Origin of the sequence: Rhizobium sp. NPDC090279, assembly GCF_044769665.1 — a bacterium.
Classification (GTDB): Bacteria; Pseudomonadota; Alphaproteobacteria; order Rhizobiales; family Rhizobiaceae; genus Rhizobium.
Genome location: NZ_JBIVYI010000001.1, coordinates 1 through 113,425, shown reverse-complemented (window position 1 = coordinate 113,425; position 113,425 = coordinate 1). Strand labels below are relative to the sequence as shown.

Here is a 113,425-nt window from a genome sequence, read left to right as displayed (position 1 = left end):
CAATCTGCGTGTAATGTAGCCGCAATCTTTGGCTGTCAGTGGGGGCACGGGATGGCAATGGTCGTCCTTTGGGGAAAAGTCATTGCGAATTCTGCTTCTCGAGGATGAGCCCGAAATGGCTCGCGCGCTGCTTGAAGCGCTGCGGCGGCGCGACGTGCTCGCCGACCACGTCCGCACGATAGCGGATGCCGATGCCATGGCCCGCGTCGGCACCTATGACGTCCTCGTGCTGGATCGTCGCCTGCCTGATGGCGAAGGGCTGGATCTTGTCGCGGCACTGCGCCAGCGCAAGCATCCCGTACCGATCCTCGTGCTGACCGCGCTCGGCAGCGTCGACCACCGCGTCGACGGGCTCGATAGCGGCGCCGACGATTATCTTGCCAAGCCTTTTGCGATCGAGGAGTTGCTCGCCCGGTTGAGAGCGCTGCAGAGACGGGGACCGACAGTTTCCGACCGGTATCTGAACTTCGGCAATCTGAGCGTCGATCCAAGAACGAACGAGATCTTCGTCAGCGGCTCGCTCGTCGAATTCCCACGCCGTGAATATCTGGTGCTGGAGACGCTGATGCGCCGTCCGAACCGCATCGTGACGCGGCCGAGCCTGATCGAGGCCGTTTATGCACTCGAGGACGAGATCGGATCGAACGCCCTCGATGCGCACATCTCGCGCATTCGAAAGAAACTGCTTCTGGCCGAGGCCACGGTCGAGATAAGGGCTGTGCGAAACATCGGCTATCTGATCCGGGCGAAGGCATGAACCCGGAGCGCAGCCGATCGCTACGCTGGGGGCTGATAAAACGCCTGATCGCCCTGCAGGCGTTCCTGCTCGTTCTCTTCTTCGTCCTGCTCGTTGGTTGGATCTGGATTATCAATCCGGAGCTGGAAGATGCCAATGAAGAGGCCGTTCGCGTCGTCGCCCAGCAGATAACAAGGGATGATGACGGGCAATTGCAGGTGGCGGAGACGCAGGAGGTCGTGGAGCTGAAGCAGCGTTATCCCGAACTCTGGTTCATGATCCGGGATCACAAGGGGATACTCCTGCAATACGGAGAGATACCGACGGCCGCTCTTGGCGAGAGCTTTCCGTGGACGATCGATCGGGCAAGAGTGGAGGCCGGCAATGGGGCGCATGCCACGATCGAGAACCGGGAGACGTCCATCGGCAAACTGCAGATCATGGCGGCCACCGAACGCGGCTTTGACAATGACGGCCTGAATGTGTGGATCAATATGCGCGTCGAGGTTCCCAAAGGCCCGCATGGAGAGATCCATTGGCTCAACGTATTGCCGGCCTTGGCATTCGTCATCTTCATCGGCGTCGCCCCGATACTGGCGCTGACCGGTGTGGCGACGCTGCTCGTCACGCCGCGCGCCGTCGGCCGGTCGCTGAGCGGGCTTGTGGAAACGGCAACGCAGGCGCAGGCGATCGACTTCGACACCCGCTCGGCGCGTCTCGAGCGCTCGAAGGTGCCGACGGAGATCATCCCGCTGGTGGACGCGTTCAATCACGCCCTCTCGAAGCTGGATGAAGGATATAACAGGCACAACCGCTTCCTTGCCGATGCCGCGCATGAGCTGCGGACGCCGATTGCAATCGCACGGACGCGGGCGGATCTCCTGCCCGAAGCCGAGGTCAGTCACCAGCTGCGTGATGATATCGACCGCTTGTCTCGCGTCGCCCATCAACTCCTGGAGATGCAGGCCATCGGCGTAGTCGAATTGCGCGCGGAGAAGAAGGACCTGAACGTGCTGGTCGAAACCATCGCCGCCGATCTCGCGCCGATCGCCATGGACGCCGGCTACGACTTCGATTTCGAGCCGAGCCCCGAGGAAGCAGTCTTCGTGATCCAGACCTCGACGATCGAAATGGCGGTCGTCAACCTGATCCGAAATGCGATCGATCACGCCGGAGGAAAAGGCTCGATCATCGTGCGCGTCGGCGCTGCCGGTACGATCGATGTGTACGACGAAGGACCAGGCATACCGCCGGCGGAACGCGATCGCGTCTTCGAGCCGTTTCGCCGCATCAATGCCAGTTCGTCGGGTGCAGGCCTGGGGTTGAATCTGGTCAAGAAGGCGGCCGAGCTGCACGGCGGACGCGTTTCATTCCCGGACACCAGCCACGGCTTTTGCGTAAGGCTGCAGATCGGGTCCATACCGCCCTCGGTCGTGGTCGCGGACATGGGCTGGCGGCGGAAGCCTCAGGCGCCGGGCTGAAATCATGCGTGCCGGCTATTGCAACGCAAAATCCTGAAAGTGTTTTCATTTTCTCAGCGGTCAGGGCTCGGATATTTGATTTTCTGAAGCCGGGTTCCCTGCTAGGTTCCGGTGAGACACACCAACGGGATAAGGCATGTTGAAACTTCTGCTGTCGGCCTGGCTCTTCCTGGCGGCTGTCTGCACCCCTTTTCTTGCCTTCGGCGATACAATGGATCTTCGACTACACAAGGCTGCCGCTGCGGGCGACGTTGCAGCCATCCGCGCGCTGCTCGGCAACGGTGCAGCCATCGAGGCGCGGGACGCAAGCGGTGCGACGCCGTTGCTTGTCGCGACGCACGGCAACAAGGTGGAGGCTGCACGGGTGCTGATGGAGGCGGGCGCCGACGTCAACGCCAAGGACGATATTCAAGACAGCCCCTATCTCTATGCCGGCGCTCGCGGTCATCTGGATATTCTCACACTGACGCTCGCTCACGGGGCGGATCTCAAAAGCATCAACCGTTATGGCGGCACGGCGCTCATTCCCGCGTCCGAGCGCGGTCATGTCGAAACGGTCGACGCCTTGATCAAGGCGGGTGTCGATGTCGATCACGTCAATCACCTTGGATGGACGGCCCTGATCGAGGCCGTCATTCTCAGCGATGGCGGCCTGCGCCATGTTCGGATCGTCAGGCTATTGATAGATGCCGGCGCAAACGTCAATCTGGCAGACAATGACGGCGTGACGCCGCTGCGACATGCCCGCAGCCGTGGTTATGCTGAAATCGTGAGATTACTGGAGGAAGCAGGGGCGGCGTAACGTAACATCCCGACTTCCGACGCTATGCAATACGACTGGGAGGCAGATGCCTTAGCCTCCCGAAACGATGAGAATGAAGGGCTTACACAATGCAAAGAAACTATTATTCCTCCCTGGGCGGTCATCCGCCGCAAAGCGATCTGTTGACGGGCCGTGCCGTGTTTACGGAGGCCTATGCCGTCATCCCGAAGGGAGTGATGCAGGACATCGTCACCAGCTATCTGCCCTTCTGGAACGATACGCGCTGCTGGGTGATCGCCCGGCCGCTTTCGGGTTTCGCCGAAACCTTTTCGCAATATGTCATGGAAGTGGCACCGGGCGGCGGCAGCGACAGGCCGGAGCAGGATGCAGAAGCCGAAGGCGTATTATTCGTCGTCGACGGCGAGATCGAACTCACCTTGCCCTCCGGCAAGCATGTTCTCCAGCCGGGCGGCTATGCCTTTCTGCCGCCGGGCCTAAAATGGTCGCTGCACAACCGATCCGTCGCCCATGCCCGCTTCCACTGGATTCGCAAGGCTTATGAGGCTGTCGAGGGGCTGGCTCATCCGGAGCCGCTTATCCTCAATGAGAAGGATATCGCCCCGTCCGCCATGGCGGGCACGGAGGGACGCTGGGCAACGACCCGCTTCGTCGATCCGTCCGACTTGCGGCACGACATGCATGTGACGATCGTCACCCTGCAGCCCGGTGCAGTCATCCCCTTTGCGGAAACCCATGTCATGGAACACGGCCTCTATGTGCTGGAAGGCAAGGCCGTCTATCGGCTGAACCAGGATTGGGTCGAAGTGGAGGCCGGCGATTTCATGTGGCTGCGCGCCTTCTGCCCGCAGGCTTGCTATGCCGGAGGCCCTGGCCCGTTCCGCTACCTGCTCTACAAGGACGTCAACCGCCATATGGCGCTTCGTCCCTTCGGTTCGCGCCGTTAGGCCAAGTCGCCCTGCAAAGAACCCGGCGTCACGTATGGCGCCGGGTGACTTTGTTCATTCAGTCGGCCGCGTGACTACGGCCGCATCAGTTGGTTAGGCGCACGGCATCGCCGTCGGCCGACGAGCATTGCGACGAGATCGTATAGAAGAAGTCCTGTCGATCCCAGCCGCCCCCATCTTCCCAGGCGTGCTTTTGCGCCGCCTGGCAGCCGAAATAATTCTCGATCGGCAGGGTGACGCCCTTCGGAAGCTCGCTGCCATCGACGAAGAGATAGTTCGACGTGCTCGGATCATCCGTCCGCAGCGTCAGGTCGTATTTGGTGCTGGCCGAGTTCTTGCTGCTGCAGCTCACGGCGTTGCTGTTTGATATGGATGCCGCTTTGCCGATCGGGCAGCCGTCGTTCTTGACGTCCATCTGCAGCACCAGCTTGGTGTATTGACCCAGCGTAATTGGGCCGGACGGAACGGCCGTCATGGTGCCCTGGCCGTCGTTGTTGTGGGTCGTCGGCTGATAGGTCACGGTGCCGACAACCGTTTCGGCGGTCGAATTGGGCCTGACGACACGGATGGTGATGATTTTATAGTACCATCCCTGCGCCTGTGTCGGCGTGAGCGTCACGATATCGGGCTTTGCAGGGGCCGTGGCCTGTGAGTTCACGCCGATGTTGACGGTGTTGATATTCACCACGCGCATCAGGTTCGTCGGCACGGCTCCGGTCAAGTTGACCGAAAGAATGCGTCCGTTTGCTGTGATGGTGTAACTGAGGTTGGCGGGTGTCGTGTCTGCGTAGGCGGTGATGAAGCGCGTTGCCTCCGCCTGTGCGGCAGCCAAATTGGTGCCATCGAAAATCTTGCCGCCGGCCAGTGCGGCACCATCGGCGATTTCCTGCAAATTCGTCCGCTGATGCACCGCCGACGCATAATCGACGGCCATGCCGCCAGCTGCGGCCAGAGGGACGGCGATCAGGGCCGTCAGTATCGCAAAATTGCCGGCGCGATCTTTTGCTAGGCGGCTTATATGCCGCGAAAAGTGAATGCCCATTATTCCTACCAGAAAAAGACTTAAACTTTGGCCGGAGAATGCGCAAAAGATATAAAGACGTGGTTTAGAAGGTGGCTCAAGTTCTAGTGATGGAGCACATTTTTTATGCTGCTGCTCACGTGGCGGCGAAATGCGGATGCTTTGGTAATACTTTATATCCAGGAGAATTTATCAGCGGTGGATGCGGAAAGACCCTGCAATCTGAGATGAGTGTTGCGCAGCGCATCTTCATCAATTCCGATCGTCCGACTTTTGCGCTTCGTCGCCGGCCGGTAGCCCCATCGCAATCAGCGTTCGGGTAATTTCCCGGACGGCTTCGAGGTAGACCGGGCTGGTGTTGCGAGCGGGCAGGGAAATATTGACGGCTGTCGAGCCCGGTCTTAGTTCAAGCCCCTTCGCCAGAGCCTGTTTTGCCTCGTCGGATCGGCCCAATCGCTGATAGGCGGTCGCCAAAAGCATATGCGCCCGTCCCGTCCCGGGCGTGATTGCGATAGAGCGTTGCAGCCATGTAGCGGCATCTTCATTGCGATTTAAAAGTATATCCGCGAATCCAGCGCCAAGCAGCCACGTCCAACGCGAAACTGCCGGCGTATCGAAGCGGTCGGCCAGCGCGAATGTTGCAAGCGCATCCTCGAAACGGCCGAGTTGAACCTGCGTCAGACCGAGATGGAACAACGCCGTGCCGTCCCACGGATTGAGGCTCAGCACTCTTGCGCAAGCGACAAGACTTTCTGAGAACTGATTGGTCACGGTCAGGAAACGACAATAGATGCCGAGCACCTGGACAGAGTTTGGCTTGCTTCGCAGCGCGTGCTCGAGCAGGGCTCGCGCCTCGTTTTCGGCTGCCTTGCCCTCTGCTGCATCATACCAGGCGAGCTGAATTCCGCGCAGATGCAGCGCCGCAAGCGCGATCTGCAGATCGGTATTGTTCGGCTGATCGTTCAAATATTTTTCAAGGATCGATCGTGCCGTCGCGAAGCGTTCCTTCGTCGTCTGGTTGATCGACGCGGTCGCCTGCTGGATCGCGACGCCGGCGGCGCCGGCCCCGGGGGCCGGGCTGTCGTTCTCTTCGAATTTGTTGAGGCGGTTGGCAAGTTCGTAGCCCGCCCCCGCCGCGAGCCGCGACGCAAGGCGCTGCTTGTCAGGCTCGTTGGCATCCAGCGTAACCTCGGCGACCGATTCGATCTCGCGGCTGCCGGCCTTGATGAGCCGTGTTTGAAAGATCCAAGATTGCGGACTTCTCTGCAGTTCACCTTGCAGAAGGAAATCGGCTTTGCCGCCGAGCCCGGACGGAGGTTTGGCCGCCGCTGGACCTTGTTCCTTGGGAGCTATCAGGCGAATATTGTCGATCTTGGCCAGGCCGTTCACCATCTCTGCGGCGACGCCCTGCGCCAAGGCGGCGCTTTGGGGATCGCCGACGGCATCGACAACAGGCAGCACTTCGATGACCGGCTCACTGGCGCCCAGAACGTTGACGGATCGGGAAGAAGAGACGGCGAAATAGATGATGGCGATTGCGCCAAGAATGGCCAATGTGCCGAGAGCGAGAACCCTGCGGGAGCCGAGCCGGCGTCGTATCTCAACGTCACCCGCGACCTGCCTTGGATCGGAAATCTGCATATCGCGCGCGGCAGACGGAAGATCCTGGCCCGCCTGCCTTGAGGACACCTCGGCGGTAAACAGATAGCCGCGACCAGACACGAGCTTGATCATGTGCCGCTCTGTGTCCCCCAGCGCAGCGCGGATTTCGCGAATACATTGAAACAGGCTGTCTTCCCCGACGTGAATCCCGGGCCAGACCGCTTCCATCAGTTCCTGCTTGCCGACGACGCGCCTGTTGTGGGCGACGAGGAAGTTCAACAATTCAAAAGCTTTTGGGCGCAGCCGGATCGCGGAACCATCGGGTCCGTGAAGCTCGGCACGATCCGGATCAAGAACGAACCCAGCAAAACAAAACACCTGATCCCAACGATCCCCAACTGTACCATTTAAAATATGGCACAATATAAGGAGAGCTTAGCTCGGCAGTCAACGTGCCGATGCGGCCATCACCAAAACATGTCGTTACCCGCATGGGCAGAATGACAACCCACCGGCAAAATTGGCCGAGCCCCGATTTTCTCCGCAAAATCACAGATTTCAGAAAAATATCAGAAAATATCAGAACCTTGCCATGGCCTTATCAGGACGCCGTTGCGCTCGTCCGACTATTGTTTGGACAGATAAAGAGAAACTACGGCAGTTGTTCGTGAGCTGAGGGGAAATGCTCAATATCGTCAGGAATGGATGGGGATATTCTTTATCGCCGCCCGTACTTCTTCGAATTGTGCATTCCTTGCACCCATGATTGTCCCGGAACGGCATAATGATGTTCTGGACGCAGCCAGCCGACAATCTTGAGAGAGCTTTCCATGGGAAAGGTACTTGATTTTCAGGTGCATCGATCGGCGGATGCCATGCGCGCGCGCAAGGCATTGCCGCCGAGCAAGGTAGACGGCCTGTTCGAGCCGGTGGAATTTTTCCGGGCGCTCTCGCTGTTGGCACGAAGCTTTATCGCGGTTCACGAGGCTTCGCCGCGAACCGCGGCGCTTTTTGCGACCCAGCAGCGCTGGCTCTTGTGTCACGCGGCGCTCGGCGACTATTTTCGAGTATTTAGCAAATCCGGAGCGGGGCTAACCCGACGAGGTCTCGGAAATCTCGCCCTGCAATATGCTATTGCCAGCCGCAACACGGCATATGCCTTTTTCGACGAAGCCCTGCAATATGATATCATTCGCCCGATTGCCGCGGCCAATGGCCTTCCATCGGAGCAGGTCGCACCGGCGCCGTTTACGCTGGAGATGCTCATCCATTGGTATAGCGTGCATTTTCAGGCCCTCGATCTCATCGATGGCGGGAACAGGACGGCGAGATTCCACACCGAGCCGGAAAATCTGCTGGTATCCATGCAGCCGATTGCCGCGCACGCACTTTTGACGAGTCCCGCGATCCGTAGCCCCGGTCCGCTCTACACGATCTTCACCTGGGCCGATGCCGGCGGGCTGCTGATGGATAGGCTGATTGCCGGAATAGAGCCGGACGTGCTGGCGGGAGACGGCAAGCTTCTGACGGATGTGAATTCGATTTCCTATCTGGCGCAATCATTCGGCTTGTCGCGAGCCCATACCAGCCGCAAGCTTGCGGCTGCGGAATCGATCGGAGGTATTGGCTGGAGCGGACGGCGAGGCCGGTCGCAACTCTGGGTCTCACGCGGCTTTTATGAGGAATATGCACACGCGCATGCCCGCAAGCTGCTCATCCTCGATGAGGCCTTTGCCGAGGCATCGTCGGCGCTGGAGCCGCTGTCCGAAAAGTCGGTCGCGACCGCCGATAGGGGACCGGCGCAAGAGTTAGCCTGAGAAGGGCTCCTCGCGCCAGGCAAAGGCGGCAGCCACGCTGCTGAAATTCCGGCTCAAACCGTCGTCGTCAAAGTCCCCAGATCACCGACTCCTCATGGCGTTTGATCAGATGCCGAAGATCCTGGAAGCCTGCGCGGACGAAGTCGGCAAACTGGTCGACGGCGGGCGCACGTGGGGCATCGATGCGCTTGAGGATAGCAAGCGCGCGCTCTGGATGCGGAATGGTGATCGGCAGTGCGGTGATCGTCTTTTCCTTGCGTTGGGCAAAGACGACGCTATGCGGCATGACGGTCAGCGCGTCGGCCGATTTCAGGTAGTTGATCACACTCATCAGCGAGCCGCCCGTGTAGCGGATCTTGATCTCGGTTGCGCCGAAGGAGAGCAGCAGGGCGCGCAGGTCGGCCAGCAGCGGGCTTCCTGGCGGTGGCGCAATCCAGGGGTAATCGAGAAGATGGCTCGGTTGCGGCCGGCGTTTCAGAAGCAGAGGGTGCGTCACCCGGCAGGCGACGACGTTACGCCCCGGAAGAATCTGCTGGAACTCTAGCCCCGACCCCTCGTCGAGTATGTCGATGGGGCATATGGCAAGATCGATCTGGTCGGCCTTGAGGGCGGCGCGCAAGTCGGGAAAGTAGCCGTAACTCTGGTCGATGCGCACGTCCGGATGGCTTGCCTGAAACTCTGCGCACAGGCGGGCAATCAACGCGTCCATAAAGAAGGGCGTGCCGCCGATCCGCACGACGCCGCTCTTGCCGACGCGGAAGCTCTCCACGAAATCCGACGCCTTGCGCGAGGCCGCCAGCATGACAAGGCCATGTTCGGCGAGCGACAACCCAAGCGGCGTCGGCTGCAGCGGCCGGCGACCCCGAATGAATAGCGGCTCGCCGACACGCTTCTCCAGCATGGACAATGTGCGCGAAACCGCCGGTTGCGCCAGGCCCAGTAGGGCTGCGCCTTCCGTAACGCCGCCCGTCTTCACGACGGCGGCGAGCTGAATGAGGTGGCGTTCATCGAATTTCATAACGATCTGTTATACTGATGCGCAACAAAATCATCAATCCATGGTGTTTCCGCTGTTAATGTACTTTCCAACCTGCACAGCAGATTTTGGAGGATGAGCATGGCGGGGCATGCCAAGGCGCTCACATTCAGCGAAGCGACGTCATCGGAGGCCTTCTCCGAGCGCTTCGCCGCAAATGGCGATGGCAATCTGCCGCGACTGATCGCCGCCGCAGTGACCCATGTGCATGATCTCATCAAGCAGTTTCGGCCGACGCAGGACGAGTGGCGCCAGCTCATCGCGTTTCTGACGGAGGTGGGCCACGCTTCGGATGAAAGGCGCCAGGAATGGGTGCTCTTGTCGGATCTCGTCGGCGCCTCGGCGCTCGTCGAGGAGATCAATTGCAGACGTCCGAAGACGGCAACGCCCAATACCATCCGCGGGCCATTCTTCCGCAGCGATGCGCCGGAGCGTGTCTCCGGGTCCTCAATCTCGCTCGATGGCGTCGGCGAGCCGTTGATGGTTTCCGCGCGGGTGCAGGATCTGGACGGTCTGCCGATCGCCGGTGCCGAGATCATCACCTGGCAGGCCAACGGCGAAGGCTTCTATGAAAACCAGCAGCCCGATCTCCAGCCGGAACATAATCTTCGCGGTCTCTTCCGCACGGATGCGGATGGATGCTTCCATTATCGCTCGGTGATGCCGGCGGGTTATGGCGTGCCGAATGACGGGCCGGTTGGGCGATTGCTTGCAGATGCAGGCTATCCGCTGCATCGCCCGGCTCATCTGCATTTCGTCGTTCGCGCCAAGGGTTTCGAAACAATCACGACTCATATCTACGATGCGAACGACCCGAATCTTGCCGAGGATGCACTCTTCGGTGTGCGGCCGGAACTCGTCACCAGTTTTGAAGCCACCGACGTCGGCGGAAGGCGAGGCAAGGCAGCGAGCCTCACCTTCGTCATGGTCAGAGCAAAGCCGGGGAGGGCAGGATGAGCCAAGTTTTTTCCTATGCGGGCAGCCCGGCCCAGATCGTCTTTGGCGCCGGTAGCAGAAGCGCGGTGGCTGAATGGATCGCAAAAGCTGGCTGCAAGCGAGCCTTGGTCCTGTCGACGCCGCACCAGAAAGCTGATGCGGAGGCACTGGCCCAAGAGATCGGCCCGCTCGCCTGCGGCGTCTTCACGGGCGCCGCCATGCACACGCCGGTCGATGTGACCGAGGCGGCGATGAAAGTGGTGGCGGAAACCGGAGCGGACTGTGTCGTTTCTCTCGGTGGTGGCTCGACGACCGGGCTCGGCAAGGCGATCGCCTATCGCACCGATCTCATTCAGATCGTCATTCCGACAACCTATGCCGGCTCGGAAGTGACGCCGATCCTCGGCCAGACCGAAGGCGGACGCAAGACGACGGTTCGTGACGCCAGGATACTGCCGGAAATCGTCATTTACGATCCTTCGCTGACACTCGGGCTGCCAGTCGCCATGAGCGTGACGAGTGGCCTCAACGCCATGGCGCATGCCGTCGAGGCGCTTTATGCGCGGGACCGCAATCCGATTTCGAGCTTGATGGCACTGGAAGGCCTGCGCGCCTTTGTGCGAAGCCTGCCCGTCATCGTGAAGGAGCCGAAAAACGCCGAGGCCCGCAGCGATGCGCTTTATGGCGCCTGGCTCTGTGGTTCGGTGCTCGGCACCGTCGGAATGGCGTTGCATCACAAGATCTGCCACACGCTGGGCGGCTCGTTCGATACGCCGCACGCGGAAACCCACGCGGTGATGCTGCCGCATACGGCCGCCTTCAACGCGGCTGCGGCAGCGTCAGAATTGGCGGAAGCAGCCGGCATTTTCGACGGTTCAATTGGCGGCGGCCTCTGGGATTTCGCCAAGGCGGTCGGAGCGCCGCTGTCGCTTCATGAATTCGGGCTGACGGAGGCTGATCTCGATCGCGCCGCGTCGATCGCTGTCGAGAACCCATACTGGAATCCGCGGCCGATCGACCGGGACTCGATCAGAACTCTCTTGCAGGATGCATGGGAGGGCCGGCGACCGGCCGACTAGGACTTGGCGCCTGCTGGCGCGCTCTTTGGGAGGAGAGACAATGAGGGGAGGAAACATGTTCACGAGACGCGAATTTCTGAAGACGACGGCTGCCGGCGGTGCCGCGTTAGCAGCTTCGGGCCCGGCCATGCCGGCCATTGCCAAGGATGCGACGATCAAGCTCGGCTATGTCAGTCCGCAGACAGGGCCGCTCGCCGCCTTCGGCGAAGCGGACAAGTTCGTCATCGATGCCTTTCTGGCAACGACCAAGGCAAAGGGCCTCAACTATGAGGTCGTGGTCAAGGATAGCCAGTCCAACCCCAACCGTGCGGCAGAAGTCGCGAAGGAGCTGATCGTCGACGACCAGATCAATCTGATGCTGGTCTCCTCGACGCCGGAAACCACCAATCCGGTCTCCACCACCTGCGAGGCGGAAGAGATGCCCTGCATTTCGACTGTGGCGCCCTGGCAGCCCTGGTTCATCGGTCAGCAAGGCAATCCCGGCGACCCGGCTTCGTGGAAGCCCTTCAACTATGCCTATCACTTCTTCTGGGGGCTGGAGGACATCATCGCCGTCTTTACCGGCATGTGGGGCCAGATCGACACGAACAAGAAGGTGGGTGGCCTGTTCCCGAACGACGGCGACGGCAATGCCTGGGGCGACAAGGTCGTCGGCTTCCCGCCTGTTCTGGAAAAGCTCGGCTACGGGCTCACGGATACCGGCCGCTACCAGAACCTGACGGATGATTTCTCGGCACAGATCAACGCCTTCAAGCAGGCCGGCACGGATATCCTGACCGGCGTCATGATCCCGCCCGACCTCACGACATTCTGGAACCAGGCCAAGCAGCAGGGCCTCAAGCCGAAGGTCGCCTCGATCGGCAAGGCGCTTCTTTTTCCGCAGACCGTCGAGGCGCTGGGGAATGCCGGGCACAATCTGTCGACGGAAGTCTGGTGGACACCAACGCATCCGTTCAAGTCATCCCTGACCGGGGAGAGCGCTGCCGCCGTCGCCGATGCCTTCACCAAGGCGACCGGCCGACCGTGGACGCAGCCGATCGGCTTTGCCCACGCGCTGTTCGAGCTGGCCGTCGACGTGATGAAGCGCGCCGGGGATGCCGGCGATGCCGAAACGGTCGCCAAGGCGATCGGCGAAACGAAGCTCGATACGCTCGTCGGGCCGATTGCCTGGGGCAACGAGAAGCTTCCGCCATTCGCCCAGAAGAATGTCGCCAAGACGCCGCTGGTCGGCGGCCAATGGCGGCTGAAGTCGGGCGGGGGTTACGACCTCGTCGTTGTCGAAAATGGGTTGGCGCCGAATGTGCCGCTCGGCGGCAAGCTCGAAGCGCTCACGTGAGAGGACGGCTGCCCGGCTTTCCCGTCGGGCGGCCTCCAATGGAGAACGACAATGCCCATACTGGAATTAAACGGAGTCTCGAAATCCTTCGGTGCGCTCGTCGTGGCCGAGGATATCGGCTTCTCCGTCGAGCCCGGGGAAGCACTCGGGATCATCGGGCCGAACGGCGCCGGCAAGTCGACGCTGTTCAACCTGATCAACGGTAATCTCTCGGTGGCGCGCGGATCGATCCGCTTCGATGGTCGAGATGTCACCCACACGCCGCCGATGCAGCGCTGCTTTGCCGGCATGGGCCGCACCTTTCAGATTCCGCAGCCTTTCGAGCGGCTGACGGTATATGAAAACTTGCTCGTCGCAGGTGCTTTTGGCGCGCAGGCGACGGAGAGAAACGTCTCCGATCTTTGCGCGGATATCCTCATCGAGACCGGCTTGATCGCCAAGGCAAACATGCCGGCGGGATCGCTGACCCTCCTGGAGCGCAAGCGCCTGGAGCTGGCCCGCGCTTTGGCGACCCAGCCGAAGCTGTTGCTTCTCGATGAGATTGCCGGCGGGCTGACGGAAGGCGAGTGCCGCCAGCTCGTCGCGACGATCAAACGGGTCCATCAGCGCGGCGTTGCGCTCATCTGGATCGAGCATGTGCTGCACGCTTTGACGGCAGTGGTTGAGCGCATTCTTGTGCTCAATTTCGGACGGGTGATCGGCATCGGCGAGCCGGAAGCAATCATGGCTTCGAACGAGGTGCGCGAAATCTATCTGGGGATGGAAGTCTGATGGCAAGTCTCCTCGAAATCCGCGGCCTCACGGCCTCCTATGGCGATTTCCAGGCGGTGCTTGGTGTCGATCTGCATCTGGAGGCTGGCGAGACCATCGCCGTCATCGGCGCAAACGGTGCCGGAAAATCGACGCTGATGCGCTCGATTGCCGGCGTCATAACCAACAAGCCCGATATGGTTCTGCATCACGGCGAGCCGATCGGAGCCATAGCGGCATCCGATGTGGTGCGACGCGGTATTGCGCTTGTGCCCGAAGGGCGAAAACTGTTTCCGTCGCTGACGGTCGAGGAAAATCTGCGGATCGGTCGTTATGGCCGCCGTGTCGCCGGGCCATGGACGCTCGACAGCATCTATTCGCTATTTCCAGTTCTGAGGGAAAGGCGCCGCAATCCGGCAACGGCGCTTTCGGGCGGGCAGCAGCAGATGGTCGCGATCGGAAGGGCGCTGATGTCCAATCCGGAAGTCGTGCTCTGCGACGAGCTGAGCCTTGGTCTTGCTCCCGTGGTCATCAAGGACATTTATGCCGCTTTTTCGCGGATCCGTGCTGCTGGGGCGGCCATCGTCATCGTCGAGCAGGATATCGCGCAGGCGCTGAAGGTCGCAGACCGCGTCTATTGCATGATGGAGGGCCGCATCACCCTGACAGGTCGTCCGGTGGAGCTCGATCGCGCCGATATCCATGCAGCCTATTTTGGAGCGGATACCCATGAACTGGCTTGATACGCTTCTTCAAGGTGTGCTGCTGGGCGGCCTTTATGCGCTGTTTGCGGCGGGGCTGAGCCTCGTCTTCGGCATCATGCGGCTCGTCAATCTCGCCCACGGCGATTTGATCGTGCTGGCGGCTTTCCTGATCCTGACACTCGTTTCGTTGCTCGGCCTCAATCCCTTTCTGGCGGCGCTGATCGCCGCGCCTCTGATGTTCGCCGTCGGCTGGGTGCTGCAATATCATTTGCTGAACCGCACGCTCGGCAAGGACATTCTGCCGCCTTTGCTCGTTACCTTCGGCCTGTCGATCGTCATCCAGAACGGCCTTCTCGAAGGCTTCACGGCCGACAGCAGGCGAATCTCGGCCGGCGCTATGGAAACCGCCTCGCTGCAGTTCGGCGGCATCAATGCCGGCGTGATGCCGCTCATCACCTTTGCCTCGGCCGCCCTTGTCATCGTCGCACTTAACCAGCTGATCTATCGCACGGAGCTCGGCCGGGCCTTCCGCGCCACCTCGGACGATGTGGTCACAGCAAGCCTGATGGGCATCCGACCGAACTCGATCTTCGCCATCGCCACAGGCCTTGCGATGATAATTGTGACAGTAGCGGCGCTCTATCTCGGGATGCGGGCAAATTTCGATCCGACGGCAGGGCCGGCGCGGCTCATCTACGCTTTCGAGGCCGTTATCATCGGTGGCCTCGGCTCACTCTGGGGCACGCTTGCCGGCGGTATCATTCTGGGGGTCGCGCAGACCATGGGAGCGGCGATCAATCCCGAATGGCAGATCCTTGCTGGGCACATCGCCTTCCTATGCGTGCTTCTCTTCCGGCCGCGCGGCCTTTTCCCCCGAGCAGTGGATTGAGGCGGCCATGACCACAGGTTTCGAAACCATGTCGACCGAGATTGCAACGCCGCCAGGTTGGCGGGTCGAGACGCGGACAAGACTTTCCGGCATCTTTACCGTCCTTGCCATTGCCGCAGTCGTGGTTCTGGCAGCTGCTCCTTTTGTCGTTTCGCGCGGCGTCGTGCAGGATCTGTTTTTCATTCTCACCATGCTGGCGCTGGCGCAGAGCTGGAACCTGCTCGCCGGCTATGCCGGCCTGATCTCGGTCGGGCAACAATTGTTCGTCGGCTGCGGCGCCTATGCCTTGTTCGGATTTGTCATTCTCGCCGGCGTCGATCCGATCCTCGCCATTCCGCTTGCTGGCCTCTTCGCTGCGCTTATCGCCGTGCCTGCCGCCTTCTTCTCTTTCCGCCTTTATGGTCCCTATTTCGCGATCGGCACCTGGGTCATTGCCGAAGTCGGGCGCCTGCTGTTTGCCCAGTGGAAGATGCTTGGCGGCGGGACGGGCACCTCGCTGCCGCGCGAAGCCACGAAGGATATGCTCGGCGTCTCGCTGCTGCAGGACTGGTTCGGCATGCGCTCGGCAGCCGCGGCGGATGCACTCGCTTACTGGCTAGCGCTGGCGCTTGCGGCGCTGACAATAGCGTTCATCTATCGGCTGCTGCGCAGCAAGCAGGGCCTCGGCCTCGCCGCCGTCCGCGACAGCGAGACTGCGGCCCGCGCGCTTGGCGTCGATGCGCTGCGCCTGAAGATCGTCGTCTATCTGGCGACAGCCTTTGTGACGGGCATGATCGGTGCCCTCATCTATCTGCAGAAGGCGCGGATATCGCCCGACGCTGCCTTCTCGCTCACCGACTGGACCGCCTATGTCGTCTTTATCGTGGTGATCGGCGGCATCGGCACCATCGAAGGGCCGCTGGTCGGCGTGCTCGTCTTCTTCCTGCTGCAAAATGCCTTTTCGAGCTATGGCTCCTGGTATCTGCTGGCCCTTGGCGCGCTCGCCATCGTCACGATGCTGTTTGCGCCGCGAGGGCTCTGGGGGCTCATCTCCAGCCGCACCGGTTGGGAACTTTTTCCGGTCCGCCGCCTGTTGAAGGGCGGACCTGTGCTGCATGATGAAAAGGGAGGGCCAAATGGCTGACATTACCACCGACGTTCTGATCATTGGCACGGGGCCTGCGGGCTCGGCGACAGCTGCGTTGCTTGCGACCTACGGTCTCGAGCCGATGGTGATCAACCGCTACCGCTGGCTGGCGATCACGCCGCGCGCGCACATCACCAACCAGCGCACGATGGAGGTCCTGCGCGATCTTGGCCGCGACGTCGAGGAGGAGGCCTATCTCTTCGCTGTGGAGCAGGATCTGATGGGACAGAACGTCTTCTGCACGGCGGTTGCCGGCGAGGAGATCGGCCGCATGCAGAGCTGGGGCAACCATCCGCTGTCGCGCGCCGAACATCTGCTTTCGTCGCCGGCTCACATGAACGACCTGCCGCAGACCTACATGGAGCCGCTGTTGTTCAAGACGGCGTGCTCGCGCGGCGCGCAGGCACGCATGTCGATGGAGTATCTGAGCCACGTGCAGGATGCCGAGGGGGTCACGACGACCTGTCTTGACCGTCTGACCGGCAAGGAACTGACCATTCGCTCGAAGTTCCTGATCGGCGCGGATGGCGGCAATTCCAAGGTCGCTGAACATGCCGGTTTGACGTTCGAAGGCAAGATGGGTGTCGCTGGCTCAATGAACATCCTGTTCGAGGCGGATCTGTCTCGTTACGTCGCTCATCGGCCGTCGGTGCTCTATTGGGTGCTGCAGCCGGGCGCCGATGTCGGCGGCATCGGCATGGGTCTCGTGCGCATGGTGCGGCCGTGGAACGAATGGCTGATTGTCTGGGGCTACGACATCAACCAACCGCCGCCTGAGGTGGATGATGCCTTCGCCACCAAGGTTGTGCGCGAACTGGTGGGCGTTGCCGATCTCAAGCCGAAGATCAAATCCGTCTCGACCTGGACCGTCAACAACATGTACGCGACCACCATGTCGAACGGCCGGGTTTTCTGCATGGGCGATGCCGTCCACCGCCATCCGCCTTCGAACGGTCTCGGCTCCAATACCTCGATCCAGGATGGCTTCAACCTCGCCTGGAAGCTTGCCATGGTCCTGAAAGGCCAAGCCGGCAGGGGCCTGCTCGACAGCTATCAGGCGGAACGTGCGCCTGTCGCCAAGCAGATCGTCACCCGCGCCAACAAATCGATCGAGGAGTTCGGCCCGATCTTCAAGGCGCTCGGTCTGCTCGATTCCGTCGATCCGGTGAAGATGCAGCAGAATATGGATGCGCGCTGCAACGACACTGGCGATGCCGAACGCCAACGCACGGCGATCCGCGAGGCGATCGCCCACAAGGTCTACGAATTCGATGCCCATGGCGTGGAGATGAACCATCGCTATGCCTCGAATGCCGTGGTCAAGGACGGCCAGCCGGAACCGGCGTTTGAGAAAGACCCGGAACTGCATTTTCAGCCGACGACCTGGCCGGGGGCGCGGCTGCCACATGCCTGGCTGTTCAACGACAGCGGCGCGAAGGTATCCAGCCTCGATCTTACCGGTCACGGCGTCTTCACGGTGCTGACCGGCATCGGCGGCGACGGCTGGATCGCGGCGGCGAAGGCTCTGTCGAAGGAGCTGAAGCTGCCGATCGCCGCTCACAGGATCGGCCCTCGGCAGGAATGGCAGGACCTGACCGGAGATTGGGCACGCGCTCGGGACATCAGTGATTCCGGCGTGCTGCTCGTGCGTCCTGACCACCATGTCGCCTGGCGCTCCGAAGCGGCGGTTGACGACCCGGAACGCGAGCTGCGTCGCGTGCTGACGGCAATTCTGGATCTGTGAGGCGACCATGAGAGCGCATGAAAAAGGCTATTTCACCGAGGAAAATTCCGTCGAGGTGGTCACTGGCCGCAACGCGAACGCCAGGGATGCGCGGCTGAAGCAGGTGATGGAAGTCGTTACCCGCAAGCTGCATGAGGCGGTGAAGGAGCTGGAGCCGACCCAGGACGAGTGGATGGAGGCAATCTTCTTCCTCACCCAGACCGGCCACACCTGCACCGACTGGCGGCAGGAATTCATCCTGCTGTCGGATGTGCTCGGCGTGTCGATGCTGGTCGACGCGGTCAACAACCGCAAGCCGTCAGGCGCATCGGAGAGCACCGTCCTTGGGCCCTTCCATGTCGCGGATGCGCCCGAACTACCCATGGGCGCCAATATCTGCCTCGATCAGAAAGGCGAGGATATGGTGATCAGCGGCCGCATCCTCGACACGGAGGGCAGGCCGATCGAGAACGCGGTGCTCGACGTCTGGCAGGCGAATGACGAGGGGTTCTACGATGTCCAGCAACAGGGCATCCAGCCCGATTTCAACCTGCGCGGCGTCTTCCGCACCGGTAAGGATGGGCGCTACTGGTTCCGGGCGGTGAAGCCGAAATACTATCCCATCCCGGATGATGGTCCTGTGGGGAAGTTGCTCGATGCGCTCGGCCGCCATCCCTACCGACCGGCCCACCTGCACTACATCATCAAGGCTGACGGTTTCGAGACGCTGACGACCCATATCTTCGATCCTGATGACCCCTACATCCATTCCGATGCGGTGTTCGGCGTCAAGGAGAGCCTGCTCGCCGAATTCAGGCTGACCGACGATCCGGCACGGGCGAAGGAGCTCGAATTCCCGGGAACGTTCTGGCAGATCGAGCATGATTTCGTGCTGGCGCCTGAGCGAAAATGAAACCACGGGCTTGAGCTACTGCGGCGTTCCGTCGTGAATGCCGCGGTGGCGCAAAGGAGACTTCAGCAGGTGGAGCCCCAGTGAACGAAATATTCGTGCGTCACGGAGGCCGTTCCTTCCTTATCCTCGGCCTGATCCTCGATGAAGCCGATGATCGTGTCCATGTAGGCCGTGAAATCCAGCGCAAGCGTGGTCAGATCGTTGCATTCCCACATCGCGAGATTGACGCCGTCCTGGCCGATGATGGCGAGATCTTCCGGCACTTTTCTTCCGAGCACCCGTGTCGCCGCGTCGCGAACGCCGATCGCCATCACGTCGTTGCCGCAGACCACTGCGTCCACAGGCGATCGGCGAAGAAGCACAACGGCTTCCTTGAAACCGGAATCGTAGGAATAGTCGCCGTGGCTTTCCGCCACGAAGCTGAGACCATGCTTGGCGAGCGCATCGGCGAACCAGCGCTTGCGCTGCTTGTCGATCCAGCTGGAGTTGCGGCCGGTCAGATAGGCAAAGCGGCTGCGTCCCGAAGAGACAGCCTTTGCGACCACTTCCTCGGCGGCCTTCGATCCGTCGAGGATGAGCTGCGCTATATTCGGGTCGGAAATCGGCTCGAAGGAGACCATGATCGGGCGTGCCGTTCGGAAGATCTGAGTGGCGTCGGCCATGGAGACCATGTCGGAGAAGATCACCGCGTGATCGACCTGATAGGCTGACGCCATGCGCATCAGATGCGCGCGATCGTCGTAGCCGGCGCAGCAGAGCAGGATCGGCAGCAGCTCGCGCTCCTGCAATCGCTGCACCAGATATTGCAGCTGTTGTCCCTCGCAGGGGTTCTCTATCGAGTTCACCACGAGCGCGACGAGGCGCGACCTTTGACTATTCAGCGAGCGGGCGATCGCATTCGGGCGGTAATCATGCTCGTCGGCGAGGGACATGATCCGTTTTCGCGTACGCTCGCTGATGCGAGTATCGCCCGAGAAGGCCCTGGAGATCGTCGACGAGGAGACGCCGGCGAGCTTTGCGATTTCCTTCGAGGTGATGCGCTTGTTCATTGCTGCTTCCTACTAGAGCATTTCCGTTTTAAACGGAGTCACGGAAATGCTCTATCTCTTTGTTTTCGCGCAATTCCGGACGCAAAACCGCTTCACACTTTTGCTGGAATCGCTCCAATTAACCGATGTCGGAAATCCTAACCGATTCTCCGTCTCGTGCCGCAGATGCCTTGATAGCATCCCAGAGGCGGGCAAAGCGAAGTCCATTCTCGACGGTGGACGGATTTTCCTCTTCGCCGCGACGCACGCTGAGGAAGGATTTCAGCGGATTTTCCTGGTGGGCGGCTCCAGCGACCTCACGGATACCCGGTTTTCCGTCTATCTCGATCTCGCGCCACGCGCCCCAGGCGTCAATTCTGACGATCGCCTTCGTATAGAAGAGGGTCATGTGCGAGGCGCAGCCCGGAGGGCCTTCGCCGGCGGCATTGAAGGTGACGAGCGCGCCGTTCTGGAGGCGGGCCGCCACGGCGCAGGTAATATCGATGGGCTTGCCGTGATTGTTCATATAGGCGGAGACGCGGTCGAATTCCGAGCGAACGAGAAGGCAGGCCGTGTTCATCATGTGCGCGCCGGTATCGAACATGAAGCCGCCGCCCGACAATTCCGGTTTCTGCTTCCACTGGCCATCATATTTTGAGGACCAGCCCTCCCATATAGTCGCCGAAACGCTGACTAGCTCGCCGAATTCGCCCGCCACCGCGCGCTTGTGGGTGTCGCGCACCAGCGGCGACAGCGCGCCGTTGAACGCAATGACGACCGTATTGTTGGTTTTCGAACGGGCTTCGATGAGCGCCTTCGCCTCGGCCACGGTGGTGACCATCGGCTTCTCCAGGAACAGGTCGAGACCGGCCTCGATCACCGCCAGCGCCTGCTCTGCGTGGAAGGCGTGTGGCGTCGATACGTAAACCGCATCGAGACCGTCCTTGCATTGCGCAAGCATGGTCGGGAAATCATCGAATTCGAGAGGAGCTGCCCGCCCGGCCGCCGTGCAGATGTCGCTCAGCCGCTTGCGCGAGCCAACGCTCACGTCAGCCGCGGCCACGAAATCGACCTCCGGCATATGGACCCAGCTTCGGGCGTATTCAGCGGCTTTCAGCCCGGCGCCGATCACCGCCAGTCGAACGGGTTCTGACATGATTTCCTCCATTTGCGCATACGTGTGCGCAAAACGGTCTACTGGAATGTTGGGAAATTTTCAATATAAATCAGCTTGATAATTGGAAATTCGGTAGCCAGGCGATCACGCTATTGAAATTTAATGCCATACGTGTGTACATTTCAGTCGCGATGGAGGATCGCAACGAAAGCCCAGGGAGGGGTAGATGTTGAAGAGCTTTCTCATGGCCGGCATATGTGCCGTCGGTCTGTCAGTTTTCACGAGTGCTGCCAGCGGGGAGACCATCCGGATTGCCGAACATCGCCAGGCGCGCATCGATGCGCTGAAGGTCGTCGTTCCCGATATCGAGAAGAAGTACGGCGTCACGATCGAAATCGTGGAATATCCCGCGCCGGAGAAGGATTATCTTTCAAAGCTGCTGACGGAGTTGCGTGCGGGCAATGCGCCCGATCTCTTCACCGCACCGGCGGGACAGGATGTTGCCGACATGGTTGCGGCCGGCTATCTCGCACCTATTACCGAGGGGTTCAAGGCCTGGGACGGCTATGGCCAACTGTTCGATGTCTCCAAGAAGCTCGTCACTCAGTCCGACGGCGGCGTCTATGTCCTTCCCGCCATGCTGAGCGTGCAGCAGCTCTATTATCGCCGTGATATTCTCGAAAAGGCCGGCATCTCGACGGAGCAACCCAAGACCTGGAAGGAGCTTCTCGACCGCGCCAAGGAGATCAAGGCGAAGACCGGGGCCTATGGTCTTCTGTTCCCGGCCGGCGTTACCTGGGGCGGCGGTGCTTTCGGCGAAGGGTTTCAATATCTCGTGGTCGGAACCTCCACGCCGCAGATTGCGAATGAAGACGGCACGCTGAATTTGAAGAGCGAAGGCATCAAGGATGCTCTCGGCTTCTACAAGGATCTCATCGACAATGATCTGATGCCCGTCCAGCCTCTGCTCGGGCCTGAGCCGTGGGTCACCCCGAAATATCAGATGTTTCCCGAGGGCAAGCTGGTGGCGACGACCTGCGGTTCCTGGTGCTACATCTATGACTGGGGTCCGGAGAGCAAGAACCCGATTCCTGATGTCACTAAGGCTGTCGGGACCTGGACCATGCCCGGCAAGGATGGCGGCGAGCATGTCATCGTCGGCATTGAAAGCGCGTGGGGAGTGAATGCTCAGGGTACGGACCCCGAGCTTGCCAAGAAGATCATCCTTGATCTCGGCTCGGTCAAGGCCGATGTCGCCTATGCCGAGCGCCTCGGCAATATTCCCGGCCGCAAGGATGCGACTGATGATCCGGACTTCCAGAAGCTCACCGCACTGGTCCCGGTTCTCACCGCTGTCGAAAAGGGCGCCTTCCTGACCTCCGCTCCGGGCTTCTCGGCTGTCTCCGAAGGTGTTGCAAGAGCAACCGAAGCTTTGCTCCGCAAGGAAACGGATGCTGCCGGGGCGCAGAAGATCCTCGTCGACTATGTCAGCGAGACGCTCGGCGAAGACATGGTGAAATGATCCAATCGTTCAATCGAGGAAACGTACCGGGACGGGCGACAGCGCTCGCCCTTTCCGGCGAATAGGGACGGTTGCGCCATGCCTGCAAAGAATATGCACGAAGCGCGAATAAAGCGGCAGTTGCTGCTGATCCTGCTGCCGTCCATCGTGCTGCTAGTCGCCTTCGTGATCTATCCGGCAATCTATTCGATCTATCTGAGCTTCACGAACGAGGCGCTGACCGGTGCCGGCGCGTTACGGCCGCGTCTTGTCGGGTTTCGCAACTACACCCGCCTCATCAATGACACCAAGTTCTGGAATTCACTGCTCGTCACGTTCCTGTTCGTGCTTGGCTCCGCCATCATCGGGCAATTCATCCTCGGGCTGATCTCGGCCATGGCGCTCGGCCGCTCCATCCGGTTTCGCAAGATCTTTGCCTCGATCATCCTGCTGCCGAACGCGGCGCCGGAAGTGGTTGCCGGCTTCATGTGGATCTCGATGCTGGCGGGCGGCGATCAGGCAACGCTCAGCCGCATCGTCGCATTCTTTGGCATCGAACCATCCGACTGGCTCAACACCTTTCCGCTTGCGATGATCATCGTGGTCAACACCTGGCGGGGTATCGCGACAGCGATGATCCTTCTGACGGCCGGCCTCAGTACCATTCCGGGCGAAATCTACGAAGCGGCGCGCATGGATGGCGCGACGCCATTGCAGATGTTCCGGCGCATCACTCTGCCGCTCATGATGCCGACCATCCTGCTCTACATGCTGATATCGGCTGTTTCGACGATCGCCGTCTTCGGGCTTGTCTATGCGCTGACGCGCGGCGGGCCTGGAGGCGCAACCGAACTCGTCAGCATCTACATCTACAATCAGTCCTTTACGGCATATCAGCTCGGCTACGGCGCGGCCGTTGCCGTGGTGGTTCTGCTGATCTCCGTCGCGATCGGCGTCGGCTATGTCAAGGCAATGAGGGTGGAGGTCTGAGATGGTTGCGATTTCTCCAGCCGAAGGTGCCAACAAGGCGAAGGGTGATCTTCTTGCCTATGCAACGCTTTCAATTATCTCGATCTTCTGTGCCATCCCATTCTTCTGGGTATTCCTGGCATCCTTCGATGGCAATGCACAGCTTTTCCTGCGCTGGCCGGAGCAATGGACCTTCGACAACTACGTCAAGATCTTCGTCCAGGAGGATGGCGGCAAGTGGCTCTTCAACTCGCTGCTGATCGTCGGCAGCTCGACAGCCCTCGTCATCGTTCTGGCCGGGCTTGGCGGATATGCCTTGTCGCGGACCACGGCCTGGTGGAAGCTGCCGTTTCTCTATGGAATTCTGTTGATCAGGGTGTTGCCGCCGACTGCGCTCGTGGTGCCGCTCTACAAGATTTTGCTGACGCTCAACATTGCCGAAGCCGCGATCCTGCGGCCGCTCTTCGGCAGCTCGACCCGGGCCATCATGCGCTGGACCGGTTTCATCGACGGCTATCTCGGGATCGTCCTCGTTCTGGCGACGATGCAGCTGCCGCTGGCGCTGTGGATCATGAAGACCTTCTTCGACGGCCTTCCGCGGGACTATGAGGAGGCGGCGCTGATGGATGGGGCCACCTTGCTGCAGCGCATTCGCCGCGTGCTCATTCCGCTGGCGCTGCCGGGCCTTGCTGCTGCGGGATTGTTCTCCTTCATTTCCGCCTGGGGCGATTTCCTCATGCCTTTGACCTTCCTGTCGTCGCCCGAGCTGCAGCCGCTGCCGCTCGGTCTCTTCCGGGCCTATCTGCGGGTGAACACCGTCGACTACGGTTTCCTCGCCGCACTGGCCTTCATTTACCTGCTTCCCGCTGTCATCGCCTTCGGTTTTGCCCGCCGCTTCCTCGTGCAGACCTTTGCCGGCGGTGTGAAGGGCTAGCCATTCGCGCCATGAAGAAAGAGCCATGACCATGATTACGCTCAACAATGTCCGCAAATTCTATGGTGTGCTCGAAGTCATCAAGGGCGTCGATATCATGGTGGAGGATGGCGAATTTGCCGTCTTTGTCGGCCCATCCGGCTGCGGGAAGTCGACGCTGCTGCGCATGATTGCCGGTCTCGAGGGGATCGACGAGGGCGATCTCATCCTGAACGGCCAGCGGATCAACGACGTGCCCCCCGACAAGCGGGGCATCGCCATGGTCTTCCAGTCCTACGCCCTCTACCCGCATATGACGGTCGCTGAAAACATCGGCTTCTCGCTGAGCCTGAAGAGGGTGCCCGAGGCTGAGATCCGCCGGCAGGTGGACGATGTCGCGGAGATGCTGCAACTGACGGATTATCTCAACCGTCGCCCGGCAGCTCTTTCCGGCGGCCAACGGCAGCGCGTGGCGATCGGCCGGGCCATCATCAAGAAACCGTCGCTCATCCTCTTCGACGAGCCGCTTTCGAACCTCGATTCCGCATTGCGCGTGCAGATGCGCGCCGAGCTGCAACGTCTCCATCGCGAGCTGAAGGCGACGGTCGTCTATGTCACCCACGATCAGGTCGAGGCGATGACGATGGCCGACCGGATCGTCGTGCTGAACAAGGGCACGGTCGCACAGCAGGGCGCGCCCATGGACCTCTATCATCAGCCCGAAAACGAGTTTGTCGCCACCTTCATCGGCTCTCCGAAGATGAACGTCATTCCAATGACGGCGATGCGGGATGGTGCCGGCGCCTCGCTCACCAGCAGCATTGGCCTTCAGCTCGGGCTTGCCGATCCTGGTGGAAGAATACCCCAAGGCGATGTGCGCCTTGGCATTCGCCCGGAGCATCTGAAGCTCGCGGCGAAAGGCGAGGGAAGCTTCGAAGCCGATGTCTCGATCGTCGAACGGCTGGGTGTGGAAACCTATCTCACCGTCGGAAGCAACAGCGCGCCGCTGATCGTGCGCGCCGAGGGCGATATGAGGCTACGTCCCGGCGATCGCGTCTCCCTGCGCGTAGACCCCACCGCGTGCCACGTCTTCGATACGACGGGCAAGCTCGTTCACCACGCATAATCTCCCAAAACCACCTGAGGAATAGCGAAATGACAATCAAAGTGACCATCTGGAACGAAGGCCGGCACGAAAGGACCGACGAGATCGTGCAGAAGCTCTATCCGAACAGGATGGACGGCGCGATCGCCAGCGGCATCGAAAGCCCGGACTTCGAGATCCGGCGGGTGACCATGGATGATCCCGAAGAGGGCCTGCCGGACTCGCTGCTTGACGATACCGACGTGCTGCTCTGGTGGGGGCATGTGGCGCATGAGGAAGTGAGCGATGCCCTGATCGATCGCGTCCAGCAGCGGGTGCTTAAGGGCATGGGCCTCCTGATCCTTCATTCCGGCCATCATTCGAAGCTCTTCCGCCGGCTGATGGGCACCAACGCCAATCTTTCCTGGCGCGAGCTTCCGGAAGGCGATCTCGAGCGCGTCTGGGTCATCAACCCCTCCCATCCAATCGCCGAGGGGCTGCCGCCCTATTTCGAAGTGGAGGCCTCGGAAATGTATGGCGAGCCCTTCGACATCCCGCAGCCGGACGAGCTGGTCTTCATTTCCTGGTATTCCGGCGGCGAAGTGTTCCGCAGCGGCTGCACCTTCCAGCGCGGCCGCGGCCGGATTTTCTTCTTCAGTCCCGGCCACGAGAGCTATCCCGTCTACCACAATAAATATGTTTTGAAGGTCATCTCCAACGGCATCCAATGGGCTCAGCAAAAACATAGGGATGGCAGGACTCTCGAGAATTGGCACCGCAAGGAGCCGCTGCACGAGAAGACGACGCCCAGATCCTAGTCCGGACACCGCGACTGTTGGCGTACGCCGTCAGGCGGATGCCCGAATGACTTTGTCGAAATACTGGATGACGTACGGGGTGACGTTGTCCGGCCAAAGCGGCAGGCCCGGCCCTACGGGCCTGCCGCTTCTGGCGAAGGCGGCAAGTGCGCCCTGGAACATCTGGAATCTAGCGCGCCTCGCTTTTGTGGCGCTCGCGTCAGCAACGAAAATTGACACTGACAATACAACTCAAGGATAACGCGAAAGTAAGCTTTCTCGAATAAGCATAACGTTTCTGATTTCGGAAGGCTGGCATGATGCCGCTGCAGATGGGAAGCGCCATGCCATCGATCGACATTGTCGTCCCAAAATCGGCTCCTCGTCGTTGGCAGGAGATCGTGATCAGGCGCCTGCAAATGGACGGACACGATATCGCCGTCCAGCATGAACCCGAGATCGCCACATGGCCGGGAGCAATCAACGCGGTTTTGGCTTTCGAGCGAAAGATTTTTCGTCGGCACGATCCCGCGCTCGCAGCTCCTTTGCCGGGAATCCCCGCAGGCTTCCGCAACAGGTCTGCGGTGCTTCGTCTGGATCTCACAGGATACGCCGCATCAGCGTCTGTTCCGACCATTGCCCTTCGCTTCGATGGATTTCGCTCGGATCTAGCGGTCCCAACCTCGGTCGCCGCCGGCAACCTGCCGGTCGTCGAAGTCGTTCTGGACGGCAACACGGTCATAGATCGCGCTTGGCCGATGATCGATCGGCGGGAGGCTGCAGCGCTCGGCGTCGAGGATGTGTTTGCGCGCACGATCACGCTCGTCATTTCCGCGGTTCGCGCATTTGCCGAAAATCGGCTCCCTATGAACGAACAGGTGCTGACGGCACCCGAGAGTTCAATCGGTGGAACGGTGAAGTTCGCATCCTCTTATCTGACCAGCGCGTTGCCGCGCCTGGGCCGAGAGGCGATGCGGCGCGCGCGCTTTCGCCATGCGCATTGGCGCGTCGGCTATCGCTTCACGGATGGGTCGGGCGTGGCGAACACCTGCGAACTTGGCGACGGCTGGTCAGTCCTGCCGGACCTCGGAGATCGCTTCTATGCCGATCCCTTTCCATTTCATTGGCAGGATCGCTCCTTCCTGTTCGTGGAAGACTATCGGCATGCGACAGGCAAGGCGGTCATCTCCGTCGTGCCGTTCGATGCCGCCGGGATGCCTCAAGAGCCGCGATGTGTGCTGGAGGAGCCTTATCATCTCTCCTATCCGCAGGTTTTCGAGCGCGATGGTGCGATCTGGATGCTCCCCGAAGCCAGCTCGGGCGGAAAGCTCGTCCTCTATCGCTGCGCGGCGTTTCCGGATCGCTGGGTTCCGGAAGCCGTACTCATCGAGAGCGAGATTTCCGACGCCACCCTGCTCGATCACGGCGGACAGCTGTGGCTGTTTGCTACCAATCGTGATGGCTATGGCAGCACATCCGATATGCTCGTGGTCTTCCACGCACCTCGTCTAACCGGCCCCTGGAAACCGCATATACTGAACCCCGTCCTCATCGATCGGCGCATGGCGCGCCCCGGCGGTGCTTTCACCCGCGATGCGGACGGTCGCATCCTTCTGCCGGTTCAGGACGGAACGCTTGGCTATGGCGGCGGGCTCGGCATCTTGCAATTGCTGGAGCTGGATGAAAACACGGTTCGGCTATCGGCGCCCCGACCGATCTCGGCCCATGGCGATTGGCCCTATCCGAAAATCCATACGCTCAATCGTTCAGGCCGACTGGAGGTTATCGACGGGATTGCAGCCGTTCGGAAGTGAGCGCGACAGAAGCAACGCTTCGTAACCGGCACACATGCGCGCCGGTGAATATTGTTCCTTCAGCTGTCGCCCGGCTGCGGCAAGCCGGGCTGCAAGCTCCGGCCGGGCAATGAGTTCGGCAAGGCCCTCCGCCATACCCTTCGCATCGGCGTCGACGAAGAGCGCGGCTGCCTCGCCATCATCCGTCGTCAACACTTCCCGTAGGACATCCAGCTTGCTCGTGACCACCGGCAGGCCGGAAATAGCCGCTTCGACTGCGGCAAGGCCGAAAGTTTCCGTCAGTGAGGCAAAGGCATAGGCATCTCCCGCCGCGAGGAACTCGAAGATGCGCGAAGGGGGGACTTCGCCGACGAGATGCAGCCTCTCCGTGACGCCATTGGCCTCAGCGAATGCGGCGATCGCATCCCGTTCAGGCCCGGTGCCGGCGATGGCGATATGAATGTCGGGCCGATGGACGAGGGCGCCGACGAGTGCGATCTGGTTTTTGGAAGGAGCCATGCGGCCGGAGGAAACGGCAATCCACGCCTGCTGCGGAAGGCCGAAGGCAGCGCGCGCAGCTGCCTTGTCGAAAGCGATTGCCGGTGCTGGGACGCCATGGTCGATGCGCGAGGTCCGGCGGCGATAGGCTCTCGGAAAAGTGTCGAACTGCGCTTCCGTCCAGCTCGAATTGACGACATTGACATGATAGGCGCCAAAGGTGCCCATCAGCTTGTCGATCTGGCTGAGAACTCCCCTGACGCCTTTGGTCTGCGGCGCACCGCTCTGGTTTGCGATGATGAGGTTCGCGCCAGCGAGCCGCGCGCCGATGGTACCGAAAATATTGCCGTAGTGCTGGAAGGTGATGACCGCATCCGGCCGAGCATTGCGCAGGTAACCGGCAAGCCGGGCGGCGGCCCGCATCTGGCCGAGCAAGCTGCGCGGCGGCTCGGCAAGGATGAAGTCCGCATGGGGATCGCAGTCGTAGACATCGGTCTTCCTGTACATGAAGACGGTGCGCACCTCATGGCCGCGGGCGCGCAGGCCCTCGCCGATCATATCCGAAATCCGCTGTGCTCCGGCTGCTTCCGCCTGGGTCTGTACCTGGACGATTTTCATGAGCGGCCTTTCAGGAAGGAGCGGGCGGCAAGGGCATCTTCGCCGGAAAGAAAGCCGAGGATCGATGGGTTGATGCCGATGGTGCGGCGCGCGATGAACACGGCGGTGACGCACCATACGATGATCGTGCCGGCAATGGCGAGCGCCGCGCCGATCGGCCCGAGCCAAAAGGTGAGCACAGCCGTCGCACAGAGCCCGAACGTGTTGACGATAACAAGCAGCTTGAAAAGTGCGTGCTGGAGGCCTGTCAGCTGCATGAGGATTTCAGTCGGCCCGCAGGCGGTGCCCACGGTCGCGCCGATGCCGAAGATGATCAGCGTCACCTGCATCGTCGGCGTCGCATAGGCATGATTGAAGATCGACAGGATCAGGTCGCCGAAGATCAGGAACGATACCAGCACGCACAAGGCGATGATGAAGCCACCCAGGGCTGCCAGACTGGTGATACGCTGCACATGCGCCTTGTCTCCGGTGTAGAAGGCGGCGGAGATCTGCGGTGCGAGCGCCTGATTGATGCCGTTGAGAGCCAGGACGACCAGCCGCATCGTTCGATCCGCCACGAAGATCGCACCCGCTGCCTCCGGGCCGAGAATGGCCGCGACAAGCAAGGTGCTCGCCTGACTGAGCGCCGGCGGTAGCGCCGTGACGCCCCAGAGCCCGAACGTCACGCTCTTGAATTCATCCTTCTGTTCCTTCGTAAGCGGGCCGCGCCGGGCGCGGATCGTGTCGCGAAAAAGCACGATCGTTTGCGGCGCGATCATCAGAAGCAGCAATCCGGCCGTCAGATAGGTTGCGGCAACCGCGCTCATCTTCATCTGCATGAAATGGGCAAGGATGAAGACCGGGATTGCCACTGCCCGCCATAGGACATCGCGCGGCAGCAGCGCGAATATCAGCGCATTCTTGGCGCGAAGGGCGCAAGCGACGAATTCCGACCAGCCGAGCGCGAAAGCCAATACCATGGTCGCCACGCAGATCGAGAGCCATTCTGGCGTGCGGGTTCCCGCGAATGGCAAGAAGCCGATGATGAGAATGAGCAGGCTGAAGCTCGCAAGCCCGGCGAGTGCAACAAGAATGGAGCGGGCCATCATGCCGTTTGCCGAATTCAGATCGTCGTTGCCGGCATATTGGGGCCAGAACCTGAGCACCGCGCTCTGTTGGCCGACGATGGCGAAGAAGGAGACCAGGCTCGCTCCGGCATAGGCGGCGCTGTAAAGACCGAACTGCCGCTCATCGGTCGTCATGGCGACAGCGACGAACATCAGGAATGACAGGCCGGCACTGGCAAGCTTGATGGCGCCCGCAACAGCACCGCTTTTCGCAAGCGCGCCGATCGACAAGCGCAGGTTGCTCGCAGGAGAGGGCGCTTCGGCCGATATAGTGTCGCAGCTGCCAGCTTTCTCACTCAACGCCCTGATCCTGTGTTGGTTGCAGTCGGCCGAATGGCCGGTAATAGCTGAAATAGAATGTATATCTAATATCGTAAATACTGATGATCGCGCCAGAACGAAGTCGCAACATGGTTACTTGCGGTGTCTCAAGTCGATCACACGCTCCGGTGTAAATTCAACGGATGATTAACGTTATTCACTAATACTGAATTTAGTGATGTGCGATGAGCCGGAGACCCGCGGTCGCGGAGAGGAACTGGATGAAGCCGTTTAACATTGACGAGCGCTCGCTTCCGCCGCTGTTCGATGTCAGTGCCGTGTGGACGATCCTGTGGCAACGTTGGCTGACGGTGCTGGCGAGCACCTGCGTCGTGCTTCTATTGACGCTCGCTTACCTTGCCGTGGCAAAGCCGAGCTATACCGCGACTGCTTCGATCATGATCGATCCGCGCGATCCGCGCGCGACGAATCTCAACAATGTTCTGCCCGGTATCGGCAGCGACAGCGCCGCCATCGCCAGCCAGGTCTTCGTCATCGAATCGCGTGACCTGCTGATGAAGGTCTTTGAGAGCGAGAACATCGAGAGCGATTCCGAATTTTCGAACGGCGGCCTCCTGTCGCGTGTCGGCCTGGCCGCTCATCCCACGAAGGATTCGACCTTCAAGAATTTTCAGCGCGCCGTCACCGTGGAGCGCGCCGGGCTTACCTACGTCATCGACGTCAGTTTCCTGTCCCGGTATTCCGACAAGGCCGCGCGGATCGCCAATGCCATCGTCGACCGGTACAAGGCCGGTCTTTCAGGCGAGCGGGAGACTGCAAACAGCGACGTCAACTCTCTGCTTGCCAGCAGGATCGGCAATCTTCAGAAGAACGTCAGCGACGCTGAACAGGAAGTTGGGGATTTCAAGGTCTCGCATCAGATCCTGGATGCCTCCGCCGGCGGCACGCTGCAGTCCCAAATCGACAAACTTACGGATCAGTTGATCGGCGCGCGAAGCGATGCCGATCAGGCCAAGGATAAATATGCCCAGGCGGTCGCCGCAGGCACCTCGCCGGCCGGACTTGCCAAGCTCTCGGAAATCCTCTCCTCCGAAGCCACGGTAAAACTCCGCGAGAACTACAATCAGCGGGCTGCGGATCTTGCCAACTACGAAGCCATGTACCAGCCGCGCCATCCGATCATCAAAAGGCTGCGCTCCGAGCTGGACGGCATGCAGGGCCTCATGGCCGTCGAGGCACAGCGGATCACGCGGGAGTTGAAGGCAAAGTCCGATCTCGCCGCGCAGAATGTCGCGGCGCTGCAGACAAAGCTCGACGATCTCCGTCAAAGGCTTGAAAGCTCGGATGCCGCACAGGTGCAATTGCGGCAGCTCGAGGCCAAGACGAAGGCAGCGCGTGCCGTGCTCGACGACTTCCTGAAGCGCGCCGAGGAGACATCGCAGATGCAGGGTCTGCAGCTGCAGGAGGCGCGGGTAATCAGCGCCGCAGCCCCACCCGTGCAGCCGACCTGGCCGAAGCCGCTGCTGCTGTTGCCTGTCAGCGCGGCGCTGGGTCTTATCATCGGCTGCGGCCTTGCCTTGGTGCGTGGGCCTAAAGATCGACCGGAAACGGACCCGAAGACCCCGCTACGGAGCAGTCTCCTCGACGTCGAGCTTCATAAGGGCGCCTTGAGGGAGATTGCAAAATCAGAGCCAGCGCCAGTCAATCTCGGAGAGTACCGGTTGCCGGGCGTATCGGGCGCAGGTGCCTATCTAAGCATCCGCGCGATGCGGCGACGCTTTTTCCAGGCCGGAAACGAAGCCTTTTCGCGGGATGTGCTGCAACTCATGCGGCGCATCATTCTGCATCTGACCGAGCATCCGAAGCCTTATGTGCTGCTGATCTCCTCGCTTCATACGCCGCTTGCGGCGAGACTTGCGGGGGCGATGGTCGGCATAGGCCTTCAGCAGGCCGAACAGAATGTGCTCGTGGTCGAGTTCGGCGAGCAGTCAGGCCCGGGAGCATCGGCGCACAGCGGCAACGGTGTCTTCGTCAGCGGTGCGAGTGGTTTGAAGACCGTCGTCTACGACAAGCCTGCGGTGCAGGACACGGAGCCGCCGGTACGCCTCAACCTCGACGATATATTGGCCAGTGCCGGCGCCTTCGATTTCGTCCTTCTGATGGGACCTTCCATCGTCGACGGCAGCTGGGACCCGGTGCTTTTTGCCGAAGCGGACCTCATGCTCTTTGCACTCAGCCCTGCGGAGGAGACGGCGGAGGTCGCCAATATGCTTCGCCAGCGCCTCGATGCCGACCAGATCGGGCGCAGCGCCACGCTCGTAATTGCGCCGGAGCATATGGAGACACGCCGAAGCCAGCTGCTACGGCCGATCCGATCGGCTGGCGAGGGAGAGCAGGGCGGCCGAATCTCTGCGAGGGGATGATCGTGGGACGCGGCTTGCGATCGACGATGATATCACGCCGAAGCGCTCTCAAGCTGGCAGGCGGCTCCATTCTGGCGGCTCTTCCTGATGCCGGCGCGGCGCGTGCGGCGGTCAAGCGCGCCGTGCCCTCCCGCGGCATCAACCTGCCGGGATGGTTCGATCGAAGCGATGGAGTGGCACCAAGCGAGCCGGTGCTCGAAAAGCTTCGCCAATCGGGTTTCGAGACGATCCGGCTGCCGATCAATGGCGACCTCCTATCGGCGGGCAGTGCGGCCGAGCTCCGTCGCATCGAGGCTGGCGTGACCGACCTCAACCGGCTGGGTTTTTCGGTGCTGGCGGATATGCATCCCTCGGAGAGTCTTCACGCAGCTCTCCGTCAGGATTTCGCGGCCGGTTCTCAAAGGGCGGCCGAAGCCTGGACGGCGTTGAGCAGCGTTGTCGCGAATCTGCCGAATGAATCCGTCTATCCCGAGCTCTTGAATGAACCGCCCATGCGAAGCGATGCGTGGCTTCAGCTGCGGGATCGGCTTGCCGAGGTCGTGCGGTCCAAATGCCCGAGCCACACGCTGGTCTGGGGGCCGTCACCCTCTCAGGGCATATGGGAAATAGGCGAGACGCCGCCTCTTGCCGACGACAATCAGATCGCGGCCATCCACTTCTACGCGCCGACGGCTTTTACCCATCAATGCGAGACCTGGGATGCGTCCCCGCTTGCGCGGATTTCGAATTTGCCCTTTCCGGCCACCATCGAAACGCCTCGCGTGCAGGAAAGCATCGAGAAGCTGCGCGCCGGCGGCGACGAACAGGCGGCAAGCCTTATCGAGGAACAATTGACGACGCCCTGGACCGAAGCCGCGATCGCGTCAGAATTCGTGCGGCTCAGGCGCTGGTCCGAGACACATGACTGCCCGGTGATGATGAATGAGTTCGGCGTGCTCAACTTCTGTGTCGATGCCGAAAGCCGCAGGTTCTGGGTGCGGGCGGTGCGGCAAGCGGCAGAAGCCAACCAGGTCGGCTGGGCCTATTGGGAACTCGATCAGGGCTTCGGCATCATCGAGACCAGACGCAGCACCGAGGGTTTCGACAGTGCCATGATCGCCGCGCTTCTGGACGGACATGGTGGAGGCTGACATGCGCGGGAGCACGGCGTTGCGGAACGACAACTGATGCGGACGGATGGAGATTGGCGATGAGCGTCACGGGCAATCGCGCCGGCTTCGGGGCGGAAGGTCTGAGCGGGCTGCGCTCGGATGCGATGTTCCATCTTTGCATCGCCATTCTCGCGGTCATCGCTTCCGTCTCGGCATTCGCCGTCTGGACGCCTTTCGGGGTTGCCGCAACATTCGCCTTGACGCTCGTCCTGTCGATCGCTCAGCCCGGCTGCATCCCGATCGTCATCGCCTGTTCCTTTCTCTATCAGAACCTCGTGGTTGCCTGGTTCACCCCTTTCGTGCCCGACCACAACACGTTCGACGCGCTGCGCGGCGCCAACTTCGTCATCCTGATGACTGCCTTCGTCGCCTTCGTCATGGCCTCTTTTCAATATCGTGTTCGGGCTTTGAGCGAATTACGACCCTGGTTGATCTTTAGCTTCGTGATCTGCGGCATAGTGAGCTTTTACCTTGCACTCGGTGCCGTCCACGGCGGACCGAAGGATGCCGTCATCTATTTCCGCAACACGATCACGCCGCTTGCCTGTTTCCACATCGCGATCCTTGCAGCCAGTCTCTACCCCATCGATCTGCGCAAGGGCATCCTTTGGCTCTGCGCGGTTGCCATCCTCTACGGTTATCTGGAGCAGATCTTCCGGATGGATTTCCTCAGCCTGTTTCACGGCGATCTCTATATCCATCGTGGCCTGAAAGCGCAGATCGAGGCGGGCGTATGGGAAAAGAAGCTGAGGGAAACCGGCTTCGTGCTCCGCGGCATCGAAGACACGATGATGACGACATTCTTCAACACTAAGCTGCTCAGTGACCTGTTTCCCCCGATCTTCCGCAATGGCGGTCCGAACTTCCACCCCATCAGCTATGCTTATGGGCTCAGCATCATGTCGGCCTGGCTTCTGTTCAGGGGGCGCTGGCTGCTGCCCATCGCCGCGTTGCCGCTGCTGCTCGTCATCGGCTCCAAGGGCGCGACGTTCATGCTGCTGGTGGCACTCGGCGCGCGGCTGATCTATCGGCCCTCGCGCGCGGAGCTGACGCTGCTGGCCGTGGTCGCGCTGGCCGTCGTCTGGACGGTCGCGGCGATCCTCTTCGGAGTGACGCATGGCGACTATCATGTTCTCGGCCTGATCGCAGGCGTTCGCGAGTTCATGCACAATCCGCTCGGGCAGGGCTTGGGGATTGGTGGCAATCTTTCGAGCACAAGTCTCAATCTGGATTGGGACCGGGCGCAAGACGAAGGCGTCGCCTCCGTTCCCGTCGAAAGCGCGGTCGGCGTCATGCTTTATCAGATGGGCGTGGGCAGCTTCGTCTTCTTCGGCTTTCTGGTGGCCCTTGTCCTATCGGCTCGCAAGCAGCTGATCGCCACGGGCGATCCGGATTTCCTCTTCGCTTTCGTCGCGGTCGTCACGATCACGTCCAACGCGGTATTGCAGGAGGAAGCGTTCTTTTCGCCTCTCGCCCTCGGCTTTTGCCTTCTGCTTGTCGGTGTTTCCTTTGGAACGCGATGGCGTTCGCTTGGTATTTCGAGGGGTGTGCTCAGTCAGGCGGGTCAACACACGCCGCCGCGGCCACCATTACGCGATTAATCTTCCGTTCAGTAGAATGGACACTGACTATCGGAAAGTGCCTGCGAATGCTGCCTCGGAAAATATTCATTAATAGAAATATAGTATGTTTCTAAAATGTGAAGCATGCATTGCTATCTCGGTAATATTGCGGAGTTGATCATGGCAGTTTTAGGCGCATTTCCTCCTGGACTTACTTGCCGATCGATCGAGGAGAGCGATTGGAACGGCATCATCGATTGCCTCCGCAGAAATTTTCCGACGCGCGATCGGGGCTATTGGGAGCGCGCCGTCACGCGCATGGAGAAGCGGCCTTTCGTGCCCGATTTGCCGAAATACGGCTTCGTCCTGGATATGTCCGGACACATTGTCGGCGTCCTGCTGGCGCTTTACTTTCGGCATGACGGACTGGAAGGCGAAGAACTGCGCTGCAATCTGTCGAGCTGGTCTGTCGATCCGGAATACCGCGCCTTTGCCGGCAAGATGGTGATTGCGGCGCTGAGACGAAAGAACGTAACCTATATCAACGTCTCGCCGGCGCCGGGAACCATCAAGGTCAACGAAGCGCTCGGCTTCCGCCGCTATGCCGACGGGCAGCTCGCCTTCCTGCCGGTGCTGAGTGCGGCGAGACAGACTTGCCGCGTGCTCGAGGCCCGTCCCGATCTTCCCGAAATGTCACTGCTTTCCGAGGGCGACAGAGAGATCCTTCTCAAGCATGCGGCGCTCGAATGCCTGTCGTTGATTTGTGTCGACGGCGACAAAGCATTTCCCTTCGTGTTCAAGACACGCCGCATCTTCCATGGCCTCGTTCCGAGTTGTCAGGTGATCTATTGCCGCACGCCTGCGGAGCTCAGCCAGTGCGCCGGGGCGCTTGGCCGCCACCTCCTGCGTAAAGGCATAGTCCTTTGCGTCGTCGATGCGAATGGGCTCGTGCCCGGTCTTGTCGGTCGTTACTTTGCCGGGAGCGGGACGAAATATTTCAAAGGCCCGAAGCCGCCCTCGCTCGGAGACCTGACATTCACCGAGCTGGTTATCTTCGGCTTCTGACCGCAGGATCAAACTGCTATCGGAGTTCTGCCGGCGCGAGATCGCGGCACGTTTCACGCCTGCGGCGTCGACTTCAGGTTCAGCGCCGGTGATTGGATGGCGGATCTGGCGCGTATCGTCTTGAGGGGGGCGAGTTTCGTTGCGACAGCAGGGCTCAGGCTTTCGATGCCTGACAGTATGCGGCGGCGCATGAAATGGAACTGGCGGCGCAGACGCCAGCCTAAATCGTTCCTGGCTCTCAGATTGAAATTATGATCGGCCGTCCGCAGCACGTTGGCGTCCATCTCGAGCTTTTCCGGATCGGCATAATAGGCAGCGATCCTGGCGCCGTCGATCGAGGCCTCCGCCATCCATTGCGGAATGTGAACGGCGCACAAACGCTCGACTTCGGTCAGAAGCCGGCTGACGCCGAGTCCGGTTGCCGGACACGAGGTCAGATAGGCGTCCCCGATCAGCACGACGCCAGCCTGCCGGCAATTGTCGGCGAGAGTAATGTCGGTGAGCCAGCTGTCGATGCGGCTGGCGATTTCGAAGTCGCCAAAGTTATCGACAAGGGACGGGAAGGCGGCGATGAGCGCTTGCTTCGGATCGTCATGCAGCGATTTGACCCAGGGATCTCGCGGATCTCGGAACAGGAAAAGGTTGGCGCGCGTCGCGCCGGGGACCGGAAACAGATTGAGATGGTCGATGCCATCGCCGTCACCATGATAGGTCAGCGCCGCAAGCCGAAATCTGTTCGACCGCAGGGGACGGAGATTGAAGCCGAATGCGAGCGGGCGCCTTTTGCTGATCGATCGCTGCGAAATTTCGAGATCTCGGCGCAATATATCGCCCATCCCGGCTGCAAGCACCAGCAGTCGCGCAGTCACCTCGTTCTGGCCGAGGATTGAAATCCGCTGTTGCGTCGCGCTCGTTCGCAAACCGCTGACCTGTCCGACGATGAAGTTTACCGTTTCCGGCAATGCCGCACGCATTGCGGCGATGAGCCTATTGTAGAAGAATCCATAGTGGCGGCCATATGTCCGGTCCAATACGCGTCCCTTATGCATGTTGACGATTTCGTCGAAGGGTATGGCGGCGCTGGACAAAGGCGCGAGCAATTGCAGCCTCTGCAGCTTTTCGATCTCTTCGCTGCCGATCGTCTCGACGCGGAATTCCTGCGGAAAGACGCGATGGCGATCGATAAGCTTCACCCGGTAGCCTGCCCGACCGAGCATGCAGGCGGTCAGAGTGCCGGAAAGCCCACCGCCGACGATGGCTATATCGGTGTCCGTCTCTCCGGTCGGCTGCTCGAGATATCGCCTGTTCATCATTTCGAATACCTCAGGATCGCGTAGATGGCGTAGGGATTGGTCGTGAGATAGCGCCAGAACAGACGGCGTGGCTCCATCAGCATCCGCCAGAACCATTCGAAGCCTGCTCTCTGGACCCAGATGGGGGCTCTCTTCGTCCTCTCGGCCAGATGGTCGAAGAGCCCGCCCGATGTCTTGATGATGCCGACATTGGCAAGTCTTGCGGCAAAATCGTGCACGAAGATCTGCTCGTGGGGAACGCCGAGACCGATCCACAATATGTCGGGCGCAAGCGCGTTGATCTCGTCAAGCTTCTGTTCCAGGGCTTCCCCGGCAAGATAGCCGTGGCAATGCCCGGCGATGCGCAAGCCGGGATAACGTGCCTGCACGGCGGCGACGGCTTCGTGGTTTGCCGCCTCGGTCGCGCCCAGGAGGTAGAAGCTTATGCCCTCCCTTTCGGCAAGTTCCGCCACATCGTGGAAGAGGTCCGTCGTTGCCACGCGTTCGGGGAGTTGCACCCTGCAAAGCAAGCGCGAGGCCATGACGAGCGGCTGGCCGTCGGCCAGGATCTGATCGGCTTCCCGGAAGAGTTTGGCGATATTGGCGTCGGCATGAACGCGTGCGACGACCTCGCCATTGGCCGATGTAAAATAGTATGGCCGGCTGTCGCGGCGGCGTCTTCGCGCCACTTGGATCATGAAGGAGGCGGCATTTCGCCGGTTGACGACAGTGATGGGCAAGCCGCCGATCAATATGCTTGGAAGCGTAAGGGGATAGTCTTGAGTCGGAATGGCGGCTCGGTGTTCGGGCGCGTCTGCCGGCTGCATTTGGCTCTCCTGGTTTGAGACCTGTTCTTCGGAAACAAGATGTGCGCCGGTAGCATCCAGGCCGTTGGGAGCCGGCATTTGGACGCCATCCTCGATTGAGTAAGCTCTTTCTGAATATCTTTGAGAGTCTGTACCAATTTCATGCACAACCATTACCTCCGCTTGCGTAATGGTTAGCTAATATTAATTGGAAAGTTAAGGCATTTATTAGTATTCAGTTAATATGTAAAATTCTAAAGAAATAATATACGCATGCACTGAACTTCAAGTGATGTCGGGCAGTTTCATAGCTCTTCGATATTATGAAACTATTTCAGTAGCTTGATTAAAGTTCAGCTTGATCTGTTCGTCCCGGAAGTCGACACCGCCGCCGCGACTATCTTGCGTGCGGGGGCGTGTGTCCGCGACACCTCTCTTGAAAGCCGTCCTGCTGCTGCGTACCGGATTCGAACAGAATACGACCCTAACGTTAGTGCGGTTTTGGATGGCAGCGGGACGCATGGGCGGGAAGGGAGGCGCTGGCTGCAATCAATGGATTTATATCCCAAAGTTCGCCCGGCGGAGAGTAGCCGTTGACAAAATTACATAAGCTTTTATATAACTAGTTATGCAAATTTAACGCACGGAGTGCGACTTGGTTGACGATATTGTGAGGTCCTTGGGTTTCCTCTGCCTCGGCAGCCGATTCCGCCGTATCGGCGAACGCCTGCAGGCGGATACGCAGCAGATCATGGAAGAGCTGGGCGTCTCGCTGCAATCAGCCCAGTATCCGTTTCTGGCGGCCATCGACTGCGCCGGCCCGCTGACGATCGGCGAACTTGCTCAGGCTGTCGGCATCACACAGCCAGGTGCGACGCGCACCATCTCGCAGCTTCTGGAATTGGGATATGTCGACATGCGGGCTTCGGCCGAAGACCAGCGCCGCCGCCTGATTTCACTGACGTCAAAGGGGCAGGAGCTCGTCGACTATTCGAAAAGAGCCGTCTGGCCGCGCATAGAACAGGCGGTCCGCGAACTTTGTGGCGATCTTTCAGCGCCGATATTGCAACAACTGGCCGCCATCGAAGACGGGCTTGCCGAAGCTCCTCTCAAGCGGCGCGGCGATCTTGCCAGGGAACAACAATGATGAGCCATATTCTCGACCGCCCGATCTGGAGCGCGCTTGAAACCGCCCATGCTTCTCTGGCGGAGGGCAACGCGCATGCCCGGCGTTATCCGCCCTCGATCGTGCCTTTCGCCGCGCCCGCCGACAATTCCGGCGAAAGCCTCGATGCTCTGGCAGAGCTGCCGGTGGGTGACGAGGTCATGGCGCTGGTCGAAGCCGAACCGATCATCGTCCCTCAGGGATTGACGACCCTTTCCAATGCCAGGCTTGTGCAGATGATGGCGGAGCGACCGTCCGGGCGGATCTCAGACAGCCGGATCGAGCCGCTGACGGAGGCAGATGCGGCGGATATGCTCGCCCTTGCCACACTTACGAAACCCGGTCCCTTCACGCTGCGCGCCCAGAGCCTCGGCTCCTTTTGGGGTGTAAAGATCGACGGGCGTCTTGTTGCCATGGCTGGACAGCGGATGCGCCAGACGGGATTTGCCGAGCTCAGCGGTCTCTGCACCCATCCCGATTTTCAGGGGCGCGGCCTCGGCACCCTGCTCTTCCGTTTCGTGGCCGGTGAGATCGCGGCGCGGGGCGAAGCCGCCTATCTGCACGCCTATACCACGAACGCGCCGGCCATTGCGCTTTATGAAGCAATGGGCTTTCGCATTCGCTCGCAGATGAACTTCTCAGTCGTCAAACGGCAGTCAGCCTGATGATCTCCGGCCTGTCGCCGTAAAGCAAGATCACTGCTGCTGCAGCGCAAGCCTCAATCCCAACAGCATGTAGATCGAGCCGATGACCTTTCCCTGCCATCGGCCGATGGTGCGGTTGCGGCGCAGCCAGCCACCGATCGATCCGGCGCCGATTGCCAGAAGCGAGGTCACGCCGATGCTGAGGGTCACGAAAATGGCTCCAAGCAGCGCGAATTGCGCGATGACGGACCCGCTTTCGGGATGGATGAATTGCGGCAGGAAGGCCAGGAAGAACAGCGCGGTCTTTGGGTTGAGTATCTCGGTGAAGAACCCCTGTCGGAACGCGCGCACGGGGGTAATGGCCTGCGCGGTCGGTAGATCGATGTTGCCGCTTTTCTCGACGAAAGCCTTGAAGCCCAGATAGATTAGATAGATGACACCGGCATATTTGACGATCTCGAAGGCCAGCGCGGATGTGGCGAGCAACGCCGACAATCCGAAGGTCGCCATCATCGTATGGAAAAGATCGCCGGCGGCGATCCCGGCGCCGGTTGCCAAGCCCGCGCGCTTGCCGCCGCTGACGGCTCTGGCCAGAGTGAGCAGCGTGGCGGGTCCGGGAATGACCATGAGGCCAAGCACCACCAATATATAAGTCGTCAAAACACCGAGGCTGACCATCGATCTCTCTGAAGTTGGGCGCTGCGACAAAGTCTCCGCAGCATGGAAAATCTGCATCCGCCATTTATAGCTGGCTTGCAGACTAATCGATTTGCGGAGCGTTGCAACAATTGCGTTGGATTGCGGCACGCAACTCGTCAGCGTGGAAGGGCCGGCAACCAGAAATCAATAGTCCACGATCCGATCATCCGTCGGATCTGCCCAGCGCGCATTCGGCACGGTGGAGAACCAGCCGGGACGCGCGGGGTCGCGATCGTAGAGATAACCGCCCAGCGATTTGTAGAGATCCGAATACCTTCCCAGTTTTTCGCGGTCTATCTCCACGCCGAGGCCGGGACCTGTGGGCACCTTGATCGCGCCGTCGGCATATTTCATCGGCCCGCCGACGATGATGTCGTCGGTCAGCTGGTGATAATGTGCGTCTGCGGTATAGACGAGGTTCGGCAGGGCCGCGCCGAGATGCAGCATGGTGGCGAGCTGAATGCCGAGTTCTCCCGAGGAGTGGACCGCGACCCCCAGCTGGAACGTCTCGCATACGCCCGCCGCCTTGATGCAAGGCCGGATGCCGCCCCAGAAGGTGGTATCGAGCAGGATCACGTCGACGGCCGGGTTCAGCACATTTGTGGCGAGTTGCTCGAAATTGATGACGATCGTGTTGGTGGCGAGCGGCATGTGCGTATTTTCCCGCACGCGCCGCATGCCGTTGAGGCCCCAGGTCGGGTCTTCGTAGTAGTCGTTGTTAAGGTCTTCGATTCCCCTAGCAAAGCGGATCGCCTCTTCGACGCTGAAGGCCGCGTTCGGATCGTAGCGAACGGAATCGGTGCCAACAGCCTTTGCGAGCGTGCGAAAGACTTCGAGTTCATAATCCGGCGGGAAGACGCCGCCCTTCAGTTTATGCGCCTTGAAGCCGTGACTGCGCTTCAGCTCCAGTGCCTGTTCAATCAGCTGGTCGGCGGTGCGGATCTCGCCCTTGCCGGTGTCCTTGTTGGGTAAACGGAAGAAGAGATAGCTCGCAAAGCCGACCTCGTCGCGCATCTTGCCGCCAAGCACATCATAGGCGGGCACACCCAGAAACTTGCCGATGATATCGATGCAGGCGAATTCGATCGCCGCATGCATCTGCGTGCGATTGTTGTAGAGGCTAGCTGTCGGATTGCAGATCTTGAAGCGCAGCTGTTCGAGCTCGAAAGGATCATGCCCGACGAGGTAGGTTTTCAACGCACGAAACGCTGCTTCCGCACTCTCGCCGCCTCCACCCATCTCGCCGAGACCGACAATGCCGACATCCGTTTCGACCTCGATGATCGTGCGCACGAAGCGGCCCCAATGCGCGCCGTTGGAATGGCGCAACGGTGCGTCGAGCGGCACGGTCACGGTTGTCGCGCGGATGTCGGTGATTTTGGGCCGCTTCATGCAGATCTCCGTGGGAATGAAAGCAATCGATCAATCGGGTAGCACAATGCCGAGCTTGGCCATGGTGCCGCCATCGATCTTCATGTCGGCGCCGGTGATGAAACGGGCCTTGTCGCTGGCCAGGAAGGCGACCAGATCCGCCACCTCTTCCTGCCGGCCGACGCGACCGATGGGATGCCCCTTGCCCCACTGGGCGATCATCTCGTCCTGGGTCAGGTCACCCTTGAAGCGGTCTGCCGCCCAGCGCAGCATCGGCGTATCGATCGAAGCGGGGCAGACGGCATTGACGGTGATGTTGTCGGCGGCGTGGTCGAGCGCCATGGCCCTCACGAGTGCGTTGATGCCGCCCTTGCTGGCGGTATAGGCCGCGACATTCGTCTGTGACGCATAGGACTGTATCGACGAAATGGCGATGATCGCGCCGCCGCCACGCTTCTTCATTTCGGGGATAGCAAATTTCGAGGCGAGATAGACGCCCTTCAGATTGATGTCGAGCACATCATCCCAGGTGTCCTCCGGCGTGTCGACCACCGTGCCATAGCGCTGAATGCCGGCGCTGCAGACGAGGATATCGACGCCCCCATGTCTCGCTACAGCCTGCTCGACGGCATCTCGCATGTCGGGCACACTGCGGACGTCGCCGGCGCAGCCACTCGTCTTGCCGCCGATCTCCTTCACGGCCTTGTCGAGTGAATTCCGGTCGTTGGAAACGATAAGGACCTGTGCGCCGGCATTTGCAAACCGCTCCGCGCAGGCGCGCCCCATCCCCAGGCTACCGCCGGTGACAATGATGCTCTTGCCGTCGAATTCCATTTACGAAGCTCCTCCAACGCAATACTATCCATTAACATTCTACCATACCAGTATGTCAACAGCCGAATTTGGGCTCTTTGATGCCGCGAAAGCCGGTGCTGATCGCCAGCAGGCTGCCCTCTAACGGATGGGCCGACAGATGCTCGGGCGTCATGGTGAAGCGGGCCGAGGTCACGTAGAGCGTCGAAAGGTCGTCGCCGCCAAAGGTGCAGCTTGTCGGCCAGGAAACCGGTAATTCGACGAGATCGGTGAGTTCACCTTCCGCGCTGAACCGTGCGACGGCTGCGCCTCCGACGACGCGGCAGTTCCACAAATGATCGTTCGCATCGATGCAGGAGCCGTCGGGCAGACCGCGTTCGAAGCTGCTGACGATGGTACGGCGATCGGAGATGGTCTTTGCCTGCGGATCGTAGGCGAATGAGTAGATTTCATTGGCGAGCGTGTCGGCGAAAAGAAAGCGATTGTCGCGGGTCCAGGCCATAGTGTTGGTGATGCCGTATGCGTTTGCAGTAAGTCTTGTGATCGTGCCCGATGGATCGATGCGATAGACGGCACCAGTATTGGTGTCCATCTGCTTGGGCGTCCCATCCGCATTGAGATTGTTCTGCATCGTCGAAACCCAGAATGAGCCGTCCGGCGCGACGCGACCCTCATTCAGCCGGTTGGCCGGCATGTCCGGTTCCGGTATGGCGAAGACTCCGAATTTCCCATCTGGTTGCCAGAGGCAGACTTCGCGCGTCAGGCCGACGATGAAGCCGCCACTCCTGCGCATGCCGATCGATGTCGGAAAATCCGGCGTCGGCCATGTGTCGTGCCGCGCTGTCTTCACCTCCAGGCGATGAATGCGCTTGCCGCCGATATCGACCCAATAGAGCGCGTGTTCGTCACCCGACCAGATGATGCTTTCGCCGACGATATCTAGCGCTTCGAAGAAAACACTGGCCTGCATGCGTCCTCCCAATTCCTCTCGAAACTTTGGATTGACAATAGGCAAGGCGCAATCTAAATCAAGCTCAACTTAAACCTATATGATAGGTTGGAGAGAAGCTTGATAGAGACGTTGTCAGACGTAAAGGAAGCCGGGGATCGGCAGGGTATGGCGGAAGGGCTGCTCGGTGGCGTGATGGAGGCCGTGAAGGCCCTTATCCGCGACAGCGGGCTCCAGGTTGGCGATGAACTGCCGAGCGAGGGCGCTTTTGCCGAGCTGACCGGCGCTTCGCGAACGATCGTTCGCGAAGCCTATCGCTCACTGGCAGCCCTGACGCTGATCGATATCGGCAATGGGCGGCGGGCGCGGGTGGCCGCTCCGAAAGCCGACGTTCTGGCAATGATTACCGATCATGCGGTTCACACGAACCAGGCGACCATCCAGCAAATCTTCGACGTCAGGCGGACCATTGAGCGCCGCACGGTGGCGCTGGCCGCATTGCGCCGGACGGATCGGGAAGCTGCAGAAATCTATGCGCTCGCGGAAGCGATGCAGCGCGATTTCAACGAGCCGCAGAAAGTCATGGAGCATGACATCGCCTTTCACGAGGCGATCGGTGTTGCTTCGAAAAACCCGATGTTTTCGCTGATCGTCGGCTCCTTTCATGTCGTCACGCGCCATACCTGGCCGATCGGCTGGGCAAGTCGAGCCAGCAACGAAACGCGGCAGGAAAGCATCGATGGCCACTTCGTCATCGCCCAAGCGATCGCCAATGGCGACCCGGCCAGAGGCGAGGCGGCGATGGTCGAGCACTTCGATCTCACGGTGAAGGCGCTACTGGCGGCGGGAGTCTACTGATGAAAATCACTGCATTCGAAACCATCCGCGTCAAGGAGTTCCCAAATATCCTCTGGGTGCAGATCCACACGGATGAGGGGCTCGTCGGGCTCGGCGAAACCTTCTTCATGGCCGAAACGGTGGAGGCCTATATCCATGAGGTCGTGGCGCCGAAACTGCTCGGTCGCGATCCACTGGAGATCGACAAGATTTCCAAGGATCTGACCGGCTACCTCGGTTTCCGCTCCACAGGTGTCGAAATGCGTGGCAACTCGGCCATCGATATCGGCCTTTGGGACCTGTTCGGAAAGGCGACGAAGCTGCCGATTGCGCAATTGCTGGGTGGCTTTTCGCGCCGGGAAATCCGCACCTACAATACCTGCGCGGGCAATACCTATATGCGCGACGCGAGCGGCCAGCAGACGGGCAATTACGGGATCGGCGGTCCGCGTCGAGACTATGATGACCTGAACGGTTTCCTTGAGCGTGCCGACGAACTGGCCGAAGACCTGCTCTCCGAAGGCATTACGGCCATGAAGATCTGGCCTTTCGATATCGCCGCGGAGGCGAGCGCCGGTCAGTATATTTCCGGGCCTGCTCTGCGCAAGGCGCTCGAGCCTTTCGAGAAGATCCGCAAGCGGGTTGGCGACAAGATCGACATCATGGTCGAGTTTCACTCCATGTGGCAATTGACGCCGGCGATCCAGATTGCCCGGGCGCTCGAACCCTATGCCACGTTCTGGCACGAAGATCCGATCAAGATGGATTCGCTCTCCAGTCTGAAGCGTTATGCGGCCGCGAGCTCAGCACCTCTATGTGCCTCCGAGACGCTGGCCACCCGTTGGGCCTTTCGTGATCTATTGGAGACCGACAGCGCCGGCGTCGTCATGCTCGACCTCTCCTGGTGCGGCGGGATTTCCGAGGCAAAGAAGATCGCCACCATGGCCGAAGCCTGGCATCTGCCGGTGGCGCCGCATGACTGCACAGGGCCGGTGGTGCTTTCGGCGTCGACGCATCTGTCGCTCAATGCGCCGAATGCGCTGGTGCAGGAGAGCGTGCGCGCCTATTACCGCACCTGGTATGCCGATCTCACGACGCAACTGCCGACGGTTACCAATGGCATGATTACCATCCCTCCGGGACCGGGTCATGGGGTCGAACTGGCCGAGGATCTCGATAAAAAGTTCAGTGTTTCCCGCCGCATGGCAAAGGCCGAGGCATAAGCTCAGCAAAAATACTTGACTTGTATGGTAGTAGGTTAGTACATAATTCGCATTGGGCCGGCATTGGGAGGAAGGTCGCCGCATGCAGAACGCCAAATCCCCGAAGGTGGTCGCGATAAGCGAATCCGTTGGCCCGCAGGTCTATCGAATCCTGCGTGAACGGATCATCCAGGCCGAGCTTCTGCCGGGGGAGCGGCTGTCGGAATCCGATGCCGCCAAGTCCCTATCCGTCAGCCGGCAGCCGGTGCGCGAAGCTTTCATCAAGCTCTCGGAGGAGGGGCTGGTGCAGGTGTTGCCGCAGCGCGGTACCTTCGTCACCAAGATTTCCGTGGCTTCGGTCATGGATGTGCGTTTCGTGCGTGAGGCGATCGAGGCCGATATCGTCCGGCTGGTGGCCGAAGGTCATGCGCCGGAAACCATAGCGGAACTGCGTCGGCAGCTCGCCGAGCAGAGGAAGGTCCCGCATGACGATCGCGCCGCATTCCTGAGGCTCGACGAGCTCTTCCATCACACGCTCGCTGCGGCGGCCGGCAAGGCCTATGCCTGGAGCGTGATAGAAAGCGTCAAGGCGCAGATGGACCGCGTGCGCTTTCTCTCCGTCGATGACATGCATGTCGGGCGGTTGATCGAGCAGCATGAAAAAATAGTCGACGGGATTGCCGCGGGCGACAAAGTCGCCGCGGAGGAGGCGATCCGGCTGCATCTGCGCGAGATCCTGACATCGTTGCCTGAAATCGCCCGCTCGCGCGCGGAGCTGTTCGACGACACGGAGTGATCGCAGCGTAAATCAATATAAAACCAGGGAGGAACACATGTTTAAGAAATTGATCGCCGGCACGGCGCTGGGCCTGTCGTTAATGGTATCCAGCGCCTCTGCCGCGGGACTGAATATCACGTTCATCAGCCATTCCTCGGCGTCCAACACATTCTGGCAGTCGGTGAAGAAGGGCTTCGACGATGCCTGCACCCGCGTCGAGGCCAATTGCCAGCTCGTCCTGACGCAGACCGAAGGCTCCGTCGAACAGGCGGTCGCCAACCTACAGGCCGCAATCGCCACCAAGCCCGATGCGATCTTCGTCGCTATCGTCGATGACAAGGCCTATGACGCCGCGATCAAGGAAGCGACCGACGCCGGCATTCTCGTGCTTGCCGTCAATGTCGATGACAGCCAGGGCGCCAAGGGCAATGCCCGCAAGGCCTTCATCGGCCAGGGCTTCGTCGCGGCCGGCTATTCGCTCGCCAAGGCGCAGTCCCTGAACTTCCCGAAGGACGGACCGCTCAACCTGTTGGTCGGCGTCAACGCTCCCGGCCAGACATGGTCCGAACAGCGCGCCGCCGGTGTCACCAAATTCCTTGAGGAATACAAGGCCGAGCACAAGGACCGCGAGGTCAATATCGCGCGGATCGACTCGGCGACCGACCTCGCAGTTGCCGCCGACCGTATCGGCGCCTACCTCAATGCCAACCCCAACACGACGGCCTATTTCGACACCGGTTATTGGGATGCGGGCGTTGCGAAGGTGCTGAAAGACCGGGGTATTGCGCCCGGCAAGGTGTTGCTTGGCGGTTTCGATCTCGTGCCGGAAGTGCTGCAGCAGATGACCGCCGGTTACGTGCAGGTGCAGGTTGACCAGCAGCCCTATATGCAGGGCTTCATGCCGGTCATGCAGGCCTATCTCTGGAAGACGGCCGGTCTGACGCCCTCGGATATCGATACCGGACAGGGGATCGTCACCCCCAAGGATGTGCCCGTCATCATGGAAATGTCGAAGCGCGGCTTGCGTTAACAGAACCATCCAACGACCCACCGGCGTCTTGCTCTGCGGAATAGGACGCCGAACCATGAGTGTGTGACGCCTATGAAGCGGTTTCTGAAAGTCTATCTCGACAAGCCGGAGCTGGCGGGGCTTGCTCTGCTGATTATCCTGATCGTCCTGTTCCAGATCAAGTCGAACGGCGTATTCCTGTCGTTCGAAAATATCCGTGGCATACTGGGGTTGCTTCCGGAAATGGCGCTGGTTGCCATCGGCGTCACCATATTGATGATCTGCGGCGAATTCGACCTTTCCGTGGGGTCGGTCTTTGCTTTGATGCCGATGTCGATGGCCGTCATGCTGAATGATGGCATTCCGTTCAGCCTGGCACTGTTGCTTGGACTGGTGCTCTGCGCATTCATCGGCCTTATCAACGGCTATATCACGTTGCAGTTCTCCATCCCGAGCTTCATTACGACGCTCGGGATGCTGTTCATCGCTCGCTCTCTCACCATCGTTGTCTCGGGCGGCTTCCCTCCGCTTCTGCCTGACGATCTGCCGACCTGGCTGTTCACAGACTATATATGGCAGGGGGCGATCCTGCGCATGTCCTTCCTGTGGTTCGTGCTGATCGCAGTTCTTGCCTCAGCCTTCCTGTCCCTCACCAATTTCGGCAACTGGATACGGGCAGTCGGCGGCTTCAACGAGGCGGCGGCATCGATGGGCATTCCCGTTCGGCGCGTGAAGATCGTCTGCTTCATGCTCTGCTCGATGCTGGCGGGCTTTGCCGGCCTCCTGCAGGTGCTGCGCCTTGGCTCGCCGCTGCCGTCGATCGGTGAAGGATTGGAGTTGCAGGCGGTCGCCGCTGCCGTCATCGGCGGCACGGCGCTGGCTGGCGGTATCGGCACGGTGTTCGGCGCAATCATCGGTACGCTGCTGATCCGCACGATCGACAACGGCCTCGTGCTCTCGCGTGTCGATGCCAACTGGTTCAAGTTCGCGATCGGCATGCTCACCATGTTTGCCGTCATCGCCAATGCCTGGATGGGCAAGATGTCCCGCAAGATCAAGGTGGAGGCGCACAAATGACCCAGCCGATCATCGAGTGCCGCAATCTGCAGAAGTGGTATAGCGGCGTCCATGCGCTGAAGAACGTGTCGCTGACCATCAATCCCGGCGAGTCCGTCGGTCTGGTCGGCGATAACGGCGCCGGCAAGTCGACACTGATCAAGATCCTCTCCGGCGTTCACCACCAGGATGACGGCCAGATCCTGATTGAGGGACGGGAGGTCAATTTCCGCTCGCCGAAGGATGCGATGCATCACGGGCTGGAGACGATCTATCAGTACAATTCCATGGTTCCCACCATGTCGATCGCCCGCAACCTGTTTATTGGCCGCGAGCCGATGAAATGGCGGATCGGCAATTTCGGCATCATGGACCAGAAGCGCATGCGCGACGATAGCGTCAAGGCAATCGCCGACGTCGATCTTCACCTGCGCTCGCCGGATGCGCTGGTGGGCGAGCTTTCGGGTGGTCAGCGGCAGGGCGTGGCGATTGCCCGCGCAATGCACTTCAAATCGAAGGTGCTGATCCTCGACGAACCGACCAACCACCTCTCGGTGAAGGAGACGAACAAGGTCATCGGCTTTGTGCGCGGCCTGAAGGCGCAGGGCCTGACCGGCATCTTCATCTCGCACAATATGCAGCACGTCTTCCAGTCGTGCGACCGGATCGTGGCGATGGCGCGCGGCGAGATCGTTTTCGACCGGCCGACTACGGAAACCTCGATCGACGAAGTTCACGAACTGTTGTGAGGCTCAAATGGCGACACTATCGGGAAAGACGGTTCTGCTGACCGGTGCGCTCGGGACGTTGGGACGCGCTCAAGCGAGCCGGTTGGCGCGTGCCGGCGCCAAGGTACTCATGCTGGACCGGGCCGAACCCGATGCCGGCGAGGCTGTGGCTTCGAAGATCGCCGCTGACGGCCACGGCGAGGTTTTCTACATCAAGCAGGATCTCAACGATCTCCAGTCAAGCGAGATGAGGGTGGCGGAGCTTTCAGAGGCCCATGGGGGTATCGACATCCTCATCAACAATGCGGCGCTCATCATCAACAAGCCCTTCGAGGAATTTTCGCTCGAAGAGTACGAGGATCAGCTGCGGGTCAATTCCTCCGCGGCCTTCGCACTCACGCGCGCCGTCGCGCCGAGGATGAAGGAAAAGCGCTACGGCAAGATCGTCAACTTTTGTTCGCTGACGCTCAATGGCCGCTGGGATGGCTATGTGCCCTATGTGGCATCGAAGGGAGCGATATATGGCCTGACGAAATCGCTCGCGCGCGAGCTGGGGCCGTACGGCGTGCGCGTCAATTGCGTCTCGCCGGGCGCCGTGGTGTCGGAAGCCGAGGAGCGGGTCTTCGGCGACCGGCTGCAGCAGTACAATGACTGGATTATCGAAAACCAGTCGATCAAGGCGCGCATCCAGCCCGCCGATATCGCCGAACTGGTGCTGTTTCTCGTGGCACCCATGTCCGATATGGTTTCCGGTCAGAACATCGGGATCGACGGTGGCTGGTGATGCCGGGCGTGGCCAGCCGCGAAGCAGCCGTTGATGCGCCGATGCAGTTTAAGCAAGGACATCCCAACGCATTCAGGCAATGCAGCGGCTATCCTCATCGAAGAGATGTAGCTGTTCCAGATCGAGTGCGAGGCTGACCGGTTGGCCGACGCGGAGGTGGACATTGCCGGGCAGGCGGACTGTCGTCAGCTCGCCGCCGTCATGTGCGACATAGGCATAGGTGTCCGAGCCGAGCCGCTCGACGACGTCGATCCTGCCATCGATATGGCCGCTTCCGGGCTCCTGAACAGCAATATGCTCGGGGCGAGCGCCGAGTTTTGCTACGCCCGCAGGTACCGGGGATAGTGTCACCAGACCGCCGAAGGCGATTTTCAACCCTTCAACGACCGGCTTCACATCATAGACATTCATCTTCGGCGAGCCAAGAAACTGCGCGACGAAGAGATTGGCGGGTTTCTCATAGAGCTCGATCGGCGAGCCGATCTGCTGGATCTCGCCATCCTTGAGCACGACGATCTTGTCGGCAAGCGTCATCGCCTCGACCTGGTCGTGGGTGACATAAATCATCGTCGCGCCGAGGCGCTGGTGCAGCCTGGCGATCTCGATGCGCATTTCCGCGCGCAGGGCGGCATCAAGGTTGGACAGTGGTTCGTCGAAGAGAAACGCCACCGGATCGCGGACGATGGCGCGGCCGATTGCAACGCGCTGGCGTTGGCCGCCCGACAGCTCCTTCGGCTTGCGGTCGAGATAGTTCTCCAGCCGCAGTGATGCGGCTGCGGCTTGAACGCGCTGGTCGATCTCGGCTCGCGGCGTGCGGGCGACTTCGAGGCCGAACGCCATGTTGGCCCGCACGGTCTTGTGCGGATAAAGCGCATAGGACTGGAACACCATGGACAATGCCCGATCCGCCGGCCCGAGATCGGTGACATCCTCGCCGCCGATCAGGATTTGGCCGGAGGTGACCTCCTCCAGACCGGCGACGAGGCGCAGCAGGGTTGATTTACCGCTGCCGGAGGGGCCGACGAAGACGACGAATTCGCCATCTTCAATCCGTAGGTCGAGCCCGCGGATGATGTCCAATGCACCAAAGGATTTTCTTACATTTTTCAGTTCGATAACGGCCATGTCGGTCTCTCCGTAGCCTCACGCCTTGACGCCGCCGGCACCGAGGCCGCCTTGCCAGAAACGCTGCATGACGATGAAAGCTATGATGACGGGAACGATGCTGATCAGCGCGCCGGCCAGCACAAGGGTAAAGAGTGCGGCGCCGCCGCCGGAGCCGACCGTTGCCGTCGCGTACCATTGCGCAAGGCCGACGGTGACAGGAAAGTATTCGGGCGAGCTCAAGACGACGAGGGGCAGGAAGTAGTTGTTCCAGGTCGCGACGAAGGACAGGATAAGCACGGTGGCAAAGCCCGGCATCAGCAGGCGCAGAGCCAGTGAGAAGAAGATATGGAGTTCACCGGCGCCGTCGACGCGGCCGGCATCGATCAACTCGTTCGGTATGGCATCGTCGGCATAGACGCGCATCAGGAAGACGCCCGGCGGATAGACGAGGGACGGCAGGATGACCGCCCACGGCGTATTGACGATGCCGACCTTCGACATCAGCAGGAACAGCGGCACCACGAGCGCCGTTTGCGGGATCATGACAGCGCCGAGGATGATCGCGAAGATCAGCCGCTTGCCGAAGAACTGGTACTTGGCAAGCGCATATCCGGCCATGGTGGAAAAAAGGGCGGCGCCGATGCCGGCGGTCGTCGCATAGATGATGGTGTTGAACATCCAGCGGGCGAAAATGCCGCCCTGGAAACTGAAGACCTGGCCTATGTTCTCGACAAGCCTGAAGTCGCTTGCAAACCAGAGGCCAAACGTCGTGAACAGATCGTTGTTCGATTTCGATGCCGATACGAGGACATAGAAGAGCGGCAATGCGGTATAAAGCCAGATGACGAACAGGATTGCTGACAACATCCAGCGGTTGCGGCGGAATGACGGGGAACGCTTCGACTTGCCGACGATGGTCATGCGCCGCCCCTGCGGTTGACGATCAGCATGAAGGCATAGGAGATCACGGCCGTCACGGCGCCAAGGAGGAAGGACATGGCAGCTGAATAATTATATTGCTGGTTGGCGAAGGCGAGCGTGTAGGCATAGTAGTTTGGCGTATAGGAATTGGTGATGCTGAGCGGCGCGAGATTGCGTAGCAGATAGGGCTCGGAGAAGAGCTGCAGGGAGCCGATGATCGAGAAGATGATCGTGACGACGATCATCGGTGCAATCAGCGGAAGCTTGACGCGCACGGCATAGATGAGGCTGCTGGCCCCATCCATCGATGCCGCTTCCTCCAGATCCGTGGGGATCGCCTGCAGCGCGGCGTAATAGATGATCATCTGATAGCCGGTATATTCCCAGTTGGCGATATTGGCGATTGACGGAAGTATCGTGTTCGCGCCGAGAAAATTCGGCGCAGGAAGACCGAGCGCATTGGCGAGCTGCGTAAAAGGACCAAAGGCCGGGCCATAGAGATAGCCCCAGATCAGGGTAGCGATGACAGCAGGGACGGCATAGGGCAGAAACAGGCTGACCCGGAAGAAGCTCTTGGCATAGACGGTGCCGCTGTCGAGGATCAGCGCGATGAGCAATGCGATGGCGACCATGCCGGGGATCTGGATCACCGCGAATTTCAAAAGCACCACGACGCCCTGCCAGAATTTCGGATCGCCGAGCGCACGCACGAAATTATCCGCGCCGACGAATTTGGTGCCGGCCACCACCGTCGTCTTGTAGACCGCGAGGTTGAGCGCATAGAGCATGGGGGCGATCAGGAAGGCGATGAACAGCAGCGCGAAAGGGGCGAGGAAGAGAAGGGGCGCCAGTCTCTTGCCCACGCGGCGACGACGTTTGCGCTGATTTGGACCGGCCATTTACATGATCTCCGCCTGCGAAATGTGCCCGCGCCGAGGCGCGGGACACACGAAAGGACATGCGGGGGCCTGCAACCCGCATGCCGATGATCAACCGTTGGAAACGGTATAGCCCTGATCGGAGCAATAGGCGCTGACGCCTTCCTGCAGGCGATCGAAGGCATCGCTGAGCGATCCCTTGCCGCCGATTGAGGCGGAAAGCTCCTGCTGCACCTGGCCGGCGAGGTAATCCTGGAACGGTGCATACTGGAACGAGGAGTCGACGTGCTTGGCGGCTTCAACAAACACCGCGTTGACTGCCTGGCCGCCATAGAGATCGTACTTGTGATTGATTAGCTCGGGGTCGGCGACGAGTTCCTTCAGCACGGGGAAGAGGAACTGCTTGGTGTTCCAGAGACGTGCGGCTTGAGGATCGGCGCCCAGGAAAATCGCAAGCTGGGTTGCCTCCTTCGGATGCTTCGTGGTCTTGAAGGTCGCGAAGGTGGAGCCGCCGAGATTGGCGGAGACGTATTTTCCGTCTTCCCATTGCGGCAGGGGCGCCGCCCGCCAGTGGCCGTTGCTCTTCTTGGCGAATTGCGGAATGAACACCGCACCCCAGGCGCCGGTCATCCACGAGGCGTAAGTGCCTTCGTCGAGGCCGGTGAACCAATCGGTGGTCCAGACGGGCGTCTTGACGCCGACGGCCTTGGCATCGATCAGGTCCTGCCAAAAGGCGGCCCATTTCTTCGCGATGGCGTCATTCAGGTTGAGCTTGAGATCGGTGCCCTTCAGCTCGAACGGCATCCATCCAGCCTGCGCCAGGAGCGCGATGACCCAGCCGCCATCGGCCGTGCCGCCGAAATTGGTGAGGAAAGTATCCGGCGATGCCTTGCTCAGCGCCTTCGAGCTTTCGGCAAAGGCCGCCCATGTCTTCGGCACTTCGATCTTATGCGCATCCAGCACGTCGGCGCGGTAGAGAATACCCATCGGACCGGAATCCCACGGGATACCGTAAACGGCGTTGCCGTCGGACGCGGATGCCCAGGTCCAGTCGATGAACTTGTCCTTGACGTCGTTGGCACCGTACTGGCCCATGTCGAGCAGTGCCTGCAGCTGGCGGAAGCCCGGAATATTGGTGAACTCGACCTGGCCGACATCGGGAAGGCCCGTGCCTGCCTGAATGGCATTGCGCAGCTTGACATACTCGGCAGGTCCCTGACCGGCATTTTCGAGCTTGACGCTGATATGCGGGAAAGCCTTGGTGAACAGATCGATCTGGGACTGCGTGTCCGGCGTCCAGGCCCACATCGTCAGCTCGACTTTTTCCTGTGCGACGGCTGGCGCACCCATGCCCGAAAATGCGGCGGCCGCGGCACCTGCACCGGCGGCCTGCAGCAATTGGCGTCGGTTCAATGCGATCTGGCCGAGGTCTCTTCTTATGTCGTTGGTCATTGCATGTCCTCCCACATCCGGCGAAAGCGCTCTCTCGAAGATCGATCCTTTCGCGATGACGGGCAATTCATCACGCGCAATTTGCGTTGTCAATTGCGCAATTTGCGAGATTATGCAAAATATATCGCAATTTTCGTGTACTTGACCATGACTGAGACGTTGATATCGGCGCGCGGGGATGGATTTCCTGCGGGAATCCCATGATCATCGGGAAAATCTGAAGGGTAAAGAATTTGACTCGTTCACCGAAATCCAACGCAAATCAGCTCGAAATTGCCAAGGCGGCCGGCGTTTCGGTCAGTACGGTCTCTCGCGCGCTGTCCGATGCCCGCGGCATCAGCGACGAGCGCCGCATGCAAATTCGCAAGATTGCCGAGGATGCCGGCTATCTCGGGCGCGCCCGGAGTGCTGCCGAGCCGACCAGGCATTTGCGGGCTTACGTGACGGGTAGTCTTGCCACAGGCGGCCTGGCCCCGTTCTACGAAGCGGTGATCGGGGGCTTGCGCGATAATGCGCGTGATAGCGGCTTCAGCCTGTCGATCCGTATGGTGGATGAGACGTCGCTGGGTCCGGAGCGCATGGCGCGCGACCAGGAGAAGGAGGAAGCGAATGCGACGATCTTCGTCGGCATCGATCTGACCGATGATCTGGCCCGCTACTTCCTGACCGGCAGTCACCGCGCGATACTCGTCAATGGCTACGATCCGGACATGCGCTTCGACTGCGTGGCGCCGAACAATTTCTATGGCGCGCGCATGGCCGGACGGGCCTTGCTTCGGGCTGGTCATAGGAAACTGCTTTATATTCATGATCATACGCGATGGACGACCACGCAGCGCCGCCGTGGATTCTATGCTGCTCTGGAAGACTATCCCGACGCGTCGGCGACCGCGATCGGCGTTGCCAATGGCGTCGATACGGCCTTGCTTGCGGAGGTGGAGCGCCGTGTGAAGGGCGAGGCGGATTGGACCAGCGTGTTCTGTGCCAATGACATGGCTGCGTTCCGGTTGATGAATGCGCTGGAAGCCGTGGGGCTCGGCGTACCCGGCGAAATTTCGGTGATCGGCTTCGACGATCTGCCTTATGCCGCGATGATGCATCCGCGATTGACGACGATGCGGGTCAACTGTTTCGAGATGGCCCGTCAGGCTATTCTGCTTGCGCAACGTCGCATTTCCGAACCCGACGCCATGCCCGTCCAGCTCGAATGTGCGGTCACGTTGCAGGCTGGAGCGACAATTACGCAAATTGCGTAAATTTTTGAAATGTGCGTAAATCTATTGCGTGATTTGCGTTTCTATGCGATCCCTCGCGCTCATGGCGTGATTGCCATTCAGCGTCTGCGGACAGAGCGCCGCCAGGAGTTCGTTGTTGTCGTCGCCACCAGTCATCAGTGCCCCGAGACTTAGCTTCGCTTTTGGCCCGCTCGGCATAGACAAGCTATTTTCCGCATCGGACCAGGCACGGCTCGAGAAGCATTGCAGCATCGTTTCCCGGGAGCCGCTGCAGGAATTTGAAAGCGATGCTGCACGCTACCGACTTGCGGATACGGATATACTGGTCACGGGGTGGGGCTGTGCTGCCATCGACGCTTCCGTATTGCAGGCGGCACCGTCTCTGACGCTCATCGCGCATGCGGCAGGATCGGTAAAGCATCTCATCGGGCCGGCGGTCTTCGAGCGGCAGATCGCGGTGACGAACGCGGCGGCGGCCAATGCCATTCCAGTGGCCGAATTTTCGCTGGCCGCCATCCTGTTCGCCAACAAGGACGTCCTGCGCTTCCGGCAAGTCTACGCGCAGCAACGGCGTTCCCTGGAGATGCATCAATCCTTCGATGGCGACAGCGGCAGCTGGCACAAGAAGGTCGGCATCGTCGGCGCTTCGCGCATCGGCCGTCGCGTCCTCGATCTTCTGCGTCCGCATGATATGGACATCCTGCTTTTTGATCCAATGATGGGTGCAGCAGAGGCCAAGCAGCTGGGCGCGGAACTGGTTTCGCTGCCGGAATTGATGAGCGAGTGCCAGACGGTATCCTTGCATGCGCCGCTGCTGCCGACGACGTGGCACATGATCGATGCCGACATGCTTGCGCGCATGCGCGATGGCGCAACGCTGATCAATACCGCCCGAGGCGGTTTGGTAGACCAGACTGCTTTGGAGGCGGAGCTGATAAGCGGCAGGCTCTTCGCCTTTCTCGATGTCACCGAGCCGGAGGCTTTGCCGGAAAATTCGCAGCTCTACGATCTGCCGAACGTCGTTCTGACGCCGCATGTCGCCGGCGCGATCGGCAATGAGCGCCAACGTCTCGGCCGGCTCATTGTCGACGAGATCGAACGGTTTGTCGCCGGCAAGCCGCTGCAACATAGCCTGACCCTGGAAAGTCTGCACCATCAGGCCTGAGCTGCCGGATCGTGATTGAGACTCTGGAATTTTAAGAGTGAGGACAGCCAAATGACCGCATTTCCCTTCATCGCACCTCGTCTGGACAATCCGCGACTTCTGCAGCAGCGTCGTTACGGCATGGTCATCGCCGGCAAATCGGTTCAGGCTCTTTCGGGAGAAACGATCGCGCGTGAAAGCCCGGCACATCCAGGCCACGTCGTCAGCATCATTCCGAAAGGAAGTCGCGCGGATGCCGAGGCGGCAATTGCCGCTGCGCGCCGAGCCTTCGACAATGGTCCCTGGCCGAAAATGACCGGTGGCGAGCGTGCCCGTATCATGAACCGCGTTGCGGACCTGATCGAGGCGAATATCGAGGAATTGGCGACAATCGAGGCGCTCGAGGTCGGCAAGGCCATCAACCAGGCGCGCGGGGAAACGGGCTTTTCCGTGAGCCTCTGGCGCTATGCGGCGGGGCATGCCGAGGGACTGGAAGGCGAGGCGCACAGCGACCTCGGCCCGAATACGCTCGGGTTTATCCTGCGTGAGCCCGTCGGCGTCGTCGGCCTGATTACGCCATGGAACTTCCCGCTTTTGATCGGCTCGGAGCGCATTCCCTGGGCGATCGGCGCCGGCTGCACCGTCGTCATCAAGCCGAGCGAATTCACGTCGGGATCGACGATCCGCATGGCCGAGCTTGCGCTCGAAGCCGGCCTGCCCGAGGGTGTGCTGAACGTCGTGACCGGATACGGCGCCGACGTCGGGCAGATCCTGGCGGAACATCCTGACGTCGACGTCATCAATTTCACCGGGTCGCAGCGCGTCGGACGGGTGATCGGCGCGCTTGCCGGCCAGAATATCAAGAGGGTCGGGCTGGAGCTTGGAGGCAAGGGGCCGCAGGTGGTTTTCGCCGATGCCGATCTCGATGCCGCCGCGGCAAAGATATCGGGCGGGGTCTTCCACTGCTCAGGCCAGGTCTGCATTTCCGGCAGCCGGCTGATCGTGCATGAAAGCATCGCAGACACGCTCCTGGAAAAGGTTCGGGCGGTGGCAGCGAAGATCGTCACCGGCGATCCGCTGGACGATCGGGTTGATGTCGGCGCCCTGATCCATCAGCCGCATCTCGACAAGGTTGCCGGCTATGTGGCGCAGGGGAGGGCTGACGGGGCGAAGCTATTGATGGGCGGCGACAGACTGGGTGAGGCCGGCGCTTTCTACGCGCCGACGATCTTTACTGATGTCAGCCGGAACATGACGATCGCACAGGACGAGATTTTCGGTCCGGTCTTGACGACCTTCCGTTTCAAGACGGCGGAAGAGGCGATCCGCATGGCGAACGATACGCCCTATGGGCTGTCGGCCTGCGTCTGGTCGACGAACCTTTCGACAGCCTTCCAGGCCATTCGACGCATCAAGGCAGGCCGTACCTGGATCAACGGCATGGGCGATGGTGCGCCGCAGCTGGCGATCGGCGGCTACAAGCAGAGTGGCGTGGGTCGCGAACTCGGCCGGCACGGCTTCGACGAATATTCGGAGCTGAAAAGCGTCCATGTCACGCTTGCGGATTTTTCCGGCCTGGCGTGATCGTCGCCATTGCGGGTGTCCGTTTGTTCAGGCTCTAGTTCGCCATCCCGAAGCGGGCGGCAAAGAGCGACTTCAGGCGTGTCAGATCCTCCGGGGAGATTTGCGCATCGGTCAGCGATACCCAGCAATCGATATAGTGCTGCGGGGCATAGATGTGCCCGTAGCCGATCGGAGATGTCGTCGCGATCATCATGTCGAAGAGCAGCTGGAGCATGGTGACGACTGGTATCCAGGTGAGTTCCGGCGAGACATCAGGCCCGCGCGGCGCCTTCATCCACTCCGGCTCGCGAAAAGCGGAGGCAGCATCGAAGAACACCACCGGATCGCTTGCATATTGCAGATAGACGACCCGCAGCGGCCCCCAGGGAGCGGCGAACTGGTCCGGCGCGTGCTCCTGGTTGGCGAAGCGGATCACGGAACCGTCGCGAAATTTTGGCAGCCATTCCGGCGTGCCGGGGCTTCGCGCTGATGTCGCTGCCTTCCATCTGGCGCTGCGGAAGGGAGGGCCGCTCCAGAGGGCGCCGTTCACGGGGTCGCCGATGACATTGTAGATATCGAGCGATAGCTGCGAGTTCATCGCGCCGAGGCTCAGGCCGTGCAGATAGAGCTTGGGTCGCTTGTCTCGCGGCAGTTTCGACCAATAGCCGTAGACGGTGTCGAACAGGTCCGTTGCCGTTTCCTCGCCTTGTTGCGGCTCGAACAGCAGCGACATCCAGCTGGTCAGATAGGAATATTGCACGGCGACGCTCGCGACATCGCCATGCTGCAGATATTCGAGCGTGTCCATGGCGGCGGGGTCTATCCATCCCGTTCCGGTTGGCACGATCACAACCAGCATGGAGCGATCGAAGGCGCCCTGTCGTATCATCTCCTTTAAGGCGAGCGTCGCGCGCTCCTTGCTGGTTTCGGCATTGTTCAAGCCGACATAGATGCGAAGCGGCTGCTTTGCCGGCGTGTTCCAGAAGCTCGAGATATTGCCGGCGCCAGGGCCGGATGTCACGAAATACCGGCCCTGGCGTCCCAGTCCTTGCCAGGCAACCAGCGAGGCGGAGCTGCCGGTCTTCATGTCGCCCTTCGGCATGGCCTGGTCGTCTTCGATCAGAGCGTCCGCCTGCTTGAATGATGCGTCGGCAGCGTCGAGCGCGAGCCGGAGCAAGATACCCTGGCCGATCGACCAGAACAATGCAACGGCAAGCAGGGCGCCGATCACCTTTGAAAGCCGGCTCGGCACCACGCGCGCGAGCCATTGCGAAAACAGCAGGCAGGCGACACGGAACAGACGGCCGACGACGAGCGTGACGAGAAAAGTCAATGCCGCCACGGCCGCAAGCCAATAGGGGTCGGCGCTGGCGATCGGCGGCATCTTCCACAAAATACGGATCGAGTTCTGCCAGAAGGTCGCGTGCCAAAGTGCCGCCAGGCAGAGTAGCAGGCACGCAATGCCGATCGACCAGCGAGCCGGTCTCAGCGATCGCTTGGGAATAGGCAGCTGCAAATAGATCCAGAGCCAGGTCAGCGCCGTGCCTATCATATAGCCGGCGCCGGCACTGATGCCGGAGAGCATGCCTTGCACGAGATAGGAACGAGGCATCAGGCTCGGCGTCAGCGAAGCCGCAAAGAAAATGAGGCCCAGAACCATGCCGAGGAGAGAGAGGGAGCGGAACAACTCCTTATCTAGGCGCATGGCGATCCTTCATTGTGGCTTTGGCACGGGTCGATATTGCCCGTAGGACGTGTTGCGGTTTGGCGCGATGCTACGCAATGGCATGCCGAATGCCAAGAAATCTCCGTGAACATATTCATCACGTCGCGGCGATCGGCCATTGTATTTCACCCGGTTTGACATCTGGTCTATAGTGTAGGGCTAATTTGCCGGTAGGAATGGAGTTTGAAATTGAGCACCGCGTTCATGAAGGAAGAGAGTGCCGAGACGGCCGCGGAAACCGTGCTGCCCGAGCGGACTGTTTCCCTGCATCCGAACCTTGTGACGGATGCAGGCTTGAAGGCTCTCGAACTGCAGCTTCAGGACGCGCGCAAAGCCTATGAAACGGCGAGCATCATCGAGGATATCAACGAGCGTCGGCGGCAGACTGCCATCCCGTTGCGCGATGCGCGCTATTTCGCGGAAAGGGTTCGCACTGCCGAAATCGTGCCGGCACCTGGCTCGTGCGACATTGTCGCCTTTGGAAGCACGGTGACCTATAGCCGTGAGGATGGCCGTGTGCAGAAATATCGCATCGTCGGAGAGGATGAGGCAGATCCCAAGTCGGGGTCGATTTCCTATGTCGCCCCTGTGGCGAGGCTTCTTATGGGCAAGGCGGTCGGCGATGTCCTGACCCTCGGCAAGGAAGAACTGGAAATCACTGCTATCGAATAGGAGCCGGCTTCTCGCGCGATCCGGCGGCGCTGTGGATCGCGTCACGCAACCAGATATGCGCCGGCTGGGAATCCAGTCGCCGGTGCCATCGCATGCAGGTCGTTATTCGTGGTGAAGCAAAGGGAAGCTCGCTGATCGCCAGGCCGGAGCCGTGGCAAACCGCTTCGGCGATGGGTCGTCTCATGGGTATGTACATATCCTGCTCATGCAGGACGGCGGTGCATCCAAGCAAGGGCACGGAATGCTTCACTTCGCGACGAACCTGCCGCTCTGCAAGCCAGCGATCGAGAAAGCCGATGTCGTCTCCTGCGGATGACAGGTTCAGATGCGGCCTGCCGATCAGCTCTTCCAGGGTCATCGGATCTTTCGTCGCACGAATTTGCGCCCGATGGACGACGACGAAATCATCGCTGCTCAGCTCTTGTGAGGCGAAGCGTTCGCGGTCCTCGCCGGGACGGCCGATGAACAGGTCGAGCTCGGACGCGTCGAGCATCGGGTCTATATCGATCGTGCCGCTTGGCCGCAGATTCAGTGAGATCCCCGGTGCGGCGGCACCCACCACGGCCACGATTTTCGATGTCAGCGCGATTGCGGAGCTATTGTCGAGCGCAAGCTTGAACTGCTGGCGCGAGGCCACCGGTTCGAACGGTCCCGATTGCAAACCGAGTTCGAAATAACTCAGGGCCTGCCGGATGGGCTCGGCAAGCTGTTCGGCGCGGGATGTCGGCAGCATGCCCTGGGCCGAGCGCACGAAAAGATCGTCGCCAAGCGCGTGGCGCAGGCGCGCCAAGGCATGGCTGGCGGCAGGCTGGCTCATTCCAAGGCGTTGCGCGGCGCGCAGGATATTGCGCTCCCGAAAGACGGCATCGAACACGCGCAGGAGATTGAGATCGATACTGTTCATGTTGGGGGACTGCATGCTGGTCGACCGTTCTTATGTGCTTCGCTTCCGCAACATGCACATTTGCAGAGAAAAGTGGAGGGCAAAATTCATATTATGCATGTCGATATGACGAGGTTTCAGTTCCCCGCCTGCGAGGATTGATGCAAGAGACGCGCGATCTGGCAAGTCGCGGCTTGGTGTGTTTCACGCCGCTCCCGGCCGCCGACCGATCCGCACGGCCACTTTGATCTTTTGAAATATTCACCAAGGAGTTCTTGATGACGATTGCCGACTCGCTGCTCAGGGCGCTGCGTATTGTTGCTCTCATGTCGATCAGTCTGGTTCTGCCTGCAATCGCGCATGCGGCTGAGGTGACCGATGTGCTTGGCCGTAAGGTCAATGTCCCTGACCATGTCTCGCGCATCGTGCTCGGCGAGAGCCGGCTGAGCTACGCTTTGGCCTTGCTTGACCGCGATAATCCGTTTCAGCGGATCGTCGGGTGGCAGAATGATCTGCGCAAGCTCGATCCGCATACGTTCGAGACCTACAAGAAGGCGTTTCCAGCCGTTGCCGATATCGCCGTCATCGGCGAGACCTCCGAAGTGAGCGTCAGCGTCGAGACCATTCTGGCGCTGAAGCCCGATCTGGTGATTTTCAGCGTCGCCGGCGAAGGACCGAAGGCCCACAGCCCGATTGCGGAGACGCTGGCGCAGGCCGGTATCGCCGTACTCTATGTCGATTTTCGCGTTTCCCCCATCGAGAACACGCCGAAGAGCATCACCGCCATCGGCGCGGCGATCGGCCGTCAGGCGGAGGCAAAGGAATTTACCGATTTCTATGCCCGGCATCTCGGCTTGATTACCTCGCGCGTTGCCGCCCTGAAGGATGAGCAGAAGCCGAGCGTTTTCGTCGAGCTTCTGGCGGGCGTTTGGCAGGCGCCGGGTCACACGACAGGCAATGGCGGGCTCGGGCAATTCGTCTCGGCGGCCGGCGGACGCAACATTGCAGCCGGCGTTGTGCCGGGGGCGATCGGCGATGTCGCGGTCGAATATGTTCTCCATGCCGATCCCGACGTCTATATCGCCACCGGCAACCGCGCTCCCGGTCTGCTGTTGGGCGCGGGCGTGGACAAGGAAATGGCGCAAAAGAGCCTCGACGCCGTTCTTTCGCGCCCTGAATTCAAGGAGCTCCGCGCGATCCGCGATCACAGGGCTTATGGTCTTTGGCACGACTTCTACAATTCGCCTTACAACATCCTGGCCATAGAGGCTCTGGCGAAGTGGATTCATCCGGAGCTGTTCAAGGATATCGATCCGGCCCGCACACAGCAGGAGATGGCGAAATCGCTGCTCGCCATCGACAATGCCGGCACCTATTGGGTTGAGCTCGGCGCCACGAACTGACGGGATATCGACGGATGGATGCTCCTGTAGCTTCCCGGAACAAGCACGAAGCCGAAGAGACCTCCGGCTTCGTCGGCACGCAGCTCGCCTATCGCAGCCTGGTGGTCCGGCGCATTGTCATCATGGTCCTGCTGTTGGCACTTCTGCTGGTGTCGTTCGGCTATGATGTCGTGACGGGCTCGTCCGGCATGAGCGCGACCGATCTCCTTCACGGGATTTTCCATTCGGGAGATCTATCGCCCACCGACCGCGTCATCATCTGGAATGTTCGCTTGCCCTTTGCGCTCATGGCCGTGCTCGTGGGTGCTTCGCTGTCGCTGGCCGGAGCGGAAATGCAGGTCATCCTCAACAATCCGCTCGCCAGCCCCTTCACGCTCGGCGTTGCTTCGGCAGCGGCTTTGGGGGCATCGACAGTCATCGTCTTTCATCTCGCGCTTTCCTGGCTGCCTTATAACTGGCTGGTCTCGCTTGCCGCTTTCATCTTCGCCTTCGGTTCAGTGCTCCTGCTCGATGCTCTCTCGCGGTTGCGGGCCGGCAGTATGGAGACTATGGTGCTGCTGGGGATCGCCTTGGTCTTCAGCTGCAACGCCGTGATCCTGCTGTTTCAGCTTATCGCGACGGAGGATGTGCTGCAGCAGCTCGTCTTCTGGTCGGTCGGCAGTCTTGCGCGGGCTAACTGGGACAAGGTTGCCGTTCTCGCGGTTACCCTTGCGGTGGTCATGCCCTTGTCCTTCGGCTCTGCCGGACAGATGACGGCATTGCGTATGGGGGAAGAGCGCGCGATCAGCTTCGGCATCGACGTCGTGCGGCTGCGCTATCTCTCACTGCTGCGGGTGAGCCTGCTGTCGGCCATCGCCGTCGCCTTCGTCGGGACGATCGGCTTCATCGGCCTTGTCGGGCCGCATATCGCCCGGCTTCTGGTGGGTGAGGACCAGCGTTTTACGCTTCCTGCCAGCGCACTGATCGGCGCTCTCCTGCTATCGCTTGCATCGATTGCGAGCAAGACCATCCTGCCAGGGGTTGTCGTCCCCGTCGGCATCGTCACGGCGCTTGTCGGGGTGCCCCTATTCGTTGTCCTGATCTTCAACGGGAAGCCGGGCCGATGACGGATGACAAGGTCGGTCTCGTCATTCGCGATCTCACCGTCGCCTACGGACGAAAGAGGGTGGTACACTCTTTCTCGCTCGGGCCTCTTCGGCGCGGCGAGGTTCTGGCGCTTCTCGGGCCGAATGCGGCCGGTAAGTCCACCTTGCTGCGTGGTATCGCCGGCCTCGGTTCGGCTTCCGGGCAGGTTCGTCTCGACGGTATCGATCTCGCCCGTCTCTCGAGGGTCGAGCGGGCCAAGAGGATCGCCTACATGCCGCAATCGCAGCCGCCGGGCATTGGGCTACCTGTCATCGAAGCTGTAGTGAGCGCCTGCAGCGGCATGTTGGGCCGCCAGGCTGCCATGCGGGAAGCCTACGACGCTCTCGAGCGGCTCGGGGCTGACGAGCTTGCCATGCTGTCGCTTTCGGAGCTTTCCGGAGGCCAAAGACAGATGGTTGCGCTTGCTCAGGCGATCGTTCGTCGTCCCGAAGTGCTGCTGCTCGACGAGCCGACCAGCGCGCTCGATCTCAAGCACCAGATTTACGTCATGGAATGTGCGGCGGCGCTTGCGCGCGAACGGGGAACGATCGTGCTCGCCGTGCTTCACGATGTCCCGCTGGCGCTTCGATATGCGGATTCCGTGGCGATGTTGAAGGACGGTTGCCTGAAGGTTCATGGCCCAGCCGAGGAGATCGTCACGCCAGAGCTTCTTGCCGACGTCTATGGGATCGAAGCTCGGGTCGAGCGCTGCAGCCTTGGGCGCATTCAGATCATGGTCGACGGGACGCTGGCGCGGTAATCCTGCGGCCGCCCTTTCGAGATGCGTTTGAGACTGCCAATCACCGCGCCGCCTCGAACGGGGTTGCGATCGCGACACGCGACGGCGCCACCTGGAAGTCGGCCGGCAACATCCGGTGATAGGCGAGCATGAGCTGGCAGGCGCTGCGGGCGTCGTGGCGCAGATCGTGGTGTATGACGAAGGTAATTTCGCCGGCGGCCAGCAGCCTGATATTGTCCTGATCGAGATCGTGGGCGGCAAAGACCGTGCACTCTCGCCGCGCATCGGCAAAGGCCTTCAATATGGCTCGGTTGCCACCGCCCGCCGAATAGACAGCGCGGATTTCCGGCTCGCGTTCCAGCGCATCGCGGACAAGAAGTTCCGTCGCGCGGTCGACACCGAATCCTTCAGAAATTCGCACGACCGAAAGATGCGGGAAGTGTTCCGCCAGCACATCGCGAAATCCGCGTTCACGCTCGTCCTCACCGGCAAAGAGGCTGCTCGACAGTGTTACTAGCACCTTGCCCGTCCGCTCTCCCGCCATGCGGCCAAGCAGATAGGCCGATGTCGCACCCGCCACGCGGTTATCCATGCCGACATAGCCGATGCGGGAATTTTCCGGCAGATCGGTCACCAGCGTGACCACTGGGATTTTCGCCGTCATGAGCTGGGCGGCAAATTCGGCAATCGCGGGCGTCGAGGCGGCTTTGAGAACAACACCATGGCTGCCGCGGCGGCGGATGGTGCGCAGGATCGACAGAAGCTCCTGCTCGCTCATCGTCTCGGCCACATGAAATCGCGCGGAAAATGACGCGGGGCGCATGCCGGGCAATTCGGCCTCGAAAGCGTTTCTGACCGCCGTGGAAAAGCGCTGCGGCGTATCCATGACGACATCGATGACGAGGCGCCGTCCGGCGAGGCCCGATTGCACATATTGCCGCTCCAGCTCGGCAATCGCTGCTGCGACCCGTGCGCGGGTAACAGTGCGAACGCCTTCGCGTTCATGCATCACCCGGTCGACCGTCGCGAGGCTGAGACCAGCCTGTAGCGCGATGTCTTTCAATGGAAAACGCGATTTCAAGGCGGCTCTTTCTGAGGTGTTTTTGAGGTGTTTTGTACCTTTCTCATAGGCCAGGCCGAGACTACGATCAACGCATATGTCCAACGTCACTTTGGGAGGAGAAAACCATGGACGCTCAGACGCTTGCCAGCCGGCGCAGCCAAAAGGTTTGGTTGTCGGCCGATTGCGGCAATTTCGATGTCTTCAGGTCATTGGTCGAAAAGACCGCCAATCAGGCGGACTGGCCGCTGGCGGCAGGCATCGAGAAAAACATCCTCATCTACGACGGCGACAAGGTTCGCGGCGCCGCCGGAAATGAAGACGACCGCCGCGCCCTGATGGCCGAGTGGGTCGAGGCCTTCACCTCGGGCCCCGGCATCGTCGTCATCAAGAACGCCATGCCGGATACGGCCGTCGTCGATCGCGCGACGACCGTGTTCGAAGCCATCGTCCGCGAGGAGAAAGAGAAGGGCAAGGGCGCCGGCGATCACTTTGCCAAACCCGGCGCCAATGACCGTATCTGGAATGCGCTCGAGAAGCATTGCCTGGCGGACCCGGAGAATTTTGCCCGCTATTACGCGTCGACCGCAGTCGCCCTGGTGTCGGAGGCTTGGCTTGGCGTCGGCTATCAGATGACCGCGCAGATGAACCGCGTCAATCCGGGCGGTACCGCTCAGAAGCCGCATCGCGACTATCACCTCGGCTTCATGTCGCCGCAGCAGATGCAGGCCTATCCCGGCCATATTCATGCGGTCTCACCGCTGTTGACGCTGCAGGGCGCCGTCGCGCATTGCGATATGCCCCTTGAAAGCGGCCCGACGCTGTTCCTGCCCTATTCGCAGACCTTCTTCGAAGGCTACATCGCCTTTGGCCGACCGGAGTTCCAGACCTTTTTTGCCGAACATCACGTGCAACTGCCGCTTGAGAAGGGCGATGCCGTCTTCTTCAATCCGGCCGTCATGCACGGCGCCGGCAACAATGTCTCGAAGGACATTTACCGCATGGCAAACCTCCTGCAGGTGTCGTCGGCTTTCGGGCGGGCGATGGAGAGCGTCAACCGCAGCCGCATGTCGGTGACAGTCTATCCCGCACTTCTCGCAGCCCTCGGCGCCGGCACGCTGAGCCGCGCAGAGGTTACCAATGTGATCGCATCGACGGCCGAGGGCTATGCCTTCCCGACCAATCTCGATAGCGATCCGCCGGTTGGCGGCTTGGCGCCGAAAACGCAGGCTAAGATCATGGCTGAGGCGATCGATGCCCGAATGGATGCCGGGTCGTTTGCCGAGCTGATCGCCGCCCACGCCGCACGCAGGGAGGCTTGAGATCCGATGAGCCGACTGGATGGAAAATTTGCCGTCGTCACCGGCGGCACGCAAGGGTTGGGCGCGGAAGTTGCCCGTCTCTTTGCTGAACGCGGCGCCGCCGGCCTGACGATCTGCGGCCGCAGCAGCGCCAAGGGCGAAGCCAAGGCGCGGGAGATTAGCGACCGCTATAGGATACCGGTTGCCTTCGTCACGGCCGATCTCGGTGAGGTTGAGGATTGCCGCAAGGTCATCGCCACGGCAGTCGAAAAGTTCGGCCGCATCGACGCCTTGGTGAATGTCGCCGCCATTACTGACCGCGGCACCATTCTCGATACCGAACCGGATCTGTTCGACCGGATGTTCGCCGTTAATGTGCGCGCGCCGTTCTTCCTGATGCAGGATGCGATCAAAAACATGATCGCCAATGGTATCGAAGGCACGATCGTCAACATCTCCTCGATGTCGGCTATGGCCGGTCAGCCCTTCATCAGCGCCTATTGCTCGTCGAAGGGTGCGCTCGATACGCTGACCCGGAATACCGCCTTTGCGCTGCTTAGAAACCGCATCAGGGTCAACGCGCTGAATATCGGCTGGATGTCGAGCGACGGCGAAGATCGCATTCAACGCGAATATCATGGCGCTGACGAAGATTGGCTGGCAAAGGCTGCTGCCGAGCAGCCCTTCGGTCGGCTGGTCGACCCGGCGGAGGTGGCGCGCGCCGTCGCCTTCCTGTCGTCTGAAGAATCCGGCCTGATGACCGGCGCCACCATCAATTTCGATCAGTCGATCTGGGGCGCTTACGAGGGGTCGCCGCATCCGCAGAAGGCGATGTAAGTCATGCAAATTGGCGGGAGGGAAACACCCTCCCGCTAACAGCCGGCGTCGCTCGCCGACGCGCAACGTGAGCCGGCTCTGTCTTGCGGCTTAGAAGCCCTTGATGGAGCCGTCGGACCAAACCATCTTGCCGCCGCGGATCGTACTGCGCAGGCGTGGCACGCGGCCACGTTCGGCAATGACGAGATCGGCGCGCAGCCCCTCGGCGATGCGGCCGCGGTCGGTAAGGCCGAGTGCCTTCGCCGGATTGGCGCTTGCCAATGCGACCGAAGCGGGAAGGCCGCCCTTGCCGATTTCCGCAAGCGCGATCACAGCCGGCAGAATGGCCGACGGATGATAGTCGCTGGCAAGAATATCGAGCACGCCGGCTTCATATGCTTCCCGCGCGGAAAGATTGCCGGAATAGGATAGGCCTCGCAGCGCATTCGGCGCACCCATGGCCGTCGCCAATCCCAGCCGCCTTGCTTCGGTCGCCGTCGCGATATTGATCGGAAACTCGCTGATTGCGGCGCCGAGGCTGTGCAGCAGCGCTGCTTTCTCGACCGTGTCATCATCATGGGACGCCAGCACGACGCCGTGCTCGCGCGCCAATTCCGCCAAGTCGTTGATGATATCCATGCTGTCGCCGTGTTCGCTGCGGGCGGCCATGCGTTGTTTCACAAGTTCTGCCGCCTGGGCTTCGCTGATCTTCTTGACCTTCGCCGTGTTGGCGATGTGCAGCTCGATATCGCGATACTGTCCCTGGCCTGGCGTGTGATCCATGAGCGAAATCAAGTGGAGCGCGCCGGCATCGATCAAAGTCTTCGCTTCTTTCAGGGCAGGCAGGAAGGTCACTTCGAAGCGGCCGTGGACGCGGTGGTCGATCAGCAGTTCCTCTCGCATCGATGCGAGCGTTTCGACCATTGCGCGGGTATTTTCCGGCGAGCGGACGTGGCCATAGGTGGCAGGCGTAAACGCAACCGCCGCATAGGCTGTTGTCACGCCATTGGCTGCGAGCATCTTGTCGAGGTCGTAGACGCCGAGTTCGAGCGGCATACGGACATTGACCCGCGGCTCCACGCATTTTTCGATCATGTCGCCATGCATGTCGACAAAGCCGGGCAGGAGAAACCGGCCACGGCCATCCACCTCCGCCTCTTCGACGGGCCGCTCGCTGATATCGGCGATCAGCCCATCCTCGATCCTAACGGCGCCACGCTCGATCACGCGGTCCTGCAATACAATTTCAAAATTACTCAGCCACATCGTCTTGCTCGTCCTCGATCTTGATGGCTTCCAGATGAAGTTCCCGGTCGATCAATGCCTTTACATCGTCCGGATGATGAAAGACACCGATCATCGCAACGCCGGACGCCTTGAGTTGAGCCAATCTTTCGACCAACGCTCGGCGAGCGGCTTGATCCAGCGACGCGGTCGGCTCGTCGAGCAGAAGCAGGCGTTGCGGCAGGATGAGCGCGCGAGCAAGATTGACCTTCTGCTGTTCGCCGCCCGAGAAGGTCGAGGGGTAGGCCGACCAGAGCTGCTTCTTGACGCCGAAAGCATCGAGCCAGCGCCGTGCCTCCGCCAAAGCTTCGGAATGCGAAGTGCCCGCGAGCCTCAGCGGCTCGGCAACGATCTCTTCGGCGGCAACGCGCGGGCGCGCGTTGAGGAATTGCGTGACGAAACCGATTTCCCGGCGGCGCAGTACGGCGATGTCGACATCTGCCGCCGTTGCGAGATCGATGATCCCCTCACGTGTGTGATAATAGACGTGGCCGGCGCGCGGCAGGTAGGAGCGATAGAGTGTGCGCAGCAGCGTCGATTTGCCCGCTCCGTTCTCGCCCTTCAGCAGAATGAATTCGCCTGCATTCAAGTCGAACTCTATGTTCTCGAAGGCAAACAGCGTGCGCTTCAGGTGATGCATTTCGAATTGCTTCGAGAGGCCATGCACGCGCAAGACCGGAGCCGCATCCAGCCGGGCGGAAACCTGAATATTCATCTCTAGTGTTTCCTTCAAAGCTTGGCGTGAACGAGCTGTTGCGTGTAGGCGTGCTGCGGGTCCTGGAAGATCTGGTCGGCAAGTCCCTGTTCCACGACCATGCCGCGCCGCATGACAATAACCCTGTCTGCCATCGTGCGGATGACGCCAAGATCATGCGATACCAGCACCATGGTGATGGCACGGTCACGCTGCAGCCGCTTTAGCGTATCGAGCACCAGCGCCTGAACGCTGACGTCGAGACCCGTGGTTGGCTCGTCGAGCAGCAGCACGGCCGGCTCAAGCGCGATCGCCTTGGCGAGTTGCACGCGCTGCTGCATGCCGCCCGAAAGCTCGTTCGGCCTGGCATCCATGCGCTCGATCGGAAATTCCGAGGCGTCGAGCGACTGGCGTGCCCGCTCGCGCAGTTCTGCGAAATTGCGATTGCCGGCAATCAGCAGGCGTTCGGCGACATTGCCGCTGCTGGTATGGTCCATCAGCAGGCCGAGATGCGGGTTCTGGTAGACGATGCCGATATGATGCGCCCTCAGCATCCGCCGCTCGAAGCGGTCGAGCGTGAAGAGGTTGCGGCCCTCATGGCCGAGAAGGGCGAGGTTATAGGTGCCGGTGTCGGGCGTATCCTCGAGGTTCATCATCCTCAGCAGCGTCGACTTGCCGGAGCCGGATTCGCCGACGATGCCAAGCACTTCTCCGGGATAGACGGTGACATCGACGCCGGCGAGTGCGGTGACGTCGCCATAGTTGCGCGCAATGCCGCGCATCGTCAGGATGGGTTCGGCGAGCATCAGCCGCGGCGGCTGGCGGGTCAGCGCTGCCGATTGAGTGGGATCGGGTGCGGCCATCAGTCCATCCTTCCGTTCTTGTACCAGGTATCGCCGATCTCGACGGCTTCCGCTTCCAACTTGCGAATGTGCTTCACGCCGAAATGGCTGTCGGACAGTTCGTATTGCGAGGAACCGTCCTCCTGCGGCAGCTCGTTCATGAAGAAACCGGTAACATTGCTGCGGTAGCAGGTCTTGTCCTGATGATCCTCGACGCGGTAGGGCACATCGTCGAAGACAAGCGGCTCGACGCGCGTATAGGGCGGCACTGCGAAAATGCGCTTCTCGCGTCCCGCCGAAAGGATCGTCAAGTGGTCGGCCTGATTGAGCTTGGGCACATCCCAGCGTGGAATGGGCGACGGCGTCATCACATGGCGGCCATTGACCATGCTCGGATAGCTCGACCCCTGCATGATGCGACCGGATTTGACGAGCTGTTCATAGAGGATGAGCCAAAGCTGTCCGTAATCGGCATCGCCGTGCATCTCGCGCGCCACCGACATGTCAGGCTGGACCGGCCGCAACGGCTCGGGATTCGGAACCTGCAGGACGAGGATCTGATCCTCATGCAGCTTTTCCTCCGGAATTCGGTGACGCGACTGGATGATGGTCGCGGCCATCGTATCTTCGGTCTCGACCGCGCCGCCGACTCGCGCCACGAATTTGCGGATGCTGCTGGCATTGACGGAGTCGTCAGATCCCTGGTCGATGACCTTCACGACCGATGTCGGCTTCAGCAGCGTCAGTGTCACCTGCAGGCCACCCGTTCCCCAGCCGCGGGCAATCGGCACTTCGCGGCTGGCATAGGGCACCTGGTAGCCGGGAACGGCGATCGCCTTCAGAATGCGGCGGCGCATTTCGCGCTTGGCGGATTCATCGAGAAAGCCGTAGTTGAAGGCCATCCAGGGCTTGGTCAATTCCTGCAGTTTCATAGCACGACCTCTTCCTGTTGTTCGGCAAGCTTCTCCGCATCGGCAGGTTTTGCAGCGGCCTCGCTCTTGTCCGCCTTGACGCGACGTAGCGCATCCAGGCTGGACTGGAACGTGACGTAGTGCGGAAGCTTGAAGTGGATGCAGAAGCCGGAGCTTTCGACCGGTTCGGTATGATAGAGAACGAACTCCTCATTGGCGGCCGGATGCGGATTGGGCTGGCTGGAAGCGAGATCGAGCGTCGCCGCGGCAATGACCTTCACCTCGTTCCAACCAAAGGTTGCTGAAAAGCCCAATTGCAATTCCTTGGCTTTTGAGATGACCTCGGTCTGGCTGACGCGGACACGGCCGGCACTGAAGATCGTGCCGGAGGGATGACGCAGGCGGACAGGAGCGTAGGCCAGGCGCAGCTCATTGACCGTGGGATGCACGGCGCTATAGCCGCGCATCGTCGCGTATCCGAGCGCTAGCGTGCCGCCGGTGTCGGCACGCGCCAGGCTCTGGAGCCTGTGCGCCCGGGCCGCCGGAAAGAGCAGCGGCTCGCGCGTCAGGTCCGGGATATCATCCGGCGCGACGGCTTCGACCGGATGATCCGGAACAAGACCTTGCGCCTTCTGCCAGCTGGTCAGCGATGGTTGGGCCGCCGGCGCCGGTTTGGCGGCCGGGATCACTGGCTCGGGCACATAGTCCGCGCCCTGTAGCACCTCGACCTGGAGCAGGCGATGGGAGTAATCCAGCGTCGGCCCGAGGATCTGGCCGCCCGGAATATCCTTGAAAGCCGCCGAGATGCGACGAACCGTAAAAAGATCCGGCTGTTTCAACGGTTCGGCGACGGCAATGCGGGGCTGCGTCGTGCGGTAGGCGCGCAGCAGCAGGATCGCCTCGTAGAGATCGCCGCCCGCTTGGGCGAGCGCCAGGGCGGCGAGATCGGGCTCATAGAGCGATGCTTCACCCATGACCCGGTCAATGAGATAGGGAAGGCCGGTCTTGACCGCCTCGACGCGCTCGCGGGTGATCGCACCGAGATCGCCACGAAAAAGCCGTTCCGCCTGTTCGATGGCGTATTCGCCGCCACGAGTTGCCACATAGGCCATCAGAGCACCTCTATTGTCGTGGAGCGGGGGATGCCGAGCAGGCGCTTGCCGTCGACGAGATAGAGATCCCAGCCGAGCGGATAGCGGATCGTCTTTCGGCGCATCTGCCAGAAGGCGGGATCGATCCCATCGACCTCGATCGTAACGCTGTCCTTGATACCCGGGCCGGTGAGACGCAGTCGTTGCCCCGAGCCGAGGCGCGCGGGAGCAAAGAGCGTGGCCGCGTCATCCGGATAGAGGAGGCTGCCGATGCGCAATGTCGACAAGGCTTCGACGCTTGCCGCAGAATCTATGGCGGCAAAGACGTAGTCCGCATTGGCAAGCGGCATCCGCCTTGCCCCGGTTGCGGCCATTTTCAAATCCAGGGACGGATCGTCCGCGACATGGAAGCTGCATTCGCGATCAAGCAGGCTTTCTGCAAGCGGCCAGAAGCCTTCGACGGCCAGCTCGCGCGGCTGGCCGGGGCGGCTCAGCGCCCACATGAGTTCCTCGAATGTGGCGTTGGTGCGGGTGTCGTCCATGGTCGGCAGGAGATTGTTGGCCATGGTCAGAATGTCTCCATCTGCACGCGGGTCGCTTCGACTTTTTTCAGCAACTGCTGGTCTTCTTCTTGCTGATGGCGCCGTTCGGCATCCAGGAGTTCGAGGATGAGATCGGCCCGGTGGCCAGCGGCAATCGCCGCATCGATGATCGCCATTGCCATGGCGTGTTCGAGATCCCGGCCGACCACCGCGCCGTAGCCCTCCACGGTGCGATCCGGCACGCGGATATGCGCTTCGGATACCAGGACCTCGCCGAGATGAAATGCGGTGCCGCGAACCGTATCGATGAGCGGCAGCATCGCAAGGCCGGTTCGGTTCACGACAACATCGACCTCGCCGAGCGTGTCGAGCACCTTTTCAGCTGCCGCCTTAATGGTTGCTGGCCGGGCTGCGGCGAGAATTTCCAGCGCCTGCGCGTGGGTATAGGATGCGCTGACCGGATTGCCAGTCTTCTCCTCAGTCATCATCTTTTCCTTAGACATTGGGTTCGTCAGGCAATGGCGAAGGCTCGCCACAAATATTCGAATGATTACTATAGTCATTCGAATGAATTGTCTACGAGGTTTTGATCTGCAAGATGCGATTTCTGAGGCAGCGCGAGCCCTTTAGTCGCCGCGCCGGCGCAGCCATTCCGCTGTTGTCCGGCTCGCGTCTCGCGCGGCTGCAGCCGGTGGCTTTCCTTCCAGCAGCGAAAACAGGAAGGAGCCTGCAAAGCGATCGCCGGCACCGATCGTGTTTGTCGTGTCGACACGGTCCGCCGGTGCTACCTCAACGGTCTGCGAGCCATCAAACAGCGTGATCGGGCGCGTGCCGTCGGTAAGCACGAGCATCTTCAGGCGTGAACCCGCGATCTGGCCGGCGCGCTGCCAGGCAAGCGTCAGGTCATCCGGAACGTCATCGCGGGAGGAGATCACGTAATCGGCCGGGCGCGGTGTCGCGGGCCGAAGGGGAAATTGCGAGACAACGAGGGGCTGCGCATCGATCTGCGCGACAAGGCTCTCATCGAGAGCAAGCGCGTTAATGTAGACGCCCGCGCCCGAAAGATTTCCAGAGGCGGTATGGGGTTGGGATCGTCCGGCTGGCGCGATGATCGTCCGCTCTCCGCTTGGCTCGAGGAGAATTTCCAGCGGTGCGGTTTCGCCCGCCGCCATCGTTATATGTTCGATATTGAAGCCGGCTGAGACAAGCGATTTCAGCGCCGCTTGTCCTTGCTCATCCGGCATCAGCCTCGTAACGATGGCGACATCGGCTCCCAGCTCCAGGAGCTGCCGGCCCGTATAGAAGGCGCCACCGCCGAGCTGGGTCGTGCGGGACGAAAATTGTATCCGCCCGCCCGGCACCAGCGGCGCGTCCAGTTGCCAGATGCGATCGTGATTTACCGATCCGATTACAATTACACGGGGCATGGTCTGCCTATCTGTCGTCGATGCCGGGTGCCAGCGCGTCGACGATGAAACGCTGTGCCAACAGGAATATCAGAAGAACGGGGACGATCGACAGCAAACTCGTGGCCATCAGCGGCCCCCATGCCCGATCGGCTCCTTCAAGATCGGCAAAGGACGCGATGCCGGTCGTCAGCGTCTTCTTGAAAGCGTCGTCCAGCACCAGCTGGCCCCAAAGATAGATGTTCCAGGCACCCATAAAGGAGATGACCGAAAGCGCCGCGATCGCCGGAATGACGTTCGGCAGGCCGATCTCGATGAATTGCCGCCACAAGCCGCTGCCATCCATCCGCGCCGCCTCGAACATCGAGCCAGGCAGCGAGCGGAACGCCTGTCGCATGTAGAAGACGTAGAAGCCGATATAGGGAATCGACGGAATGATCATCGCGCCATAGGTGTTGAACGCCTGCAGCTTCACGACTGCGATATAGGTCGGGATGATCGCCAGCACGCTCGGAAAGGACATGGTGGCGATGACGAACCAGAAGAGCGCCTGCCGCCCGGCAAATTCCAGCCGCCCGAAGGCGAAACCCGCGGGGACGGCAAGAACAAGCTTTCCGATGGTGATGAGCGTTGCCGTCAGCAGTGAATTCCACAGCCACATCCAGATGGGATGGCGGCTTGCGGCAATGGTGAAATTCGACAGCGTTGGATCTTCCGGCCACAGCCGCACCGACTTTGCCATGATGATGTCGTTCGGCGTGAAGGCGGCGGACACCATCCAGACCAGTGGAAATACGGTGATGATGCAGATTGCCAGCAATATGATGTGAAGCAGCAGCCGGTGCAGTTTATGGCCGAGATCGCTCATTTGTAATGCACCCGCTTTTCACCGACGCGGAATTCCAGCCATGTAACGGCGAGGACGATTACGATGATGATGACGGCGACGGCGCTTGCCGGTCCGAACTGGAAGAACAAGAGGCCCTGCTGCCACAGGAAATAGAGGAGGCTCGAACTTCTGCCCGCCGGTCCGCCATGGGTCAGGACGTCGATGACCCCAACAATATCGTCGAGGACATGGAAGAAGGTCGTGACGCTGATGAAGAAGGCGGTCGGCGTCATCAGCGGCAGGCTGATGTCGAAGAAATGCCGCGTCGAACCTGCGCCATCGAGCTCTGATGCCTCGCGCAGCTGGTGCGGCAGGTTTGCGAGCGCCGCCAGCCACAAAAGCATGTTGAGGCCGAAAGTCTTCCAGAACGTCACGAGGCTCACGCAAAGCAGCGCAAGGTTCGGGTCCGTATGCCAGCGCGACGGCGGAAGGCCGAAATAGCCCAGCACCTCGTTGAACAGGCCGTTGACCGGATTGAACAACCACGACCAGGCGACGCCCGCGACGGAATAGGCAACGATCGTTGGCAGAAACAGGCTGCCGCGATAAAGCCCCTGCAGCGGATTCTTGCGCACCGAATGCAGCATGACTGCGAAGATCAGCGGGATGACGATCTCGGCCGGGATGAGGACGATGCAGTAAAGCAGCGTGTTCCAGGCGGCCATGCGGAAGTCGGGATTGTCGAAAATGGATGCATAGTTGTCGACGCCGACAAAGCGAATGTCTGCCGACAGCAGGTTCCAGTCGACCACCGACAGCAGCATCGAGGCAATCAGTGGGCCGTAAAGGAATATCGCAACGGAAAGAACGGCTGGCCCCACGAACAGATAGGGGGCCAGCGATCGAAAACGAAATGGCATGATGCTGCGCCTATGCCGAGATCAGGCCTGCCAGCTCGTCATGAGCACCCTTGACGCCGTCGGCGACCGTCGTCTCCTTGAGCAACATTCGCGAGACCCACTTGCGCCATACGGCCTGGCCTTCGAGGCCGCGCTTGCCCGGCCAGATGGTCTCCGCGGTCAAACCATCGCCCAGCTGTGCTGCCGCTGGCTTCATGAACTCGTTGATCAGCGGAATGTCATGCGTCGAGGTGTTGAGGTAGCCGGTCTCAGACCAGAGCGTCTGGCCCTCTTTCGAGGCGCAGAATTCGAGGAAGGCAAGAGAAGCTTCCGCCTGTTCCTTGTTGCGGGTGTAGACAGCGAGGAAGTTACCGCCGCTGTTCATCTTGCGCGCGTGGCCGGGAATGCTCGGGAACTTGGTCGTGACGGCCTTCGCGGCGCCGAACGGGAAAGTGACTGCCGAGGTTGAGCTCGTCGTGCAGATTGCAAGGGCGCCGGATTGGAACGCGGCCGTCTGTTCCTTGTCGCTGACGGGAAGCCAAAGGCCCTCGTGCGCCGGGGCGCAATATTCGCTCATGCCGGCAATCGCTTCCGGGCTGTTCAGCGCCAGCTTGCCATCCGGGTCGATAATGAAGCCGCCGGCATTCTGGATGAAGGACTGGCTCGTCCATTCGTTGTTGGAGAGCGAGATCGGCGAACGATAGGTCGGATGCTTGCCCTTGAGGGCCGCATCGAGCTTGCGAGCACTGTCGTAAAGCCACTTCGTATCCGGCGTTTCCGGCAGGTTGGGATCGAGGCCGGCAGCCTTCCACATCTCGCTGTTGATGTAGGTGATCGGCGTCGACATCGCCCAGGGCAGACCGATGACCGCACCGTCGATGGTGACGAGCGGCAGAACCGACGAACGGAAGTTGGCGAGGATTGCCTCGGCCTTTGCAGCGTTGATCTCGCGCAGGTCGCGGGCGCCGAGCGTGCGCTTGGCGAAATAGCCGAATTTCCAGCCGGTGACCATCATCGCCGGCGGACGACCGGCGGCGATGCCGGCAACGGCCTTGGCGGTCACGGCCTCGTAGTCGCCGTCAAAACGGTTGCTGACCGTCACGCCGAGCTGCTTGGCGTTGAAGGCATCGACCACCTTCTGGAAGGGCTTGTCGGGTCCCCAGGTGCTCGAAATCTCGATAGCCGCGTCGGCAGACCGGGCCTTGCCGGTCATTGCGATCGATGTTCCGATGACTGCGGTCGTACCCGCGATGAATTGCCGACGATTAAGCCCCACCATCTTATCCTCAATATCCGAATGACTAATTAAACATTCGAATATTTATTTAACGGTGGCCGGTGACACCCATATGAAGAGAGAAGCGGCTAAACGTTAAAACATAATCAGTGAATCGGCTTCAGGATTTATCCGCAGGGTTGCGATGATCGAACAGAGATTGAAAAGTGACGCTGCGGCCGATATATGACATTCGAATGACATGGTTGGATTCGGAAGGGCAGGCATGGAGAAAAAGTTGCTGCACGGGCAATGGCAACAGGTCGAAAGCGATATCGCCGAGGATATTCTGACCGGCCGCCTGTCGCCCAAGGCGCAGCTTCCGACCGAGACCGACCTGATGGAGCGGTTCGGCGTCGGGCGGCACACCATACGGCGAGCCATTTCCCGCCTCGAAAGTCGCGGTCTTGTGCTGGTCGAGCAGGGGCGTGGAACCTTTGTCAGGGATAGCCGCCTCGACTACCGCCTGTCCGAACGCACGCGCTTTTCCCAAAACCTGCTCGATCAGGGCAGGGAACCGCTTGGACAGGCCATTCACGAAGAGGTGGTGCCCGCTTCCGAGATGATCGCCGAAGCGCTGCGGCTCCCGCATGGCGAGCCGGTCTACCATATCGTCCGACGCGGCTTCGCCGACGAGGAGCCGATCAATTACTCGCACGCTTATTACCCGGTGCGTCGCTTTCCGGGTTTCGACGAGGCACGGCGCAGCGGGCGAAGCGTGACCGTCATTTTGGCCGAATACGGCATTCCCGACTATATCCGCCTGCGCACCGACATCATCGTCCGCCTGCCGACGAGCGAGGAGGCAAAGCAGCTCTGCCAGTCCATGTCCCAGCCGGTCGTCGCGCTGAGGAAGGTGGATGTCGATCTCAAGGGCACGCCGATCTCCTATTCGGAATCGGTCTGGCCGGGCGAGCGCGTGCAGTTCTCGATCGATAACACCAGCCAGCTTCTGGACGTGCTTGCACGCGGCGAAGCGGGCTGAGGCTGGGGCCTTCCAGCGCATGGCACCATGACGTCCAGGCGGATCATCCGCCCGGCGTTTGGTGGCGATTAACTGAAGAATAACTATAATTTAAAGCAGGATCGCCGATTTATGCGCGCGGCGACGAGTTGTTATATCGTCCAAGATACCAAATAGAGATCCAAGGCAAAGTTTACCGAGATTTCTGGTGAGGTTTCATAGCGAAATACTTGAGGGGCGGGATGCGGGCAACGATGCCGGCAAACCATCTCACCTGCTCTTGAACCTTCAAGTGCTGCGCGGGCTCGCAGCCTTGTCCGTGGTGGTCGCCCATGCCTTGCACGAAACGCAGATGCTGGCGGGAGCGACAGGACGGGCGGCGGTCGACGGCTCCGCCTGGAATCTGGGCTTCGGCGTCGACATATTCTTCGTCCTCTCCGGTTTCATTATGACGCACACAGCCGCTTCCGAATTCGGCAAGAGCGGTGCGCCGCTACGTTTCTTTTTGCGGCGCTGCGCGCGCGTGATCCCGCTTTACTGGCTGTTGACCAGCATCCTGCTGCTCGGCGCGCTCGCGGCGCCCTCGCTGCTTGCCGTTCCCATCGGTTCCGTGTCCCATGTCCTGGCATCCTATTTCTTCATCCCCTCCGGGCGCGGCGTCGATGAGATCAGGCCGGTGCTCGCGCTTGGCTGGACTCTGAACTATGAGATGCTGTTCTATGTGTTCTTCGCCTTGGCGCTTCTTTTGCCGATAAGGCTGGGGATCGTCTGGCTTTCGGTGCTCATGATCGGGATGGCGCTTGTCGGAAGTCTCGTCGATCCGAACCATGTCCAGATAGCCTTCTGGACGAGCCCGATCATTCTGGAGTTCCTGTTTGGCGTCTATGTTGCCCTGATCTTTCGCAGCGGCGTGAAGATCGGCAAGGGAATAGCGTTCGGGCTCGTGGTCATTGGCCTCCTTGGTTTCGTGCATATCTCCGCGCCCTGGAACGATACGGCTTTGCCGCAATTCCTGCGGAGCGGCCTGCCCGCGGCCCTGTTCGTTCTGGCGGCGGCCATTGGCCCGGTTCTGCCGCGGAAGAGGATCGTCCTTTGGGGTGTTGCGCTCGGAGACGCCTCCTACAGCCTATACCTTGCTCACCCTTTTATATTGCGGCCGATGCGTGCCATCTGGACGAAGGCGATCGGCGGGGCTCTTCCTCTCGGCCTGTTCGTTGTCTTCGCGACGCTCGTCGCCGTCATGTTTGCCGTGGCGCTCTTCAGAGCGGTCGAGAAGCCGCTGACGCGCCGCGTCCAGAGCATCGTGCTCGGTTCGGCACGGCGGAAGCGGCTAGCAACCGGCACGCTTCCGGCTGCGGATACGGAAAGCGCCTGACGCGCTCAGGCGGTTGGCTTCCCACTCAGATAGCCGGCGTGGTTCGACGCAGCCGAGGCTATGGCATCAAGCTGCACCGCAGCGCGGATCAGCGTATGGCGAGCCGGGGCGTCGGGCTCGTTGATCCGGTGGGAAAGATGGTTGACGGCGCGGCAGGAGACCTTGGCGAGACGTGTGGGATCGCCCCGACCGAGCTGGCGTAGAACAACGCTTACCGATTTGGAAAGACGAGGGTGTTCCCTTGCCAGTTCGGATAGCGTAATCGCCGCTTCGCCGATCGTCAGCGCAGCAAGCATTCCTCTGAGGTCGTCCTCGGCTTGTTTCTCCGAGACCCCGGCGTTCGTGGCCACCTGTCCGCTCAGGCGGTCGACCGTCCTGCTCAGCCAATGCTCTCTCGTCCAGCTGTCAGGCGCCTGACCGATAACAGCCAGATCACGCCGTGTGGCACGCTGCAGGCGCTGTCTCTTTGCCTTGGGGTTGGAGGGAAACAATAGAGTGAAGACGAGAACGCCTGCACCGACGCCCAGCAGCAGTGCCAGTGCGCCGTTCAGAAAGGATGCCGCATCGACGCGGCTGGTATTATCCGGGCTGATGAGATCAAAAAACAGGAAGGCGAAGCTCGTCGCTAACGCCGCCGTGCGGGCATTGCGCATGGCAAGGCCTGTCGCAAACATGACGATGCCGATGACGGCGGCCAATTCAGTAAAGTCCGACAGCATCGGCAGGATGGCGAAGTTGCAGATCGCTGCCGCGAGCACCGCGGCTAGTCCACCTTTGAGGAAGCCCATGCCACCGACCACCGGATTGGGTCGGGTGGCAAACAGGGCGCAGATGACACCCAGGATGACGATGAAGCTCGGGCCGGATGGCCAGGCGGTTGCGATCCAGAACCACGATCCGATGACGATGGCGACAAAGGTACGGATGCCGTTGTGAAGCGCGACAACATGATCGACGTGGAAGGACAGCTTGAGCCGTGAAGACGGCGCCTTCTCGTCCGAGAACAGAGCCTGGCGCGTGAGTGCGCCCTGGGCAGCTTCGAGCAGCCTGTCAAGATGATCCAGGATCGCGAGCCGGGGTGAGATCGCATGGCCGGAATTGGCGTTCGTCTCGCAGAGTGCCGTCCGGACATCTCCCCGCAATGCGGCAAGGACATTCGCATCAACCTGTCGCGCGGAGTTGATGTCGTCGAGCAGCATCGCTGTTTTCTCGACAAGGGGGTCATCGAGATCCGGTCGGGCCGCAAGATGTTCGCGCAGAGACTGCGCAATCGCCATCTGGGTGAGCATTGCGACCGCAGCACCGCGCAGATGGCCAAAACGGCTACGCACGGAGCTGGAGCTTGCCGCCGCATATTCAGCGACGACGTCGAGTTCGAGTGCTCCCGTCAAGAGCCGCTGGAAGCCTGCGGTGTTGGCCTGGCCGCGCAATGCGCGCGCGCAGAGATCGGCGACCTCGTGGAGATAGGCCGACAGGCGATCCCGGATTTCCTGCAGCGGCGCGCCCGGCGCGAAGACGGTGGTGAATACGGCTTCGGTCACGATGCCGAGGCCGATGTAGATCACCCGTGCAACCGCGATGTCGAAGACCTGCAGCGGCGAGCTGACGGAATCAAATGCGATGATTGCCGCTGTGTATCCGGCAAGCACGGCGCCGTAGGAGCGAAAATTGCGCAAGCCTGTGGCAAGCGCCGTACAGAACCCGAGCCATAGGGCGAGGGACAGGATGAACAGCTCAGGCGCTTGGGCGAACAGCGCAACCATTGTGACCGCCGCAACGGCCCCGATGATCGTGCCCATTATTCTGTACTGGCCTTTCGAAAGACTCATGCCGCGGCTTGATTGGGCGACGATCCAGACCGTCATCGGCGCCCATTTCGGATCGTCGAGATTGAGCAGGAAGGCGATGTAGAGCGCCACCAGGGACGCTGCCGTCGTTCGCAGCGCGAAGCCTACTGCCGGCCACGTCAGCCACGGCGGGCGCGCAAGTCCGCGCCGGACCGAACCGAATAGCTTTGTTGAGTTGAAAAATGCGGCCGCCATGGGGCTATGGATAACGGTATGGGCGATTAAAAATAATATGATAGATTCGAGACATATTATTGCTGAAAACGGTATAATGTGACGAAGGTATCGCTGGGAGCAGCGGTGTAAGAGCGGCCGGCGTGATCCTACTGAAACGGGAGTCCATGATCGCGGACCTTGAGAGCATCCGGATTTTTCTGCGGGTCGTGGAGCGCGGTAGTTTCACGGCCGCCGCGATGCAGTTGCGGCTGCCTTTGACCAGCGTCAGTCGGCGCGTGAAGCAGCTCGAGGATGATCTCGGCGTTCAATTGCTCTACCGCACGACCCGGCGCGTTTGGGTGACTGATGCGGGCCGCGACTATTACGAGCGCTGCATCAGGGCCGAAGAGATACTGGAGGAGGCGGACCAGGGGGCCCGCGCGGTGCGCATCGAGCCGCAGGGAATGCTGCGCGTCCTCATGCCCTACACGCTCGGCCTGAGCGTCGTCGAACCCAGGCTTAGCGAATTCCGCCAGGCCTACCAAAAGGTGCAGCTGGCTCTCACCTACGACAACTATCCGCTCGATCTGATCGAGCATGGCTTCGATATCGCGCTCAGGACCGGCCCGCTTTCCGATTCCGGCTATTCCCTGCGCATGCTCGGACGGTCTCGCGCCCATCTTGCCGCAAGCCCCGCCTATCTCGACCGGTTCGGCCGGCCTGAACGCCCGCAGGATCTAAGAGAGCATGCCATCATGCTTATGGGCGCGGGCACGCCCTTGGCGACGGTGCGTTTGCTTGATGATGCTAGCAATGTAATCGAGGTCGTCGTCAAGCCGATCCTGATGTCCAACGAGGCGACGACCATCATCCGCCAAGCCGTCGCGGGCGCAGGCATAGCGCTGATATCGCCTCAGCTTGCCCAGCATCACTTTGCGCGCGGCGAGCTCGAAGCCGTTCTTCCGCGATGGCAGCGTGCCGATGATATCGAGCTCAACGCGCTCTTTCCAAGACGAGCCACTTCCGATCGCAAGGTGCGCAGCTTCGTCGATTTCCTCGCCGAGGTGTTCAAGGATTGGCGGGGATAAGTCTTGCCTCTACAATCGCTCAATCGGCCCATTCCGGATCGGTCGTGAAGGCGATCGTCAGCCAACGATCCGGACCTTCGTCGCCGATCGCCTCGCCAATCTCGTCGCGAATATGGTCCCATTCTTCCAGCTTCTTCGCAGGTCCGTCCGGCGGGACGATGAAGTAAAGCTCGATCTGCTTGCCGCGGCCGACGCGGGCGACATAGGAGCGATAGGATTGAAAATTGTAGCGTCGAACGATGTCGGCAGCCACCCGGTCGACATGGTCTCTGAGATCCGCAGGCGTGACGAGCAGGATATCTGCGAACGCCTGCTTGATCGTCCCGATCGGCATGGGAATGACGATGAGGCATACGAGCGCCAGAGCGACCGGATCGACATAGGGTGACATCCATTGGAGGCTCGTTCCCTGAATGAAAAAGCCGAAGATGAAGGCGAGGAGCAATGCGCCGCTCAAGCAGCCCGTCATCACCCAGGCCTTGGCGTCCAGGGCGATGAAACTGGATCTGAGGGTCCTGTTCGCCCGTGTGGCATAGGTGGCCATCAGAAAGGCGATAATCATGGTCAGCACCGCATAGATGATGGCCTGATCGAAAGAAAGATGTCGGCCGCCGGCCATGATGCTGCCGATGGCATTGATCAGGGCATAGACCGCTGCTCCCGTCAGCAGCACGCCATTGAGACCGAGCACCATCGGCTCGAGATGCCAGAAACCCATGGTGAAATGCTTGGCGAATTTGCCGGCCGATGTGGTGTTCGTTGCCGAGGACACGATTAGATTGGAGACGATCAGCGCAACGATCGTCATGCTCGCATCCGTGAGCGCGTAGACGCCATCGAAGACGATCGCGTAGGAGCCGGACAATATACCGAAGGCGATGCCGGCGACCGCCAGAACGAACGTCACGATGATGGAAATGCGCAGGACGCTTTGTTCGGTCGTCACTTTTCAATCCCCGGATAGAGGCGCGGTGCGCGCTTCGGATAGTCTCGCGTAAGGTGCCATAACTCTTAACGTGTCGTGTGCGCGGAGCCAATCGGCGCGCGCCGTGTCGGGGAGCTCTTGTCCCCTACGCGGAAATCAAAAGATATCTGATCCCTCAGGCTCCCACCGGCCTGGCGCTCTGCCCTTGACGCCTGAATTCGGTCGGCGTCGCGCCGACCAGCTTCTTGAAGTCGCGGGCAAAGTGGAAGGGGTCGGGATAGCCGCATCTGGCAGCTATCTTCCCGATCTGCTCATCCGTCACGACCAGCAGCGGCTTTGCGGCGTTGACGCGCTCGTGGCGCAGCCAGTCGAGAGGCGTCGTGCCCATTCTCTGACGGAAGCGGCGGAACAGCTGCGCTTGGCTCAGATTGGCGGCAATTGCGAGGTCGCCTACCGTCCAGGGTCGCACCAGGTCGGCGCGAACCAGTTCCATGACTTGCTGCAACCGCTGGACGGCGCCGCTCAGCTCGCTGCTCTCGGCGCGCTCGGATACCAGGGATGAAATCAGTTGCGCGAGCAGGGCAAAGCATCTGTTGTCCGCGAGGAAACTGCTGGTCTCGACCTCCCGCAGAATGCTTTCGAACAGTGCCTCCGTATCGTGCGGTTTTGCCGGTTCGAAGATCGGATCGGCAATCACGCCGAGACTGTCGAACAGGGAGTCAAGCCCATATCCGACGAACCCCAGCCATAGATAGGACCAGTGCGATTGGCGCGGCTCGCAGCGATGCGAGTAGAGCATCGAGGAATCCAGCCAGGCGATTGTTCCCTCATGCAGCAGGCTTGAGAGCCCATTCACCTGCAACAGGCCTTTTCCGCTGAGGGTCAGGATCAGGGTGTGCTGGTTGAAACGATGGGCGATCGGCATTTCTGCCGAGGTGCAGACGCGGCGGCCGGCAGCGAGAAGCGAGTAGGGAAAGGCGCGGGACAACCGGCCCGGGGTCTGGAAGAAGACGTCGTCGCGGGGGTGGATTTCGGGTGAGGTCGCTTCTTCGGGCATGGCAGACCTATCCTAATTGAGAATGAGAGTCTTATCCATATGGCCGCGGTTCGCATCCATGTCTTTTCGTCCTTCGACGCTGTATTCTGTGGCCGATGAACCAGATTGGATGAGGTCCTCATCATGTCGCCGGCAAACCCAGCTTTTGATCCGCTCTCGCAAGCGTTCGCGGACGATCCCTATGCCTCTTACCGTGCGCTGCGCGCCAGCCCCGATCCGGTCTATTACGGGCATTTCGACATATGGCTGCTGTCGCGCTATCAGGATGTGGCCGCCGCCGCCGCCGACAAGACGCTCGTGCGTTCGCTCGAATTCTTTCTTTCCCCGGAGGAAATCCAGGAGCAAAAGGTTCGGCAGAACTGGCACGACATGCCGAACCATTCGCGCTTCGTGCAATTCAGCCTCCTGGATTCCGATGGCGAAACCCATGACCGGCTGCGCCGAAAGGTTTTTCGTGAGTTTACCCCGGCGCTCGTCGCGCGCCAGCGCGGCATGATCCAGGATTTCGTCGATCGCCTGCTCGATCGTCTCCTTCAGGCGGGCACGATCGATTTTGTCGAAGACCTGGCCTCGCAGGTGCCGGGCCACATCATCGGCTCGGTTTTGGGTGTGCCGGAAGAATATGCCGGGCAGTTGCGTAAATGGTCGGAAGAGGTCGTGCAATATTTCGACGTCGATCGCAGCGCGGAGCGCAAGGCGATCGCCGAACGCGCGACGACGGAATTCTACGAACTCCTCAAGGAACTCATCGCCGAACGCATACGTATCCCGCGCGACGATCTTCTCTGTCGGCTGGCCGAAGCGCATGTCGCCGGCGAGCTGACGGAAGACGAACTCGTTTCCACCTGCATGCTGATCCTGATGGCCGGACACGGCTCGACGATCGATGTGCTCGGCAGCGGAATGCATGCTTTGATGCAATATCCCAAGGCTCTGAACAAGCTGCGGGAAACGCCGGCCGTGACGTCGACCGCCATCCAGGAAATGTTCCGTTTCGAGTCGCCGCTGCCGTTTTTCCATCGTTACCTGACGGAAGAGAAGATGATTGCCGGCAAGCTACTGCCAAAGGGCACGAAGATCGGCCTGCTCTATGGCGCGGCCAATCGCGATCCAGAGCAATTCCAGGCGCCGGATGAGTTCAATATCGAGCGTAGCCCCAATCGCCATCTGGCTTTCGGCGGCGGCGCACATTTCTGTCTCGGCAACCATCTCGCCCGGCTGGATATGGAGATCATTTTCTCGACGCTCTTGCAGCGTACCCGTTCGATCGAGCTGCTGGATGACAGTCCTGCCTACAAGCGCGGGCTGTCGGTACGCGGCCCGAAACGTCTCGACATCCGCCTCGTTGCCGCTTGAACGAGCTTGCCGAAAGCATGGAGAATACAATGTGTGAAATCGTGTTCATCGATTCCGCCGGCCGCGAGATCCGCGTGCAGGCGCAGGATGGCGAGACCCTGATGGCCGTCGCCGTCAGGAGCGGTATCGACGGCATCGTAGCCCAATGCGGCGGCGCCTTGGCCTGCGGCACCTGTCATTGCTATATCGAGCAGCCCCATCTCGACCGCCTACCGCCGCCTTCCGAAGAAGAGGCGACGATGATCGAATTCGTCATGGAGCCGGCACCCAACAGCCGTCTCAGCTGTCAGATCCTGGCAAGCAACGTCGTCGACGGCATGCGCGTCGTCGTGCCGGACAGTCAGCAATAGAGCTCGTCGCGCAAAATGCGGTGAATTTCGATAATGACGTGCAAAGAATCAATAGCCTAGAGCTATCGACGCGAATCTGAATGATCGCGACGTGCCTCAGCGTTCGGCATTCCAGTTGCGGGCCAGAGGATCTATCCGGCCTAAGTCTCTTGTTCTCGGCTTATGCCATTGCCTTCGCGGTTGGGCCGCTCCGCCAGCCGGAACGGCTCTTTGCGCCGTTGCGGCCGAGGCGATTGCCATCTCTGATATATTATTCATGAGTATTGCAGTATAGATTTTTACCGCTTATACGTTGCGGCCCGCAACACCGAATAGCCTCCAGTTCCCGCATTTCAACGCGCCCCATGTCGGCGTGGGGCAGGTCTTGTCGCCTCATAGATCAGGTTGTTTTCGATGGCCGAAAAATCCACCATTCTTGAGCCTATCCGCGAAATCTTACATGCCTATTGGAGGTCCGACCGCTGGATGCTGCTCATTTGCGTCGCAGTCGTGCTTCTTTCCAGCGTCAGCAGCGTCGCTGCTCCCTATATCTTTTCACGATTTATCGACCGTTTGCCGCATGACGGCGCCGTCCGGGGAGTCGTGCTGGGGCTGGTAATCTATGCCATGTTGCTGGGTGCGTCTTCTGCGCTCCAGCATATGGTGCAATATCTTTCGCTCATGAGTTCGCAGAACCTCGGCTTCATCGCAAGAACGCACTTCTTCGAGCGTATTTTAAGGAAGACGACCGCTTTTTTCGTCGAGCACAATCCGAGCGAGATCCAAACTGCGAGTGCGGGCGGCAGTAGTGCTTTGACAATGCTCGTCCAGCTTGGCCTCGTCGTTTTCGTTCCCGGCGTCATCCAGATTCTGCTCACGCTTCTGACGCTCGGCGCACTCATCAATATGCAAGTGACCCTGATCGTCGCGATCTATGGAGCGGCAAGCGTCGCGCTCACCCTGATCTCCGTTCGTCGCGCGCGTGTTTTTCTGGACAGGGCGATCAATGCCGGTCAGGAGAATGCACGCTTTGTCGGAAATGCCATGAACGCGATGGAGACGCTTCGCCATTTCGGTAGTCACGACTGGATGAAGCGGCGCTTCACGGCCAAGGCGGCGGAGGGGAGGGACGCCTGGCGCGGTTACGTGCTGCAACGCATCGGCTATATCGCCGTGCTCGGGGTCGGGCTTTCGGTTCAGTTCGCTGTGACCTTTCTTCTGCTGCTGCCGCTGTATGCCGCCGGCGAGGTGACGGTCGGCGACCTGGTCCTGTTCAACACCTTGCTGCTGCAGCTCAACATGCCATTCGACATGATTGCGCATACAATCGATGACCTTGCGCGTTCGCGCGCAACGCTTATGCCAATGGCAAACATGTGGCAGGCGCCGGAAGAACGTCAGAGCTCGCAGGCCACTTCGCTTTCAACGCGGAATGGCCGGCTGGTGTTCGACAGGGTCAGCTATGCCTATGAGAACGGCCGCGGCGTGACGAACGTCAGTTTCGAAGCGGAACGTGGTGGGATCACGTTTCTTGTCGGCGAAACCGGCTCGGGCAAATCGACGATTTTCAAGCTGGCATTGAAATCGATCGATCCGGATTCCGGTTGCATTTTCATCGACGGCGTCGATCTTGCCTCGATCGATCGGGCCGATTGGTATTCCGCCGTCGCCGTCGTTCCGCAGGACGCCATTCTGTTGAACGAGAGCCTTGCGGAGAATATCATGCTTGGCCGACCGAGAGATGAGGAACGGCTGCGCCGCGTGGCCGAGAAGGCAGCAATTCTTCCATTCATTGATAGCTTGCCTGAAGGCTTCGAAACCGTAGTTGGCGAACGCGGCTTGAAGCTTTCCGGAGGTGAACGGCAGCGCATCGCGATTGCCCGCGCGCTTTACGGCAATCCTGCCATCCTCTTCTTGGACGAGGCGAGCTCGGCTCTGGATGAGGCAACGGAGCGAGACATCATGGACCACATTCGCGTGCTTGCCCGTGATGTCACCGTGCTGGCGATCACCCATAGGCGTTCGGTGATCGGCAAGGCAGACAAGGTGGTGGACCTGAACCACCTTGTCGAAGCTTAGGTTGTCAGCCGAGCTCAGTTGCCTGCTCCGATGCCAGGAGATCGGCATAGTGGGCGCGGGCGACATCCGGGTGAGACCGCAACCGGCTCTTCAGCTGGTTCTGGCCGACCTCGCGGAAGATCGGATTGAGCGGATCGACCGAGATGCCGCGCTCGGCGGATTTCAAATCGTCCGGCAGCTCGATGAGCGGGATCGTCGCATCCGGCCGGGAGCCCAGGAAGAAGGCGACGGAAAACCGCTCCACGCCCGCAGGCGGTGCGATGACGTCGTGAACGTCGGCGCGCACGAAGCCGTTCGTCGCAAGCTCGAGCAATTCACCGGTATTGATGACGAAGGTGCCCGGCACAGGTGGCGCGTCGATCCAGACGCCGTCTTCCGTGCGCACGCGCAGGCCGGGTGTGGTGTCCTGGAGCAGCACGGTGACGAAGCCGCCATCCTTATGGGCGCCGACACCCTGGTCGGTCTCGGCGACATCGCGGCCCGGATAGCGGATGATCTTCAGAAGCTGCGAGGCTTGCGGCTCGTAAATGTCTGCAAAGACGTTTTCCGGCTGGCCAAGAGCTGCGGCGATCGCCTTCAGCACATCGATGCCGATGCGCGTTACCTCCGCCTGATAGGCCAGCAGCAGGGGTTTTAGCTCCGGCAGCGCCTCCGGCCACTGGTTCGGTCCCTGCAGCCGTCGCCAGGCCGGCGTATCCGCGCCGACTTCGAAGGGTGCGCTTTCGGTGTTGATGTCGAGTTGCTCGCGCCAGTCCTGTTCGCCGCGGGTGCGCTCCTGTCCCGCGCGGTTGTAGCCGCGGAAATGCGGCGATTTCACCATCTCGATCTTGAGCTTCTCATCTAGCGGCAACGCGAAGAAGCGCTTCGCCGTCGCGACGACGTCGGCTATCAGCTTTGGGTCGACGCCGTGGCCGGTCAGATAGAAGAAACCATGGTCATGGAGCACGGTGCGCAGCTCCGCGACAAAGGCCCGATGTTCTTCCGGCGAGCCATAAAAGCGCTGGAGATCGAGCGTTGGAAGCGATGTTTCGGGCTCGGCCGGGATGGCGTGAAAGGTCAATGGGGTTTCCTCTTTCGGGATCGTCTTGTTCTCGGGCCGTGATGCGAGCGTCCAGTGTATCCGAACCTCGGAGCATCGATGACGCAAACTGCCCTTATCGGTTGAGCCAGGCTAGAATCCGTTCGTCATGAAGGCAAAGAAGATAATCTCAAAGATTGCACGTCTTTTGGAATGGCTTTTACAGCCGTCGTTCTTGCGAGCGCGGTTCCCGCGAATGGTCACGGAACCCGCAGTTCACCCCGACTCTTCCATGAACGCATTCAATTCCTCGACATTGCGAAGCTGTATCAGCGTCTTGCCTGCATCACGCGCTTCGGCGCACAGGCGGCGGATGCCGGGCATCCAGTCCTGTTCGATCTCCCATATGGTCCGGAACAGATCCCGCGTCGGCGGCATGGCCGAAAGTCCGCCCGGAGCATGCTCGAGCTTGCCAGATTGCCAGGCGATCTGCCTCTCCGCGGCAAGCCAGAAATGCATCCAGAGGGGCATGTCGATCAGAATGATCTCGGTCGCGCGATCTATCCGCGCCGGGATCGAGTTTCGGTGCCCCAAGCCGTCGATGATCCAATTCTCACCGGATATGATCCGCTGATGTTGTCCGGCGTAGGCATCGAGCGGCGCCGGCACCCAGCCTTCTCGCCAGAGGAGCTTGTCGACCTCGAAATGAGGAATTGCGCGTCTCTCGCTCAATTGACGGGCAAGAGTGGATTTTCCACCGCCAGCATTTCCGAGAATAGCGATGCGCGCCATCGAAAGGAGACCTGAAGATTTGAGCCTGTCGGAAACCTGGCAAAGCTGCCTGTGCGTTTATGGAACTTGCTTGTTGTTGATGCAATCCATGCCAACCGTCAGGCCGCTTCGCGGAGCACGAAATGGTGAACGCCGGCGGGATTGGTGGCGATGAGGTTGCGTATGGTTTTAGGCACTAGGTCGAACCGGTCGAGCCCGACCTGCGTGGAAGGTGCCCAGCGAAATTCGAGTTCGGCGCCGCCATCCATCACCCGATGCACGATTTCCGTTTCGTGAAATGGAAACGGTTGCAACAGTTCAGCTTCATAATAGAAGCCGATTTCGTGAACGCGCCGGCCGGAAAATTCGAAGAAATTCTCGATGATGAAGCGCAAGGGGCCGACAGTGGCCTTGCAGCCCATTTCCTCTTCGATCTCGCGGGCAAGCGTCTCGGCGCCCGCCTCATGAAACTCCACCCGGCCACCGGGCAAGGACCAGAAGGTGTCCGCGAGCCCGCGATGGATGAGGATATGATCGTTGGAGCGGATCAATGCGCCTGCCCGCAATTGAAAGCGGGAGTTTTCGGAATCCATGACGATCATGGTTCGCGCCGCTTCTGCCATGATGACCCTCCGGTTGCGTGATGAGATGGAAATTATCTGTCAGATATCGGCATCTGGTTCCGAGATATAGTGAAGAAGTCTAAAGGTTGTTTTCTCTTGCTTCACTTTCCCCAATCAAGCAGGTCTTGACCATGCGTTTCGTGAATCCAATCCCATTTGTCAGTGATATCGCCCGCTCGAAGACATTTTATGGCGATCTTCTGGGCCTGAAGATCCTGAACGATTTCGGCAATTTCGTGCTGTTCGAGACCGGTTTTGCGATTCATGAGGCAAAATCGCTGGAGCAAACGATCTGGAAGAAGCAGATCGAGACGCCTGAACGATACGGGCGCCAAAACATCCTTCTTTACTTCGAACACGAGGACGTGGACGCGGCATTCGAGGCGGTAGCGCCGCATGTAGACCTTATCCATCCCGTCGAAAAGCAGGAATGGGGGCAGCGGGTGTTTCGCCTTTATGATCCTGACGGTCATGCAGTGGAGATCGGCGAGCCGCAATGAAACAGGGGTCAGTCTCTCAAGGCGTCGAATATCGCCGACGCCACGATGACCTCCGTTCCGGCCAGGCCGACCGAGCAGAACAGCGTCGTATCAAACGGCGATGTGCGGCCCGGAGTGTTCTTTGCCACAATATCGGCAAGCTCCCGTATTCGACGTTCGTGACGGGACTCTGCCAGAAAAAATGGCGAGGCATAGGTCCGCGTCTGCTCGAGGGAATCTGTTGCAATCAGGTCGGCGGCATCTGCTATGTCGAGGCCGATCTCATGTCCCGTTAACGTCTTCGGGCCTACCGTGTTGATATGCACGCCCGGCTTTAGCTCTGATGCATGGATGACGGGTACATCGCTGTCGGTCGCGCAAAGCACGATATCGGCGTCTGCGACAGCCTCGGCTACGCTTTTGACGGGTTCTATCGCTATACCCAGTGCGCGCTGCATTTCTTTGGCGAAGGCTTTGCGGCTCTTCTCGTCTCGACTGAAGACGCGAATAGCCTCTATTTCGCGAACTGCGGCCGCTGCGATCAGTTGAGTTCGCGCCTGCGCGCCGCTGCCTATGACGCCTATAGTTCTGGCGTTTGGAGCACTGAGATGGCGTATGGCAATACCCCCGATTGCCCCTGTCCGGATTTGGCCGAGCCGTTCGCCGAGAACGATACCTTTGAGCTTTGCGTTGTTTGCCGACCAAAGTGCAACGATTTGCGAATGTTCCGGCCCATCGAATGTCTCGTAAACGCGGAAACCGGCAAGCGGCCTTTCGCCGAGAATGCCACCGACCGTAAACACGAGATCGCCGTTGCCGGGAAATGCGACATGATGTCGGGACGGGGAGATGAACATACCCCTTGCCTTGGCGGCGAAGGCAGCTTCCAGTGCCTCGATTGCAACTGGCATCAATGCGGTGCCGGCCAAATCCTCGTCCTTCATTATCTTCATCATCAGGCATCTCCGTTGGATTGGTTCAGTCTGCAACCTCAACTAAACTTCAGGTCAAGCCGTCACTGCTGGAAACATATGAAAATCTTCAGACATGGAGGCCGGTTGACAGCGGGGTCAAACCAACAACTCGAGGCAACGCCCTTTGTGCTGTCCCTCGTGCTGGTGTTCCTGGGGTACACCGGGCTCGCTATTGGCATGTGGCCAAACATCGTTCCTTCGTCGATCTCGCTATGGGAGGCGGCCTCGCCACCACAGAGTCTGGGCTTCGCGCTGATCGGTGCGCTATTCGCGATGCCGTTCATTCTGATGTATACGGCGTGGTCCAACTATGTGTTCCGTGGCAGGAGCAATACCGGGGAGGGCTACCACTGATGTTCCTGTGCGACCGTGTGAGCGTGCCGGCAAAGCGTCCGGCATCGCTCATCCTGATCTGGGCGATCTCGGTGCTCGCTCTGGGATGCCTGGCGGTTGTTTTCTGAGGGCTGACGTCACTCGCAGGGTTGACGTCGTGAACCGCGAGCGGCTGGAAAATAGGCCCTAGAAAGTCATCCTCCTCAACACCTCATCCCTGCGGACGAAATGGTGCCAGAGGGCAGCCAGGATATGCAGGCTGACGATCGCAATCAGGCAGTAGGCGCCGTATTCGTGGATTTCGGCGGCGGTTTCCTCCAGGCCCTTATCGAGCGGCAGCAGATTGGGCCATTGAAAGAAACCGAACCACGGCAGGTCGTGGCCACCCGCGGCAGAGGTGGTGTAACCGGCGAGGGGCATCAGGATCATCAAGGCATAGAGCATGACATGCGCGCCGCGAGCGGCATAATGATTGAAGACGTCAAGCGGTCGTCGATAGGCGGGTTCGCCGAGCGAGAGCCTAAGCGGCAGGCGGATGGCGATGAGGAAAAATGCCGTCATACCGAGCGATTTGTGCACGTCGAGAAGAGCCCGCCGCAGCGGTATGCCCTGCGGGAGATAGGAACAATAAAGGCCGATGATGAGCGCTGGAACAATGACGATGACCATGAGCCAATGCAGGAGCCGTTGTGACGGCCGATATCGGGTCCTGGGCGTGTCTGCTGCGGTCGCGGTGGTGTCGAACATAGGTTTCTCCGGTCGTCTTGGGGGGGGCACGGCGCGGATGCGGTAATCGGTCGCAATATGGCTGAATTGAGGGCCGTTCAGTTCACCTTCTCGCGAGCTGTGTCACACTCGGCCCTTAGGCCTCTGTGCTGCCGGTTGAGGTGGTGGCGGCAGGAGGGATGCGGCCCGATTGTTTTGAATGCAGGCCCGATCTTGACGCGGAAAGCCCGTTCCCGCTTTCGAGGGCGGATAGTCGTTCCTGGTTGTGTATGAGGTCTTATTGCCCGGCTTTGCGGGGAAACGTCTGGTTGCGTTCGCCCGACGCCGACAGGATCTCGCAGCTTTCAATATGCGCGGGAGCTACAGCATCAGTCGCGGCGACTTTGGCGCAGATGCCGATCTCGTGTCCTTCGATGCGGAAGAAGGCGATCCCCCCTGTCTCGAGGGCCAGCCGTAGTTGCGCTTCCGTCGCCCGATGCAGGCTGTGGCGATCGCCCTCATAGTCGCGGATCGTGCTGCGCGACACACCCGAGCGGTCGGCAAGATCCATCTGGGTCCAGTCGAGAAAGCCGCGAGCCGCCCGGCAGAGCGCTGGTGTCAAAATCATCGCCATCTTACCTTGACGCAGGGTTCAAAGCTGCCCATATTGGGCAATATCTATCATATAGGACATAATCCTGCGGATTTCTAGGGGTTTTGCCGCCATGGCAGTCTGACGTGATCCGGCCAAGTGAAGGAATGACGTTTTGGGATAACGAACGGGCCTATTCTTATTCTAGCACTTTTGGCTCTGCCGTTTATCGGAAGTCTTCTTTCTGTATGCCTGTTGCGTACGCAGTCGCGGCGCGGTCCGGCCTGGATCGCCGGCACTGTCACATTTCTGGCGCTCCTGATTTCCGCGAGTTTCTACCCGGCTGTCGCTGACGGCGGCGTGGTCCGCTACAGCATAGAATGGCTGCCACAGCTGGGGCTCAATTTCAGCCTGAGAATGGATGGCTTCGCCTGGCTGTTTTCAGTTGTCATCACCGCCATCGGCTTTCTCGTCATCGTCTACGCCCGCTACTACATGTCGGAGGAGGACCCGGTTCCCCGCTTCTTCTCCTTCCTGCTTGCCTTCATGGGGGCGATGCTCGGCATCGTGCTGTCGGGCAATGTCATCCTGCTCTCGATATTCTGGGAGCTGACGAGCATCTTTTCCTTCCTGCTGATCAGCTATTGGCACAATACCGCCGCCGCGCGCGACGGCGCCCGCATGGCGCTGACGATCACCGGGATCGGCGGGTTCTGCCTGCTGATCGGGCTGATCCTGCTTGGCCATATTGTCGGCAGCTATGATTTGGACAAGATCCTCGCTTCGGGCGACATCATCCGCAACCACCCCCTTTATTTGCCGGCGCTGGTGCTGATCCTACTCGGCGCGCTGACGAAGAGCGCGCAGTTCCCTTTCCATTTCTGGCTTCCGAATGCCATGGCGGCTCCGACGCCCGTCTCGGCCTATCTGCATTCCGCCACGCTGGTAAAAGCCGGCGTCTTCCTGCTTGCGCGCTTCTGGCCGGTTCTGGCGGGTACGAACGAGTGGTTTTACATCGTCGGCGCATGCGGGATCATAACGCTGCTGCTCGGCGCCTATTTCGCGATGTTCCAGCAGGACCTCAAGGGACTGCTGGCCTATTCGACGATCAGCCATCTCGGCCTCATCACCACCTTGCTCAGTCTCGGCAGCCCGCTTGCGACCGTCGCCGCCATCTTCCACATGGTGAACCACGCGACCTTCAAGGCGTCACTGTTCATGGCCGCCGGCATCATCGATCATGAAACCGGCACGCGTGATATGCGCCGTTTGAGCGGGCTGTTCCGTTACATGCCGTTCACCGGATCGCTGGCGATCGTCGCGAGCGCCGCCATGGCCGGCGTTCCGCTGCTCAACGGCTTCCTGTCGAAGGAGATGTTCTTCGCCGAGGCGATCGAAACCCATGCCGATTCCATTCTCGACCGGATGCTGCCTTATGTGGCGACGCTCGCAAGCGCCTTCAGCGTCGCCTATTCGCTGCGCTTCATTCAAACGGTCTTCTTCGGACCGGCGCCATCAGATCTGCCGATCGCCAAGCCGCATGAGCCACCGCGCTGGATGCGCTTCCCGATCGAGCTTCTGGTCGTGGTGTGCTTGGTCGTCGGCATTGTGCCAGCTCTTTCGGTCGCGCCCTTCCTGCATGCAGCCGTTGTCAGCGTTCTCAATGCCGATACGCCGCAATACAGCCTCTCGCTCTGGCACGGCTTCAATCTGCCGCTCGTCATGAGCATCATCGCACTGGTCGGCGGAACGGTGTTCTATTTTGTCTTCAAGGATTATCTGTCGCGATGCGACGATGGGCCTCCCATTTTCCGTCGTCTGAAGGGGCAGCGCATCTTCGAACGGGTGCTGGTTGAAGTCTCCTGGCACTGGGCGAGAACGGCCGAAAAGCGGATCGGCACGCGCAAGCTGCAGCCGCAGCTTCGCTGGGTCGTGGCGACCGGCTTTGCAGCTGGCCTCCTCCCGCTCTATCTGTCCGGTTTCGAGGCGAAGCATTTTTCCTTCTCGGGCGCCGACCCGGTCTTTGCCTCCGTCTGGGCGATCGGGATCTGCCTTGCCATCGGCACTGCCTTCTTTGCCAAGTATCAACGCCTTGCCGCCTTGGTGATGCTGGGCGGGGTCGGGCTGATCGTCTGCATGACATTCATCTGGCTGTCCGCGCCTGATCTCGCCATCACACAGCTTCTCGTCGAGATCGTCACGACGGTTCTGATCCTGCTGGGACTGCGCTGGCTGCCGAAGCGGACGGAAGGGATCGACGACACGGTCGACCTGCGCGCCCGTTTCCGCCGCTTCCGCGATCTGGCGCTGGCCGTTGTCTGCGGAGTCGGCATGATGTTCGTCTCTTACGCCGTCATGACCATGCCGGTACCAGACGCCATCGCAAATTATTTCCTTGAAAACGCCTATTCGAAGGGCGGCGGCCGCAACGTCGTCAACGTCATTCTCGTCGATTTCCGTGGCTTCGATACTCTGGGTGAAATCGCCGTCCTCGGTGTCGTCGCCCTGACCGTCTATGCGCTGCTGCGCCGTTTCCGCCCTGCTCCCGACAGCATGGAGATGCCGGAGCAGCAGCAGATCCAGAACCGTTTCGACGAGGAGCGGCCCGAACGTTCGGCTGGCGATACGGTCCGCGATTATATGCTCGTTCCTTCGGTCATCATGCAGTGGATGTTCCCCTTCGTGATTGCCTTGTCGGTCTATATCTTCATGCGAGGGCATGACGCGCCGGGCGGCGGCTTCGCGGCCGGTTTGACGCTCTCGATCGCCTTCCTGCTGCAATATCTGGCCGGCGGCACGCGCTGGGCGGAGGATCGCATCCGCATCCTGCCGCTGCGATGGATGGGCGCCGGTCTTCTGATTGCCACGGCGACGGGTATCGGTGCCTGGTTCTTCGGCTATCCGTTCCTCACCTCGCATTTCCAGTATCTCGACGTGCCGTTGATCGGCAAGGTGCCGGCGGCAAGCGCGCTGCTCTTCGATCTTGGCGTTTTCATGCTCGTTGTGGGGGCGACAGTTCTGATCCTCGTGGCACTCGCGCACCAGTCGATCCGTATCAACCGCCTGCGGGCGCTCGATACCGACAAGGCAAAGGGGGATTGATGGAACTCATCTTGTCCATTGCGATCGGTGTGATGACGGCCTGCGGCGTCTGGCTGATCCTGCGTCCGCGCACCTATCAGGTTATCATCGGGCTGTCGCTTCTGTCCTATGCAGTCAATCTCTTCATCTTCGGCGTCGGCGGCGTGAAAACGAACGTGCCGCCGTTGCTCGGCGACGGCGCGGCAACGCGCGCCTTGGCCGACCCGGTGCCTCAGGCCCTGGTGCTGACGGCGATCGTCATCGGCTTTGCGACGACGGCCTTGTTCCTCGTCGTGCTGCTTGCCTCGCGCGGCCTGACCGGCACTGACCACGTCGATGGAAGGAGCGATCGGAAATGACAGGCTGGTCGCACCATCTCATCATCGCGCCGATCCTCGTTCCGCTGGTCGCGGGCGCGCTACTCGTGTTCATCGACGAGCGCTCGCGCACGCTGAAGGCGCTCATCAGCCTGGCGGCAACGCTCCTGCTGGTGGGTATCGCTCTTGCGCTCTTCCATGCGGAAGGTGGACCGGCCGGCCAGGAGCGCGCCTATCTGCTCGGAAACTGGAGCGCACCCTTCGGCATCGTGCTCGTGCTCGACGGGCTGTCGGCGCTCATGCTGCTGCTGACATCCGTTGTCGCCGTCGCCGCTCTGATTTTCTCGCTGGCGCGCTGGCACGCGGTCGGCGCGCATTTCCACACCATGTTCCAGCTGCTGCTGATGGGCGTCAACGGCGCCTTCCTGACCGGCGACCTCTTCAATCTCTTCGTCTTCTTCGAGGTCATGCTGGCGGCGTCCTATGGCCTGCTGCTGCACGGCTCCGGGCCGCTCAGGGTCAAGGCGGGCATGCATTATATCGCCGTCAATCTGGCGGCCGCACTGCTCTTCCTCATCGGCGTCAGCCTGATCTACGGCACGGCGGGAACGCTGAACATGGCGGATCTCGCCGTGCGCATCCCGGAAATGTCGGCCGATCGCCGCATGCTGATGCAGGCCGGCGCCGGCGTGCTCGGCATTGCGTTCCTCATCAAGGCCGGCATGTGGCCGCTCTGCTTCTGGCTGCCGACGGCCTATAGCGCGGCTTCTGCGCCGGTTGCCGGCATATTCGCCATTCTCAGCAAGCTCGGCATTTATGTCATCCTGCGGCTGACGATGCTTCTGTTCAGCGCCGGCCCTTCCGCCGGCTTCGGCGCAACCGTGCTTCTTTACGGCGGCATGGCGACGCTGATCTTTGGAACGGTCGGCGTCCTGGCATCGCAGGCACTTGGCCGCTTGGCCGGCTTTTCGGTGCTGGTCTCGTCCGGTACGCTGCTGATGGTGATCGGTATCAATGATGGTTCCATCTCGTCCGGCGCGCTGATGTATCTCGTCAGTTCGACGCTGACGATCAGCGCCTTCTTCATGCTGATCGAGCTCGTGGAGCGCGGCCAGGATGCGGGTGCCAGCGTTCTCGCCGTCACAATGGAGGCATATGGCGATGCCGAGGAGAAGGAGCCGGCTGAAGGCGACGGTGTGACCATGCCCGGCACCATGGCGATGCTTGGCATCTGCTTTGCCGCCTGCGGCGTTCTGCTCGCCGGCCTGCCGCCGCTTTCGGGCTTCGTCGCCAAGTTCGCCATGCTTTCGGCCATGATGGGAACCGGTGCGATCGGCATTCCGCCGAGCGCTGCCGTCTGGGTGTTGATCCTGCTCGTCATTCTCTCCGGTATTGCCGCCCTGATCGCCATGACGCGTGCCGGCATTCGGACATTCTGGAGCTCGCTTGAGGGTACGGTTCCGCGCGTGCTCGTCATCGAGATATTCCCGGTCATGGGCCTGCTCGCATTGACGCTGGCGCTGACCATCTGGGCTGGCCCTGTCATGCAGTATATGGATGCGACCATCCGCATGCTCAGCGACCCCAACGTCTATGTCGATGCGGTTCGCAATGCCGTGGTGGTTGCGCCAGTAAAAGCGGGAGGTCTGTAATGCTGCCCTATCCGCTCCTGGCGCTGAGCCTGATCCTGATGTGGCTGTTGTTGAATGGCTTCACGCTTGGTCAGCTTATCCTTGGCATTATAGTCGCTGTTTTCGCCTCCTGGGGGATGGCGTCGTTACGGCCCGAAAAGCCGCGCCTCAAGAAGTGGTATCTGCTGCCCAAGCTCTTCTTACGGGTCGTTTTCGACGTCCTGAAATCGAACGTGCAGGTGGCCTGGATCATCCTGAGAGGGCGCTCGCGCAAGGCAACGCCGGGCTTCGTGGTTCTCGAGCTCAGGGTGCGGGATCAGATCCCGCTGGCGCTGCTTGCGGTCATTCTCACCAGCACGCCGGGTTCAGCGTGGCTCGAATATGATTCCAACGACAATACCGTGCTGCTGCATGTGCTCGACCTCGAAAACGAGGCGCAATGGCGCGATACCGTCGCCAATCGCTATGAAAGCCTGCTGATGGAGATATTCGCATGAGCGCTATGATCATCCAGATATCCGTCGCGGCCGCGCAGCTGATGATCGTGGCGGCGATGGCGATCGCTTCCATTCGCATGTTTCGCGGGCCGCGCGCGCAGGATCGCATCATCGCCCTCGATACGCTCTATGTGAATGCGATGCTGCTGTTGTTGACCTTTGGCATCGGCACGGGTCGCGTCGTCTATTTCGAGGCGGCGCTCGTCATCGGCATGCTGGGTTTCGTCGCAACAGTTGCACTCGCAAAATTCCTGATGCGTGGAGAGGTGATCGAATGAGCGCGCCTTTTGAAAACATACCTCTGTGGGCCGCGATCCCGGTCGGCGGACTTCTCGTGGTCGGCGCCTTCCTGACGCTTGTCGGTGCGATTGGGTTTCTAAGGCTCGGAACGTTTTACGAGCGCATCCACGCGCCGACACTCGGAACGAGCGGCGGTATCGGGGCGATCATGATCGCGTCGATGGTATTCTTTTCGATCTCGACGCGAACGCTCGTCATTCATGAATTGCTGATCGGTATTTTCGTCACGGTCACGACGCCGGTGACCTTCATGTTGCTCGCCCGTGCGGCGTTGCATCGCGATCGTGCCGAGCAGAACGGTAACGTCCCGCCCAAGCAGGCCTCGAGCCAGCCGGAGGCCGGGCAGTCTGCGCCATAGAGCCATGGTTGCACCGGCGCGATCCGCTTCCGGCCCGGCTGATTATACCATGGTATCGATTGATCCGATTTTGCAGTGGCGTATACAGCAATTCATACTGAATTCTCGCATTTCGGGACGCCCGATTCTAACCGGGCGCGCGATATCACAGAGGACCACATGAACCCGCGATCTGATCGCCAGCACACGGAATGCGACAGTCGACGCTCGTCGGATGCATTCGTCGTACTGACCCGACGCCCGGGCAGGCCATGTGACCGCAAGGGCCAACGCAGCCGGCGTTGATCCGCGGTCTGGCCTCCTGGGTTCGAGCAACCATCGAACCAGGAGGTCGGCATCATGACCATTACCTTCGAATTGGCCATCATCAAGAATGACGTATCAGGCGCCATAACGCGCGTGGATGCTCGCGCGGCGCGGTTATCTCATTGTTACAATTGGCATGATACTTTTGCGTGTGGTCGATTGCCAACGGCGGGGGCGGAGCCTAGCCGTAACGGAAGCGTCTCACGTCGAAAATGACGATCCTCGGCGGCATGAGCCGCCGGTGTTCAGCTACCACTGTTTTCATTCTCAACCGGATAACGTGTCATGACCGGTAGTCTCGTCATCTTGGAACTCATGGGGCACGTCGCACTCCTCCTTTGGGGAATGCGCATGGTGCAAGGCGGCATAGAAAAAGCCTTCGGCTCCGATCTGAGGCGCGTGCTCGGCCGTGCGCTGCGCAATCGTTTGGTCGCTGTTGCTGCTGGCGCAGGTGTGACGATGCTGCTTCAGAGCAGTACCGCGACGGTCATGATGGTCACCTCCTTTGCCGCGCGTGGTGCGGTTGCTCTCGTGCCGGCTCTGGCGGTCATGCTGGGCGCCAATGTCGGCACGGCCCTGATCGTCAAGGCGCTCTCCTTCGACGTTTCCTTCATCTCCCCTCTGTTGCTGCTGATCGGCTACATCGCGTTCAAGCGGGGGCCGAAGGGGCGTGTGCGCCACCTCGGGCGCGTCGGCATCGGGCTTGGCTTGATGCTGCTTGCCCTGCATGAACTCGTGCAGACGATCCAGCCGGTCAGCACCGCTCCTGCGCTGCGGAGCATCCTCGATGCCATTACCGGCGATCCGGTGCTCGACATATTGCTGGCTGCCGCTCTCACATTCGCAGCGCATTCCAGTGTCGCGGTGATGCTGTTGCTGGTGGGGCTTGCCGCCGGCAATGTCGTGACGCCGACCGCTGGCCTCGCATTGGTTCTCGGCGCCAATCTCGGCGGTGCGCTGCCCCCGGTTTTCGAAACGAATGCGGCCAATCCGGCCAACCGCCGCGTGCCGATGGGCAATCTTCTGTTCCGTGCGATCGGCTGCGTGGTCGTGCTGCCCTTTCTGCATCCTCTCGCGGATATCTTGCAGAAGTATATGGCCGACCCGGCATCGATGCTGACGAATTTCCATCTGGCCTTCAATGCCGTGCTGGCGGTTGCCTGCGTCGGTCTGCTCGGGCCGACCCAGACCTTGCTGGTCAGGCTGTTTCCCGAGAAGATCAAGCCGGCGGGAGATGCGGCGCGCCCGCTCTTTCTCGACAAGTCGGTGCTGGAGACGCCCTACCTCGCCCTTGCGAGCGCTGCGCGCGAAATCCTGCGCATGGGCGATCTCGTCGAAGCGCTGCTGCGACTCGTGCCAGCCGATCTCTCCCGACCCGACAAGCAGGCGACGTCGCAAGCCGTCCGGCTTGGCAAGGAACTCGATATGCTGCATGAGGCCGTCAAGGCCTATCTCGCCCGGCTGGAGCCGTCGGAGCTGACCGATCGCGATGCCGGCCGCCTGTCCGACGTCATCGAATTCGCCGTCAATCTCGGGCATGCCGGCGATATTCTCGAGCGTTGCCTGGAGCAGATCACGCGGCGGGCCGAGGGGACGATCAACGCAGCCGACCATGCCGCCCTGCAAACGATCCAAGCCGAGGTCGCAGCGGACCTGCGGCTGGCGTTGTCAACATTGACGACGGAAGATCCGCGCTCGGCTCAGGAACTGGTGGACGCCAAGCGTCACCTCAACGAAGCCGAACGGGGGGCTGCGAAGGATCATCTCGCCCGCCTTGGCGGCGCCAACCCGGCGCTGCTCGGTTCGAGCAGCCTGTTCCTGGCGACCTTGCGCGATCTCAAGCTCGTCAACTCGCACTTTGCCAGTATCGGCTACGCCGTTCTCGGTGCTGAAGACAGCGGTGCCAGTCGCGCCTTGCAGGAGGATGCCGACAAGGCTCGCCTGGTCTGAGCCGCCAATTGCCGTCGTCACAACCAGCCAAGCGCGGTTGCCGCCCGGATCGCTTCGGCGCGGCGATGACATGCAAGTTGGCGGAACAGAAACTTCGCATCAGTTCGAACACGCAGCCGTTGGTCCGGTGTATCGCTATTGGGAGCACAAAGTGGAACCTCGCCCAAGCGTGTAGCAGCACTGGACGATGGTTTCACGGCGCGCTCGTGAGAAAAGCTCCCTGCTGGCGATTGGCGTGAAGCCCAGTCTGGTCAACACCCGTCCGGATGCCGGATTGTCGGCCGCATGGCCGGATTCCAGGGTCAACAGGCCGACTTCAGAAAAGACGAAGCCGATCAGCGCTTGCGCTGCCTCGAACGCGTAGCCCTTGCCCCAGGACGGACTTTCCAGCCAATAGCCGAGGCTGCCATTGCTGCCGGCAATGCCGTCGACGTCGACGACGCCGATCACTCCTTCCCCTTGCTCTATAGCGAAGCGATAGGCGGTGCCTTCGGCCCATTCGCGCTCGTGGCTGGAAAACCAGCTTTCGATATCGTGCGCGTTCGGAGGATAACAGGCGTTGCTCAGCATGCGCGTCACGTTCCAATCGCTCTGGATTTCGAATGCGCGTCTTGCGTCGGCCGCCGAGGTAGGGCGCAAACGGAGCCGCGCCGTTTCGATGGTGGAGCGAGGGATCGATCTTGCGGTTGTCATAAGGCGCCCCGCCGATTGAGGGAAATCGATGGGCGACCCCGAGGAGGGTGCCCAGGATCACTATCTACGCGCGAGGCCGCAATGGGAACCAGTATTGCGTGATTTGATTTGGGTGGTTATTTTTTAGCGGTAGTCAATATATTGCCGCAATGCGCGCGCAAAAGCGCCGCCTCTTGCGGGCCTGGCCCGCGGGAAATGTGGGACCGGCCGTGAGAGCGTCCGTTTACGAGGGGCGAACCCCCTTTCGCGGTCCGGTCCTTTCGCGTCCATCAGTACATTGATTGCCTTCGTCCCTGCTGCCGAACCTTGATGGTTATGATGCCGCGTGATCCCGCGCCTGTCCAAGGAAGCCTGAGGTCCGGTCAAGAACGGCCTCCATGGCGCGCCTGGCGCCAGCACTGTCTCCTGCGGCGATTGCCGTGGCGACTGCGGCGTGGTTTTCGAGATTGGCCGCAAATGCCCCGACCGTATGCGGGAAAACAGCATCAAGAATGGATTCGATTGCCTGGCGCAGGCTCTGCAGCACGGGATTATGCGTCGCGGCAAGGATCGACATGTGAAAGGCCTTGTCGGCGGCGACGGCGGCGAGCGGGTCATTCTGGTCCCGCGCCATCCGGTGATAGGTGTCGAGGATTGCCTGACGTTCCAGATCCGTTGCCCGCAATGCTGCGAGCGCCGCAGCCCCTGGCTCGATAATCTGGCGGGCTTCGGCAAAAGCCATAAGCTCATCATGCGAGATCCGCCCCCGCGACAGCCATCCGATCAATTCCCCATCGAGCCATTGCCATCGCTCCCGCGGTTCTACGCGTGTACCCGTGCGCTGCCTGACGGTCACGAGACCCTTGGCCGACAATATCTTCGCCGCTTCGCGCACGACCGTACGGCTGACGCCGAATTCCTGCTCCAGCTCGCCTTCCGAGGGAAGATAGCTACCGGGCGGGATCTGTCCGGATGCGATGCGGATGCCGAGAGCTTCCACCAGGGCCGTTGTCCTGTTCGGCTTTGTCTTGGTCATGCGTCGGTCCTTCGCCTCCTTCACCAACGAGACCAATCAGAATGCGCGGGCAAAAGCAAATAGCATGTTGCCTTACAAACATCATATGTTAAAGGTATGATGTTTGTAAGGCGTCAATGAATGCCGTGGAGGGGGAAATGAAATTCGATACCAATAGAGAGGCCGTCCGCCGCATCAATCTGCGCATCCTGCCGTTCCTGATGCTGCTCTATCTGGTCGCCTATATCGACCGCTCCAACATCTCGGTCGCCGCGCTTGGAATGAACGAGGAACTCGGTCTGACGAGCCAGATGTACGGGTTCGCGGCCGGCATATTCTTCGCGACCTATATCGTCTTCGAAATACCGAGTAACATGTTGCTGGCCCGGTTCGGCGCGCGCCGCTGGATCGCCCGCATCATGGTCAGCTGGGGCATTATTGCTGCCGGCATGGCGTTCATTTCCAGCGCTCACCAGCTCTATGGAATGCGCCTCCTTCTCGGTGCGGCCGAGGCCGGATTCACGCCGGGCATCATCTTCTTTCTGGCGAAATGGTATCCATCGCGCGACAGGGCCAACGCCATGTCCTTCTTCTATATCGGCGCAGCGCTCGCCTCGGTCATCGGCCTGCCGCTCTCCGGCCTGCTGCTCAATGCGCACGGCACTCTCGGCCTGTCGGGGTGGCGCTGGGTGTTTCTGATCGAAGGCATCCCGGCCATCGTCTTGGGCTTCGCCGTATTGAAGTTTCTTCCCGATCGCCCGCGCGATGCGACCTGGCTCACCGCCGAGCAGCAGGTTGGCCTTGAACGAACCATTGCGGCCGAAGAAGAGAAGGCGCCTGTGTCGCATCATGCGTCCTGGAGCGCGGCATTTTCGAATGCTCGCGTCTGGATGCTCGCCTTCTTCTGGCTGCTCCAGGCCTTTGGGACGATCGGCATCACGCTTTTCATGCCCCTGATCGTCAAGAGCCTGTCCGGCGGCGGTAATCTGGCAGTGAGCCTGCTTTCGGCGGTGCCCTTCCTTGTCGCCTGCATCTTCATGTTCTTCAACGGCAGGCACTCCGATCGCTCCGGCGAGCGCGCCCTTCATCTTGGGCTTCCGCTCACTCTGGCCGGTGCCTGCCTTCTGGGCGCCACCTATGCCGGCGATCCCCGCCTCGCTTATTTGCTGCTCGTCCTTTCCGTGGCGCTGAACTGGGCGGTCATTCCGATCTTCTGGGCTGTCACCACAGAGTTTGTCTCAGGCATCGCGGCCGCCGTATCGATCGCGCTCATCAATGCGCTGGCAAACGTCGCCGGTCTTGCCCTGCCGCCTGTCATCGGCTGGATCAAGGATTCGACTGGGAGCTATGATATCGCGCTGACGCTGGTGGCGGCGGCACTGATCGCCGGTGGTCTCCTCGGCATCGCGATCGTCCGCACGGGTGCGCCGGCCCTGCGGCTTTCAAAACAGTAAGGCTATTCAAGATGACATTCGAACCCGAAAAACTGCACGGCATTCACGCGATCCTCTATGCCCTCTTCGACAACGGCGAGAAGCTAGACAGGGCGGCGATGAAGCGACAAACGGAAATCTGCGTGGCGGCAGGCGTGCATGGTCTTGCCGCGCTCGGCCTAGCGACCGAAGTCTCAAAATTGACGTCTGCCGAGCGCCGGATCGTCATGGACTGGCTTGCCGAAGACAATGCCGGCCGTCTGCCGCTCGCCTTCACGATCTTCGGCACCTCGGTCGCCGAGCAGGTCGAGCAGGTCCGGCACGCGGAAAGGGTCGGTGCCGACTGGGTCATACTCCAGCCGCCACCGGTCGGCAGTTTCGGCGCCTCCGAATATATTGCCTTCTTTGGCCGCGTCGCGGATGCGACGACCCTGCCGGTGGCGATCCAGAACGCGCCCGGTTTTCTCGGACGCGGGCTGACGGGTCCGGATCTTGCGGCATTGCGCGCCATCCACCTCAATGTGAGAGTGCTCAAGGCGGAAGGATCAGCCGTCGAGGTCAAGGCGCTGATGGAGGCGATCGGCGCCGGCGTGCCTGTTTTCAACGGCCGGGGTGGCCTGGAACTGCTTGACGGACTGCGGGCCGGCTGCGCCGGCTATATTCTCGCCCCCGATCTCGTCGATTATGCGGTCAAGGCGTATAACGCTTTCCGTGCCGGGGATGAGGTCGGCGCCGAGAAAATCTATCGAGCCATGCTTCCATCTGCTGTAGCCGTCATGCAGGGGATCGAACATCTGATGTGCTACGGCAAGCGGCTGTTTGCGGAGCGGGCGGGGCTCATGATTAGCGATCGAGCGCCCGCCATGCGCCCGACGCTGTTCGGTGAACAGCTTGTTGCCTTACATGCAAAGAGGCTCGGATCTTTCTGACGCCGATTTGCTTCTAGCCTTCGGATTGCGGCAGTTCGAGCTTCTGGACCTCCAGCGCTTCGCGCAGCAGGTTCCTCATCTGCTCGGCGGCAGCGGGACCGTTGGCGCCGGCAATGGCCTCGTAGACGTTCTGGTGACGGCGTATCCAGCGTTCGTCTTCCTTTGCCGTGCGTTCCAGCCCCACCTTGAAGACATGTTTCAGCCCCGCCGAGATCAGCGACCCCAATGCCAGATAGAAGGCATTGCCGGTCGCAGCCAAAATGGCGGTGTGAAATGCGAGGTCGTGCTCGATCTTTTCTTCCGCCGACGAGGCGAGGGTCATGCCGAGCAGAGCGTGTTTCATTTTCTGCAGCGTCTGCGGTGTCGCGCGGGCGGCGGCAAGCTCCGCTGCCGCCGGCTCGAAGGATTGCCTGAGTTCATAGAGGTCGATCCGCGCTCGCTCGCTGCCAGTCCTAGCGCCGAGCCTCCATGCGAGGACCTGCGGATCAAGCAGAAGCCATTCGGAGTGATCGGTCACTCTGGTGCCGCTCCTCGGGCGGCTTTCGAGAAGGCCCTTGGCCGACAGGATCTTGATGGCCTCTCGGATGACGGTGCGCGATGTCCCGAAATGATCGCAAAGCTCCTGCTCCGTTCCGATGGAGGCTCCGGCGGCAAGCGCGCCGCCGACGATCCGCTCGCCCAAAGCGAGCACGATTGCATCGTGATATCTCTTGCTCGTCCCGAGGCTCGCGTCGTCGGCGTCCGAAGTCATCCCGGCCATCTGCCTTTCCCAAAAATCGAGACATGTCTAGCGTCTTCAGTCTGTGGTCACAAGCGCAACTCGGCTTGACCGTGTTTGTCTATTTGTATAGCAAAACTATAAATCATAATACAAAAAGAGGCAGTCATGACCGAGGATACAAGGCGAAGGTCGCAGGCGTGGTTCGGCGGAGTCGACAAGGATGGCTTCATCCATCGCTCATGGATGAAGAACGGAGGTCTGCCGGATGACGTATTCGACGGCCGCCCCGTTATCGGCATCTGCAATACGTTTTCGGAATTCACGCCCTGCAACGCCCATTTCCGGGAGCTTGTCACGCATATCAAGGCGGGCGTGCTGGAGGCCGGCGGCTTGCCGCTCGAGTTTCCGGTCTTCTCCTGCGGCGAGTCCAATCTGCGGCCGACGGCGATGCTCTTCAGGAATCTCGCTTCCATGGATGTCGAGGAGGCGATCCGCGGCAATCCCATGGATGGCGTCATCCTGATGGCCGGCTGCGACAAGACCACGCCGTCGCTGCTGATGGGCGCTGCCAGCTGCGATCTGCCGACGATCGTCATTTCCGGCGGCCCGATGTTGAACGGCAATTTTCGCGGCAAGCCGATCGGCTCCGGCACAGATGTCTGGAAATTCTCCGAGGAGGTGAGGGCAGGCACCATGAGCCGGCAGGAATTCATGGATGCGGAAAGCGCCATGTCACGCTCGCCCGGCCACTGCATGACCATGGGAACGGCCTCGACCATGGCGTCGATGGTGGAGGCTCTCGGTGTTGCCCTGCCCACCAACGCGGCGTGGCCGGCCGTCGATGCCCGGCGTGCGCGTCTCGCCCGCATGACGGGGCGTCGCGCCGTTGCGATGGTCAAGGAAGACATGCGGCTTTCGAAGGTTCTGACGCGTCAGGCCTTCGAAAACGCCATCAAGATCAACGGCGCAGTCGGCGGATCGACCAATGCCGTCGTTCATCTGCTTGCCATTGCCGGCCGCATCGGTGTCGACCTATCTCTGGAGGACTGGGACAGGCTCGGGCGCGACGTGCCGACGATCGTCGACCTGATGCCGTCGGGAAAATACCTCATGGAGGACTTCTGCTACGCCGGTGGCATCCCCGCGGTAATGAAGGAAATCGCCGATCTCTTGCATCTCGACGCGCTGACCGTGTCGGGGGGAAGCGTCGGCGAGAATATTGCCGATGTCGTCAACCACAATCCCGATGTCATCCGCAGCCGGGCAAATCCACTCGTGGGCAGCGGCGGAATTGCCGTCCTCAAGGGCAATCTTGCACCTGATGGCGCGGTGCTCAAGCCGTCGGCGGCATCGCCGCATCTGATGCGCCATCGTGGCCGGGCCGTCGTCTTCGAGAATATCGAGGATTTCCATGCCAGGATCGACGACCCGAACCTCGATGTCGATGAGAATTCCGTTCTCGTTCTGAAGGGTGCCGGTCCACGCGGCTATCCGGGCATGGCCGAAGTCGGCAACATGGCCCTGCCAAGCAAACTTTTGGAAAAGGGCGTGCGCGACATGGTGCGCGTCTCCGATGGCCGCATGAGCGGCACCGCCTACGGGACAGTGGTGTTGCACATATCGCCGGAAGCTGCTGCCGGCGGCCCGCTGGCGCTCGTCGAGCAGGGGGATTTCATTGCGCTCGATGTCGAGGCCCGCACATTGGTTCTCGACGTGCCGGACGACGAGCTTGCAAGGCGGCGCGCGGCCTGGAGGGAGCCGGTGCCGCCTATGACCTCCGGATATCAGGGGCTCTACGTGCGGACCGTCATGCAGGCCGACACCGGTGCCGACCTCGATTTCCTGGTTGGAGGACGCGGTGCAAAGGTCCCGCGCGAAAGCCACTAATTCATTTCATTCAGAACCAGTCGAATGTCCGGTATGTGAAAGCCGGAGTGTCGATCGAGGAGCTGGCACAAGATATCGCCCGCCGCGATCTGCTGCAGGGCCTCAGCGTCCGCCCGGTCACCGACGAGCTGGCATCCGGGACAGGCATGTACGAAATCCCCGCCGGTGGCCGACGCTATCGGGCGCTGGAGTTGTTGGTCAGCCAGAAGAGGCTGGCCAAGACCGCGCCGGTACCATGCGTGGAGCGTGGAGAAGGCATTGCCGAGGAGGATTGTCTTGCGGAAAACATTCAGCGTGCTCTCCTGCATCCGCTCGACCAGTTCCGCGCCTTCCTGACACTGCGCGCGAAGGGCCAATCGGAGGAGGAGATCGCCGCGAGGTTCTTCGTCTCGGTCAACGTCGTCAAGCAACGTCTCAAACTGGCGGCCGTCTCGCCGAAATTGCTTGAGGTCCACGCCGAAGATGGCATGGCACTGGATCAGTTGATGGCCGCCGAGGATGATTTGAAGCACATCGATATCCGGGCGCCACAAGACGGAATTGTCCACCAGCTTTCCGCGCAGACCGCGGGAGCAGTGGTAGCGCCAGACGAAGCCATCATGTGGATCGTGCCCGATAATGATGCCCTTATGCCTGAACTCAAACTGTCCCCTCAGGATATCGATCAAGTGACGATCGGACAGGATGACGCTTCGTTTCTGAGCGTTCAGCCAGCGCCCCACGCCGGAATTGAACGGGCGAGTTAGCAAGATCGCGGCTGACCTCACGACCAATCAGCGAACGGGCCAGACCTATTGCAGCCTGCGTGTCGCGATTCCCGAGGAGGAATGGGCAAAGAAGGCTTGATGATCTCACCCAGATGGGTCGTGAGTTCAAATCCCTTCAAGGCCGCCATATTCGGTCTTTGCCGTGCATCTCGTTTCATTGCCCATCAGGTACCCAACACTGTCTCTTCTCCCGACCTCATTGAGCGCCATTGCCAACCAGGCGAGATGGCAGAAAGACCGTCAGCGGAATGGCGATTGGCGACGACGCAATACCCTGAGCGATGGTGAATGGGGACGTCGTCGCCTTGTTCTCAACAAGCGCGTCGCGAGCGAGGCGGCTGTTTTCGACGAGCTTCATCATCGCCTGCGAACTAGCAAACACTCCATGACCACCGCCATCTGCTGCCGATGCGTCGATCACGGTTATTCCATTTTCCCGCAAAAGATCGATGTTGCGACCGCTGCCGAGGCGCGGATGTCCGCCGACGAGGAACCTCGAAACCGAAAGTGCCCGGTCGCGCTGAGAGACCACAATGGTAAAGGGATGGGGAAGAACGCCGATATCGTGGACCTGGCTTTCAAAGACATCGACATCGATGTCCGGTGCTGCAAGGATCACGCCACCAAGGCGCGCGAAGTAGGTTCGTTTCCCTTCCATCGCCAGATTCCTTAGCGCTTCCATGACGACAAAGGCGCCCATCGAATGTCCGACGAGAACTATGTCTTTCGCTTTCGTTTCAGCGGCCATTTGGATCGTTTCCGCTAGGCCGCCTCGCGCGAAAATGGAGCTGTCGCGATCGAAGACGTAGAGAGGCAGTGCCGCCGCGGATGGCCAAGAATAGGACAAAGGTACCGATTTGACCCCAAAGTCACTCACGATCTGCGCCGTCCGATAAAGGCTCTCACTGACATTGCTGTTATAGCCATGGACGAAAATGAAGATCTCACGGTTTTCCGGTGGAAGCCTATTGAGTGCAGCATTCATCTGCCGGACGAATCTGGCACGCCCATCGATCGCTGAAGAGGAGACAACGGCAAAATGACGTCGAGGGTCTGGATGAGTGCCGCCAGTCGACACGGTACCTACTCGACGGCTAAGGGGAATGCCGACGTCGTATCGCGCCATATTGAGCGTTAGTGAGCGTTGCGCGGAATAAGGCTGGTCGGCATTTTCAGTTGGTTTCCGGCTTGTCGCCAAGAAAATCAGTACGTGCTGGGAAAAATCAGTTGACGCGAGATTGCTCGCAAGCCCGGTATTGGCCCTCGACCCTCCGCAGGCCGTCAGAATGGCTAGGACGCAGAGGAATATCAACGGCCGCATTCTACTCACGGTTATAATCCGCTCGCGCGGAAGTTTGATAACGGATGAGCCGCGATCAACTATCGCCGCGAGCGCTGTATCGGTAAACCGCCGATGCGCTTTTGTTGTCAGTTTTGCAACCGTGCCAGATGTTGGAGGATGTCCTTTTGAAATATGCGCCGACTCTGCGTCAACACGCGGGTCCAAGAGCTCCATGCACTACTTCCCTACAAACATTTGGAAAGCTGTATTCGCAACTAAGTGGAGATTTTCTTGCTTTAGCATCGGGACAATAACCCGACCGGACACTGTTTACAAGGAACACTCGGAGCAGCATCGCGCAGCTCATTTCGGCACTACGTGGCAAAGAAAATCCAGGATTGTGGACTTGAAAGCCTATACAAATTCAGGAGCCGTCCGACTTATCGATTGAGGCGGATGTCTTCTTAGGAACCAATGTTGGTTCACCATGACCAGCGTGTCCGGGAGAGCTGGCAATAAGTCTCATCGCCCCGGCTAGGAGCAGGATCGAAACGGGCAAGACCAATGCGTTCCATTGCAGCATCTCGTCGGTCTCCGCGACGAGCGTGGCGAAATGGACCACCAGATAAAGGATAATCATCTGGAAGAAGAGATTCTTGAGTTCGGCGACGCTGTCGATGATCATCCAGTCGGGCAGCGCCGCGCGCCGCTCGGGTGATAGATCGACGAGGAACCCGAGCGTGATGGCACAGCCGAAGATAACAAGGACAATGGCAAACAGCAGCTTGTCCGTTTGGTCTGCCCCCATGGGGTGATCCGGGCTTAATGTTAGTGCATGCTCGGTCTAGCCGCCACTGCTGGCGTTGAAGCCGGGCCATTCTGGCGCGGC

General features: G+C 60.5%; 106 protein-coding genes and 2 pseudogenes. 62 read left to right on the top strand and 46 right to left on the bottom strand.

What is annotated here, in order from left to right:
* Positions 1-82 precede the first annotated feature (82 nt).
* The 4 genes from ACIQWP_RS00540 (at position 83) to ACIQWP_RS00525 (ending at position 3,945) form a co-directional block, all read left to right on the top strand.
* Entirely contained in the window at positions 83-757 is a 675-nt protein-coding gene (locus ACIQWP_RS00540; RefSeq protein ID WP_402780733.1) for a response regulator transcription factor, read from the top strand.
* Positions 754-2,217: a sensor histidine kinase gene (locus ACIQWP_RS00535; protein WP_402780730.1), complete on the top strand. Its 1,464-nt coding sequence runs from the start codon at positions 754-756 to the stop codon at positions 2,215-2,217. The genes ACIQWP_RS00540 and ACIQWP_RS00535 overlap by 4 nt, the downstream gene beginning before the upstream one ends.
* 211 nt (positions 2,218-2,428) lie before the next feature.
* Positions 2,429-3,019 (top strand): ankyrin repeat domain-containing protein, encoded by a 591-nt coding sequence (locus ACIQWP_RS00530; RefSeq protein ID WP_402782677.1) that lies wholly within the window; start codon positions 2,429-2,431, stop codon positions 3,017-3,019.
* Positions 3,020-3,108: 89 nt separating this feature from the next.
* Positions 3,109-3,945, top strand: a complete 837-nt coding sequence (locus ACIQWP_RS00525; protein ID WP_402780727.1) for a bifunctional allantoicase/(S)-ureidoglycine aminohydrolase — start codon at positions 3,109-3,111, stop codon at positions 3,943-3,945.
* A gap of 85 nt (positions 3,946-4,030) precedes the next feature.
* On the opposite strand, the gene ACIQWP_RS00520 is transcribed toward ACIQWP_RS00525, so the two are convergent.
* Both ACIQWP_RS00520 and ACIQWP_RS00515 read right to left on the bottom strand, forming a co-directional pair.
* Positions 4,031-4,987, bottom strand: a complete 957-nt coding sequence (locus tag ACIQWP_RS00520) for a TadE/TadG family type IV pilus assembly protein (RefSeq protein ID WP_402780724.1) — start codon at positions 4,985-4,987, stop codon at positions 4,031-4,033.
* A 231-nt stretch (positions 4,988-5,218) separates the two neighbouring features.
* A complete protein-coding gene (locus ACIQWP_RS00515; protein ID WP_402780721.1) occupies positions 5,219-6,946 on the bottom strand; it encodes a winged helix-turn-helix domain-containing protein in 1,728 nt (575 codons plus the stop codon).
* 452 nt (positions 6,947-7,398) lie between these two features.
* Here ACIQWP_RS00515 and ACIQWP_RS00510 point away from each other — a divergent pair, with 452 nt between their 5' ends.
* On the top strand, positions 7,399-8,385 hold the full coding sequence (locus ACIQWP_RS00510) for a hypothetical protein (RefSeq protein ID WP_402780718.1): 987 nt from the start codon (positions 7,399-7,401) through the stop codon (positions 8,383-8,385).
* A gap of 67 nt (positions 8,386-8,452) precedes the next feature.
* On the opposite strand, the gene ACIQWP_RS00505 is transcribed toward ACIQWP_RS00510, so the two are convergent.
* The gene (locus ACIQWP_RS00505; protein WP_402780715.1) at positions 8,453-9,403 is read right to left on the bottom strand and encodes a LysR family transcriptional regulator; all 951 of its coding nucleotides are present in this window, start codon (positions 9,401-9,403) and stop codon (positions 8,453-8,455) included.
* 99 nt (positions 9,404-9,502) lie between these two features.
* On the opposite strand from ACIQWP_RS00505, the gene ACIQWP_RS00500 reads away from it, so the two are divergent.
* From ACIQWP_RS00500 to ACIQWP_RS00460, 9 genes are read left to right on the top strand one after another with little or no spacing between them, the layout of a single operon-like run.
* Complete coding sequence (locus ACIQWP_RS00500) at positions 9,503-10,378, top strand: dioxygenase (protein ID WP_402780712.1); 876 nt, start codon at positions 9,503-9,505, stop codon at positions 10,376-10,378.
* Positions 10,375-11,436 (top strand): maleylacetate reductase, encoded by a 1,062-nt coding sequence (locus ACIQWP_RS00495; protein WP_402780709.1) that lies wholly within the window; start codon positions 10,375-10,377, stop codon positions 11,434-11,436. Before ACIQWP_RS00500 ends, ACIQWP_RS00495 begins: the two co-directional genes overlap by 4 nt.
* Positions 11,437-11,491: 55 nt before the next feature.
* Positions 11,492-12,772: an ABC transporter substrate-binding protein gene (locus ACIQWP_RS00490; RefSeq protein WP_402780706.1), complete on the top strand. Its 1,281-nt coding sequence runs from the start codon at positions 11,492-11,494 to the stop codon at positions 12,770-12,772.
* Between the two features lie 51 nt (positions 12,773-12,823).
* Entirely contained in the window at positions 12,824-13,543 is a 720-nt protein-coding gene (locus ACIQWP_RS00485; RefSeq protein WP_402780703.1) for an ABC transporter ATP-binding protein, read from the top strand.
* Complete coding sequence (locus tag ACIQWP_RS00480) at positions 13,543-14,265, top strand: ABC transporter ATP-binding protein (RefSeq protein ID WP_402780700.1); 723 nt, start codon at positions 13,543-13,545, stop codon at positions 14,263-14,265. The genes ACIQWP_RS00485 and ACIQWP_RS00480 overlap by 1 nt, the downstream gene beginning before the upstream one ends.
* Positions 14,252-15,115, top strand: a complete 864-nt coding sequence (locus ACIQWP_RS00475; RefSeq protein ID WP_402780697.1) for a branched-chain amino acid ABC transporter permease — start codon at positions 14,252-14,254, stop codon at positions 15,113-15,115. Before ACIQWP_RS00480 ends, ACIQWP_RS00475 begins: the two co-directional genes overlap by 14 nt.
* Before the next feature lie 7 nt (positions 15,116-15,122).
* The gene (locus tag ACIQWP_RS00470) at positions 15,123-16,238 is read left to right on the top strand and encodes a branched-chain amino acid ABC transporter permease (protein ID WP_402780694.1); all 1,116 of its coding nucleotides are present in this window, start codon (positions 15,123-15,125) and stop codon (positions 16,236-16,238) included.
* Positions 16,231-17,985 carry an FAD-dependent oxidoreductase gene (locus ACIQWP_RS00465; protein WP_402780691.1) on the top strand — a complete coding sequence of 585 codons (1,755 nt, stop codon included), beginning with the start codon at positions 16,231-16,233 and terminating at the stop codon, positions 17,983-17,985. Before ACIQWP_RS00470 ends, ACIQWP_RS00465 begins: the two co-directional genes overlap by 8 nt.
* A 7-nt stretch (positions 17,986-17,992) precedes the next feature.
* The gene (locus ACIQWP_RS00460) at positions 17,993-18,877 is read left to right on the top strand and encodes an intradiol ring-cleavage dioxygenase (protein WP_402780688.1); all 885 of its coding nucleotides are present in this window, start codon (positions 17,993-17,995) and stop codon (positions 18,875-18,877) included.
* A 62-nt stretch (positions 18,878-18,939) separates the two neighbouring features.
* On the opposite strand, the gene ACIQWP_RS00455 is transcribed toward ACIQWP_RS00460, so the two are convergent.
* Positions 18,940-19,926 carry a LacI family DNA-binding transcriptional regulator gene (locus tag ACIQWP_RS00455; protein ID WP_402780685.1) on the bottom strand — a complete coding sequence of 329 codons (987 nt, stop codon included), beginning with the start codon at positions 19,924-19,926 and terminating at the stop codon, positions 18,940-18,942.
* A gap of 118 nt (positions 19,927-20,044) precedes the next feature.
* Positions 20,045-21,061 carry a Gfo/Idh/MocA family protein gene (locus tag ACIQWP_RS00450; protein ID WP_402780682.1) on the bottom strand — a complete coding sequence of 339 codons (1,017 nt, stop codon included), beginning with the start codon at positions 21,059-21,061 and terminating at the stop codon, positions 20,045-20,047.
* 190 nt (positions 21,062-21,251) lie between these two features.
* On the opposite strand from ACIQWP_RS00450, the gene ACIQWP_RS00445 reads away from it, so the two are divergent.
* The 5 genes from ACIQWP_RS00445 to ACIQWP_RS00425 all read left to right on the top strand — a co-directional run bounded on the left by ACIQWP_RS00445 (position 21,252) and on the right by ACIQWP_RS00425 (position 26,307).
* Positions 21,252-22,544: an ABC transporter substrate-binding protein gene (locus ACIQWP_RS00445; RefSeq protein WP_402782675.1), complete on the top strand. Its 1,293-nt coding sequence runs from the start codon at positions 21,252-21,254 to the stop codon at positions 22,542-22,544.
* A gap of 78 nt (positions 22,545-22,622) precedes the next feature.
* Positions 22,623-23,513: a carbohydrate ABC transporter permease gene (locus ACIQWP_RS00440; RefSeq protein ID WP_402780679.1), complete on the top strand. Its 891-nt coding sequence runs from the start codon at positions 22,623-22,625 to the stop codon at positions 23,511-23,513.
* A gap of 1 nt (position 23,514) precedes the next feature.
* Positions 23,515-24,426 (top strand): carbohydrate ABC transporter permease, encoded by a 912-nt coding sequence (locus tag ACIQWP_RS00435; RefSeq protein ID WP_402780676.1) that lies wholly within the window; start codon positions 23,515-23,517, stop codon positions 24,424-24,426.
* A 31-nt stretch (positions 24,427-24,457) separates the two neighbouring features.
* Positions 24,458-25,531 carry an ABC transporter ATP-binding protein gene (locus ACIQWP_RS00430; RefSeq protein ID WP_402782673.1) on the top strand — a complete coding sequence of 358 codons (1,074 nt, stop codon included), beginning with the start codon at positions 24,458-24,460 and terminating at the stop codon, positions 25,529-25,531.
* A 29-nt stretch (positions 25,532-25,560) separates the two neighbouring features.
* Positions 25,561-26,307: a ThuA domain-containing protein gene (locus ACIQWP_RS00425; RefSeq protein ID WP_402780673.1), complete on the top strand. Its 747-nt coding sequence runs from the start codon at positions 25,561-25,563 to the stop codon at positions 26,305-26,307.
* 30 nt (positions 26,308-26,337) lie between these two features.
* Here ACIQWP_RS00425 and ACIQWP_RS00420 read toward each other — a convergent pair whose 3' ends face one another.
* On the bottom strand, positions 26,338-26,469 hold the full coding sequence (locus ACIQWP_RS00420; RefSeq protein WP_402780670.1) for a hypothetical protein: 132 nt from the start codon (positions 26,467-26,469) through the stop codon (positions 26,338-26,340).
* 134 nt (positions 26,470-26,603) lie between these two features.
* Between ACIQWP_RS00420 and ACIQWP_RS00415 the strand changes: the two genes are divergently transcribed.
* Positions 26,604-28,100 carry a hypothetical protein gene (locus ACIQWP_RS00415; protein WP_402780667.1) on the top strand — a complete coding sequence of 499 codons (1,497 nt, stop codon included), beginning with the start codon at positions 26,604-26,606 and terminating at the stop codon, positions 28,098-28,100.
* On the opposite strand, the gene ACIQWP_RS00410 is transcribed toward ACIQWP_RS00415, so the two are convergent.
* On the bottom strand, positions 28,053-29,195 hold the full coding sequence (locus tag ACIQWP_RS00410) for a glycosyltransferase family 4 protein (protein WP_402780664.1): 1,143 nt from the start codon (positions 29,193-29,195) through the stop codon (positions 28,053-28,055). The two genes, ACIQWP_RS00415 and ACIQWP_RS00410, sit on opposite strands and share 48 nt — an antisense overlap.
* Positions 29,192-30,604, bottom strand: coding sequence for a lipopolysaccharide biosynthesis protein (locus ACIQWP_RS00405; RefSeq protein WP_402780661.1), 1,413 nt, complete (start codon positions 30,602-30,604; stop codon positions 29,192-29,194). The genes ACIQWP_RS00410 and ACIQWP_RS00405 overlap by 4 nt, the downstream gene beginning before the upstream one ends.
* Positions 30,605-30,846: 242 nt before the next feature.
* Here ACIQWP_RS00405 and ACIQWP_RS00400 point away from each other — a divergent pair, with 242 nt between their 5' ends.
* From ACIQWP_RS00400 to ACIQWP_RS00385, 4 genes are all read left to right on the top strand, one after another.
* Complete coding sequence (locus ACIQWP_RS00400; RefSeq protein ID WP_402780658.1) at positions 30,847-33,009, top strand: GumC family protein; 2,163 nt, start codon at positions 30,847-30,849, stop codon at positions 33,007-33,009.
* Between the two features lie 2 nt (positions 33,010-33,011).
* Positions 33,012-34,139, top strand: a complete 1,128-nt coding sequence (locus ACIQWP_RS00395; protein WP_402780655.1) for a glycoside hydrolase family 5 protein — start codon at positions 33,012-33,014, stop codon at positions 34,137-34,139.
* Between the two features lie 59 nt (positions 34,140-34,198).
* On the top strand, positions 34,199-35,761 hold the full coding sequence (locus tag ACIQWP_RS00390) for a hypothetical protein (RefSeq protein ID WP_402780652.1): 1,563 nt from the start codon (positions 34,199-34,201) through the stop codon (positions 35,759-35,761).
* Between the two features lie 141 nt (positions 35,762-35,902).
* Entirely contained in the window at positions 35,903-36,787 is an 885-nt protein-coding gene (locus tag ACIQWP_RS00385) for a hypothetical protein (protein ID WP_402780649.1), read from the top strand.
* Between the two features lie 53 nt (positions 36,788-36,840).
* On the opposite strand, the gene ACIQWP_RS00380 is transcribed toward ACIQWP_RS00385, so the two are convergent.
* Positions 36,841-38,100: an FAD-dependent oxidoreductase gene (locus tag ACIQWP_RS00380; RefSeq protein WP_402780646.1), complete on the bottom strand. Its 1,260-nt coding sequence runs from the start codon at positions 38,098-38,100 to the stop codon at positions 36,841-36,843.
* A complete protein-coding gene (locus ACIQWP_RS00375) occupies positions 38,097-38,906 on the bottom strand; it encodes a WecB/TagA/CpsF family glycosyltransferase (RefSeq protein ID WP_402780643.1) in 810 nt (269 codons plus the stop codon). Before ACIQWP_RS00375 ends, ACIQWP_RS00380 begins: the two co-directional genes overlap by 4 nt.
* A gap of 634 nt (positions 38,907-39,540) precedes the next feature.
* Between ACIQWP_RS00375 and ACIQWP_RS00370 the strand changes: the two genes are divergently transcribed.
* Positions 39,541-40,032: a MarR family winged helix-turn-helix transcriptional regulator gene (locus ACIQWP_RS00370; RefSeq protein ID WP_402780640.1), complete on the top strand. Its 492-nt coding sequence runs from the start codon at positions 39,541-39,543 to the stop codon at positions 40,030-40,032.
* Positions 40,032-40,715, top strand: coding sequence for a GNAT family N-acetyltransferase (locus ACIQWP_RS00365; protein WP_402780637.1), 684 nt, complete (start codon positions 40,032-40,034; stop codon positions 40,713-40,715). The genes ACIQWP_RS00370 and ACIQWP_RS00365 overlap by 1 nt, the downstream gene beginning before the upstream one ends.
* A gap of 30 nt (positions 40,716-40,745) precedes the next feature.
* On the opposite strand, the gene ACIQWP_RS00360 is transcribed toward ACIQWP_RS00365, so the two are convergent.
* The 4 genes from ACIQWP_RS00360 to ACIQWP_RS00345 all read right to left on the bottom strand — a co-directional run bounded on the left by ACIQWP_RS00360 (position 40,746) and on the right by ACIQWP_RS00345 (position 44,547).
* Positions 40,746-41,372: a LysE family translocator gene (locus ACIQWP_RS00360; RefSeq protein ID WP_402780634.1), complete on the bottom strand. Its 627-nt coding sequence runs from the start codon at positions 41,370-41,372 to the stop codon at positions 40,746-40,748.
* 165 nt (positions 41,373-41,537) lie between these two features.
* Complete coding sequence (locus tag ACIQWP_RS00355; RefSeq protein WP_402780631.1) at positions 41,538-42,785, bottom strand: enolase C-terminal domain-like protein; 1,248 nt, start codon at positions 42,783-42,785, stop codon at positions 41,538-41,540.
* A 30-nt stretch (positions 42,786-42,815) separates the two neighbouring features.
* Complete coding sequence (locus ACIQWP_RS00350; protein ID WP_402780629.1) at positions 42,816-43,598, bottom strand: SDR family NAD(P)-dependent oxidoreductase; 783 nt, start codon at positions 43,596-43,598, stop codon at positions 42,816-42,818.
* A 55-nt stretch (positions 43,599-43,653) separates the two neighbouring features.
* Positions 43,654-44,547, bottom strand: coding sequence for an SMP-30/gluconolactonase/LRE family protein (locus ACIQWP_RS00345; protein ID WP_402780626.1), 894 nt, complete (start codon positions 44,545-44,547; stop codon positions 43,654-43,656).
* 174 nt (positions 44,548-44,721) lie between these two features.
* Between ACIQWP_RS00345 and ACIQWP_RS00340 the strand changes: the two genes are divergently transcribed.
* From ACIQWP_RS00340 to ACIQWP_RS00310, 7 genes are all read left to right on the top strand, one after another.
* On the top strand, positions 44,722-45,384 hold the full coding sequence (locus ACIQWP_RS00340) for a FadR/GntR family transcriptional regulator (protein ID WP_402782671.1): 663 nt from the start codon (positions 44,722-44,724) through the stop codon (positions 45,382-45,384).
* Positions 45,384-46,586, top strand: a complete 1,203-nt coding sequence (locus ACIQWP_RS00335; protein WP_402780623.1) for a mandelate racemase/muconate lactonizing enzyme family protein — start codon at positions 45,384-45,386, stop codon at positions 46,584-46,586. The genes ACIQWP_RS00340 and ACIQWP_RS00335 overlap by 1 nt, the downstream gene beginning before the upstream one ends.
* Positions 46,587-46,668: 82 nt before the next feature.
* A complete protein-coding gene (locus ACIQWP_RS00330; RefSeq protein ID WP_402780620.1) occupies positions 46,669-47,361 on the top strand; it encodes a GntR family transcriptional regulator in 693 nt (230 codons plus the stop codon).
* Positions 47,362-47,398: 37 nt separating this feature from the next.
* The gene (locus tag ACIQWP_RS00325) at positions 47,399-48,373 is read left to right on the top strand and encodes a sugar ABC transporter substrate-binding protein (RefSeq protein ID WP_402780617.1); all 975 of its coding nucleotides are present in this window, start codon (positions 47,399-47,401) and stop codon (positions 48,371-48,373) included.
* Between the two features lie 72 nt (positions 48,374-48,445).
* Positions 48,446-49,429, top strand: coding sequence for an ABC transporter permease (locus ACIQWP_RS00320; protein WP_402780614.1), 984 nt, complete (start codon positions 48,446-48,448; stop codon positions 49,427-49,429).
* Positions 49,426-50,157: an ATP-binding cassette domain-containing protein gene (locus tag ACIQWP_RS00315; RefSeq protein WP_402780611.1), complete on the top strand. Its 732-nt coding sequence runs from the start codon at positions 49,426-49,428 to the stop codon at positions 50,155-50,157. The genes ACIQWP_RS00320 and ACIQWP_RS00315 overlap by 4 nt, the downstream gene beginning before the upstream one ends.
* Positions 50,158-50,164: 7 nt before the next feature.
* Positions 50,165-50,920 (top strand): SDR family oxidoreductase, encoded by a 756-nt coding sequence (locus ACIQWP_RS00310; protein ID WP_402780608.1) that lies wholly within the window; start codon positions 50,165-50,167, stop codon positions 50,918-50,920.
* Positions 50,921-50,992: 72 nt separating this feature from the next.
* Here ACIQWP_RS00310 and ACIQWP_RS00305 read toward each other — a convergent pair whose 3' ends face one another.
* From ACIQWP_RS00305 to ACIQWP_RS00290, 4 genes are all read right to left on the bottom strand, one after another.
* Positions 50,993-52,045, bottom strand: a complete 1,053-nt coding sequence (locus tag ACIQWP_RS00305) for an ABC transporter ATP-binding protein (RefSeq protein WP_402780605.1) — start codon at positions 52,043-52,045, stop codon at positions 50,993-50,995.
* An 18-nt stretch (positions 52,046-52,063) separates the two neighbouring features.
* A complete protein-coding gene (locus tag ACIQWP_RS00300; protein WP_402780602.1) occupies positions 52,064-52,948 on the bottom strand; it encodes a carbohydrate ABC transporter permease in 885 nt (294 codons plus the stop codon).
* Positions 52,945-53,847: a carbohydrate ABC transporter permease gene (locus ACIQWP_RS00295; RefSeq protein WP_402780599.1), complete on the bottom strand. Its 903-nt coding sequence runs from the start codon at positions 53,845-53,847 to the stop codon at positions 52,945-52,947. Before ACIQWP_RS00295 ends, ACIQWP_RS00300 begins: the two co-directional genes overlap by 4 nt.
* 90 nt (positions 53,848-53,937) lie before the next feature.
* On the bottom strand, positions 53,938-55,278 hold the full coding sequence (locus ACIQWP_RS00290) for an ABC transporter substrate-binding protein (RefSeq protein ID WP_402780596.1): 1,341 nt from the start codon (positions 55,276-55,278) through the stop codon (positions 53,938-53,940).
* Positions 55,279-55,511: 233 nt separating this feature from the next.
* Here ACIQWP_RS00290 and ACIQWP_RS00285 point away from each other — a divergent pair, with 233 nt between their 5' ends.
* The 3 genes from ACIQWP_RS00285 (at position 55,512) to ACIQWP_RS00275 (ending at position 59,241) form a co-directional block, all read left to right on the top strand.
* Positions 55,512-56,534: a LacI family DNA-binding transcriptional regulator gene (locus tag ACIQWP_RS00285; RefSeq protein WP_402780593.1), complete on the top strand. Its 1,023-nt coding sequence runs from the start codon at positions 55,512-55,514 to the stop codon at positions 56,532-56,534.
* A gap of 115 nt (positions 56,535-56,649) precedes the next feature.
* A complete protein-coding gene (locus tag ACIQWP_RS00280) occupies positions 56,650-57,678 on the top strand; it encodes a hydroxyacid dehydrogenase (protein WP_402780590.1) in 1,029 nt (342 codons plus the stop codon).
* A gap of 51 nt (positions 57,679-57,729) precedes the next feature.
* Positions 57,730-59,241 carry an aldehyde dehydrogenase family protein gene (locus ACIQWP_RS00275; RefSeq protein WP_402780587.1) on the top strand — a complete coding sequence of 504 codons (1,512 nt, stop codon included), beginning with the start codon at positions 57,730-57,732 and terminating at the stop codon, positions 59,239-59,241.
* 34 nt (positions 59,242-59,275) lie between these two features.
* Here ACIQWP_RS00275 and ACIQWP_RS00270 read toward each other — a convergent pair whose 3' ends face one another.
* Positions 59,276-60,925, bottom strand: a complete 1,650-nt coding sequence (locus ACIQWP_RS00270; protein WP_402780584.1) for an alpha/beta hydrolase — start codon at positions 60,923-60,925, stop codon at positions 59,276-59,278.
* Between the two features lie 210 nt (positions 60,926-61,135).
* Here ACIQWP_RS00270 and greA point away from each other — a divergent pair, with 210 nt between their 5' ends.
* On the top strand, positions 61,136-61,618 hold the full coding sequence (greA, locus tag ACIQWP_RS00265; RefSeq protein WP_402780581.1) for a transcription elongation factor GreA: 483 nt from the start codon (positions 61,136-61,138) through the stop codon (positions 61,616-61,618).
* Here the strand turns inward: greA and ACIQWP_RS00260 are convergent.
* On the bottom strand, positions 61,608-62,522 hold the full coding sequence (locus ACIQWP_RS00260) for a LysR family transcriptional regulator (RefSeq protein WP_402780578.1): 915 nt from the start codon (positions 62,520-62,522) through the stop codon (positions 61,608-61,610). The genes greA and ACIQWP_RS00260 overlap by 11 nt on opposite strands.
* 257 nt (positions 62,523-62,779) lie before the next feature.
* Here ACIQWP_RS00260 and ACIQWP_RS00255 point away from each other — a divergent pair, with 257 nt between their 5' ends.
* Genes ACIQWP_RS00255 through ACIQWP_RS00245 form a run of 3 tightly spaced genes read left to right on the top strand, consistent with a single transcriptional unit; the run spans position 62,780 to position 65,789 of the window.
* Positions 62,780-63,904, top strand: coding sequence for an ABC transporter substrate-binding protein (locus tag ACIQWP_RS00255; protein WP_402780575.1), 1,125 nt, complete (start codon positions 62,780-62,782; stop codon positions 63,902-63,904).
* A 14-nt stretch (positions 63,905-63,918) separates the two neighbouring features.
* Positions 63,919-65,010, top strand: coding sequence for a FecCD family ABC transporter permease (locus ACIQWP_RS00250; RefSeq protein WP_402780572.1), 1,092 nt, complete (start codon positions 63,919-63,921; stop codon positions 65,008-65,010).
* Positions 65,007-65,789, top strand: coding sequence for an ABC transporter ATP-binding protein (locus ACIQWP_RS00245; RefSeq protein WP_402780569.1), 783 nt, complete (start codon positions 65,007-65,009; stop codon positions 65,787-65,789). The genes ACIQWP_RS00250 and ACIQWP_RS00245 overlap by 4 nt, the downstream gene beginning before the upstream one ends.
* Before the next feature lie 40 nt (positions 65,790-65,829).
* Here ACIQWP_RS00245 and ACIQWP_RS00240 read toward each other — a convergent pair whose 3' ends face one another.
* Positions 65,830-66,849 carry a LacI family DNA-binding transcriptional regulator gene (locus ACIQWP_RS00240; protein WP_402780566.1) on the bottom strand — a complete coding sequence of 340 codons (1,020 nt, stop codon included), beginning with the start codon at positions 66,847-66,849 and terminating at the stop codon, positions 65,830-65,832.
* 107 nt (positions 66,850-66,956) lie between these two features.
* Between ACIQWP_RS00240 and ACIQWP_RS00235 the strand changes: the two genes are divergently transcribed.
* Positions 66,957-68,150 (top strand): phytanoyl-CoA dioxygenase family protein, encoded by a 1,194-nt coding sequence (locus ACIQWP_RS00235; RefSeq protein WP_402780563.1) that lies wholly within the window; start codon positions 66,957-66,959, stop codon positions 68,148-68,150.
* 6 nt (positions 68,151-68,156) lie between these two features.
* Positions 68,157-68,966 carry an SDR family oxidoreductase gene (locus tag ACIQWP_RS00230; RefSeq protein ID WP_402780560.1) on the top strand — a complete coding sequence of 270 codons (810 nt, stop codon included), beginning with the start codon at positions 68,157-68,159 and terminating at the stop codon, positions 68,964-68,966.
* Between the two features lie 90 nt (positions 68,967-69,056).
* Here the strand turns inward: ACIQWP_RS00230 and ACIQWP_RS00225 are convergent, their stop codons facing one another.
* The 11 genes from ACIQWP_RS00225 to ACIQWP_RS00175 form a co-directional block, all read right to left on the bottom strand.
* Positions 69,057-70,211: an alpha-D-ribose 1-methylphosphonate 5-triphosphate diphosphatase gene (locus tag ACIQWP_RS00225; protein WP_402780557.1), complete on the bottom strand. Its 1,155-nt coding sequence runs from the start codon at positions 70,209-70,211 to the stop codon at positions 69,057-69,059.
* Positions 70,198-70,944: a phosphonate C-P lyase system protein PhnL gene (locus ACIQWP_RS00220; protein WP_402780554.1), complete on the bottom strand. Its 747-nt coding sequence runs from the start codon at positions 70,942-70,944 to the stop codon at positions 70,198-70,200. The genes ACIQWP_RS00225 and ACIQWP_RS00220 overlap by 14 nt, the downstream gene beginning before the upstream one ends.
* A 14-nt stretch (positions 70,945-70,958) precedes the next feature.
* Complete coding sequence (locus ACIQWP_RS00215; RefSeq protein WP_402780551.1) at positions 70,959-71,786, bottom strand: ATP-binding cassette domain-containing protein; 828 nt, start codon at positions 71,784-71,786, stop codon at positions 70,959-70,961.
* Positions 71,786-72,697, bottom strand: coding sequence for an alpha-D-ribose 1-methylphosphonate 5-phosphate C-P-lyase PhnJ (locus tag ACIQWP_RS00210; protein WP_402780548.1), 912 nt, complete (start codon positions 72,695-72,697; stop codon positions 71,786-71,788). The genes ACIQWP_RS00215 and ACIQWP_RS00210 overlap by 1 nt, the downstream gene beginning before the upstream one ends.
* Positions 72,694-73,788 carry a carbon-phosphorus lyase complex subunit PhnI gene (locus ACIQWP_RS00205; RefSeq protein ID WP_402780545.1) on the bottom strand — a complete coding sequence of 365 codons (1,095 nt, stop codon included), beginning with the start codon at positions 73,786-73,788 and terminating at the stop codon, positions 72,694-72,696. The genes ACIQWP_RS00210 and ACIQWP_RS00205 overlap by 4 nt, the downstream gene beginning before the upstream one ends.
* Positions 73,788-74,333 (bottom strand): phosphonate C-P lyase system protein PhnH, encoded by a 546-nt coding sequence (phnH, locus tag ACIQWP_RS00200; RefSeq protein ID WP_402780542.1) that lies wholly within the window; start codon positions 74,331-74,333, stop codon positions 73,788-73,790. The genes ACIQWP_RS00205 and phnH overlap by 1 nt, the downstream gene beginning before the upstream one ends.
* 2 nt (positions 74,334-74,335) lie before the next feature.
* Positions 74,336-74,794: a phosphonate C-P lyase system protein PhnG gene (phnG, locus tag ACIQWP_RS00195; protein WP_402780539.1), complete on the bottom strand. Its 459-nt coding sequence runs from the start codon at positions 74,792-74,794 to the stop codon at positions 74,336-74,338.
* A 141-nt stretch (positions 74,795-74,935) separates the two neighbouring features.
* On the bottom strand, positions 74,936-75,736 hold the full coding sequence (locus ACIQWP_RS00190) for a PfkB family carbohydrate kinase (RefSeq protein WP_402780536.1): 801 nt from the start codon (positions 75,734-75,736) through the stop codon (positions 74,936-74,938).
* A 7-nt stretch (positions 75,737-75,743) separates the two neighbouring features.
* Positions 75,744-76,583 carry a carbohydrate ABC transporter permease gene (locus ACIQWP_RS00185; RefSeq protein ID WP_402780533.1) on the bottom strand — a complete coding sequence of 280 codons (840 nt, stop codon included), beginning with the start codon at positions 76,581-76,583 and terminating at the stop codon, positions 75,744-75,746.
* Positions 76,580-77,464 carry a carbohydrate ABC transporter permease gene (locus ACIQWP_RS00180; RefSeq protein ID WP_402780530.1) on the bottom strand — a complete coding sequence of 295 codons (885 nt, stop codon included), beginning with the start codon at positions 77,462-77,464 and terminating at the stop codon, positions 76,580-76,582. The genes ACIQWP_RS00185 and ACIQWP_RS00180 overlap by 4 nt, the downstream gene beginning before the upstream one ends.
* A 10-nt stretch (positions 77,465-77,474) precedes the next feature.
* Positions 77,475-78,719, bottom strand: a complete 1,245-nt coding sequence (locus ACIQWP_RS00175; protein ID WP_402780527.1) for an extracellular solute-binding protein — start codon at positions 78,717-78,719, stop codon at positions 77,475-77,477.
* A 226-nt stretch (positions 78,720-78,945) separates the two neighbouring features.
* On the opposite strand from ACIQWP_RS00175, the gene phnF reads away from it, so the two are divergent.
* A complete protein-coding gene (gene phnF, locus ACIQWP_RS00170) occupies positions 78,946-79,704 on the top strand; it encodes a phosphonate metabolism transcriptional regulator PhnF (RefSeq protein ID WP_402780524.1) in 759 nt (252 codons plus the stop codon).
* Between the two features lie 187 nt (positions 79,705-79,891).
* A complete protein-coding gene (locus ACIQWP_RS00165) occupies positions 79,892-81,058 on the top strand; it encodes an acyltransferase family protein (RefSeq protein WP_402780521.1) in 1,167 nt (388 codons plus the stop codon).
* Between the two features lie 5 nt (positions 81,059-81,063).
* Here ACIQWP_RS00165 and ACIQWP_RS00160 read toward each other — a convergent pair whose 3' ends face one another.
* Complete coding sequence (locus tag ACIQWP_RS00160) at positions 81,064-83,100, bottom strand: FUSC family protein (protein ID WP_402780518.1); 2,037 nt, start codon at positions 83,098-83,100, stop codon at positions 81,064-81,066.
* Between the two features lie 146 nt (positions 83,101-83,246).
* Between ACIQWP_RS00160 and ACIQWP_RS00155 the strand changes: the two genes are divergently transcribed.
* On the top strand, positions 83,247-84,149 hold the full coding sequence (locus tag ACIQWP_RS00155; RefSeq protein ID WP_402780515.1) for a LysR family transcriptional regulator: 903 nt from the start codon (positions 83,247-83,249) through the stop codon (positions 84,147-84,149).
* A gap of 19 nt (positions 84,150-84,168) precedes the next feature.
* On the opposite strand, the gene ACIQWP_RS00150 is transcribed toward ACIQWP_RS00155, so the two are convergent.
* Both ACIQWP_RS00150 and ACIQWP_RS00145 read right to left on the bottom strand, forming a co-directional pair.
* A complete protein-coding gene (locus tag ACIQWP_RS00150; RefSeq protein ID WP_402780512.1) occupies positions 84,169-85,095 on the bottom strand; it encodes a cation diffusion facilitator family transporter in 927 nt (308 codons plus the stop codon).
* A gap of 154 nt (positions 85,096-85,249) precedes the next feature.
* Entirely contained in the window at positions 85,250-86,131 is an 882-nt protein-coding gene (locus tag ACIQWP_RS00145) for a helix-turn-helix domain-containing protein (RefSeq protein ID WP_402780509.1), read from the bottom strand.
* Between the two features lie 123 nt (positions 86,132-86,254).
* Here ACIQWP_RS00145 and ACIQWP_RS00140 point away from each other — a divergent pair, with 123 nt between their 5' ends.
* The 3 genes from ACIQWP_RS00140 to ACIQWP_RS00130 all read left to right on the top strand — a co-directional run bounded on the left by ACIQWP_RS00140 (position 86,255) and on the right by ACIQWP_RS00130 (position 89,895).
* Positions 86,255-87,487: a cytochrome P450 gene (locus ACIQWP_RS00140; protein WP_402780506.1), complete on the top strand. Its 1,233-nt coding sequence runs from the start codon at positions 86,255-86,257 to the stop codon at positions 87,485-87,487.
* A gap of 29 nt (positions 87,488-87,516) precedes the next feature.
* Positions 87,517-87,837: a 2Fe-2S iron-sulfur cluster-binding protein gene (locus ACIQWP_RS00135; protein WP_402780503.1), complete on the top strand. Its 321-nt coding sequence runs from the start codon at positions 87,517-87,519 to the stop codon at positions 87,835-87,837.
* A gap of 393 nt (positions 87,838-88,230) precedes the next feature.
* Positions 88,231-89,895, top strand: coding sequence for an ABC transporter ATP-binding protein (locus ACIQWP_RS00130; RefSeq protein ID WP_402780500.1), 1,665 nt, complete (start codon positions 88,231-88,233; stop codon positions 89,893-89,895).
* A gap of 4 nt (positions 89,896-89,899) precedes the next feature.
* On the opposite strand, the gene ACIQWP_RS00125 is transcribed toward ACIQWP_RS00130, so the two are convergent.
* From ACIQWP_RS00125 to ACIQWP_RS00115, 3 genes are all read right to left on the bottom strand, one after another.
* The gene (locus ACIQWP_RS00125; protein ID WP_402780497.1) at positions 89,900-90,955 is read right to left on the bottom strand and encodes an isopenicillin N synthase family dioxygenase; all 1,056 of its coding nucleotides are present in this window, start codon (positions 90,953-90,955) and stop codon (positions 89,900-89,902) included.
* A 234-nt stretch (positions 90,956-91,189) separates the two neighbouring features.
* Positions 91,190-91,582 carry an adenylate kinase gene (locus tag ACIQWP_RS00120; RefSeq protein WP_402780494.1) on the bottom strand — a complete coding sequence of 131 codons (393 nt, stop codon included), beginning with the start codon at positions 91,580-91,582 and terminating at the stop codon, positions 91,190-91,192.
* Between the two features lie 221 nt (positions 91,583-91,803).
* The gene (locus tag ACIQWP_RS00115; RefSeq protein ID WP_402780491.1) at positions 91,804-92,307 is read right to left on the bottom strand and encodes an NUDIX hydrolase; all 504 of its coding nucleotides are present in this window, start codon (positions 92,305-92,307) and stop codon (positions 91,804-91,806) included.
* A 131-nt stretch (positions 92,308-92,438) separates the two neighbouring features.
* Here ACIQWP_RS00115 and ACIQWP_RS00110 point away from each other — a divergent pair, with 131 nt between their 5' ends.
* Complete coding sequence (locus ACIQWP_RS00110) at positions 92,439-92,807, top strand: VOC family protein (protein WP_402782669.1); 369 nt, start codon at positions 92,439-92,441, stop codon at positions 92,805-92,807.
* An 8-nt stretch (positions 92,808-92,815) separates the two neighbouring features.
* On the opposite strand, the gene ACIQWP_RS00105 is transcribed toward ACIQWP_RS00110, so the two are convergent.
* Positions 92,816-93,742: an ornithine cyclodeaminase family protein gene (locus tag ACIQWP_RS00105; RefSeq protein WP_402782667.1), complete on the bottom strand. Its 927-nt coding sequence runs from the start codon at positions 93,740-93,742 to the stop codon at positions 92,816-92,818.
* Positions 93,743-93,817: 75 nt separating this feature from the next.
* Here ACIQWP_RS00105 and ACIQWP_RS00100 point away from each other — a divergent pair, with 75 nt between their 5' ends.
* On the top strand, positions 93,818-94,114 hold the full coding sequence (locus tag ACIQWP_RS00100) for a cytochrome d ubiquinol oxidase subunit II (RefSeq protein ID WP_402780488.1): 297 nt from the start codon (positions 93,818-93,820) through the stop codon (positions 94,112-94,114).
* Positions 94,115-94,279: 165 nt separating this feature from the next.
* On the opposite strand, the gene ACIQWP_RS00095 is transcribed toward ACIQWP_RS00100, so the two are convergent.
* Both ACIQWP_RS00095 and ACIQWP_RS00090 read right to left on the bottom strand, forming a co-directional pair.
* On the bottom strand, positions 94,280-94,840 hold the full coding sequence (locus ACIQWP_RS00095) for a cytochrome b (protein WP_402780485.1): 561 nt from the start codon (positions 94,838-94,840) through the stop codon (positions 94,280-94,282).
* Positions 94,841-95,096: 256 nt separating this feature from the next.
* Positions 95,097-95,426, bottom strand: coding sequence for a helix-turn-helix domain-containing protein (locus tag ACIQWP_RS00090; RefSeq protein ID WP_402780482.1), 330 nt, complete (start codon positions 95,424-95,426; stop codon positions 95,097-95,099).
* Between the two features lie 144 nt (positions 95,427-95,570).
* On the opposite strand from ACIQWP_RS00090, the gene ACIQWP_RS00085 reads away from it, so the two are divergent.
* From ACIQWP_RS00085 to ACIQWP_RS00055, 7 genes are all read left to right on the top strand, one after another.
* On the top strand, positions 95,571-98,492 hold the full coding sequence (locus ACIQWP_RS00085) for a monovalent cation/H+ antiporter subunit A (protein WP_402782665.1): 2,922 nt from the start codon (positions 95,571-95,573) through the stop codon (positions 98,490-98,492).
* Entirely contained in the window at positions 98,492-98,830 is a 339-nt protein-coding gene (locus ACIQWP_RS00080; protein WP_402780479.1) for a Na+/H+ antiporter subunit C, read from the top strand. The genes ACIQWP_RS00085 and ACIQWP_RS00080 overlap by 1 nt, the downstream gene beginning before the upstream one ends.
* Entirely contained in the window at positions 98,827-100,440 is a 1,614-nt protein-coding gene (locus ACIQWP_RS00075; RefSeq protein WP_402780476.1) for a monovalent cation/H+ antiporter subunit D, read from the top strand. Before ACIQWP_RS00080 ends, ACIQWP_RS00075 begins: the two co-directional genes overlap by 4 nt.
* A complete protein-coding gene (locus ACIQWP_RS00070; RefSeq protein WP_402780473.1) occupies positions 100,440-100,916 on the top strand; it encodes a Na+/H+ antiporter subunit E in 477 nt (158 codons plus the stop codon). The genes ACIQWP_RS00075 and ACIQWP_RS00070 overlap by 1 nt, the downstream gene beginning before the upstream one ends.
* Positions 100,913-101,194: a K+/H+ antiporter subunit F gene (locus ACIQWP_RS00065; protein WP_068393522.1), complete on the top strand. Its 282-nt coding sequence runs from the start codon at positions 100,913-100,915 to the stop codon at positions 101,192-101,194. Before ACIQWP_RS00070 ends, ACIQWP_RS00065 begins: the two co-directional genes overlap by 4 nt.
* Positions 101,191-101,574 carry a monovalent cation/H(+) antiporter subunit G gene (gene mnhG / locus ACIQWP_RS00060; protein WP_402780460.1) on the top strand — a complete coding sequence of 128 codons (384 nt, stop codon included), beginning with the start codon at positions 101,191-101,193 and terminating at the stop codon, positions 101,572-101,574. Before ACIQWP_RS00065 ends, mnhG begins: the two co-directional genes overlap by 4 nt.
* A 591-nt stretch (positions 101,575-102,165) precedes the next feature.
* Positions 102,166-103,830, top strand: a complete 1,665-nt coding sequence (locus ACIQWP_RS00055) for a Na/Pi cotransporter family protein (protein ID WP_402780457.1) — start codon at positions 102,166-102,168, stop codon at positions 103,828-103,830.
* A gap of 135 nt (positions 103,831-103,965) precedes the next feature.
* Here ACIQWP_RS00055 and ACIQWP_RS00050 read toward each other — a convergent pair whose 3' ends face one another.
* The gene (locus tag ACIQWP_RS00050) at positions 103,966-104,523 is read right to left on the bottom strand and encodes a GNAT family N-acetyltransferase (protein WP_402780454.1); all 558 of its coding nucleotides are present in this window, start codon (positions 104,521-104,523) and stop codon (positions 103,966-103,968) included.
* A gap of 313 nt (positions 104,524-104,836) precedes the next feature.
* Positions 104,837-105,538, bottom strand: a complete 702-nt coding sequence (locus tag ACIQWP_RS00045) for a FadR/GntR family transcriptional regulator (protein WP_402780451.1) — start codon at positions 105,536-105,538, stop codon at positions 104,837-104,839.
* A gap of 137 nt (positions 105,539-105,675) precedes the next feature.
* On the opposite strand from ACIQWP_RS00045, the gene ACIQWP_RS00040 reads away from it, so the two are divergent.
* Together ACIQWP_RS00040 and ACIQWP_RS00035 are read left to right on the top strand one after the other, a co-directional pair.
* Positions 105,676-106,971, top strand: a complete 1,296-nt coding sequence (locus ACIQWP_RS00040) for an MFS transporter (RefSeq protein WP_402780448.1) — start codon at positions 105,676-105,678, stop codon at positions 106,969-106,971.
* Between the two features lie 11 nt (positions 106,972-106,982).
* Positions 106,983-107,879, top strand: coding sequence for a dihydrodipicolinate synthase family protein (locus tag ACIQWP_RS00035; protein ID WP_402780445.1), 897 nt, complete (start codon positions 106,983-106,985; stop codon positions 107,877-107,879).
* Between the two features lie 13 nt (positions 107,880-107,892).
* On the opposite strand, the gene ACIQWP_RS00030 is transcribed toward ACIQWP_RS00035, so the two are convergent.
* A complete protein-coding gene (locus ACIQWP_RS00030) occupies positions 107,893-108,639 on the bottom strand; it encodes a FadR/GntR family transcriptional regulator (RefSeq protein WP_402780442.1) in 747 nt (248 codons plus the stop codon).
* Positions 108,640-108,765: 126 nt separating this feature from the next.
* Between ACIQWP_RS00030 and ACIQWP_RS00025 the strand changes: the two genes are divergently transcribed.
* The 3 genes and pseudogenes from ACIQWP_RS00025 to ACIQWP_RS00015 all read left to right on the top strand — a co-directional run bounded on the left by ACIQWP_RS00025 (position 108,766) and on the right by ACIQWP_RS00015 (position 111,233).
* The gene (locus ACIQWP_RS00025; RefSeq protein WP_402780439.1) at positions 108,766-110,487 is read left to right on the top strand and encodes an IlvD/Edd family dehydratase; all 1,722 of its coding nucleotides are present in this window, start codon (positions 108,766-108,768) and stop codon (positions 110,485-110,487) included.
* Positions 110,488-110,501: 14 nt separating this feature from the next.
* Positions 110,502-110,978: pseudogene (locus ACIQWP_RS00020) on the top strand (ParB/RepB/Spo0J family partition protein); the annotation flags it as partial.
* Positions 110,955-111,233 (top strand): HlyD family efflux transporter periplasmic adaptor subunit, encoded by a 279-nt coding sequence (locus tag ACIQWP_RS00015; RefSeq protein ID WP_402782663.1) that lies wholly within the window; start codon positions 110,955-110,957, stop codon positions 111,231-111,233. The pseudogene ACIQWP_RS00020 and the gene ACIQWP_RS00015, both read left to right, overlap by 24 nt.
* A gap of 217 nt (positions 111,234-111,450) precedes the next feature.
* Here ACIQWP_RS00015 and ACIQWP_RS00010 read toward each other — a convergent pair whose 3' ends face one another.
* Positions 111,451-112,770 carry an alpha/beta hydrolase gene (locus ACIQWP_RS00010; RefSeq protein WP_402780436.1) on the bottom strand — a complete coding sequence of 440 codons (1,320 nt, stop codon included), beginning with the start codon at positions 112,768-112,770 and terminating at the stop codon, positions 111,451-111,453.
* Between the two features lie 190 nt (positions 112,771-112,960).
* Positions 112,961-113,329 (bottom strand): annotated as a pseudogene (locus ACIQWP_RS00005) (YqhA family protein); the annotation flags it as partial.
* Between the last annotated feature and the right edge of the window lie 96 nt (positions 113,330-113,425).

Coding starts and splice junctions, on each gene's coding strand:
- ACIQWP_RS00535 (WP_402780730.1), top strand. CDS start 754: ATGAACCCGGAGCGCAGCCGATCGCTACGCTGGGGGCTGATAAAACGC.
- ACIQWP_RS00530 (WP_402782677.1), top strand. CDS start 2,429: ATGGATCTTCGACTACACAAGGCTGCCGCTGCGGGCGACGTTGCAGCC.
- ACIQWP_RS00525 (WP_402780727.1), top strand. CDS start 3,109: ATGCAAAGAAACTATTATTCCTCCCTGGGCGGTCATCCGCCGCAAAGC.
- ACIQWP_RS00520 (WP_402780724.1), bottom strand. CDS start 4,987: ATGGGCATTCACTTTTCGCGGCATATAAGCCGCCTAGCAAAAGATCGC.
- ACIQWP_RS00510 (WP_402780718.1), top strand. CDS start 7,399: ATGGGAAAGGTACTTGATTTTCAGGTGCATCGATCGGCGGATGCCATG.
- ACIQWP_RS00505 (WP_402780715.1), bottom strand. CDS start 9,403: ATGAAATTCGATGAACGCCACCTCATTCAGCTCGCCGCCGTCGTGAAG.
- ACIQWP_RS00500 (WP_402780712.1), top strand. CDS start 9,503: ATGGCGGGGCATGCCAAGGCGCTCACATTCAGCGAAGCGACGTCATCG.
- ACIQWP_RS00495 (WP_402780709.1), top strand. CDS start 10,375: ATGAGCCAAGTTTTTTCCTATGCGGGCAGCCCGGCCCAGATCGTCTTT.
- ACIQWP_RS00490 (WP_402780706.1), top strand. CDS start 11,492: ATGTTCACGAGACGCGAATTTCTGAAGACGACGGCTGCCGGCGGTGCC.
- ACIQWP_RS00485 (WP_402780703.1), top strand. CDS start 12,824: ATGCCCATACTGGAATTAAACGGAGTCTCGAAATCCTTCGGTGCGCTC.
- ACIQWP_RS00480 (WP_402780700.1), top strand. CDS start 13,543: ATGGCAAGTCTCCTCGAAATCCGCGGCCTCACGGCCTCCTATGGCGAT.
- ACIQWP_RS00475 (WP_402780697.1), top strand. CDS start 14,252: ATGAACTGGCTTGATACGCTTCTTCAAGGTGTGCTGCTGGGCGGCCTT.
- ACIQWP_RS00470 (WP_402780694.1), top strand. CDS start 15,123: ATGACCACAGGTTTCGAAACCATGTCGACCGAGATTGCAACGCCGCCA.
- ACIQWP_RS00465 (WP_402780691.1), top strand. CDS start 16,231: ATGGCTGACATTACCACCGACGTTCTGATCATTGGCACGGGGCCTGCG.
- ACIQWP_RS00460 (WP_402780688.1), top strand. CDS start 17,993: ATGAGAGCGCATGAAAAAGGCTATTTCACCGAGGAAAATTCCGTCGAG.
- ACIQWP_RS00455 (WP_402780685.1), bottom strand. CDS start 19,926: ATGAACAAGCGCATCACCTCGAAGGAAATCGCAAAGCTCGCCGGCGTC.
- ACIQWP_RS00450 (WP_402780682.1), bottom strand. CDS start 21,061: ATGTCAGAACCCGTTCGACTGGCGGTGATCGGCGCCGGGCTGAAAGCC.
- ACIQWP_RS00440 (WP_402780679.1), top strand. CDS start 22,623: ATGCCTGCAAAGAATATGCACGAAGCGCGAATAAAGCGGCAGTTGCTG.
- ACIQWP_RS00435 (WP_402780676.1), top strand. CDS start 23,515: ATGGTTGCGATTTCTCCAGCCGAAGGTGCCAACAAGGCGAAGGGTGAT.
- ACIQWP_RS00430 (WP_402782673.1), top strand. CDS start 24,458: ATGATTACGCTCAACAATGTCCGCAAATTCTATGGTGTGCTCGAAGTC.
- ACIQWP_RS00425 (WP_402780673.1), top strand. CDS start 25,561: ATGACAATCAAAGTGACCATCTGGAACGAAGGCCGGCACGAAAGGACC.
- ACIQWP_RS00420 (WP_402780670.1), bottom strand. CDS start 26,469: ATGTTCCAGGGCGCACTTGCCGCCTTCGCCAGAAGCGGCAGGCCCGTA.
- ACIQWP_RS00415 (WP_402780667.1), top strand. CDS start 26,604: ATGATGCCGCTGCAGATGGGAAGCGCCATGCCATCGATCGACATTGTC.
- ACIQWP_RS00410 (WP_402780664.1), bottom strand. CDS start 29,195: ATGAAAATCGTCCAGGTACAGACCCAGGCGGAAGCAGCCGGAGCACAG.
- ACIQWP_RS00400 (WP_402780658.1), top strand. CDS start 30,847: ATGAAGCCGTTTAACATTGACGAGCGCTCGCTTCCGCCGCTGTTCGAT.
- ACIQWP_RS00390 (WP_402780652.1), top strand. CDS start 34,199: ATGAGCGTCACGGGCAATCGCGCCGGCTTCGGGGCGGAAGGTCTGAGC.
- ACIQWP_RS00385 (WP_402780649.1), top strand. CDS start 35,903: ATGGCAGTTTTAGGCGCATTTCCTCCTGGACTTACTTGCCGATCGATC.
- ACIQWP_RS00380 (WP_402780646.1), bottom strand. CDS start 38,100: ATGATGAACAGGCGATATCTCGAGCAGCCGACCGGAGAGACGGACACC.
- ACIQWP_RS00375 (WP_402780643.1), bottom strand. CDS start 38,906: ATGCAGCCGGCAGACGCGCCCGAACACCGAGCCGCCATTCCGACTCAA.
- ACIQWP_RS00365 (WP_402780637.1), top strand. CDS start 40,032: ATGAGCCATATTCTCGACCGCCCGATCTGGAGCGCGCTTGAAACCGCC.
- ACIQWP_RS00360 (WP_402780634.1), bottom strand. CDS start 41,372: ATGGTCAGCCTCGGTGTTTTGACGACTTATATATTGGTGGTGCTTGGC.
- ACIQWP_RS00355 (WP_402780631.1), bottom strand. CDS start 42,785: ATGAAGCGGCCCAAAATCACCGACATCCGCGCGACAACCGTGACCGTG.
- ACIQWP_RS00350 (WP_402780629.1), bottom strand. CDS start 43,598: ATGGAATTCGACGGCAAGAGCATCATTGTCACCGGCGGTAGCCTGGGG.
- ACIQWP_RS00345 (WP_402780626.1), bottom strand. CDS start 44,547: ATGCAGGCCAGTGTTTTCTTCGAAGCGCTAGATATCGTCGGCGAAAGC.
- ACIQWP_RS00340 (WP_402782671.1), top strand. CDS start 44,722: ATGGAGGCCGTGAAGGCCCTTATCCGCGACAGCGGGCTCCAGGTTGGC.
- ACIQWP_RS00335 (WP_402780623.1), top strand. CDS start 45,384: ATGAAAATCACTGCATTCGAAACCATCCGCGTCAAGGAGTTCCCAAAT.
- ACIQWP_RS00330 (WP_402780620.1), top strand. CDS start 46,669: ATGCAGAACGCCAAATCCCCGAAGGTGGTCGCGATAAGCGAATCCGTT.
- ACIQWP_RS00325 (WP_402780617.1), top strand. CDS start 47,399: ATGTTTAAGAAATTGATCGCCGGCACGGCGCTGGGCCTGTCGTTAATG.
- ACIQWP_RS00320 (WP_402780614.1), top strand. CDS start 48,446: ATGAAGCGGTTTCTGAAAGTCTATCTCGACAAGCCGGAGCTGGCGGGG.
- ACIQWP_RS00315 (WP_402780611.1), top strand. CDS start 49,426: ATGACCCAGCCGATCATCGAGTGCCGCAATCTGCAGAAGTGGTATAGC.
- ACIQWP_RS00310 (WP_402780608.1), top strand. CDS start 50,165: ATGGCGACACTATCGGGAAAGACGGTTCTGCTGACCGGTGCGCTCGGG.
- ACIQWP_RS00305 (WP_402780605.1), bottom strand. CDS start 52,045: ATGGCCGTTATCGAACTGAAAAATGTAAGAAAATCCTTTGGTGCATTG.
- ACIQWP_RS00300 (WP_402780602.1), bottom strand. CDS start 52,948: ATGACCATCGTCGGCAAGTCGAAGCGTTCCCCGTCATTCCGCCGCAAC.
- ACIQWP_RS00295 (WP_402780599.1), bottom strand. CDS start 53,847: ATGGCCGGTCCAAATCAGCGCAAACGTCGTCGCCGCGTGGGCAAGAGA.
- ACIQWP_RS00290 (WP_402780596.1), bottom strand. CDS start 55,278: ATGACCAACGACATAAGAAGAGACCTCGGCCAGATCGCATTGAACCGA.
- ACIQWP_RS00275 (WP_402780587.1), top strand. CDS start 57,730: ATGACCGCATTTCCCTTCATCGCACCTCGTCTGGACAATCCGCGACTT.
- ACIQWP_RS00270 (WP_402780584.1), bottom strand. CDS start 60,925: ATGCGCCTAGATAAGGAGTTGTTCCGCTCCCTCTCTCTCCTCGGCATG.
- ACIQWP_RS00260 (WP_402780578.1), bottom strand. CDS start 62,522: ATGAACAGTATCGATCTCAATCTCCTGCGCGTGTTCGATGCCGTCTTT.
- ACIQWP_RS00255 (WP_402780575.1), top strand. CDS start 62,780: ATGACGATTGCCGACTCGCTGCTCAGGGCGCTGCGTATTGTTGCTCTC.
- ACIQWP_RS00250 (WP_402780572.1), top strand. CDS start 63,919: ATGGATGCTCCTGTAGCTTCCCGGAACAAGCACGAAGCCGAAGAGACC.
- ACIQWP_RS00245 (WP_402780569.1), top strand. CDS start 65,007: ATGACGGATGACAAGGTCGGTCTCGTCATTCGCGATCTCACCGTCGCC.
- ACIQWP_RS00235 (WP_402780563.1), top strand. CDS start 66,957: ATGGACGCTCAGACGCTTGCCAGCCGGCGCAGCCAAAAGGTTTGGTTG.
- ACIQWP_RS00230 (WP_402780560.1), top strand. CDS start 68,157: ATGAGCCGACTGGATGGAAAATTTGCCGTCGTCACCGGCGGCACGCAA.
- ACIQWP_RS00225 (WP_402780557.1), bottom strand. CDS start 70,211: ATGTGGCTGAGTAATTTTGAAATTGTATTGCAGGACCGCGTGATCGAG.
- ACIQWP_RS00220 (WP_402780554.1), bottom strand. CDS start 70,944: ATGAATATTCAGGTTTCCGCCCGGCTGGATGCGGCTCCGGTCTTGCGC.
- ACIQWP_RS00215 (WP_402780551.1), bottom strand. CDS start 71,786: ATGGCCGCACCCGATCCCACTCAATCGGCAGCGCTGACCCGCCAGCCG.
- ACIQWP_RS00210 (WP_402780548.1), bottom strand. CDS start 72,697: ATGAAACTGCAGGAATTGACCAAGCCCTGGATGGCCTTCAACTACGGC.
- ACIQWP_RS00205 (WP_402780545.1), bottom strand. CDS start 73,788: ATGGCCTATGTGGCAACTCGTGGCGGCGAATACGCCATCGAACAGGCG.
- phnH (WP_402780542.1), bottom strand. CDS start 74,333: ATGGCCAACAATCTCCTGCCGACCATGGACGACACCCGCACCAACGCC.
- phnG (WP_402780539.1), bottom strand. CDS start 74,794: ATGACTGAGGAGAAGACTGGCAATCCGGTCAGCGCATCCTATACCCAC.
- ACIQWP_RS00190 (WP_402780536.1), bottom strand. CDS start 75,736: ATGCCCCGTGTAATTGTAATCGGATCGGTAAATCACGATCGCATCTGG.
- ACIQWP_RS00185 (WP_402780533.1), bottom strand. CDS start 76,583: ATGAGCGATCTCGGCCATAAACTGCACCGGCTGCTGCTTCACATCATA.
- ACIQWP_RS00180 (WP_402780530.1), bottom strand. CDS start 77,464: ATGCCATTTCGTTTTCGATCGCTGGCCCCCTATCTGTTCGTGGGGCCA.
- phnF (WP_402780524.1), top strand. CDS start 78,946: ATGGAGAAAAAGTTGCTGCACGGGCAATGGCAACAGGTCGAAAGCGAT.
- ACIQWP_RS00160 (WP_402780518.1), bottom strand. CDS start 83,100: ATGGCGGCCGCATTTTTCAACTCAACAAAGCTATTCGGTTCGGTCCGG.
- ACIQWP_RS00155 (WP_402780515.1), top strand. CDS start 83,247: ATGATCGCGGACCTTGAGAGCATCCGGATTTTTCTGCGGGTCGTGGAG.
- ACIQWP_RS00145 (WP_402780509.1), bottom strand. CDS start 86,131: ATGCCCGAAGAAGCGACCTCACCCGAAATCCACCCCCGCGACGACGTC.
- ACIQWP_RS00140 (WP_402780506.1), top strand. CDS start 86,255: ATGTCGCCGGCAAACCCAGCTTTTGATCCGCTCTCGCAAGCGTTCGCG.
- ACIQWP_RS00135 (WP_402780503.1), top strand. CDS start 87,517: ATGTGTGAAATCGTGTTCATCGATTCCGCCGGCCGCGAGATCCGCGTG.
- ACIQWP_RS00130 (WP_402780500.1), top strand. CDS start 88,231: ATGGCCGAAAAATCCACCATTCTTGAGCCTATCCGCGAAATCTTACAT.
- ACIQWP_RS00115 (WP_402780491.1), bottom strand. CDS start 92,307: ATGGCAGAAGCGGCGCGAACCATGATCGTCATGGATTCCGAAAACTCC.
- ACIQWP_RS00110 (WP_402782669.1), top strand. CDS start 92,439: ATGCGTTTCGTGAATCCAATCCCATTTGTCAGTGATATCGCCCGCTCG.
- ACIQWP_RS00105 (WP_402782667.1), bottom strand. CDS start 93,742: ATGATGAAGATAATGAAGGACGAGGATTTGGCCGGCACCGCATTGATG.
- ACIQWP_RS00100 (WP_402780488.1), top strand. CDS start 93,818: ATGAAAATCTTCAGACATGGAGGCCGGTTGACAGCGGGGTCAAACCAA.
- ACIQWP_RS00095 (WP_402780485.1), bottom strand. CDS start 94,840: ATGTTCGACACCACCGCGACCGCAGCAGACACGCCCAGGACCCGATAT.
- ACIQWP_RS00090 (WP_402780482.1), bottom strand. CDS start 95,426: ATGATTTTGACACCAGCGCTCTGCCGGGCGGCTCGCGGCTTTCTCGAC.
- ACIQWP_RS00080 (WP_402780479.1), top strand. CDS start 98,492: ATGGAACTCATCTTGTCCATTGCGATCGGTGTGATGACGGCCTGCGGC.
- ACIQWP_RS00075 (WP_402780476.1), top strand. CDS start 98,827: ATGACAGGCTGGTCGCACCATCTCATCATCGCGCCGATCCTCGTTCCG.
- ACIQWP_RS00070 (WP_402780473.1), top strand. CDS start 100,440: ATGCTGCCCTATCCGCTCCTGGCGCTGAGCCTGATCCTGATGTGGCTG.
- ACIQWP_RS00065 (WP_068393522.1), top strand. CDS start 100,913: ATGAGCGCTATGATCATCCAGATATCCGTCGCGGCCGCGCAGCTGATG.
- mnhG (WP_402780460.1), top strand. CDS start 101,191: ATGAGCGCGCCTTTTGAAAACATACCTCTGTGGGCCGCGATCCCGGTC.
- ACIQWP_RS00055 (WP_402780457.1), top strand. CDS start 102,166: ATGACCGGTAGTCTCGTCATCTTGGAACTCATGGGGCACGTCGCACTC.
- ACIQWP_RS00050 (WP_402780454.1), bottom strand. CDS start 104,523: ATGACAACCGCAAGATCGATCCCTCGCTCCACCATCGAAACGGCGCGG.
- ACIQWP_RS00045 (WP_402780451.1), bottom strand. CDS start 105,538: ATGACCAAGACAAAGCCGAACAGGACAACGGCCCTGGTGGAAGCTCTC.
- ACIQWP_RS00040 (WP_402780448.1), top strand. CDS start 105,676: ATGAAATTCGATACCAATAGAGAGGCCGTCCGCCGCATCAATCTGCGC.
- ACIQWP_RS00035 (WP_402780445.1), top strand. CDS start 106,983: ATGACATTCGAACCCGAAAAACTGCACGGCATTCACGCGATCCTCTAT.
- ACIQWP_RS00030 (WP_402780442.1), bottom strand. CDS start 108,639: ATGGCCGGGATGACTTCGGACGCCGACGACGCGAGCCTCGGGACGAGC.
- ACIQWP_RS00025 (WP_402780439.1), top strand. CDS start 108,766: ATGACCGAGGATACAAGGCGAAGGTCGCAGGCGTGGTTCGGCGGAGTC.
- ACIQWP_RS00015 (WP_402782663.1), top strand. CDS start 110,955: ATGGCACTGGATCAGTTGATGGCCGCCGAGGATGATTTGAAGCACATC.
- ACIQWP_RS00010 (WP_402780436.1), bottom strand. CDS start 112,770: ATGGAGCTCTTGGACCCGCGTGTTGACGCAGAGTCGGCGCATATTTCA.